98 protein-coding genes and 5 tRNA genes (2 of these 103 only partly in view) are annotated in these 114,273 nt (G+C 60.4%); 53 read left to right on the top strand and 50 right to left on the bottom strand.

Annotated elements, in window-relative coordinates:
- From aceA to CKW21_RS04040, 16 genes are all read left to right on the top strand, one after another.
- Nucleotides 1–233: the 3' portion of an isocitrate lyase gene (aceA, locus tag CKW21_RS03960; RefSeq protein ID WP_057399864.1), read on the top strand. It extends 1,093 nt beyond the left edge of the window; the window shows 233 of its 1,326 coding nt (coding positions 1,094–1,326); its start codon lies beyond the left edge, outside the window; it ends in the stop codon at nucleotides 231–233.
- 639 nt (nucleotides 234–872) lie between these two features.
- Nucleotides 873–1,286: an NADH-quinone oxidoreductase subunit A gene (locus tag CKW21_RS03970; RefSeq protein ID WP_003223812.1), complete on the top strand. Its 414-nt coding sequence runs from the start codon at nucleotides 873–875 to the stop codon at nucleotides 1,284–1,286.
- Nucleotides 1,287–1,296: 10 nt separating this feature from the next.
- Complete coding sequence (locus CKW21_RS03975; RefSeq protein ID WP_047527662.1) at nucleotides 1,297–1,971, top strand: NADH-quinone oxidoreductase subunit B family protein; 675 nt, start codon at nucleotides 1,297–1,299, stop codon at nucleotides 1,969–1,971.
- A 72-nt stretch (nucleotides 1,972–2,043) separates the two neighbouring features.
- Nucleotides 2,044–3,828, top strand: a complete 1,785-nt coding sequence (gene nuoC / locus CKW21_RS03980; RefSeq protein WP_095192716.1) for an NADH-quinone oxidoreductase subunit C/D — start codon at nucleotides 2,044–2,046, stop codon at nucleotides 3,826–3,828.
- Nucleotides 3,829–3,830: 2 nt separating this feature from the next.
- Complete coding sequence (gene nuoE / locus CKW21_RS03985) at nucleotides 3,831–4,328, top strand: NADH-quinone oxidoreductase subunit NuoE (RefSeq protein WP_008020715.1); 498 nt, start codon at nucleotides 3,831–3,833, stop codon at nucleotides 4,326–4,328.
- Nucleotides 4,325–5,680: an NADH-quinone oxidoreductase subunit NuoF gene (gene nuoF, locus CKW21_RS03990; protein ID WP_095192717.1), complete on the top strand. Its 1,356-nt coding sequence runs from the start codon at nucleotides 4,325–4,327 to the stop codon at nucleotides 5,678–5,680. Before nuoE ends, nuoF begins: the two co-directional genes overlap by 4 nt.
- Nucleotides 5,681–5,818: 138 nt before the next feature.
- Nucleotides 5,819–8,533, top strand: a complete 2,715-nt coding sequence (gene nuoG / locus CKW21_RS03995) for an NADH-quinone oxidoreductase subunit NuoG (RefSeq protein ID WP_095192718.1) — start codon at nucleotides 5,819–5,821, stop codon at nucleotides 8,531–8,533.
- Entirely contained in the window at nucleotides 8,530–9,537 is a 1,008-nt protein-coding gene (nuoH, locus tag CKW21_RS04000; RefSeq protein WP_095192719.1) for an NADH-quinone oxidoreductase subunit NuoH, read from the top strand. The genes nuoG and nuoH overlap by 4 nt, the downstream gene beginning before the upstream one ends.
- A 12-nt stretch (nucleotides 9,538–9,549) precedes the next feature.
- Nucleotides 9,550–10,095 (top strand): NADH-quinone oxidoreductase subunit NuoI, encoded by a 546-nt coding sequence (nuoI, locus tag CKW21_RS04005; RefSeq protein ID WP_007970449.1) that lies wholly within the window; start codon nucleotides 9,550–9,552, stop codon nucleotides 10,093–10,095.
- Nucleotides 10,096–10,104: 9 nt separating this feature from the next.
- Nucleotides 10,105–10,608, top strand: coding sequence for an NADH-quinone oxidoreductase subunit J (nuoJ, locus tag CKW21_RS04010; RefSeq protein WP_095192720.1), 504 nt, complete (start codon nucleotides 10,105–10,107; stop codon nucleotides 10,606–10,608).
- A 2-nt stretch (nucleotides 10,609–10,610) separates the two neighbouring features.
- On the top strand, nucleotides 10,611–10,919 hold the full coding sequence (gene nuoK / locus CKW21_RS04015; protein ID WP_007946416.1) for an NADH-quinone oxidoreductase subunit NuoK: 309 nt from the start codon (nucleotides 10,611–10,613) through the stop codon (nucleotides 10,917–10,919).
- Entirely contained in the window at nucleotides 10,916–12,769 is a 1,854-nt protein-coding gene (gene nuoL, locus CKW21_RS04020) for an NADH-quinone oxidoreductase subunit L (protein WP_095192721.1), read from the top strand. The genes nuoK and nuoL overlap by 4 nt, the downstream gene beginning before the upstream one ends.
- A gap of 39 nt (nucleotides 12,770–12,808) precedes the next feature.
- Nucleotides 12,809–14,341: an NADH-quinone oxidoreductase subunit M gene (nuoM, locus tag CKW21_RS04025; RefSeq protein WP_095192722.1), complete on the top strand. Its 1,533-nt coding sequence runs from the start codon at nucleotides 12,809–12,811 to the stop codon at nucleotides 14,339–14,341.
- 7 nt (nucleotides 14,342–14,348) lie between these two features.
- Nucleotides 14,349–15,812: an NADH-quinone oxidoreductase subunit NuoN gene (nuoN, locus tag CKW21_RS04030; RefSeq protein WP_095192723.1), complete on the top strand. Its 1,464-nt coding sequence runs from the start codon at nucleotides 14,349–14,351 to the stop codon at nucleotides 15,810–15,812.
- 249 nt (nucleotides 15,813–16,061) lie between these two features.
- The gene (locus tag CKW21_RS04035; protein ID WP_095192724.1) at nucleotides 16,062–16,412 is read left to right on the top strand and encodes a toxin; all 351 of its coding nucleotides are present in this window, start codon (nucleotides 16,062–16,064) and stop codon (nucleotides 16,410–16,412) included.
- A complete protein-coding gene (locus CKW21_RS04040) occupies nucleotides 16,402–16,716 on the top strand; it encodes a DNA-binding transcriptional regulator (protein ID WP_095192725.1) in 315 nt (104 codons plus the stop codon). Before CKW21_RS04035 ends, CKW21_RS04040 begins: the two co-directional genes overlap by 11 nt.
- A gap of 265 nt (nucleotides 16,717–16,981) precedes the next feature.
- Here CKW21_RS04040 and CKW21_RS04045 read toward each other — a convergent pair whose 3' ends face one another.
- The 6 genes from CKW21_RS04045 to CKW21_RS04070 are packed head-to-tail and all read right to left on the bottom strand — an operon-like array spanning nucleotide 16,982 to nucleotide 22,938.
- A complete protein-coding gene (locus tag CKW21_RS04045) occupies nucleotides 16,982–18,724 on the bottom strand; it encodes an ABC transporter substrate-binding protein (RefSeq protein WP_095192726.1) in 1,743 nt (580 codons plus the stop codon).
- Between the two features lie 47 nt (nucleotides 18,725–18,771).
- Nucleotides 18,772–19,044 (bottom strand): DUF2160 domain-containing protein, encoded by a 273-nt coding sequence (locus tag CKW21_RS04050; protein WP_095192727.1) that lies wholly within the window; start codon nucleotides 19,042–19,044, stop codon nucleotides 18,772–18,774.
- Between the two features lie 10 nt (nucleotides 19,045–19,054).
- On the bottom strand, nucleotides 19,055–19,855 hold the full coding sequence (locus tag CKW21_RS04055) for a carbohydrate ABC transporter permease (RefSeq protein WP_095192728.1): 801 nt from the start codon (nucleotides 19,853–19,855) through the stop codon (nucleotides 19,055–19,057).
- A gap of 10 nt (nucleotides 19,856–19,865) precedes the next feature.
- A complete protein-coding gene (locus tag CKW21_RS04060) occupies nucleotides 19,866–20,732 on the bottom strand; it encodes a carbohydrate ABC transporter permease (RefSeq protein WP_056854628.1) in 867 nt (288 codons plus the stop codon).
- Nucleotides 20,729–21,844: an ABC transporter ATP-binding protein gene (locus CKW21_RS04065; RefSeq protein ID WP_095192729.1), complete on the bottom strand. Its 1,116-nt coding sequence runs from the start codon at nucleotides 21,842–21,844 to the stop codon at nucleotides 20,729–20,731. Before CKW21_RS04065 ends, CKW21_RS04060 begins: the two co-directional genes overlap by 4 nt.
- The gene (locus CKW21_RS04070; RefSeq protein ID WP_095192730.1) at nucleotides 21,844–22,938 is read right to left on the bottom strand and encodes an ABC transporter ATP-binding protein; all 1,095 of its coding nucleotides are present in this window, start codon (nucleotides 22,936–22,938) and stop codon (nucleotides 21,844–21,846) included. Before CKW21_RS04070 ends, CKW21_RS04065 begins: the two co-directional genes overlap by 1 nt.
- Before the next feature lie 387 nt (nucleotides 22,939–23,325).
- Between CKW21_RS04070 and CKW21_RS04075 the strand changes: the two genes are divergently transcribed.
- Entirely contained in the window at nucleotides 23,326–25,158 is a 1,833-nt protein-coding gene (locus tag CKW21_RS04075; protein ID WP_095192731.1) for a sigma-54-dependent Fis family transcriptional regulator, read from the top strand.
- Nucleotides 25,159–25,376: 218 nt separating this feature from the next.
- On the opposite strand, the gene cysS is transcribed toward CKW21_RS04075, so the two are convergent.
- On the bottom strand, nucleotides 25,377–26,759 hold the full coding sequence (gene cysS / locus CKW21_RS04080) for a cysteine--tRNA ligase (RefSeq protein ID WP_095192732.1): 1,383 nt from the start codon (nucleotides 26,757–26,759) through the stop codon (nucleotides 25,377–25,379).
- Between the two features lie 15 nt (nucleotides 26,760–26,774).
- Nucleotides 26,775–28,472 (bottom strand): glutamine--tRNA ligase/YqeY domain fusion protein, encoded by a 1,698-nt coding sequence (locus CKW21_RS04085; protein WP_095192733.1) that lies wholly within the window; start codon nucleotides 28,470–28,472, stop codon nucleotides 26,775–26,777.
- A 250-nt stretch (nucleotides 28,473–28,722) separates the two neighbouring features.
- On the opposite strand from CKW21_RS04085, the gene CKW21_RS04090 reads away from it, so the two are divergent.
- Nucleotides 28,723–29,226 carry a peptidylprolyl isomerase gene (locus tag CKW21_RS04090; RefSeq protein ID WP_095192734.1) on the top strand — a complete coding sequence of 168 codons (504 nt, stop codon included), beginning with the start codon at nucleotides 28,723–28,725 and terminating at the stop codon, nucleotides 29,224–29,226.
- Nucleotides 29,223–29,975: a UDP-2,3-diacylglucosamine diphosphatase gene (gene lpxH / locus CKW21_RS04095; RefSeq protein ID WP_095192735.1), complete on the top strand. Its 753-nt coding sequence runs from the start codon at nucleotides 29,223–29,225 to the stop codon at nucleotides 29,973–29,975. Before CKW21_RS04090 ends, lpxH begins: the two co-directional genes overlap by 4 nt.
- 126 nt (nucleotides 29,976–30,101) lie before the next feature.
- On the opposite strand, the gene CKW21_RS04100 is transcribed toward lpxH, so the two are convergent.
- From CKW21_RS04100 to CKW21_RS04130, 7 genes are all read right to left on the bottom strand, one after another.
- Nucleotides 30,102–31,634 carry a DHA2 family efflux MFS transporter permease subunit gene (locus CKW21_RS04100; RefSeq protein ID WP_095192736.1) on the bottom strand — a complete coding sequence of 511 codons (1,533 nt, stop codon included), beginning with the start codon at nucleotides 31,632–31,634 and terminating at the stop codon, nucleotides 30,102–30,104.
- Between the two features lie 127 nt (nucleotides 31,635–31,761).
- Complete coding sequence (locus CKW21_RS04105; RefSeq protein ID WP_095192737.1) at nucleotides 31,762–32,964, bottom strand: efflux RND transporter periplasmic adaptor subunit; 1,203 nt, start codon at nucleotides 32,962–32,964, stop codon at nucleotides 31,762–31,764.
- A gap of 15 nt (nucleotides 32,965–32,979) precedes the next feature.
- Entirely contained in the window at nucleotides 32,980–34,449 is a 1,470-nt protein-coding gene (locus CKW21_RS04110) for an efflux transporter outer membrane subunit (protein ID WP_095192738.1), read from the bottom strand.
- On the bottom strand, nucleotides 34,439–34,921 hold the full coding sequence (locus CKW21_RS04115; RefSeq protein ID WP_095192739.1) for a MarR family winged helix-turn-helix transcriptional regulator: 483 nt from the start codon (nucleotides 34,919–34,921) through the stop codon (nucleotides 34,439–34,441). Before CKW21_RS04115 ends, CKW21_RS04110 begins: the two co-directional genes overlap by 11 nt.
- Before the next feature lie 237 nt (nucleotides 34,922–35,158).
- The gene (locus tag CKW21_RS04120) at nucleotides 35,159–38,833 is read right to left on the bottom strand and encodes a translocation/assembly module TamB domain-containing protein (RefSeq protein ID WP_095192886.1); all 3,675 of its coding nucleotides are present in this window, start codon (nucleotides 38,831–38,833) and stop codon (nucleotides 35,159–35,161) included.
- Between the two features lie 11 nt (nucleotides 38,834–38,844).
- Nucleotides 38,845–40,572 (bottom strand): autotransporter assembly complex family protein, encoded by a 1,728-nt coding sequence (locus CKW21_RS04125; RefSeq protein ID WP_095192740.1) that lies wholly within the window; start codon nucleotides 40,570–40,572, stop codon nucleotides 38,845–38,847.
- A 79-nt stretch (nucleotides 40,573–40,651) separates the two neighbouring features.
- Entirely contained in the window at nucleotides 40,652–41,302 is a 651-nt protein-coding gene (locus tag CKW21_RS04130) for an N-acetyltransferase (protein WP_095192741.1), read from the bottom strand.
- Between the two features lie 257 nt (nucleotides 41,303–41,559).
- Here CKW21_RS04130 and xthA point away from each other — a divergent pair, with 257 nt between their 5' ends.
- Nucleotides 41,560–42,372, top strand: a complete 813-nt coding sequence (gene xthA, locus CKW21_RS04135) for an exodeoxyribonuclease III (protein WP_095192742.1) — start codon at nucleotides 41,560–41,562, stop codon at nucleotides 42,370–42,372.
- Between the two features lie 190 nt (nucleotides 42,373–42,562).
- Entirely contained in the window at nucleotides 42,563–43,903 is a 1,341-nt protein-coding gene (locus CKW21_RS04140) for a substrate-binding domain-containing protein (protein WP_095192743.1), read from the top strand.
- Between the two features lie 155 nt (nucleotides 43,904–44,058).
- Here the strand turns inward: CKW21_RS04140 and CKW21_RS04145 are convergent, their stop codons facing one another.
- The gene (locus CKW21_RS04145) at nucleotides 44,059–45,288 is read right to left on the bottom strand and encodes an acyl-CoA dehydrogenase (RefSeq protein ID WP_095192744.1); all 1,230 of its coding nucleotides are present in this window, start codon (nucleotides 45,286–45,288) and stop codon (nucleotides 44,059–44,061) included.
- Between the two features lie 174 nt (nucleotides 45,289–45,462).
- Between CKW21_RS04145 and CKW21_RS04150 the strand changes: the two genes are divergently transcribed.
- The 3 genes from CKW21_RS04150 to CKW21_RS04160 all read left to right on the top strand — a co-directional run bounded on the left by CKW21_RS04150 (nucleotide 45,463) and on the right by CKW21_RS04160 (nucleotide 48,047).
- Nucleotides 45,463–46,392, top strand: coding sequence for a LysR family transcriptional regulator (locus CKW21_RS04150; RefSeq protein ID WP_095192745.1), 930 nt, complete (start codon nucleotides 45,463–45,465; stop codon nucleotides 46,390–46,392).
- 205 nt (nucleotides 46,393–46,597) lie between these two features.
- Nucleotides 46,598–46,999: a MerR family DNA-binding transcriptional regulator gene (locus CKW21_RS04155; protein WP_095192746.1), complete on the top strand. Its 402-nt coding sequence runs from the start codon at nucleotides 46,598–46,600 to the stop codon at nucleotides 46,997–46,999.
- Between the two features lie 148 nt (nucleotides 47,000–47,147).
- Nucleotides 47,148–48,047: a hydroxymethylglutaryl-CoA lyase gene (locus tag CKW21_RS04160; protein WP_095192747.1), complete on the top strand. Its 900-nt coding sequence runs from the start codon at nucleotides 47,148–47,150 to the stop codon at nucleotides 48,045–48,047.
- Between the two features lie 680 nt (nucleotides 48,048–48,727).
- Here the strand turns inward: CKW21_RS04160 and CKW21_RS04165 are convergent.
- Nucleotides 48,728–50,425, bottom strand: a complete 1,698-nt coding sequence (locus CKW21_RS04165) for an AMP-binding protein (RefSeq protein ID WP_095192748.1) — start codon at nucleotides 50,423–50,425, stop codon at nucleotides 48,728–48,730.
- Between the two features lie 363 nt (nucleotides 50,426–50,788).
- On the opposite strand from CKW21_RS04165, the gene CKW21_RS04170 reads away from it, so the two are divergent.
- The 4 genes from CKW21_RS04170 to CKW21_RS04185 all read left to right on the top strand — a co-directional run bounded on the left by CKW21_RS04170 (nucleotide 50,789) and on the right by CKW21_RS04185 (nucleotide 56,540).
- Entirely contained in the window at nucleotides 50,789–51,952 is a 1,164-nt protein-coding gene (locus CKW21_RS04170) for an isovaleryl-CoA dehydrogenase (protein ID WP_095192749.1), read from the top strand.
- 97 nt (nucleotides 51,953–52,049) lie between these two features.
- Nucleotides 52,050–53,654 (top strand): carboxyl transferase domain-containing protein, encoded by a 1,605-nt coding sequence (locus CKW21_RS04175; RefSeq protein WP_095192750.1) that lies wholly within the window; start codon nucleotides 52,050–52,052, stop codon nucleotides 53,652–53,654.
- A 115-nt stretch (nucleotides 53,655–53,769) separates the two neighbouring features.
- Entirely contained in the window at nucleotides 53,770–54,585 is an 816-nt protein-coding gene (locus CKW21_RS04180) for a gamma-carboxygeranoyl-CoA hydratase (protein WP_095192751.1), read from the top strand.
- Nucleotides 54,585–56,540, top strand: coding sequence for an acetyl/propionyl/methylcrotonyl-CoA carboxylase subunit alpha (locus tag CKW21_RS04185; protein ID WP_095192752.1), 1,956 nt, complete (start codon nucleotides 54,585–54,587; stop codon nucleotides 56,538–56,540). The genes CKW21_RS04180 and CKW21_RS04185 overlap by 1 nt, the downstream gene beginning before the upstream one ends.
- Nucleotides 56,541–56,569: 29 nt before the next feature.
- On the opposite strand, the gene CKW21_RS04190 is transcribed toward CKW21_RS04185, so the two are convergent.
- Entirely contained in the window at nucleotides 56,570–57,208 is a 639-nt protein-coding gene (locus CKW21_RS04190; RefSeq protein WP_095192753.1) for a LexA family transcriptional regulator, read from the bottom strand.
- Nucleotides 57,209–57,337: 129 nt separating this feature from the next.
- On the opposite strand from CKW21_RS04190, the gene CKW21_RS04195 reads away from it, so the two are divergent.
- The gene (locus CKW21_RS04195) at nucleotides 57,338–57,679 is read left to right on the top strand and encodes a DUF6124 family protein (protein ID WP_095192754.1); all 342 of its coding nucleotides are present in this window, start codon (nucleotides 57,338–57,340) and stop codon (nucleotides 57,677–57,679) included.
- A gap of 490 nt (nucleotides 57,680–58,169) precedes the next feature.
- On the opposite strand, the gene CKW21_RS04200 is transcribed toward CKW21_RS04195, so the two are convergent.
- From CKW21_RS04200 to CKW21_RS04220, 5 genes are read right to left on the bottom strand one after another with little or no spacing between them, the layout of a single operon-like run.
- Entirely contained in the window at nucleotides 58,170–59,792 is a 1,623-nt protein-coding gene (locus tag CKW21_RS04200; protein WP_095192755.1) for a gamma-glutamyltransferase family protein, read from the bottom strand.
- A 30-nt stretch (nucleotides 59,793–59,822) separates the two neighbouring features.
- Nucleotides 59,823–60,602 (bottom strand): amino acid ABC transporter ATP-binding protein, encoded by a 780-nt coding sequence (locus CKW21_RS04205; RefSeq protein WP_095192756.1) that lies wholly within the window; start codon nucleotides 60,600–60,602, stop codon nucleotides 59,823–59,825.
- Between the two features lies 1 nt (nucleotide 60,603).
- Nucleotides 60,604–61,371, bottom strand: a complete 768-nt coding sequence (locus CKW21_RS04210; RefSeq protein ID WP_095192757.1) for an amino acid ABC transporter permease — start codon at nucleotides 61,369–61,371, stop codon at nucleotides 60,604–60,606.
- A gap of 11 nt (nucleotides 61,372–61,382) precedes the next feature.
- Entirely contained in the window at nucleotides 61,383–62,189 is an 807-nt protein-coding gene (locus CKW21_RS04215) for an ABC transporter substrate-binding protein (RefSeq protein ID WP_095192758.1), read from the bottom strand.
- Nucleotides 62,190–62,220: 31 nt separating this feature from the next.
- Complete coding sequence (locus CKW21_RS04220; RefSeq protein ID WP_095192759.1) at nucleotides 62,221–62,889, bottom strand: GntR family transcriptional regulator; 669 nt, start codon at nucleotides 62,887–62,889, stop codon at nucleotides 62,221–62,223.
- A gap of 351 nt (nucleotides 62,890–63,240) precedes the next feature.
- Here CKW21_RS04220 and CKW21_RS04225 point away from each other — a divergent pair, with 351 nt between their 5' ends.
- A complete protein-coding gene (locus CKW21_RS04225; protein ID WP_095192760.1) occupies nucleotides 63,241–64,389 on the top strand; it encodes a M14-type cytosolic carboxypeptidase in 1,149 nt (382 codons plus the stop codon).
- 172 nt (nucleotides 64,390–64,561) lie between these two features.
- Here the strand turns inward: CKW21_RS04225 and CKW21_RS04230 are convergent, their stop codons facing one another.
- Nucleotides 64,562–65,107: a cytochrome b gene (locus CKW21_RS04230; protein WP_095192761.1), complete on the bottom strand. Its 546-nt coding sequence runs from the start codon at nucleotides 65,105–65,107 to the stop codon at nucleotides 64,562–64,564.
- Nucleotides 65,104–66,180: a catalase family peroxidase gene (locus CKW21_RS04235; RefSeq protein ID WP_095192762.1), complete on the bottom strand. Its 1,077-nt coding sequence runs from the start codon at nucleotides 66,178–66,180 to the stop codon at nucleotides 65,104–65,106. Before CKW21_RS04235 ends, CKW21_RS04230 begins: the two co-directional genes overlap by 4 nt.
- Before the next feature lie 158 nt (nucleotides 66,181–66,338).
- Here CKW21_RS04235 and CKW21_RS04240 point away from each other — a divergent pair, with 158 nt between their 5' ends.
- Entirely contained in the window at nucleotides 66,339–66,845 is a 507-nt protein-coding gene (locus tag CKW21_RS04240; protein ID WP_095192763.1) for a sigma-70 family RNA polymerase sigma factor, read from the top strand.
- Nucleotides 66,842–67,594, top strand: coding sequence for an anti-sigma factor (locus tag CKW21_RS04245; RefSeq protein WP_095192764.1), 753 nt, complete (start codon nucleotides 66,842–66,844; stop codon nucleotides 67,592–67,594). Before CKW21_RS04240 ends, CKW21_RS04245 begins: the two co-directional genes overlap by 4 nt.
- Nucleotides 67,595–67,865: 271 nt before the next feature.
- Here CKW21_RS04245 and CKW21_RS04250 read toward each other — a convergent pair whose 3' ends face one another.
- Nucleotides 67,866–68,702 carry an IclR family transcriptional regulator gene (locus CKW21_RS04250; protein ID WP_095192765.1) on the bottom strand — a complete coding sequence of 279 codons (837 nt, stop codon included), beginning with the start codon at nucleotides 68,700–68,702 and terminating at the stop codon, nucleotides 67,866–67,868.
- 247 nt (nucleotides 68,703–68,949) lie between these two features.
- On the opposite strand from CKW21_RS04250, the gene CKW21_RS04255 reads away from it, so the two are divergent.
- The 9 genes from CKW21_RS04255 to CKW21_RS04295 all read left to right on the top strand — a co-directional run bounded on the left by CKW21_RS04255 (nucleotide 68,950) and on the right by CKW21_RS04295 (nucleotide 78,583).
- The gene (locus tag CKW21_RS04255; protein WP_095192766.1) at nucleotides 68,950–69,975 is read left to right on the top strand and encodes an ABC transporter ATP-binding protein; all 1,026 of its coding nucleotides are present in this window, start codon (nucleotides 68,950–68,952) and stop codon (nucleotides 69,973–69,975) included.
- A complete protein-coding gene (locus tag CKW21_RS04260; protein ID WP_095192767.1) occupies nucleotides 69,972–70,841 on the top strand; it encodes an ABC transporter permease in 870 nt (289 codons plus the stop codon). Before CKW21_RS04255 ends, CKW21_RS04260 begins: the two co-directional genes overlap by 4 nt.
- Nucleotides 70,842–70,847: 6 nt before the next feature.
- A complete protein-coding gene (locus tag CKW21_RS04265; RefSeq protein WP_095192768.1) occupies nucleotides 70,848–71,642 on the top strand; it encodes an ABC transporter permease in 795 nt (264 codons plus the stop codon).
- Between the two features lie 7 nt (nucleotides 71,643–71,649).
- Nucleotides 71,650–71,940, top strand: coding sequence for a (2Fe-2S)-binding protein (locus CKW21_RS04270; protein ID WP_095192769.1), 291 nt, complete (start codon nucleotides 71,650–71,652; stop codon nucleotides 71,938–71,940).
- A 133-nt stretch (nucleotides 71,941–72,073) separates the two neighbouring features.
- A complete protein-coding gene (locus CKW21_RS04275; RefSeq protein ID WP_095192770.1) occupies nucleotides 72,074–73,429 on the top strand; it encodes an NAD(P)/FAD-dependent oxidoreductase in 1,356 nt (451 codons plus the stop codon).
- Complete coding sequence (locus CKW21_RS04280; RefSeq protein WP_095192771.1) at nucleotides 73,426–74,541, top strand: FAD-binding oxidoreductase; 1,116 nt, start codon at nucleotides 73,426–73,428, stop codon at nucleotides 74,539–74,541. Before CKW21_RS04275 ends, CKW21_RS04280 begins: the two co-directional genes overlap by 4 nt.
- Nucleotides 74,542–74,559: 18 nt before the next feature.
- Nucleotides 74,560–75,606, top strand: a complete 1,047-nt coding sequence (locus CKW21_RS04285) for an ABC transporter substrate-binding protein (protein ID WP_095192772.1) — start codon at nucleotides 74,560–74,562, stop codon at nucleotides 75,604–75,606.
- A gap of 377 nt (nucleotides 75,607–75,983) precedes the next feature.
- On the top strand, nucleotides 75,984–77,111 hold the full coding sequence (gene zapE, locus CKW21_RS04290; RefSeq protein ID WP_095192773.1) for a cell division protein ZapE: 1,128 nt from the start codon (nucleotides 75,984–75,986) through the stop codon (nucleotides 77,109–77,111).
- A gap of 167 nt (nucleotides 77,112–77,278) precedes the next feature.
- Nucleotides 77,279–78,583, top strand: coding sequence for a leucine-rich repeat-containing protein kinase family protein (locus CKW21_RS04295; RefSeq protein WP_095192774.1), 1,305 nt, complete (start codon nucleotides 77,279–77,281; stop codon nucleotides 78,581–78,583).
- Between the two features lie 120 nt (nucleotides 78,584–78,703).
- On the opposite strand, the gene CKW21_RS04300 is transcribed toward CKW21_RS04295, so the two are convergent.
- On the bottom strand, nucleotides 78,704–79,408 hold the full coding sequence (locus CKW21_RS04300; RefSeq protein ID WP_095192775.1) for a YebC/PmpR family DNA-binding transcriptional regulator: 705 nt from the start codon (nucleotides 79,406–79,408) through the stop codon (nucleotides 78,704–78,706).
- 231 nt (nucleotides 79,409–79,639) lie between these two features.
- Here CKW21_RS04300 and CKW21_RS04305 point away from each other — a divergent pair, with 231 nt between their 5' ends.
- A complete protein-coding gene (locus tag CKW21_RS04305; protein ID WP_095192776.1) occupies nucleotides 79,640–81,067 on the top strand; it encodes a type VI secretion system Vgr family protein in 1,428 nt (475 codons plus the stop codon).
- Between the two features lie 99 nt (nucleotides 81,068–81,166).
- Here CKW21_RS04305 and CKW21_RS04310 read toward each other — a convergent pair whose 3' ends face one another.
- Both CKW21_RS04310 and CKW21_RS04315 read right to left on the bottom strand, forming a co-directional pair.
- Nucleotides 81,167–82,558 (bottom strand): FAD-dependent oxidoreductase, encoded by a 1,392-nt coding sequence (locus CKW21_RS04310; RefSeq protein ID WP_095192777.1) that lies wholly within the window; start codon nucleotides 82,556–82,558, stop codon nucleotides 81,167–81,169.
- 80 nt (nucleotides 82,559–82,638) lie between these two features.
- A complete protein-coding gene (locus CKW21_RS04315; protein ID WP_095192778.1) occupies nucleotides 82,639–83,964 on the bottom strand; it encodes an MFS transporter in 1,326 nt (441 codons plus the stop codon).
- A gap of 268 nt (nucleotides 83,965–84,232) precedes the next feature.
- Here CKW21_RS04315 and CKW21_RS04320 point away from each other — a divergent pair, with 268 nt between their 5' ends.
- The gene (locus CKW21_RS04320) at nucleotides 84,233–85,105 is read left to right on the top strand and encodes a LysR family transcriptional regulator (RefSeq protein WP_095192779.1); all 873 of its coding nucleotides are present in this window, start codon (nucleotides 84,233–84,235) and stop codon (nucleotides 85,103–85,105) included.
- A 102-nt stretch (nucleotides 85,106–85,207) separates the two neighbouring features.
- Here CKW21_RS04320 and CKW21_RS04325 read toward each other — a convergent pair whose 3' ends face one another.
- Nucleotides 85,208–86,071 carry a LysR substrate-binding domain-containing protein gene (locus CKW21_RS04325; protein ID WP_095192780.1) on the bottom strand — a complete coding sequence of 288 codons (864 nt, stop codon included), beginning with the start codon at nucleotides 86,069–86,071 and terminating at the stop codon, nucleotides 85,208–85,210.
- A gap of 109 nt (nucleotides 86,072–86,180) precedes the next feature.
- Here CKW21_RS04325 and CKW21_RS04330 point away from each other — a divergent pair, with 109 nt between their 5' ends.
- From CKW21_RS04330 to CKW21_RS04340, 3 genes are all read left to right on the top strand, one after another.
- Nucleotides 86,181–87,290, top strand: coding sequence for a 2-aminoethylphosphonate--pyruvate transaminase (locus tag CKW21_RS04330; protein WP_095192781.1), 1,110 nt, complete (start codon nucleotides 86,181–86,183; stop codon nucleotides 87,288–87,290).
- Between the two features lie 152 nt (nucleotides 87,291–87,442).
- Nucleotides 87,443–88,270, top strand: a complete 828-nt coding sequence (gene phnX / locus CKW21_RS04335) for a phosphonoacetaldehyde hydrolase (RefSeq protein WP_095192782.1) — start codon at nucleotides 87,443–87,445, stop codon at nucleotides 88,268–88,270.
- 234 nt (nucleotides 88,271–88,504) lie between these two features.
- Nucleotides 88,505–89,065, top strand: coding sequence for a cytochrome b (locus CKW21_RS04340; RefSeq protein ID WP_095192783.1), 561 nt, complete (start codon nucleotides 88,505–88,507; stop codon nucleotides 89,063–89,065).
- Between the two features lie 123 nt (nucleotides 89,066–89,188).
- Here CKW21_RS04340 and CKW21_RS04345 read toward each other — a convergent pair whose 3' ends face one another.
- Complete coding sequence (locus CKW21_RS04345; protein ID WP_095192887.1) at nucleotides 89,189–90,115, bottom strand: 1-aminocyclopropane-1-carboxylate deaminase/D-cysteine desulfhydrase; 927 nt, start codon at nucleotides 90,113–90,115, stop codon at nucleotides 89,189–89,191.
- A gap of 154 nt (nucleotides 90,116–90,269) precedes the next feature.
- A complete protein-coding gene (locus tag CKW21_RS04350) occupies nucleotides 90,270–92,309 on the bottom strand; it encodes an FAD-dependent oxidoreductase (RefSeq protein ID WP_095192784.1) in 2,040 nt (679 codons plus the stop codon).
- A gap of 210 nt (nucleotides 92,310–92,519) precedes the next feature.
- Here CKW21_RS04350 and CKW21_RS04355 point away from each other — a divergent pair, with 210 nt between their 5' ends.
- Both CKW21_RS04355 and CKW21_RS04360 read left to right on the top strand, forming a co-directional pair.
- On the top strand, nucleotides 92,520–93,650 hold the full coding sequence (locus tag CKW21_RS04355) for a carbon-nitrogen hydrolase family protein (RefSeq protein WP_095192785.1): 1,131 nt from the start codon (nucleotides 92,520–92,522) through the stop codon (nucleotides 93,648–93,650).
- Between the two features lie 3 nt (nucleotides 93,651–93,653).
- Complete coding sequence (locus tag CKW21_RS04360) at nucleotides 93,654–94,694, top strand: AraC family transcriptional regulator (RefSeq protein ID WP_095192786.1); 1,041 nt, start codon at nucleotides 93,654–93,656, stop codon at nucleotides 94,692–94,694.
- 340 nt (nucleotides 94,695–95,034) lie between these two features.
- On the opposite strand, the gene CKW21_RS04365 is transcribed toward CKW21_RS04360, so the two are convergent.
- From CKW21_RS04365 to CKW21_RS04420, 12 genes are all read right to left on the bottom strand, one after another.
- Nucleotides 95,035–95,877, bottom strand: coding sequence for a DUF2242 domain-containing protein (locus CKW21_RS04365; RefSeq protein WP_095192787.1), 843 nt, complete (start codon nucleotides 95,875–95,877; stop codon nucleotides 95,035–95,037).
- Nucleotides 95,878–96,078: 201 nt separating this feature from the next.
- Nucleotides 96,079–97,950 (bottom strand): SurA N-terminal domain-containing protein, encoded by a 1,872-nt coding sequence (locus CKW21_RS04370; RefSeq protein ID WP_095192788.1) that lies wholly within the window; start codon nucleotides 97,948–97,950, stop codon nucleotides 96,079–96,081.
- Nucleotides 97,951–98,052: 102 nt separating this feature from the next.
- Nucleotides 98,053–98,130 (bottom strand) — tRNA-Leu (locus CKW21_RS04375).
- 53 nt (nucleotides 98,131–98,183) lie between these two features.
- On the bottom strand, nucleotides 98,184–98,456 hold the full coding sequence (locus CKW21_RS04380) for an HU family DNA-binding protein (RefSeq protein ID WP_002552737.1): 273 nt from the start codon (nucleotides 98,454–98,456) through the stop codon (nucleotides 98,184–98,186).
- A gap of 149 nt (nucleotides 98,457–98,605) precedes the next feature.
- Nucleotides 98,606–101,002: an endopeptidase La gene (lon, locus tag CKW21_RS04385; RefSeq protein ID WP_095192789.1), complete on the bottom strand. Its 2,397-nt coding sequence runs from the start codon at nucleotides 101,000–101,002 to the stop codon at nucleotides 98,606–98,608.
- A gap of 161 nt (nucleotides 101,003–101,163) precedes the next feature.
- Entirely contained in the window at nucleotides 101,164–102,447 is a 1,284-nt protein-coding gene (gene clpX, locus CKW21_RS04390) for an ATP-dependent Clp protease ATP-binding subunit ClpX (protein ID WP_007946893.1), read from the bottom strand.
- Between the two features lie 112 nt (nucleotides 102,448–102,559).
- On the bottom strand, nucleotides 102,560–103,195 hold the full coding sequence (clpP, locus tag CKW21_RS04395) for an ATP-dependent Clp endopeptidase proteolytic subunit ClpP (RefSeq protein ID WP_090456702.1): 636 nt from the start codon (nucleotides 103,193–103,195) through the stop codon (nucleotides 102,560–102,562).
- A gap of 93 nt (nucleotides 103,196–103,288) precedes the next feature.
- Nucleotides 103,289–104,599, bottom strand: a complete 1,311-nt coding sequence (tig, locus tag CKW21_RS04400; RefSeq protein ID WP_095192790.1) for a trigger factor — start codon at nucleotides 104,597–104,599, stop codon at nucleotides 103,289–103,291.
- Between the two features lie 401 nt (nucleotides 104,600–105,000).
- Nucleotides 105,001–105,076, bottom strand: a tRNA-His gene (locus tag CKW21_RS04405).
- Nucleotides 105,077–105,154: 78 nt separating this feature from the next.
- Nucleotides 105,155–105,239 (bottom strand) — tRNA-Leu (locus CKW21_RS04410).
- A 56-nt stretch (nucleotides 105,240–105,295) separates the two neighbouring features.
- Nucleotides 105,296–105,371 (bottom strand) — tRNA-His (locus tag CKW21_RS04415).
- Nucleotides 105,372–105,403: 32 nt separating this feature from the next.
- Nucleotides 105,404–105,480: transfer RNA gene (locus CKW21_RS04420), tRNA-Arg, on the bottom strand.
- A gap of 275 nt (nucleotides 105,481–105,755) precedes the next feature.
- On the opposite strand from CKW21_RS04420, the gene folD reads away from it, so the two are divergent.
- Both folD and pbpG read left to right on the top strand, forming a co-directional pair.
- Complete coding sequence (gene folD, locus CKW21_RS04425) at nucleotides 105,756–106,610, top strand: bifunctional methylenetetrahydrofolate dehydrogenase/methenyltetrahydrofolate cyclohydrolase FolD (protein WP_095192791.1); 855 nt, start codon at nucleotides 105,756–105,758, stop codon at nucleotides 106,608–106,610.
- Between the two features lie 238 nt (nucleotides 106,611–106,848).
- Complete coding sequence (gene pbpG, locus CKW21_RS04430) at nucleotides 106,849–107,787, top strand: D-alanyl-D-alanine endopeptidase (RefSeq protein WP_095192792.1); 939 nt, start codon at nucleotides 106,849–106,851, stop codon at nucleotides 107,785–107,787.
- Between the two features lie 59 nt (nucleotides 107,788–107,846).
- Here the strand turns inward: pbpG and CKW21_RS04435 are convergent, their stop codons facing one another.
- From CKW21_RS04435 to CKW21_RS04445, 3 genes are all read right to left on the bottom strand, one after another.
- The gene (locus CKW21_RS04435) at nucleotides 107,847–108,062 is read right to left on the bottom strand and encodes a hypothetical protein (protein ID WP_095192793.1); all 216 of its coding nucleotides are present in this window, start codon (nucleotides 108,060–108,062) and stop codon (nucleotides 107,847–107,849) included.
- Between the two features lie 17 nt (nucleotides 108,063–108,079).
- The gene (locus CKW21_RS04440; RefSeq protein WP_095192794.1) at nucleotides 108,080–108,286 is read right to left on the bottom strand and encodes a DUF6021 family protein; all 207 of its coding nucleotides are present in this window, start codon (nucleotides 108,284–108,286) and stop codon (nucleotides 108,080–108,082) included.
- 90 nt (nucleotides 108,287–108,376) lie between these two features.
- A complete protein-coding gene (locus CKW21_RS04445; protein WP_095192795.1) occupies nucleotides 108,377–109,105 on the bottom strand; it encodes a peptidase C39 family protein in 729 nt (242 codons plus the stop codon).
- A gap of 167 nt (nucleotides 109,106–109,272) precedes the next feature.
- On the opposite strand from CKW21_RS04445, the gene CKW21_RS04450 reads away from it, so the two are divergent.
- Nucleotides 109,273–109,443, top strand: a complete 171-nt coding sequence (locus tag CKW21_RS04450) for a hypothetical protein (RefSeq protein WP_170948626.1) — start codon at nucleotides 109,273–109,275, stop codon at nucleotides 109,441–109,443.
- Nucleotides 109,444–109,519: 76 nt separating this feature from the next.
- On the opposite strand, the gene CKW21_RS04455 is transcribed toward CKW21_RS04450, so the two are convergent.
- Both CKW21_RS04455 and CKW21_RS04460 read right to left on the bottom strand, forming a co-directional pair.
- Entirely contained in the window at nucleotides 109,520–110,269 is a 750-nt protein-coding gene (locus CKW21_RS04455; RefSeq protein ID WP_095192797.1) for a TerC family protein, read from the bottom strand.
- Nucleotides 110,270–110,298: 29 nt separating this feature from the next.
- Nucleotides 110,299–110,541, bottom strand: a complete 243-nt coding sequence (locus tag CKW21_RS04460) for a hypothetical protein (protein ID WP_095192798.1) — start codon at nucleotides 110,539–110,541, stop codon at nucleotides 110,299–110,301.
- Nucleotides 110,542–110,676: 135 nt separating this feature from the next.
- On the opposite strand from CKW21_RS04460, the gene nhaR reads away from it, so the two are divergent.
- Entirely contained in the window at nucleotides 110,677–111,576 is a 900-nt protein-coding gene (gene nhaR / locus CKW21_RS04465; protein ID WP_095192888.1) for a transcriptional activator NhaR, read from the top strand.
- Between the two features lie 4 nt (nucleotides 111,577–111,580).
- Here nhaR and CKW21_RS04470 read toward each other — a convergent pair whose 3' ends face one another.
- Nucleotides 111,581–112,735, bottom strand: coding sequence for an MFS transporter (locus tag CKW21_RS04470; protein WP_095192799.1), 1,155 nt, complete (start codon nucleotides 112,733–112,735; stop codon nucleotides 111,581–111,583).
- 406 nt (nucleotides 112,736–113,141) lie between these two features.
- Here CKW21_RS04470 and sstT point away from each other — a divergent pair, with 406 nt between their 5' ends.
- Nucleotides 113,142–114,273 carry the 5' portion of a serine/threonine transporter SstT gene (sstT, locus tag CKW21_RS04475; protein WP_095192889.1) on the top strand. 101 nt of this gene lie beyond the right edge of the window, so the window shows 1,132 of its 1,233 coding nt (coding positions 1–1,132); the start codon lies at nucleotides 113,142–113,144; its stop codon lies off the right edge, out of view.

Below are 114,273 nucleotides of genomic sequence, written 5' to 3' on the forward strand. Positions count from 1 at the left end.
ACATGTGGCACAGCATGTTCAACCTGGCGCACGACTACGCCCGCAACGACATGACTGCCTACGTGAAGCTGCAAGAGCAGGAATTCGCTGATGCTGCCAAGGGTTACACCTTCGTGGCTCACCAGCAGGAAGTGGGCACCGGCTACTTCGACGACATGACCACCGTGATCCAGGGTGGCTCGTCGTCGGTGACCGCGCTGACCGGCTCGACCGAAGAAGAACAGTTCCACTGATCTGCTTCAACTGAGTAAACGGCCGTTGCGGACCGTATAGAAAGCTAACCGCAGCGCTGCACATCTGACGCCCCGACTGGTTCGGGGCGTTTTTTTTGCGCACGATTCCGAGACCAACCCAAAACCCTGTGGAAGCGAGCCTGCTCGCGAATGCGATTTATCATTCAACATCGATGATGGCTGACCCACCGCTTTGGCGAGCAGGCTCGCTCCCACAAGGGGTTGCGGTGTTGAACCCACACATTGATCCAGAGCGCTATCGAGATCAGGAAAATCAGGTAAAACAGCCCCGCACGCTACTTGCAGTAACGCGCATATAAGACAACTTCCCAACCCCCTGCAGGGTAAACAGTTTAAAAACCAACCCAAACAATATTGATTATCATTTAGACACAACTATGTTCGTTACATTCCCAACAAAACATATTTGACGAAATGCCGGCTAATGCCCGCAACGCAAGGGCTACAGGGCTTTGAGGGCTCGTTATGTCCTTATTCCTATAAATAATTTCGCTATAGGAATTTTACTTGCAGGGTGTTTAGCCATAAAATCAGCGGGATTGATTGCTGCGACATATCGTCACTGCTTTGTTTCTTTTCAAGCTCAGAGACCCTTGCTCTCTGTTAAGGATTACCAGCATGCCCGAAGCGACAGGACTCATGGCCCACAACTGGGGCTTTGCCATTTTCCTTCTGGGCGTTGTCGGCCTCTGTGCCTTCATGCTCGGTGTCTCCAGCCTCCTTGGGTCAAAAGCCTGGGGTCGCAGCAAAAACGAACCGTTCGAGTCCGGCATGCTACCTACAGGTGGCGCCCGCTTGCGGCTCTCAGCCAAATTCTATCTGGTCGCGATGCTCTTCGTGATCTTCGATATCGAAGCCCTTTTTCTCTTTGCATGGTCTGTGTCCGTCCGCGAAAGCGGCTGGACCGGATTCGTCGAAGCTCTCGTTTTCATAGCAATTCTGTTGGCAGGTCTTGTCTACCTATTCCGAGTGGGCGCCCTTGACTGGGCTCCGGAAGCTCGGCGCAAGCGGCAAGCGAAGCTGAAACAATGAGGCTTTGGCAATGCAATACAATCTCACCAGGATCGACCCCGATGCTCCTAACGAGCAGTATCCGATTGGCGAACGGGAAACCGTTTCCGATCCGTTAGAAGATCAAGTCCACAAAAACATTTTCATGGGCAAGCTCGAAGACGTGCTTAACGGCACGATCAACTGGGGGCGCAAGAACTCCCTGTGGCCGTATAACTTCGGTCTTTCGTGCTGCTATGTGGAAATGACCACCGCCTTCACGGCGCCCCACGACATCGCGCGCTTTGGCGCCGAGGTTATCCGGGCATCGCCGCGTCAGGCGGATTTCATGGTTATCGCCGGTACCTGCTTCATCAAGATGGCGCCGATCATTCAGCGTCTCTACGAGCAAATGCTCGAACCGAAATGGGTTATCTCCATGGGTTCGTGCGCCAACTCCGGTGGCATGTACGACATCTACTCTGTCGTTCAAGGGGTGGACAAGTTCCTGCCCGTGGACGTCTACGTGCCTGGCTGCCCGCCCCGCCCTGAAGCTTTCCTGCAAGGCCTGATGCTGTTGCAGGAGTCGATTGGCCAGGAGCGTCGCCCACTTTCCTGGGTCGTTGGCGATCAAGGCGTTTATCGCGCCGAGATGCCTTCCGAAAAGGAAAAGCGCCGCGAACAGCGTATTCAGGTAACCAACCTGCGCAGCCCCGACGAAGTCTGATCCAGTTCTGCTGTTTCAAAGAAACGAAAAACTGGCTTCATTCTTTACGTTGACCGAAAGCGATAAATAACCATGACTACAGGCAGTGCTCTGTACATCCCGCCTTATAAGGCAGACGACCAGGATGTGGTCGTCGAACTGAACAACCGTTTTGGCCCGGAGGCGTTCACCGCCCAGCCTACCCGCACCGGCATGCCGGTGCTTTGGGTTGCCCGCGCCAAACTCGTCGAAGTCCTGACTTTCCTGCGCAACCTGCCCAAGCCGTACGTCATGCTCTATGACCTGCACGGCGTGGACGAGCGCCTGCGCACCAAGCGTCAAGGGCTGCCGAACGGCGTCGACTTCTCCGTGTTCTATCACTTGATGTCGATCGAACGTAATAGTGACGTAATGATCAAGGTCGCCTTGTCCGAGAGCGACCTCAGCTTGCCGAGCGTCACCAGCATCTGGCCGAACGCCAACTGGTACGAGCGTGAAGTCTGGGACATGTACGGCATCGACTTCAAAGGCCACCCGCACCTGTCGCGCATCATGATGCCGCCGACCTGGGAAGGTCACCCGCTGCGCAAGGACTTCCCGGCCCGTGCTACCGAGTTCGATCCGTTCAGCCTGACCCTGGCCAAGCAACAGCTTGAGGAAGAAGCCGCGCGCTTCAAGCCTGAAGACTGGGGCATGAAACGTTCCGGCCCGAACGAGGACTACATGTTCCTCAACCTGGGTCCCAACCACCCTTCGGCGCACGGTGCGTTCCGCATCATCCTGCAACTGGACGGTGAAGAGATCGTCGACTGCGTACCGGACATCGGCTACCACCACCGTGGCGCCGAGAAGATGGCCGAGCGCCAGTCCTGGCACAGCTTCATTCCGTACACCGACCGTATCGACTACCTCGGCGGCGTGATGAACAACCTGCCGTACGTGCTCTCGGTCGAGAAGCTGGCCGGCATCAAGGTGCCGGAGAAGGTCGACGTCATCCGCATCATGATGGCCGAGTTCTTCCGGATCACCAGTCACCTGCTGTTCCTGGGTACCTACATCCAGGACGTCGGCGCCATGACCCCGGTGTTCTTCACCTTTACCGACCGTCAGCGTGCGTACACGGTGATCGAAGCCATCACCGGTTTCCGTCTGCACCCGGCCTGGTACCGCATCGGTGGCGTCGCCCACGACCTGCCGCGCGGCTGGGAAAAACTGGTCAAGGACTTCGTCGAGTGGATGCCCAAGCGTCTGGACGAATACCAGAAAGCCGCCCTGGACAACAGCATCCTGCGTGGCCGTACCATCGGTGTCGCCGACTACAACACCAAGCAAGCCCTGGAATGGGGTGTCACCGGTGCCGGCCTGCGTTCCACCGGTTGCGACTTCGACCTGCGTAAAGCGCGTCCGTACTCGGGCTACGAAAACTTCGAGTTCGAAGTACCGCTGGCGGCCAATGGCGATGCCTACGACCGTTGCATCGTGCGTGTCGAGGAGATGCGCCAGAGCATCAAGATCATCGACCAGTGCCTGCGCAACATGCCGGAAGGCCCGTACAAGGCGGATCATCCGCTGACCACGCCGCCGCCGAAAGAGCGCACGCTGCAGCACATCGAAACCTTGATCACGCACTTCCTGCAAGTTTCGTGGGGCCCGGTCATGCCGGCCAACGAATCCTTCCAGATGATCGAAGCGACCAAGGGCATCAACAGTTATTACCTGACGAGCGATGGCGGCACCATGAGCTACCGCACCCGGATTCGTACCCCAAGCTTCCCGCACCTGCAGCAGATCCCTTCGGTGATCAAAGGCAGCATGGTCGCGGACTTGATCGCGTACCTGGGTAGTATCGATTTCGTTATGGCCGACGTGGACCGCTAAGCATGAACAGCACGCTTATCCAGACAGACCGTTTCACCCTGAGTGAAACCGAGCGCTCGGCCATCGAGCACGAGTTGCATCACTACGAAGACCCGCGCGCGGCGTCGATCGAAGCCCTGAAGATCGTCCAGAAGGAACGTGGCTGGGTGCCGGACGGCGCCCTGTACGCCATCGGCGAAATCCTCGGTATTCCGGCCAGCGACGTTGAAGGCGTGGCGACGTTCTATAGTCAGATCTTCCGTCAACCGGTCGGCCGCCACATCATTCGCGTCTGCGACAGCATGGTCTGCTACATCGGCGGCCACGAGTCGGTGGTCAGCGAAATCCAGAGCAAGCTGGGCATCGGCCTGGGTCAGACCACCGCCGACGGTCGTTTCACCCTGCTGCCGGTCTGCTGCCTCGGCAACTGCGACAAGGCGCCGGCGTTGATGATCGACGACGACACGTTCGGTGATGTGCAGCCAGCAGGCGTTGCCAAATTGCTCGAGGGCTACGTATGACCCTGACTTCCTTCGGTCCTGCCAACCGCATCAAGCGTTCGGCCGAGACTCACCCGCTCACCTGGCGTCTGCGTGACGACGGCGAAGCCGTATGGCTTGACGAATACCAGGCCAAGAACGGTTACGCCGCTGCGCGCAAGGCCTTCGCCGACATGGCTCAGGACGACATCGTCCAGACCGTGAAAGACTCCGGCCTCAAGGGCCGCGGCGGTGCAGGCTTCCCCACTGGCGTGAAGTGGGGCCTGATGCCCAAGGACGAATCCATCAACATCCGCTACCTGCTGTGCAACGCGGATGAAATGGAGCCCAACACCTGGAAAGACCGCATGCTGATGGAGCAACTGCCCCATCTGCTGATCGAAGGCATGCTGATCAGTGCCCGTGCACTAAAAACCTACCGTGGCTACATCTTCCTGCGTGGCGAGTACACCACCGCCGCCAAGCACTTGAACCGTGCCGTGGAAGAAGCCAAGGCAGCAGGCCTGCTGGGCAAGAACATCCTGGGCAGCGGCTTCGATTTCGAGCTGTTTGTCCACACCGGCGCCGGGCGTTACATCTGCGGTGAAGAAACCGCACTGATCAACTCCCTCGAAGGCCGCCGCGCCAACCCGCGCTCCAAGCCGCCCTTCCCTGCCGCCGTTGGCGTATGGGGCAAGCCGACCTGCGTGAACAACGTTGAAACCCTGTGCAACGTCCCGGCGATCATCGCCGACGGCGTGGACTGGTACAAATCGCTGGCTCGCGAAGGCAGTGAAGACATGGGCACCAAGCTCATGGGCTTCTCCGGCAAGGTCAAGAACCCGGGCCTGTGGGAGCTGCCATTCGGCGTCACCGGTCGCGAGCTGTTCGAAGACTACGCCGGCGGCATGCGCGACGGTTACCAGCTCAAGGCCTGGCAACCCGGCGGCGCCGGTACCGGTTTCCTGTTGCCGGAACACCTGGACGCACAAATGTACGCCGGCGGCATTGCCAAAGTGGGCACCCGTATGGGTACCGGCCTGGCCATGGCGGTGGACGACAGCATCAACATGGTGTCCCTGCTGCGCAACATGGAAGAGTTCTTCGCCCGTGAGTCGTGCGGTTTCTGCACCCCGTGCCGTGATGGTCTGCCGTGGAGCGTGAAGCTCTTGCGTGCGATCGAGAACGGTGAAGGGCAAGCCGGCGATATCGAGACCCTGCTGGGTCTGGTCGGCTTCCTCGGCCCAGGCAAGACCTTCTGTGCTCACGCACCGGGTGCCGTGGAGCCATTGGGCAGCGCCATCAAATACTTCCGCCATGAGTTCGAAGCCGGCATCGCGCCCACCAGCGCCGTCGTCCCGCCTCTGGCAAGGCCGATCGTAGTCGGCGCGTAAACGCTTAAAAAAAGGCGAAGGGTCCGTGCCCTTCGCTTTTCGTGCGATGACGCCTTTAACGGCTGTGTTGATTCGCGCGGATAACAAGATTCCATTAGCCACGCCCGCTGACACCGGGCCAACGAAGAACTTTGAACCATGGCCACTATCCACGTAGACGGCAAAGAGCTCGAAGTCGATGGGGCAGACAACCTGTTACAGGCATGTCTGTCGCTAGGCCTCGATATCCCTTATTTCTGCTGGCACCCCGCCCTTGGCAGCGTTGGCGCTTGTCGCCAGTGCGCGGTCAAGCAGTACACCGATGAGAACGACAAGCGTGGTCGGATCGTCATGTCCTGCATGACCCCCGCCACCGACGGCAGCTGGATCTCCATCGACGACGAAGAAGCAAAAGTATTTCGCGCCAGCGTCGTCGAATGGCTGATGACCAACCACCCTCACGACTGCCCGGTCTGTGAAGAAGGCGGTCACTGCCACCTGCAAGACATGACGGTAATGACCGGCCACAACGAGCGCCGTTACCGCTTCACCAAGCGTACCCACCAGAACCAGCAACTGGGCCCGTTCATTTCCCACGAAATGAACCGCTGCATCGCTTGCTACCGCTGCGTGCGCTTCTATAAGGACTACGCCGGCGGCACCGACCTCGGCGTATTCGGCGCCCACGACAACGTGTACTTCGGTCGCGTTGAAGACGGCGTGCTGGAAAGCGAGTTCTCCGGCAACCTCACCGAGGTCTGCCCGACCGGTGTGTTCACCGACAAGACCCACTCCGAGCGCTACAACCGTAAATGGGACATGCAGTTCTCGCCGAGCATCTGCCATGGCTGCTCCAGCGGCTGTAACATTTCCCCGGGCGAGCGCTACGGTGAGCTGCGTCGTATCGAAAACCGTTTCAACGGTTCGGTAAACCAGTACTTCCTGTGCGACCGTGGCCGCTTCGGCTATGGCTACGTCAACCGCACCGACCGTCCACGTCAGCCGCTGCTCGCCAACGGCGCCAAGCTGACCCTCGACGAAGCGCTGGATAAAGCCGCCGACCTCTTGCGCGGTCGCAACATCGTCGGTATCGGTTCGCCCCGCGCCAGCCTCGAAAGCAACTACGCGTTGCGCGAACTGGTCGGTGCCGAGCACTTCTACTCCGGTATCGAAGCTGCCGAGCTGGAGCGCATCCGTCTGGTGCTGCAAGTGCTCAAAGACAGCCCGCTGCCAGTACCGAACATGCGCGACATCGAAGACCACGACGCCGTGTTCGTCCTCGGAGAAGACCTGACCCAGACTGCTGCGCGCATGGCCCTGTCCCTGCGTCAATCGGTCAAGGGCAAGGCCGAAGACATGGCCGACGCCATGCGCGTCCAGCCTTGGCTCGACGCCGCGGTGAAGAACATCGGTCAGCACGCACTGAACCCGCTGTTTATCGCCAGCCTGGCTGAAACCAAGCTCGACGACATCGCCGAAGAATGCGTTCACGCCGCGCCAGACGATCTGGCCCGTATCGGTTTCGCCGTGGCTCACGCCCTCGACGCCAGCGCTCCAGCCGTTGAAGGCCTGGATGCCGAAGCCCTCGAGCTGGCCAAGCGCATTGCAGATGCCCTGCTCGCCGCCAAGCGACCGCTGATCATCGCCGGTACGTCCCTGGGCTCCAAAGCCCTGATCGAGGCCGCCGCGAACATCGCCAAGGCCCTGAAGCTGCGCGAGAAGAACGGTTCCATCAGCCTGATCGTGCCGGAAGCCAACAGCCTCGGCCTGGCCATGCTCGGTGGCGAATCGGTCGACGCTGCGCTGCAAGCGGTGATCGACGGCAAGGCCGACGCCATCGTCGTGCTGGAAAACGATCTGTACACCCGTACCGACAAAGCCCGTGTGGATGCTGCCCTGACCGCCGCGAAAGTGGTGATCGTGGCTGACCACCAGAAGACCGCCACCAGCGATCGCGCGCATCTGGTTCTGCCAGCCGCCAGCTTCGCCGAAGGCGACGGTACCCTGGTCAGCCAGGAAGGCCGCGCCCAGCGCTTCTTCCAGGTGTTCGATCCGAAGTACATGGATGCCAGCATCCTGGTTCACGAAGGCTGGCGCTGGCTGCATGCCCTGCGCGCGACCCTGCTGAACCAGCCGATCGACTGGACCCAGCTGGATCACGCCACCGCTGCCGTGGCGGCAAGCACGCCGCAACTGAACCGTATCGTCGATGCTGCACCGTCCGCCGCGTTCCGCATCAAGGGCATGAAACTGGCCCGTGAACCGCTGCGTTACTCCGGTCGTACCGCCATGCGCGCCGACATCAACGTGCATGAACCGCGTACCCCGCAGGACAAGGACACCGCGTTCGCCTTCTCGATGGAAGGTTACTCGGGTTCGGCCGAACCGCGTCAGCAAGTGCCTTTCGCCTGGTCTCCGGGCTGGAACTCGCCGCAAGCCTGGAACAAGTTCCAGGACGAAGTCGGTGGTCACATCCGTGCCGGCGACCCGGGCACCCGCCTGATCGAAAGCACCGGCGACTCGCTGAACTGGTTCGCCAGTGTTCCGCGTGCGTTCAACCCGGCTCCGGGTACCTGGCAAGCCGTGCCGTTCTTCCACCTGTTCGGCAGCGAAGAAAACTCCTCGAAAGCCGCTCCGGTCCAGGAACGCATTCCGGCCGCCTACGTGGCCCTGGCCAAGTCCGAAGCCGACCGCCTGGGTGTCAACGACGGCGCCATGCTGAGCTTGAACGTGGCCGGCCAGACCCTGCGTCTGCCACTGCGTATCAATGAAGAGCTGGGCGCCGGCCTGGTGGCATTGCCTGCGGGCATCGCCGGCATTCCACCAGCGATCTTTGGCCAATCCGTTGACGGTCTGCAGGAGGCAGCGCAATGACCTTGTTCACTCCTGAAGTGATCGACATCATCATCGCGGTCCTCAAGGCCGTGGTGATTCTGCTCGCCGTGGTGGTCTGCGGTGCCCTGCTCAGCTGGGTCGAGCGTCGCCTGCTCGCCCTCTGGCAGGACCGTTACGGTCCAAACCGCGTCGGTCCGTTCGGCGCGTTCCAGATCGCCGCCGACATGATCAAGATGTTCTTCAAGGAAGACTGGACCCCGCCGTTCGCCGACAAGATGATCTTCACCCTGGCACCGGTAGTGGCCATGAGCGCCCTGCTGATTGCCTTCGTGATCATCCCGATCACCCCGACCTGGGGCGTGGCGGATATCAACATCGGCATCCTGTTCTTCTTTGCCATGGCCGGTCTGTCGGTCTACGCGGTGCTGTTCGCCGGCTGGTCGAGCAACAACAAGTTCGCCCTGCTGGGCAGCTTGCGGGCCTCGGCACAAACCGTGTCGTACGAAGTGTTCATGGGCCTGTCGCTGATGGGCATCGTGATCCAGGTCGGCTCGTTCAACATGCGCGACATCGTTGAATACCAGGCCCAGAACCTGTGGTTCATCATTCCGCAGATCTTCGGTTTCCTGACCTTCTTCATCGCTGGCGTGGCCGTGACTCACCGTCACCCGTTCGACCAGCCGGAAGCGGAACAGGAACTGGCCGACGGTTACCACATTGAATACGCCGGTATGAAATGGGGCATGTTCTTCGTCGGCGAGTACATCGGTATCGTGCTGATTTCGGCGCTGCTGGTGACCTTGTTCTTCGGTGGCTGGCACGGTCCGTTCGGCATTCTGCCGCAGATCCCGTTCATCTGGTTCGCACTGAAAACCGGGTTCTTCATCATGATGTTCATCCTGTTGCGCGCTTCGATTCCGCGCCCTCGGTATGACCAGGTGATGGATTTCAGCTGGAAGTTCTGCCTGCCGCTGACCCTCGTCAACATGCTGGTGACCGCTGCGATCGTGTTGCTCAACACGCCCGCCGTCGCGGCTCAGTGAGGATAGAGAATCATGAAGTACATATTTGACATCGTGCATGGCTTCTACACCCAGCTTCGCAGCCTGGTGATGATTTTCGGCCACGCCTTCCGCAAGCGCGACACGCTGCAGTACCCGGAAGAACCGGTCTACCTGCCGCCGCGCTACCGTGGCCGTATCGTCCTGACCCGCGACCCCGACGGCGAAGAGCGTTGCGTAGCCTGCAACCTGTGCGCCGTGGCTTGCCCGGTCGGTTGCATCTCGCTGCAGAAAGCTGAAACCGAAGACGGTCGCTGGTATCCGGACTTCTTCCGCATCAACTTCTCGCGCTGCATTTTCTGCGGCCTCTGCGAGGAAGCCTGCCCGACCACCGCGATCCAGCTGACACCGGATTTCGAGATGGCCGAGTTCAAACGTCAGGACCTGGTTTACGAGAAAGAAGATCTGCTGATCTCCGGCCCCGGCAAAAACCCTGATTACAACTTCTATCGTGTTGCAGGTATGGCGATTGCCGGTAAGCCGAAGGGCTCCGCGCAGAATGAAGCCGAACCGATCAACGTGAAGAGCTTGCTGCCTTAAGGAAGAAAGATGGAATTCGCTTTCTATTTCGCATCGGGTATCGCTGTGGTGTCCACGCTTCGCGTGATCACCAACACCAACCCTGTGCACGCCCTGCTCTACCTGATCATTTCGCTGATCGCCGTGGCGATGACGTTTTTCGCCCTCGGCGCGCCGTTCGCCGGTGTGCTGGAAGTGATCGCCTACGCTGGCGCCATCATGGTGCTGTTCGTGTTCGTGGTGATGATGCTGAACCTGGGCCCGGCCTCGGTTCAGCAAGAGCGCGTCTGGCTCAAGCCCGGTATCTGGGGCGGCCCGGTCGCCCTCGCTGCGCTGCTGCTGGTTGAACTGCTGTATGTGCTGTTCTCCGACCAGACCGGCCAGGCCATCGGCCACACCACCGTAGACGCCAAGGCCGTGGGCATCAGCCTGTTCGGTCCTTACCTGCTGGTGGTCGAACTCGCCTCGATGCTGCTGCTCGCCGCAGCCGTGACGGCGTTCCACTTGGGCCGCAACGAAGCCAAGGAGCAATGACGATGCCTGCTATCCCTATGGAGCATGGTCTGGCGGTCGCCGGCATCCTGTTCTGCCTCGGTCTGGTCGGCCTGATGGTCCGCCGCAACATTCTTTTCGTGCTGATGAGCCTGGAGGTCATGATGAATGCCTCCGCGTTGGCGTTCATCGTTGCCGGTAGCCGCTGGGCGCAGCCGGATGGACAGATCATGTTCATCCTGGTGATCAGCCTGGCAGCCGCCGAGGCCAGTATCGGCCTGGCGATTCTGTTGCAGCTGTACCGCCGCTTCCACACTCTCGATATCGACGCTGCCAGCGAGATGCGCGGATGAATCTTCTCTATCTGACTTTCGTATTCCCTCTCATTGGTTTCCTGCTGCTGTCGTTCTCCCGTGGACGCCTCTCGGAAAACCTCTCGGCGCTGATCGGCGTCGGTTCCGTCGGCTTGTCGGCCATCGTCACGGCTTACGTGATCTGGCAATTCAACGTCGCACCACCGGAAGGCGGCCACTACACCCAGGTGTTGTGGCAGTGGATGGCGGTGGAAGGCTTCACGCCGAACTTCGCGCTGTACCTGGATGGTCTGTCCCTGACCATGCTCGGTGTCGTGGTCGGCGTAGGCTTCCTGATCCACCTGTTCGCGTCCTGGTACATGCGCGGTGAAGCCGGTTACTCGCGCTTCTTCGCCTACACCAACCTGTTTATCGCCAGCATGCTGTTCCTGGTGCTGGGCGATAACCTGTTGTTCCTGTACTTCGGCTGGGAAGGCGTGGGCTTGTGCTCATACCTGTTGATCGGTTTCTACTACAGCAACCGCAACAACGGTAACGCCGCACTCAAAGCCTTCATCGTGACCCGTATCGGCGACGTGTTCATGGCCATCGGCCTGTTCATCCTGTTCGCTCAACTGGGCACGCTGAACGTCCAGGAACTGCTGGTGCTGGCACCGCAGAAATTCCAGGCCGGCGACTTCTGGATGGTCATGGCCACCCTGATGCTGCTGGGCGGCGCTGTCGGTAAATCCGCGCAACTGCCGCTGCAAACCTGGCTGGCGGATGCGATGGCTGGCCCGACTCCGGTTTCGGCACTGATCCACGCGGCAACGATGGTAACTGCAGGTGTCTACCTGATCGCCCGTACCCACGGCCTGTTCACCCTGGCGCCGGAAATCCTGCACCTTGTGGGCATCGTCGGTGGCGTGACCCTGGTGCTGGCCGGTTTTGCCGCGCTGGTGCAGACGGACATCAAGCGAATCCTCGCCTACTCGACCATGAGCCAGATCGGCTACATGTTCCTGGCCCTGGGCGTGGGTGCCTGGGATGGCGCGATCTTCCACCTGATGACCCACGCGTTCTTCAAGGCCCTGCTGTTCCTTGCATCCGGTGCGGTGATCGTTGCCTGCCACCACGAGCAGGACATCTTCAAGATGGGCGGCCTGTGGAAGAAACTGCCTCTGGCCTACGCCAGCTTCATCGTTGGCGGCGCGGCCCTGGCAGCCCTGCCACTGGTCACCGCGGGCTTCTACTCCAAGGACGAAATCCTCTGGGAAGCGTTCGCCAGCGGCAACCAGGGTCTGCTCTACGCAGGCCTGGTCGGTGCGTTCATGACCTCGCTGTACACCTTCCGCCTGATCTTCATCGCGTTCCACGGTGAAGCGAAGACCGAAGCCCACGCCGGTCACGGCATCGCTCACTGGCTGCCACTGTCGGTGCTGATCGTGCTGTCGACCTTCGTCGGCGCGATGATCGTTCCGCCGCTGCACGGTGTACTGCCGCAAAGCGTCGGCCATGCCGGTGGCGAAGCCAAGCACAGCCTGGAAATCGCCTCGGGCGCCATCGCCCTGGCCGGTATCCTGCTGTCCGCGCTGCTGTTCCTCGGCAAGCGTCGCTTCGTGACCGCCATCGCCAACAGCGGCATCGGCCGTTTCCTGTCGGCCTGGTGGTTCGCTGCCTGGGGCTTCGACTGGATCTACGACAAACTGTTCGTCAAGCCATACCTGGCGATCAGCCACATCCTGCGCAAAGACCCGCTCGACCAGACCATCGGTCTGATCCCGCGCATGGCCAAAGGCGGTCACACCGCCCTGAGCCGTACCGAGACCGGTCAACTGCGTTGGTATGCCGCCTCGATGGCTGCTGGTGCCGTGCTGGTAATCGGCGCCGTCGTGCTGGTAGCGGTCTGATATGAACCTTGCGAACTTGCGAAAGGAATTGAGCCCGTCATGATTCTGCCTTGGCTAATCCTGATCCCCTTCATCGGCGGCCTGCTGTGCTGGATGGGTGAGCGCTTCGGCGCCACCCTCCCCCGCTGGATTGCGCTGATCACCATGTCCCTGTTGCTCGCCCTCGGCCTCTGGCTGTGGGCCAACGGCGACTATTCACTTGCCCCGGCGCCAGGCGCCGATCCGACCTGGGTGCTTGAGTTCAAGCACATCTGGATCCAGCGTTTCGGCATCAGCGTGCACCTGGCCCTCGACGGCCTGTCGCTGTTGATGATCCTGCTGACCGGTCTGCTGGGTGTTCTCTCGGTCCTCTGCTCGTGGAAAGAAATCCAGCGTCACGTTGGCTTCTTCCACCTGAACCTGATGTGGATCCTGGGCGGTGTCGTCGGCGTGTTCCTGGCCCTCGACCTGTTCATGTTCTTCTTCTTCTGGGAAATGATGCTGGTGCCGATGTACTTCCTCATCGCGCTCTGGGGTCACAGTTCTTCGGATGGCAAGAAAACCCGGATCTACGCGGCGACCAAGTTCTTCATCTTCACTCAGGCTTCCGGCCTGATCATGCTGGTGGCGATCCTGGGTCTGGTACTGGTCAACTTCAACGACACCGGCGTGATTACTTTCAACTACGCCGACCTGTTGAAAACCAAGATGTCGACGACCACCGAGTACATCCTGATGCTCGGTTTCTTCATCGCTTTCGCGGTGAAACTGCCGGTCGTGCCGTTCCACTCCTGGTTGCCTGACGCTCACGCCCAGGCGCCGACCGCTGGTTCCGTCGACCTCGCCGGTATCTTGCTGAAGACGGCTGCCTACGGCCTGCTGCGTTTCGCCCTGCCGCTGTTCCCGAACGCATCGGCCGAGTTCGCGCCGTTCGCCATGACCCTGGGTCTGATCGGGATTTTCTACGGTGCGTTCCTGGCGTTCGCGCAAACCGACATCAAGCGTCTGATTGCCTTCTCGTCCGTTTCCCACATGGGCTTCGTCCTGATCGGCATCTATTCCGGCAGCCAACTGGCGCTGCAGGGCGCGGTGATGCAGATGCTGGCGCACGGTCTGTCGGCCGCGGCACTCTTTATCCTGAGTGGCCAGCTGTACGAACGCACCCACACCCGCGACATGCGTGAAATGGGTGGCCTGTGGTCGAAGATCGCTTACCTGCCGGCCCTCAGCCTGTTCTTCGCGGCCGCGTCCCTGGGCCTGCCGGGTACCGGTAACTTCGTCGGCGAGTTCCTGATCCTGATCGGCACCTTCCCGATCGCCCCATGGGTCACCATCATCGCGACGTCCGGCCTGGTGTTCGGTTCGGTCTACTCGCTGATCATGATCCATCGTGCCTACTTCGGCCCGGCCAAGTCGGACGCGGTGCTGCATGGCATGGACGGTCGCGAAATGATCATGGTGGTCGGTCTGGCAGCGCTGCTGATCTACATCGGCGTCTACCCGCAACCGTTCCTCGATACCTCTGCCGCTACGATGCATGGCGTGCAGCAGTGGCTCGGCACCGCCTTCACTCAACTCGCTTCGGCCCGGTAAGAGCGCTATGGAATTCACGACTCAACACTTTATCGCGCTTGCGCCGTTGTTGATCACCAGCGCCACGATCATCGTGGTGATGCTGGCGATCGCCTGGCGCCGCAACCACTCCCAGACCTTCCTGCTGTCGGTGGCGGGTCTGAACCTGGCATTGCTGTCGATCCTGCCGGCCCTGAAAGTCGCGCCCCTGGCCGTGACCCCGTTGCTGCAGATCGACACCTTCGCCTGCCTGTACATGGCGCTGATCCTGGTCGCCACCCTCGCCTGTGTGACCCTCGCCCACGCCTACCTCGGCGATGGCGGTTCGGGTTACCCGGGCAACCGCGAAGAACTGTACCTGCTGATCCTGATGGCCGCCGCCGGCGGCCTGGTGCTGGTCAGCGCGCAGCACCTGGCCGGGTTGTTCATCGGTCTGGAACTGCTGTCGGTACCGGTCTACGGTCTGGTGGCCTACGCCTTCTTCAACAAGCGCTCGCTGGAAGCCGGTATCAAGTACATGGTGCTGTCGGCTGCCGGCTCCGCGTTCCTGTTGTTCGGTATGGCGCTGCTGTATGCCGACTCCGGCTCCCTGAGCTTCGTCGGCATCGGCCAGGCTCTGGCGGCCACCGGCCTGCCAAGCTCGCTGGCGCAACTGGGCCTGGGCATGATGCTGATCGGCCTGGCGTTCAAGCTGTCGCTGGTACCGTTCCACCTCTGGACCCCGGACGTTTACGAAGGTGCTCCGGCGCCGGTCGCGGCGTTCCTGGCCACCGCTTCCAAAGTCGCCGTGTTCGCGGTGATGGTGCGTCTGTTCCAGATCTCGCCAGCGGCGAGCAGCGGTGTCCTGAGCGACGTGCTGACCATCATCGCCATCGCGTCGATCCTGTTCGGCAACTTGCTGGCCCTGACCCAGAGCAACCTCAAGCGTCTGCTGGGTTACTCGTCCATCGCCCACTTCGGCTACCTGCTGATCGCCCTGGTGGCGAGCAAGGGTCTGGCCGTGGAAGCCATCGGCGTGTACCTGGTCACCTACGTGATCACCAGCCTCGGCGCCTTCGGCGTGATCACCCTGATGTCCTCGCCGTACAACGGCCGTGACGCGGATGCCCTGTACGAATACCGCGGCCTGTTCTGGCGCCGTCCGTACCTGACCGCCGTACTGACCGTGATGATGCTGTCCCTGGCCGGTATCCCGCTGACCGCAGGCTTCATCGGCAAGTTCTACATCATCGCCACCGGTGTCGAATCGCACCAATGGTGGCTGGTCGGTTCCCTGGTACTGGGCAGCGCCATCGGCGTGTTCTACTACCTGCGCGTCATGGTCACCCTGTACCTGATCGAACCAAACCTGCGTCGCCACGATGCGCAACTGCACTGGGAACAACGTGCAGGCGGCGTGATGCTGCTGGCCATCGCAGTACTGGCCTTCTTCCTTGGCCTGTACCCACAACCGCTGCTGAACCTGGTTCAGCAATCGGGTCTGGCGGGTTGATCGCTTAAGCGTTCTCAGTAAAAACAGAAACGGCACCTTCGGGTGCCGTTTTTGTTTTTGTGGGATTTGTTACCGCTGCCCCGCCCCCCTTCTGCAATCCCCGAATGCTCTCGCTGGGCTGGTCGACTCGTCCTACAGGTGTTTTTACGACCGGGGTCTACCGTTAAAAACGGGAACGAAAAGGTTGGCGTCGACGGCTTGACCAATTCGACTACAGGGATAAGACTATACGTAGGTAGCGTACAGAACATGGATGCTCTATTTGTCGAGTTACGTATGTTTCAGAAACATCGAGACGATTACCTCGATGATGATCTGTTTCGCAGCTTCCAGTTGGAATTGCTGAAGAACCCCGAAGCGGGCGATCTCATTGAGGGCACCGGTGGGCTGCGCAAAATTCGCTTCTGCGATCAACGACGAAGTAAAGGCAAGCGCGGTGGCTTACGGGTGATTTATTACTGGTGGTCGGGCTTCAATCAGTTCTGGTTGTTCACCGTGTATGGCAAAGACGAGCAAGACGAGCTGTCGCCCTCCCAGAAAAAGCTTTTCAGACAAACGCTGGATAGAGAAATCAAAACGAGATTCCACTATGAAACGTGACATTTTTGCCGAACTGATGGATGGCCTCGAAGCCCTGGCCGATGAGCGCCAAGGCAAGATCACGCTGCGAACCCACAAGGTTCAACTGCCAGAACTGACGCCCATCACTGCCGAGGAAGTGGTCGCCATCCGCCAACAGCTCAACCTCTCCCGGTCGGTGTTTGCGATGTATCTGCGCACCAATACCCGAACCCTGGAAAACTGGGAACAGGGACGGGCAACGCCCAATGCCCAGGCCACGACCCTTATCCGCTTGGTCGAGCGCTTCCCGCAGACGATTGAACATCTTGCAGCCCTGACCTGAATTCAGAAGCTCTTGTGCCCGAAGCACGCGCCAGCAGCGCATTGCACCGGGTACTTCTGTCAGATGCTTGTTCTGCTGATGAAAGTAGGTAACCGGGATGGCCCCTTCGCGAGCAGGCTCGCTCCCACAGTGGTTCTCCTGTGTACACAAGATCTGTGAACACCCGCGATCACCTGTGGGAGCGAGCCTGCTCGCGAAGGGGCCTCATCAGGCACCCACAAAAACGGCACCTCCCGGTGCCGTTCGTCTTTCACATTCCAAGCTGTTATTTGCGCGCCGCCTCCCACGATTTCAGCAGTTCGGCGTAGCTCACGGTCTCGCCTTTAGGTTTCTCGTTCGCCAGTTTCGGTTTCGGGGCGCCCGGTTGGTCGAACCAGTATTGCGCGTCGCGCTCAGGGTTCATTTTCGGGGCGCAGGTGGCTTGGGCTTTTGAACGCTCAAGACGGGTCATGATCGCGTCCTGATCCTTGGCCAGGCCATCGAGTGCCTGCTGTGGGGTTTTCTCGCCGCTGGCGGCTTCGGCGATGTGGCTCCACCACAACTGCGCGAGACGAGGATAATCAGGCACGTTGGTCCCGGTCGGAGTCCATTGCACGCGGGCCGGGCTGCGGTAGAACTCCACCAGGCCACCGAGTTTCGGTGCCAGGTCGGTCATGGCCTGCGAGTTGATGTCCGATTCGCGGATCGGGGTCAGGCCGACGATGGTTTTCTTCAGCGAGACGGTTTTCGAAGTCACGAACTGCGCGTACAGCCAGGCTGCCAGTTTCTGTTTCTCAGGCGTGGACTTCATGAACGTCCAGGAACCGGCGTCCTGATAACCGAGCTTCATGCCCTCTTCCCAGTACGGTCCTTTCGGCGACGGCGCCATGCGCCATTTCGGCGTGCCGTCGGCATTCATCACCGGCAGGCCAGGTTTGGTCATGTCGGCGGTAAACGCGGTGTACCAGAAGATCTGTTGGGCGATGTTGCCCTGGGACGGCACGGGGCCGGATTCGGAGAAGGTCATGCCCGCAGCTTCCGGTGGCGCGTACTTCTTCATCCAGTCGACGTACTTGGTGGTGGCGAACACCGCTGCCGGGCCGTTGGTATCACCGCCACGGGTTACGCTGGAACCGACCGGGTGGCAATCCTCGACGCGAATGCCCCACTCGTCCACCGGCAGACCGTTGGGGATGCCTTTGTCACCGGCACCGGCCATGGAGAACCAGGCATCGGTGAAGCGCCAACCCAGGGACGGGTCTTTCTTGCCGTAGTCCATGTGCCCATAGACGCGCTTGCCGTCGATTTCCTTGACGTCTTCACTGAAGAACTTGGCGATGTCTTCATAGGCCGACCAGTTCACCGGGACACCCAACTCGTAGCCGTATTTTTCCTTGAACTTGGCTTTCAGGTCCGCGCGCTCGAACCAGTCGGCGCGGAACCAGTACAGGTTGGCGAACTGTTGGTCGGGCAGTTGATAGATCTTGCCGTCCGGCGCGGTAGTGAACGAAATGCCGATGAAGTCCTTGATGTCCAGGGTCGGCGAGGTGAAGTTCTTGCCCTCGTTGGCCATCAGGTCGGTGATCGATTCGGTCTTGCCGTAACGGAAGTGCGTGCCGATCAGGTCCGAGTCGTTGACCCAACCGTCATAGATGTTTTTGTCCGACTGCATCTGGGTCTGCAACTTCTCCACCACGTCGCCTTCCTGCAGCAGGTCGTGGGTCAGCTTGATCCCGGTGATTTCACTGAACGCCTTGGCCAGCACCTTGGACTCGTACTCGTGGGTGGCGATGGTTTCCGACACTACCTTGATGTTCATCCCGCGAAACGGCTCCGCCGCCTTGATGAACCACTTCAGCTCTTCGAGCTGTTGTTCGGCCGTCAGGGTGGACGGCTTGAATTCACTGCCGATCCATTTCTTCGCAGCGTCTTCGTAGGCATCGGCCCAGGCCGAAGCGCTCAAACCGCTGAGTGCCAGCATGGCTGCCAATGAAATGCTATGTCGCAGCTTATTGTTTTTGTCGAACATAGAGACCTCCTTATTGAATTTGGGAGCAACATTGCCGAGCGATTCGACTAGCCCCAACGCATCACAGCCAACAGCCACACCAGGGACAACGCGAACGCTATCCAGATGCTCCAGTCGGTCACGCCGATTACCAGCAGATGCAGGTAGGCGCTGCCGAGAAGACCGATAAACAAGCGATCGCCACGGGTGGTGGCAATCGGTAAAAAGCCTCGCCGAAGAATGCTTGGCGAACGCAACTCCCAGGTCGTCATGCCCACCAGGATCAAGCCAATAACGCTGAAAAATGCCGCCGTCGGGACGGTCCAGCTCATCCATTCCATCATCGATTCCTCATACCCGGCCCAGGGCAAAGCCTTTGGCCACGTGGTTGCGAACAAACCAGATCACCAGCATGCCCGGCAGGATGGTCAACACCCCCGCCGCCGCCAGCACGCCCCAGTCAATACCGGACGCCGAAACCGTACGGGTCATGACTGCCGCGATGGGTTTGGCGTTCACCGAGGTGAGGGTGCGCGCCAGCAGCAGTTCGACCCAGGAAAACATGAAGCAGAAAAACGCCGTCACACCGATGCCGGAGCCGATCAGCGGGATGAAGATCTTCACGAAGAACTTGGGGAAACTGTAGCCGTCGATGTAGGCGGTTTCGTCGATTTCCTTGGGCACACTGGACATGAAGCCTTCGAGAATCCACACCGCCAGCGGCACGTTGAACAAACAGTGGGCCAGTGCCACGGCGATGTGGGTATCGAACAACCCGATCGACGAATACAGCTGAAAGAACGGCAGTAAAAACACCGCCGGTGGCGCCATGCGGTTGGTCAGCAGCCAGAAGAACAGGTGCTTGTCGCCGAGGAAGCGGTAACGCGAGAACGCATAAGCCGCCGGCAGCGCCACGCTCAGTGAGATCACCGTGTTCAGACTCACGTAGTACAACGAGTTGAGGTAACCGGTGTACCAGGCCGGATCGGTGAAAATCACCTTGTAGTTGTGGAAGGTGAAATCCTGGGGAAACAGCGTCAGACCGCCGAGGATTTCGGTGTTGCTCTTGAAGGACATGTTCAGCAGCCAGTAGATCGGCACCAGCAGGAACAGGATGTAGATCAGCAGCGGAATCAGTTTTCTTTTGCTCATGGCGCGGGCCTCAACGGTTGGCGTCAGAGTGAGTCATGGCGGTGTAGAACAGCCAGGACACCAACAGGATGATCAGGAAGTACACCAGCGAAAACGCCGCGGCCGGGCCGAGGTCGAACTGACCGATCGCCATTTGCGTCAGGGTCTGGCTGAGGAAGGTCGTGGCATTGCCCGGTCCGCCGCCGGTCAGCACGAACGGCTCGGTGTAGATCATGAAGCTGTCCATGAATCGCAGCATCACCGCGATCAGCAACACGCTCTTGAGCTTGGGCAACTGGATGTGCCGGAACACCGCCCAGGCCGAGGCCCGGTCAATCCGTGCTGCCTGGTAGTACACGTCCGGGATCGCCCGCAGGCCGGAGAAGCACAACAGCGCCACCAGTGACGTCCAGTGCCAGACGTCCATCACCAGCACGGTGACCCAGGCGTCCATGGTATTCGCCGCGTAGTTGTAGCTGATGCCCATGGCATTGAGACTGGAGCCTAGCAAGCCGATGTCGGCCCGGCCAAAGATCTGCCAGATGGTGCCGACCACGTTCCACGGGATCAGCAGCGGAATCGCCAGGATGATCAGCACCACCGACGACCAGCGGCCCTTGGTCGGCATGGTCAGGGCAATCGCGATGCCCAGGGGGATTTCGATCAGCAGCACGCAGGCCGAATAGATGAACTGGCGCAGCAACGAGTCGTGCAGACGCGGATCGAGCAGCACCTGCTTGTACCAGTCGGCCCCCACGAAATAGCGGCTGGACTGGTCGAAGATGTCCTGCACCGAGTAGTTGACCACGGTCATCATCGGGATCACCGCACTGAACGCCACCAGCAAAAACACCGGCAGCACCAGCCACCAGGCCTTGTTGTTCTGCACCTTGTTCATGGCTGCGCCTCACTGGTGGATTGTGCTTCGAGGAGGAATTCGTCGGCGTAGACCATCAGCCATTGCGCCGGAAAACTGATGTAGGCCGTGCCTTCGGGTACCGGCTTGTCTTCGGCCAGACGCACTTTCAGCGGCACGCCGTCGAGGTTCAGGGTCATGATCTTGTAGGTGCCGAGGTCTTCGACGTGTACGACTTGTGCCCGCAGCGCGTCATCAAACGGCTCATCCCACACGTGGACAAACTCTGGCCGAATGCCGACCTTCAGGGTTTGCCAGGTGGACTCGGCGATACGCTTCTGCATGGCTTCGGACAGCGGCAAATGGGTCGACGCGAAACCGACACCACCCGCTTGCGGTTGTACCTCGATCAGGTTCATGCCGGGGCTGCCGATGAAATAACCGACAAAGGTATGACTCGGCCGCTCGAACAGTTCCCGTGGCGTGCCGAACTGCACGATCTGGCCGCCGTACATCACGGCGATCTTGTCGGCGAAGGTCGAAGCCTCCAGCTGATCATGGGTGACATAGACCATGGTGATGTTGAACTGCTCGTGGATCTGCTTGAGCTTGCGCCGCAGCTTCCACTTCAAGTGCGGGTCGATCACCGTCAGCGGTTCATCGAACAGGATCGCCGACACGTCATCGCGCACCAGCCCACGGCCCATGGAGACTTTCTGTTTTTCGTCGGCGGTGAGGTTGCGGGCCTTTTTGCTCAGCAAGCTCTGAAGGTCGAGGACTTCGGCAATTTCCTGCACCTTGGTGTGAATTTTCGCCTCGGCCATGCCCTGGTTACGCAGGGGGAAGGCCAGGTTGTCGAACACCGTCATGGTGTCGTAGACCACCGGAAACTGGAAAACCTGGGCGATGTTGCGTTTTTCCGGGGTCAGGTTGTTGACCGCTTTACCGTCGAACAGCACATGGCCCTGGGACGGGCTGAGCAATCCGGAAATGATATTGAGCAAGGTCGACTTGCCGCAGCCCGACGGGCCGAGCAAGGCATAGGCGCCACCCTGCTCCCAGATATGGTCCATCTCGCGGATGGCGTAATCCTCGGGACCGCTCGGCGTGCTGGTGTAGCTGTGGGCGAGGTTCTGCAAACGGATTTCGGCCATCAGGCAACCCTCGCGACACGCCGGCCCGGCGCCTGAACCAGCCGCCCCTGCGTATCGAACACAAACAGTTTATGGGTCGGGATGTAGATGCGGATCGGCGCATCGACGTCGTATTCGTGAACGCCAGGCAGGTGCAGCACCAGCAGGAAATGCTCGTTGCGCACGTGCAGGAAGGTTTCCGAACCGCTGATTTCCGCGACTTCGACGGTCACCGCCAGTTCGAGGTCATCGTCGTTGCTCGGCACCAGCGAGATATGACTGGGGCGCACACCGAAGCGGAACTCGCCCTCGCCCACCGGGCGCAAATCGACGTTCAACGGAAAGTGCACGAAATTGGCGAAGCTCACTTCGTTACCGGCAATGCGACCCGGCATCAGGTTGATCGGCGGCTCGGAAAACAGCTCGGCCGCCAGCACAGTCTGCGGCTGGTGATAGACCTCGGAAGACTTGCCGCTCTGAACCACCCGGCCTTCGTGAAGAATGGTCGTGGTGCCACCCAGCGCCAGGGCTTCGTTGGGCTCGGTGGTGGCATAGATGGCGATGGTGTGGTGCGCCTTGAACAGCTCGCGCATTTCCTGGCGCAGCTCTTCGCGCAACTTGTAGTCGAGGTTGACCAGCGGCTCGTCGAACAGGATCAGTTCGGCGTCCTTGACCAGTGCCCGGGCCATGGCCGTGCGCTGCTGCTGACCACCGGAAAGTTCGAGCGGATAGCGCTTGAGGAATTTCTCGATGCGCAGCATCTTCGCGGTTTCCAGCACTTTGCTCTGGATCAGCTCATTGGATACACCGGCCTGGCGCAAGGGCGAGGCGATGTTCTCGAAGACGGTCATGGTCGGGTAATTGATGAACTGCTGATAGACCATCGACACGTTGCGCAGGCGCACCGGACGCTGGGTGACATCGACGCCATTCATCAGGATGCGACCGCTGTCAGGCTTGTCCAGCCCGGCCATCAGGCGCATGAGACTGGTTTTACCGGACAGCGTGCGCCCGAGCAAAACGTTGAAAGATCCGGGTTCGAAACGCAGGCACGCATCGTCAATCCAGGTCTGGCCCTCGACGGTGCGGCTGACATGCTCCAGGGTTAATGACATGGCTCGGCCTTTTTTGTTTTTGGAGTCAAGCGACCGGAGCTACATAGCGACATTTGTGCCAGAAATCGCAAGCGATTGATCTGATTAGAAAAACAGGAAATTCAGATAGAAATGCCGTTCGATGCTGAACAGAAATGAACAACTGTGGCTGAACAACTGAACACTTCAACGATTGACAATGAACATTAGTGAACAACACTCTATGGATGCTTTTTGCCTTCCCTGGAGCAAACCCAGTGTTGTGCATTTTGTGGGAGCGAGCCTGCTCGCGAAGGCGGCGGGACAGGCACATTAAGGGTGTCTGACACTGTGCCTTCGCGAGCAGGCTCGCTCCCACAGGGAACTACCCATAACAACAATAAAAGCGTCATTCAGAGGCTGACTCAAATGGCCGCACCTGCCCCCGCGTTATCCCACGACGCCATCATCCAGGACTCCTGGAAACGTTGCCGCGCGTTCGGCCTCAACCATCAAAGCACCCCGGCATTCGATCAGTTGCCCGCCGAAGGCATCGCGCAGTTGCTGGAAAGCCAGCATTCATTGGTGCAGACCACCCATCAGGAAGTGCTGCCGTATTACGAGAACATCCTGAGCAACTCCAACTGCCTGATCATGCTCGCCGACAATCAGGGGCAGGTGCTGACGTCCTGGGGCACCCAGCGCTTTATCGAGCCGAGCCTGACCCGTGGCTTCAGCGCCGGCGCCAGCTGGATGGAGCGTTGCAGCGGGACCAACGCCATCGGCACCGCACTGGCCTGCGAGCAGGCGGTGCACATCGAACACGATGAACACTTTCTCAAAGCCAATCGCTTCATGACCGGCTCGGCCGCGCCGATTTTCGACGCCGAGCGCAAAGTCATCGCGGTGCTGGACGTATCCAGCGACAGCTACCTGCCGCCGTCCCACACCCTGGGCATGGTCAAGATGATGAGTCAGACCGTGGAAAACCGGCTGATCCTCAACCTGTTCCACGGCCAGCATTTCCAGCTGACCTTCAACACCGGCCTGAACAATCTCGACAGTCAATGGGCCGGGTTGCTGATCTTCGACGAGAGTGGCCAGGTGCTGTCCGCCAACCGTCGCGCCGACAATCTGCTGGGTGTGCGTTTGTCGCGGGTCAGTGTCGAGAGCCTGTTCAAGGTTTCGTTGCTGGAACTGCTGAATCAACCCGAAGGCCTGCCCTTCTCGCTCCAGGCCTCCGGGCGCAATCGCTTCCAGTGCCTGCTGAAGCGGCCGAAGCAGGCACCGATCCAGGCTCGGGTATTCAGTGAGCCCACCGTCACCGCACCGGCCGCCATCAGCCTCAACACCCTGCACTTCGGCGACAGCCGCGTGGAGAAAGCCGTGCGCCAAGCCGAGCGCCTGCTGGAAAAAGACATTCCGCTGTTGATCCACGGTGAAACCGGCGTCGGCAAGGAAGTCTTCGTCAAGGCGTTGCATCAGGCCAGTTCCCGCAGCAAACAGCCGTTCATTGCCGTGAACTGTGCGGCGATCCCCGCCGAACTGGTGGAATCCGAGCTGTTCGGCTACGAAAAAGGCGCGTTCACCGGCGCCAACCAGAAAGGCAGCATCGGCCTGATCCGCAAGGCGGACAAAGGCACCCTGTTCCTCGACGAAATCGGCGACATGCCACTGCCGACCCAAGCCCGGTTATTGCGCGTATTGCAGGAACGTTGCGTGCAACCGGTGGGCAGCAGTGAATTGTTCCCGGTGGACATTCGCATCATTTCGGCCACCAACCGTTCGTTGCGCGAACAGGTACAGTTAGGGCGCTTCCGCGAGGATCTGTATTACCGCATTGGCGGCCTGACCCTGGAATTACCGCCGCTACGCGAGCGCAGCGACAAACAGGCACTGTTCAAGCGTTTGTGGGAGCAACACCGCGACCCAAGCCAGTGGGCCGGTTTGAGCCGTGAGGTATTGGAGTTGTTCGATCGTCATCCTTGGCCGGGGAATTTGCGCCAGGTCAGCAGCGTGATGCAGGTCGCCCTGGCCATGGCCGAGGAACAACCGGTGCGGCTGGAGCATTTGCCGGATGATTTCTTTGTCGATCTGGAGATGGAACCGGTGGAGACGCCGGAGTCGCTGGTGGTGGATCTTGATGATGCCGAGGCGTTGAATCGGCAGTTGCAGGCAGTTGGAGGGAACATATCCCATCTGGCGCGGCGGCTCGGGGTTAGCCGCAATACCCTTTACAAACGGTTGCGCCAGGCGGAATAACGAGCGAGCCGCACTGGCAGTGTTTGGTTTTAAACCTTCGCGAGCAGGCTCGCTCCCACAGGGGATCTGCCTCGCGCACAAAACTCAAACATCACAAAGATCCAATGTGGGAGCGAGCCTGCTCGCGAAGACGTCAGCCTTGGCACTACAGTCCGAGCGCCCTACCGATAAACAAAAACCCGCACAAGGCGGGTTTTGTTTTACAGCCGGTGCAGCAATCAGTCAGCCAGACGCCAGGTCGTGCCGCCCTTGCCGTCTTCCAGCACCACGCCCATGGCGGTGAGCTGGTCGCGGATGCGGTCGGATTCGGCCCAGTCTTTAGCGGCACGGGCCGCCAGGCGCGCAGCGATCAACGCCTCGACTTCGGCTGCATCCACCCGCCCTTCGGCGCCGGCCTGCAGGAAGTCATCGGCTTCGAGCTGCAACACGCCCAGCACGCTGGCCAATTCCTTCAAGCGCGCCGCCAGACCGGCTGCCGCATTGAGATCGCTCTCACGCAGGCGGTTGATCTCACGCACCATCTCGAACAGCACCGCGCAGGCTTCCGGCGTGCCGAAGTCGTCGTTCATCACCTGGGTGAAACGCTCGACGAACGCTTCGCCGCCCGCCGGCGCCACGCTCGGCAGGCCTTTCAACGCGTGGTAGAAACGCTCCAGGGCGCCTTTGGCATCCTTGAGGTTGTCTTCCGAGTAGTTGATGGCGCTGCGGTAGTGACTCGACACCAGCAGGTAACGCACAACTTCCGGGTGGTACTTGTCGAGCACGTCGCGGATGGTGAAGAAGTTGTTCAAGGACTTGGACATCTTCTCGCCATTGATCCGGATCATGCCGCAATGCATCCACGCATTGGCGTAGGTCTTGCCGGTGGCCGCTTCGCTCTGGGCGATTTCGTTTTCGTGGTGCGGGAACTCCAGGTCGCTGCCGCCGCCATGAATGTCGAACGTCTCGCCAAGGCAGCAGGTCGACATCACCGAGCACTCGATGTGCCAGCCCGGACGTCCGGCGCCCCACGGCGATTCCCAGCTCGGCTCGCCCGGTTTGGCGGCTTTCCACAGCACGAAGTCCAGCGGGTCCTGTTTCGACTCGTCGACTTCGATGCGCGCGCCGATGCGCAGGTCTTCGATCTTCTTGCGCGACAGCTTGCCGTAGCCCATGAACTTGCCGACGCGGTAGTACACGTCGCCGTTGCCCGGGGCGTAGGCGTAACCCTTGTCGATCAGGGTCTGGATCATCGCGTGCATGCCGGGGATGTGATCCGTGGCACGCGGCTCCATGTCCGGCTTCTTGATGTTCAGGCGCGCTTCGTCTTCGTGCATCGCCGCGATCATGCGCTCGGTCAAGGCTTCGAACGATTCGCCGTTCTCGTTGGCCCGGTTGATGATCTTGTCGTCGATGTCGGTGATATTGCGCACGTAGGTCAGGTCGTAACCGCTGAACCGCAACCAGCGGGTCACCAGGTCGAACGCGACCATGCTGCGGCCGTGGCCCAGGTGGCAGTAGTCGTACACGGTCATGCCGCACACGTACATGCGCACCTTGTTGCCATCGAGCGGCTTGAAGACTTCTTTGCTCTTGGTGAGCGTGTTGTAGATCGTTAGCACGTTAAATCCTTTGAATCACTGGCCCCACGAATCACGCAGGGTCACGGTACGGTTGAATACCGGCTGACCGGGTTTCGAGTCCTTGATATCCGCGACGAAGTAGCCTTCGCGCTCGAACTGGAAACGGTCTTCCGGCTGTGCGTTGCCCAGCGAGGGTTCGGCACGACAACCGGTGAGTACCTGCAGTGAATCAGGGTTGATGTTGTCCAGGAAGCTGGCGCTGTCTTCGGCCTTCTCCGGGTTCGGAGAACGGAACAGCCGGTCGTACAGACGCACTTCGCACTCGACGCTGGCAGCGGCCGGCACCCAGTGGATCACGCCCTTGACCTTGCGGCCTTCAGGGTTCTTGCCCAGGGTGTCCGGGTCGTAGGAGCAACGCAGCTCGACGATGTTGCCGTCGGCGTCCTTGATCGCTTCGTCGGCGCGGATCACGTAGCTGCCGCGCAGGCGCACTTCGCCGGCCGGTTCCAGGCGCTTGTAGCCCTTTGGCGGTTCTTCCATGAAATCTTCACGGTCGATGTAGATCTCACGGGCGAACGGCAGCGCACGCACGCCCATGTCTTCTTTCGGGTGGCATGGCAGTTCGAGGTTCTCGACCTGGCCTTCCGGGTAGTTGGTGATCACGACTTTCAGCGGGCGCAACACGCACATGGCGCGCGGGGCGCTGTGGTCGAGGTCGTCGCGGATGCTGAATTCAAGCATGCCGAAGTCGACCACGCCGTCGGAACGGTTGGTACCGATCATTTCGCAGAAGTTGCGGATCGATTTCGGCGTGTAGCCACGGCGGCGGAAGCCCGACAGCGTGGACATGCGCGGGTCATCCCAACCGTTGACGTGGCCCTCGTCCACCAGCTGCTTGAGCTTGCGCTTGCTGGTGATGGTGTAATTCAGGTTCAGACGGCTGAACTCGTACTGACGCGGATGCGCCGGCACGGGCAGGCTGTCGAGGAACCAGTCGTACAGCGGACGGTGGCTTTCGAACTCCAGGGTGCAGATCGAGTGGGTGATGCCTTCGATGGCGTCCGACTGACCGTGGGTGAAGTCGTAGTTGGGGTAGATGCACCACTTGTCACCGGTCTGGTGGTGGTGAGCGTGGCGGATGCGATACATGATCGGATCGCGCAGGTTCATGTTCGGCGACGCCATGTCGATCTTGGCCCGCAGCACACGTGCGCCGTCCGGGAATTCACCGGCGCGCATGCGGGCGAACCAGTCGAGGTTTTCTTCCACGGAACGATCACGGAACGGGCTGTTCTTGCCCGGTTCGGTCAGGCTGCCACGGTATTCCTTGGCTTGCTCAGGGGTCAGGTCGTCGACATAGGCCTTGCCGGCCTTGATCAGCTCGACGGCCCAGTCGTGCAACTGGTCGAAGTACTGCGAGGCATAGCGCACTTCGCCGGCCCACTCGAAGCCCAGCCATTTGACATCACTTTCGATCGCGTCGATGTATTCCTGGTCTTCCTTGGCCGGGTTGGTGTCGTCGAAACGCAGATGGGTGACGCCGCCGAACTCCTGGGCCAGGCCGAAGTTCACGCAGATCGACTTGGCGTGACCGATGTGCAGGTAGCCGTTGGGCTCAGGCGGGAAACGGGTGACGATCTGCGTGTGCTTGCCCGAGTCCAGGTCTGCCTGGATGATCGGCCGCAGGAAGTTGACCGGCACGGCAGGGCCGGTCTTGGAGTTCGAGGTAGGGTCGACAGTGGGCTTGCTCATAGGATCCTTGGACGTACAAGTGCGTGGCCGGGAGTAAGGGCCTGACAAAACAAAGCCGCTATCATAGCCGATGCCGTCAAGCAGCTGACAGAGCAGGCCGGAAAACCGCTGCATTTAATCGGATGTAAACGAAAAACAGCCTCGAAATTCGCGTGTGTCGCGCTAAACTGCGCTCCTTGGTCGAAGCCGGCCAACACGGTTGCGGGCCTTGCTGCCCCGAAACCCACGAATTCCTTAAAGAGTAGCCAACATGACCCAAGTCAAATTGACCACCAACTTCGGCGACATCGTCCTCGAACTGAACGCTGAAAAGGCACCGATCACCGTTGCCAACTTCGTCGAATACGTCAAAGCCGGTCACTACGAAAACACCGTTTTCCACCGTGTCATCGGTAACTTCATGATCCAGGGCGGCGGTTTCGAGCCAGGCATGAAAGAAAAGAAAGACAAGCGTCCAAGCATCCAGAACGAAGCCGACAATGGTCTTTCCAACGACAAGTACACCGTCGCCATGGCCCGCACCATGGAGCCGCATTCGGCTTCCGCGCAGTTCTTCATCAACGTGGCTGACAACAGCTTCCTGAACCACAGCGGCAAGAACGTTCAGGGCTGGGGCTACGCGGTATTCGGCAAAGTGACCGCCGGCACCGACGTTGTCGACAAGATCAAAGGCGTGGCCACCACTTCCAAGTCCGGCCACCAGGACGTACCAGCAGACGACGTGATCATCGAGAAAGCCGAGATCATTGAGTGATACTGCTGATTTCAGACTTGCATCTGGAAGAGGAGCGCCCGGACATTACCCGGGCGTTTCTGGATTTGCTCGCCGGACGCGCCCGCTCGGCGAGTGCGTTGTACATTCTGGGCGACTTTTTCGAGGCGTGGATTGGCGACGACGCCATGACCCCCTTTCAGCGCTCCATCTGCCAGGCCCTGCGCGATTTGAGCGACAGCGGCACGGCCATTTTCCTGATGCACGGCAATCGCGATTTCATGCTCGGCCAGGCCTTCTGCAAACAGGCCGGCTGCACCTTGCTGAAAGACCCGAGTGTCGTGCAGTTCAACGGTGAGCCGGTGCTGCTGATGCACGGCGACAGCCTTTGCACCCGCGACGAAGCCTATATGAAGCTGCGTCGCTACCTGCGTAACCCCATCACCCTGTTCATCCTGCGGCACCTGCCTTTGGGCACCCGGCATAAACTGGCGCGCAAGCTGCGCAGCGAAAGCCGGGCGCAGACACGGATGAAGGCCAATGACATCGTCGATGTCACGCCCGAAGAAATTCCGCGGATCATGCAGCAATACGGGGTGAAAACCCTGATTCATGGCCACACTCACCGCCCGGCCATCCACAAGTTGCAGCTCGGCGACCAGGCGGCCCGGCGCATTGTGCTGGGTGATTGGGACCGTCAGGGTTGGGCATTGCAGGTCGATGAGCAGGGGTTTGCGTTGGCGCCGTTTGATTTCATCCCGCCGCCGCAATTGGCAGCCCCCGCCAGCTGACGACCAAACACAAAAAATACCTGTGGGAGCGAGCCTGCTCGCGAAGGGGACCTGACAGTCAACAGAGATGTTGGCTGACAGACCGCTTTCGCGAGCAGGCTCGCTCCCACAAGGGTTATGCGGTGTTTAGTGGCCAGCAGAGGCAGCTGGCCCTGCCTTGGCCGTAAACGGTGGTTTGGCCAGCCACACGATCAAGATCAAGCCCATGAACATCCAGCCCAGCAAGGTGAAGTAATCCACCGTGGACATGATGTACGCCTGGCTGATCACCATCTGATCCAGCTGCGTATACGCCTTGGCCCCCGCCCCGCCCAGATGGGTCATGGCCTCGCGGGTCGCCGGATCGAACGGGGTAATGCTTTCGGTCAGGTAGGCGTGGTGCTGGTCGGCGCGACGGATCCAGATCCAGGTGGTCAAGGAAGCCGCGAAGCTGCCGCCCAATGTGCGCAGGAAGGTCGCCAGCCCGGAACCGTCGGCTATCTGGCTCGGCGGCAGGTCCGACAACAGGATGGTCAGGGTCGGCATGAAGAACAGCGCCACGCCGATCCCCATGAACAGCTGCACCATGGCGATGTGCTGGAAATCCACCTCGTTGGTAAAACCGGCGCGCATGAAACAGCTCAGGCCGATGGCCAGGAACGCCAGCCCCGCCAGCAAGCGCATGTCGAAGCGCGGTGCGTATTTGCCGACGAAGGGTGACAGCAGCACCGGCAGGATGCCCAAGGGCGCCACGGCGAAACCGGCCCAGGTCGCGGTGTAGCCCAGGCGGGTCTGCAGCCATTGCGGCAGGATCAGGTTGATGCCGAAGAACCCGGCATAACCCAGGATCAGCACGATGGTGCCGTAGCGGAAGTTGCGGTGGGCGAACAGCCGCAGGTTCACCACCGGATGCTCATCGGTCATTTCCCAGATCACGAAGAACGCCAGGGCGACCACGGAAATCACCGAGCCGATAATGATGAAGCTCGATTCGAACCAGTCGGCATCGTTGCCTTTGTCGAGGACGATCTGCAACGCACCGACACCGATGATCAAGGCGATCAGGCCCACATAGTCCATGGGTTGCCGACGGGTGACCACCGGACGTTTCTTCATCTGTTGCGTGACCACCCACGCAGCGAACAAACCGATGGGCACGTTGATGAAGAAGATCCATGGCCAGCTGTAGCTGTCGGTGATCCAGCCACCGAGGATCGGTCCGGCAATCGGCGCCACCACCGTCACCATCGCCAACAGCGCCAGGGCCATCCCCCTTTTTGCCGGGGGATAGACCGCAATCAGCAGCGTCTGGGTCATCGGGTACAGCGGTCCCGCCACTACCCCTTGCAGGACCCGAAAGCCCACCAGCTCCGGCATCGAGGTGGAAACCCCGCACAGGAACGAGGCGAGCACAAACAACAGGGTTGCCCAGACAAACAACTTCACCTCGCCGAAACGCCGGCTGAGCCAACCGGTCAGCGGCAGGGCGATGGCGTTGCTCACGGCAAACGAGGTGATCACCCAGGTGCCCTGCTCCGAGCTCACGCCGAGGTTGCCGGAAATCGTCGGTAACGCCACGTTGGCGATGGTGGTGTCGAGCACTTGCATGAAGGTCGCCAGCGACAGGCCGATGGTGCTGAGCAGCAGGCTGGGGGGCGTGAAAGAGGCGTTATTGCTCATCGCGAATCCTTTGGGTCGCAGCTAACCCTGTGGGAGCGAGCCTGCTCGCGAAGAGGGAGTGTCAGTTACATCAATGTCGCCTGACACACTGCCTTCGCGAGCAGGCTCGCTCCCACAAAAGTCGGAATCAGCGCTGCGCGGTCTTGCTGACCGCGGCGCTGTTGTCGTGAATCAGCTGAGTGATCATCGCGTCGGCCTCGGCCAACTGACGGTCATAGATGTTGGTGCTGAACGAAGCCTTCTGCGGCGGCTGTTGCGCCAGCACCGGGCCGCTCTGGTCGCGCAGGTCCACATCGACCACAGTCGACAGGCCGACCCGCAATGGATGTTTGGCAAGCTCCTGGGCATTGACGTGAATGCGCACCGGCACCCGCTGCACGATCTTGATCCAGTTACCGGTGGCGTTCTGCGCCGGCAGCAAGGCAAACGCGCTACCGGTGCCGGCGCCGAGGCTGTCGATGGTGCCGCTGTATTTCACGTCGCTGCCATAGAGGTCGGTTTCGATCTCCACGGGCTGGCCGATGCGCATGTCGCGCAGTTGGGTTTCCTTGAAGTTGGCGTCGATCCACAGTTGATCCAGCGGGATCACCGCCATCAGCGCCGTGCCCGGTTGCACGCGCTGACCGAGCTGTACGGTGCGCTTGGCCACATAGCCGGTCACTGGGGCGATCAAGGTGCTGCGGGCATTGTTCAGATACGCCTGGCGCAATTGCGCGGCGGCGGCCATCACGTCCGGATGGGACGAGACCACGGTGTCATCCACCAATGCGCTGGTGGTCTTGAGTTGCTGTTTGGCGTTGGCCAGGGCGTTTTGCGCCGAGGTCAGGTCGTCGCGGGCGTGGGACAGTTCTTCCTGGGAAATCGCCCCACCCGCCGCCAGGTTTTTCCGGCGATTGAAGTTGTCCTGAGCCTTCTGCACTTCGGCTTGCTGCGCATTGACCTGGGCTTTCATGCCGTCGACGTTGCTGTACAAGCCGCGCACCTGGCGCACGGTACGCGCCAGTTGGGCCTGGGCATTTTGCAGGCCGATTTGGGCGTCGTTCGGATCGAAATTCACCAGCACCTGGCCTTCCTGGACCAGATCGCCATCGTCGGCGCCGATGCTCACCACGGTACCTGTGACCAGCGGGGTGATTTCCACCACGTTGCCGTTGACGTAGGCGTCGTCGGTGCTTTCGCTCCAGCGCCCGTAGAATTCGTGGTAAGCCCAGACACCGGCGCCGCTCAGTGCGACCACCACGGCAAGGGCCAGCAACATGAATTTACGCTTGCCCGCATTAGGGTTGGCGGGAGCGTTTTCAGACGTTTGAGTTGTATCGGCAGTGGCCATGACAAGTACCTTGAATTAGTGAGTCAGCGTGACTGGAGCGGTGCTGGCCGAGGCAATGGCCTCAGTCTGGAATCCGCCGCCCAGCGCCTGCATCAGTTGGATCGACAGGTCGATCTGCTCGGCATTCAGGTTGGCCAGCTGACGCTGGGCCTGGAGCAATTGCTGCTCGATGCTGAGCACGTCCAGGTAGTTACCGATGCCGGAACCGTACCGCTGGACCACGGTGTTGTAAGAGTCCTGGGCGATCTCGGTGGCGTGCTGCTGGGCAGCGATTTGTCGACCGATATCGCGCAACTGGTTGATGTTGTCACTGACATCCCCCAGCGCTTTGACCAGGCTTTTGTTGTACTGCGCCACCGCGAGGTCGTAATCGGCATCGCGGGCATCGAGGTCGGCACGCAGGCGGCCACCGTCGAAAATCGGCACGGAAATCGTCGGCGCAATGTTGAAGAAACGGCTGGCCGAACCGAACATCGCATCACCCAGCAACGACTCGGCACCGGCGGCGGCACTCAGGTTGAGGTTGGGATAGAAGCGGGTTTTGCCGGCGTCGATGTTCTTGCTCGCCGCCTCGACCCGCCAGCGCGCCGCCACCAAGTCCGGACGTCGGCCGAGCAATTCGGCCGGCAGCACCGACGGCAAGGCAACGGCGCTGGCCTTGAGGATTTGCGGCCGGGCGATTTCATTGCCGCGATCCGGGCCTTTGCCGAGCAGCACGGCCAGGGCGATCTTCGCGCTTTGCAGGCGTTTATCGGCGTCGATCAGATTGGCTTGTGAAGTGGCTTCCAGGCTTTCGGTCTGCTGGAACTGGTACTGGCTGTCGATCCCGGCACTCAGACGACGCTTACTCAGGTCGAGCATCTGTTGGGTGCGCTTGAGGTCCTCGGCGGACAGGTCATAAACGATGTGCGCCTGTCCCAGATCGCTGTAGGCGCGGGCCACGTCGGCAGACAGGGTCAGCTGTGCGGCCTGCTGGTCGACTTCGGCAGCACGGGCCTGGCCCAGTGCGGCTTCCCAGGCATCACGCTGACCGCCCCAGAGGTCGAAGTTGTAATTGAAGCTGGCGCCAATATTGCGCACGGTCGAGTAGGCATCGCCCTCGCCTCGTGGATCCTGATCCCGGGACAGCCGTGATCGGCTGACGCCGGCGCTGGCATCGAGGGTCGGCATCCGTTCTGCATCGGCGGCGTAGGCAGCGGCGCTGGCCTGATGGGCGCGGGCGTCGGCGATCTGCATGTCGGGGCTGTCGTGCAGGGCCTCGCGGATCAGGCCGTCAAGTTGCGGATCGCCGAGGCTTTTCCACCAGTCACTTTTCGGCCAGGCCGCCGGCGACAAAGTAACGCCGCTCAGGGTTTGCCCGGCCTTGAGGCTTTTCGCATCGAGGCTGACGCCTTCGGTGGTCAGGCCGCTGTAATTGGCGCAACCGGCCAGGCTCATGGCCAACAGCACCAGGCTCAGGCCGGTGCGCAGGGTTTTACTGTTCATGGTTGCCACCTAGGCGCAGCACCGTGATCGAGTCACCGGCGGCCAGCAAGATTTTCTTCAGGATCTGTTCCAGGGTTTGCAGTTCTTCCGGGGTGACAGCGCCGGCCAGTTCGTTCATGGCATCGGCACCGATATGCGGCAGGCGGTCAGCCAGATGCTGCCCATCTTCGGTCAGCACCAGCCGCACCTGGCGGCGGTCCGCTTCGGAGCGTTGGCGGGCGAGGAAACCTTTCTGTTCCAGACGATCGAGCATGCGGGTCATCGAACCGCTGTCCAGTGACAAGTGCCGGCACAGCTCGCCCGGCGAATCGACGCCGAACTGGGCCATGATGATCAACACCTTGAACTGCGCGGCGGTGATGCCGTGGGGCTCCATGTGCGTGTCGATGATCCGGTCCTTGAGCAGCGCAGCGCGCCCGAGCAGGAGACCAAGATGGCAATTGTGGAAGTTGTCCGGGGTGAAATGCTTCATCTGACCACCAATTAGCTGCCTAGGCAGTGAATGTATGTCAAGATGTTACTGCCTAGGCAGCCAATGTCAACGCAATAGTTAGGTTGCTTACTAAATAGCTGACCAAAGGTGTCAGTTTTTGTGGCGCACACGCTGACGCCTTCGCGAGCAGGCTCGCTCCCACAGGTACGGTGTGATCCTTGTGGGAGCGAGCCTGCTCGCGAAGGGAGCAACTCGGTTTATGCAAGAAAACAGGGTCTAGAAATCCCGCTTGTAGAAGATGTCCAGCGAACTGGCCACGCCGCCCGCCGCTTCGAGGTAGACCTTTTTGCTCAGTTTGTAGCGCAAGGCGATGGTATTGGCCGGTTCGAACACGCCGACGCCATAGCGCAGGCTGAGCTTTTCGGAGAGGTTGCCGCTGGCGACCACGCTGGTGGTGTTGCCGCTGCCCTGGGTATCGAGCTGGAAATCCTCGATGCCCAGGTTCTTCGCGAGGCCGCCGGTCACCCCGGAACTGCCCATCAGCCCCAACCCGAGCGCCGCCTGGGCGAGCATGTTGTTGTCCTCGCCGCTGGTGCTCAGTGGACGCCCCAGCACCAGGTAAGACAGCGCCTGCTCCTGGCTCATGGCCGGCTCGGAGAAGATTTGCGTGGTCGGCTGCTCGGCACTGCCGCTCAAGCGAATACCGGCGATGACGTCATCGGTCTGGCGGATCGCCTCGATATCGAGGTACGGCTGGTCGATGGGACCGGCAAACAGCAGGCGCGCGCGGCGCACCGTGAGGCGCTGGCCGTAGGCACGATAACGTCCATCGTTGAGCCAAAGCTCGCCACGGGTATCCAGGTTGTCACCGATGTGCACCTGACCTTGCAGGTTCGCCGTAAGACCGAAACCGGCAAAGCTCAGTTTTTCCTCTCCGACCACCACATCGATGTCCATGACCGTGGCCATCGGTGGTTTGCCCTCTTCGGTCTGCTGGCCGATGATCACCGTGTCATCGGAGACCTTGACCGTCGACGGCGGCAACTCGCGAATGGTGATATCACCTTTGGGCACCCGCACTTTACCGGCGACCGCGAGCTTGTCGTCCTTGATCGAGATTTTCAGGTCCGGCGCCATTTCAAGCTTGGCGTAGGGTTCGACGGTGACCGGCAATTGCGAGCCCTTGAGCGCCAGGTCCACCACCAGTGCCTGGCCCCAGGCGATGCTGCCGTTAAGGCTGCCCTGCCCGGACTTGCCACTTTTCCAGCCGCCGTCGAGCTGCACGGTTTCACCGGCGATCACCGCCCGCAGCTGCAAAGCCTCGATCTCCATCGGCAACTCCGGCCCGGACATCTCGCCATCGCTGAGCAGCAGATTGCCGTTGACCTGCGGTGCCAGCAGCGTGCCTGCAAGGGTGCCACTGCCGTTCAAGCGCCCGGTCAGTTTCTCGACCATGGGCACGAACGGACGCGCCACCGACAGGTCCAGGCCGCTCAAGCGGAAGGAACCGGTCACGGGTTTGCTGTTCGCCAGCGGGTTGATCTGCGCCTGCACCATCAGTTCGCCGAGCTTGCCGCCGACGAAGTTCAGTTCGGTATCGATGCGCTTGGGCGTGAGTGTGCTGGTGAGTTTCAGGGTCTGGTACGGGAAGTCCAGCCACTGGTCCTTTTCCTTGACCCGCAACGTGCCGCCACTGGCGTCGATGCCGATCTGGCCGTTCGGGCCGCTGGCCGGAACATCCAATTGCACGTCAGCGTTGAGTCGGCCCTGCCAGGCAAAATCCTTCGGCAACCACTGGGCGAGGCTATCGATGGGAAATTGCTTGAGGTGATAACGCAGCTTCGGTTCAGGCATCAAGCGCTGATCCTCACCGCACAGACTGGCCGGCCCGGACATCCAGCAATGGGCGCCGAAGTTGATCTTGCCGTCGGCCAGGCGTTCCAGCTTCGCCGGGCCTTGCAGTTTCCAGTCCTGGCCACCGGCCTGAATATCGCCGCTGGCCAGACGTCCACGCCAATTGCCCTTGTCCAGCGCGCCGTCCAGCCCGAGGGCCAGTTTCAGCTTCGGCCCTTGCAGGTCGAGATTCAGCTTCTGGTTCTTGATGTCGCCCTGGCCGCTGGCGGTCAAGGTGCCGAGCGAGGTATCGCCGGTCTGGATGCCGCTGCCCTTGAGGTCGATTTTCGCCCGTTGTGCACTGTCGAGGGTGGCGTCCAGGTTCAGGCTTTGCAGGCGATGATCGGCGAATGCCAGTTGCGAACCTTGCAGCCCGAGTTTGCCTTGGGGGGCCTTGAGTGTGCCGGCGACATCGACCCGGCCATTGATCTGGCCGCGCAATTGCGGCCACAGCTGTGCCAGGCGCGGCAACTTGATGTCGATCTGCCCGACGAGTTTCTGTTGCAGGCTGCCCTTGCCGTTGATGCTGTTGTCACCGAGGCGAATTTGCAGCGCGTTCAGATTCCATTGCTCGCCACCGCCATCGGCCTTGGCTTGCAGCACGGCCGGTTGGCCACGCAGTTTGCCCTTCAGATCAAGGTCGGCGTTGAGGCTGAGCGTTTCATTCTTCATTTCGCCTTTGCTGCGCAACGGTCCGGCAAGAGTGCCCGGCAGTTCCGCGACCCAGTACGCCGGGTTGATCGCCGAAAGATCCAGCGCGGTGTCCCAGGCAATGCCATCGGCGAATTGCAGGTTCAGGTGCCCCTCTGCCTTGCCCTGCCCGGCGGTCAATTGAATCTGTTGCAGATAGATTTTCGTCAGGTCGCCGGCGAACGGGCTGGTCAGGCTGAATGCACCGGCCGGGCCGTCCAGCGCGGCATCGAAGTGGCCGAGGTACTTGCCGTCGGTGTAGGAGACTTCGCCTTTGAAGGTGCGCAAGGCGACTTCGGGCTCGTCAATCAGCGGATACAGGCGGTGCCACGGAAAATCCAGCCAATCGACTTTTGCTTCGGCACTCAAGCCTTTGCTCCAGTCCAGTTGCCCGGTGAGCTTGAGGCTTTGCTTGTCGCTGGCTGTCAAATCCAGCGCGGCGATCTGCGCGCCGTTGGCGTCGACCTTGCCTTGCAGCAGCAGCGCCACCGGGCCTTGCTCGGCAGGCAACGTGGCTTTACCGAGCAACTGATAACCGTTTTTCAGATCGCCAGCGCCGCTGACCTCAAGCTGATTGAGTAACAGCGTGTCCGGCAAGTCGGCACTGGCCTTGAAGCCGTCCGCGGTGATGCGCACCTTGGCTGGCAAGTTCTCCACCAGCGGTTGCAGTTCGCCGCTCAGCTGTCCGTTCAGATAGCCGCTGCTGTCGGCTTTCAGGTTCAGGGTTTTGAGCAGGTCGCCATCGACCTTCAGGGCCAGCGCCCACGGTTCAGTACCCGGCGCCGGCAGGGTCAATTTGCCTTCAGCCTTGAGCGGCCAGTTGCCGGTCGGTTGCAGCAGGCCAGACAGATTCAGGCTCAGCTCGTCGCGTTGCAGTCGTACCGAATCGATCTGCAAGCCGTTGACCGTCCAGTGCGCCGCCAATTGCAGGCCTTTAAGCTGTTCGCTGCCATTGAACAGCAGGCTGCCAACCTGAATGTCCCCCAATTCGAGCGCCACGGGCAGCTGCAAATCCGGAAGACTGATCGGCCCGCCGCTCTCTTCCTGCGCACCGGGCGGGAATTGCAGGCTGACCTGATCAGCCTTCAACTGCTCGATACACAAGGTCATGCGCGTCAGGCACAACGGCGACCAGGCGAAAATCACCTTGTCCAGCTCGACACGGCTGGTGTCTTGCTGCCACAGAACACGATCGGCGCTCCATTGCCCGCCCAAGCGCCCCTGGAAATTATCCAGGCTCAACCCCGGTACAAAGCCGAGCGCCCAGCGACTGCCCGTCGCCGTCCCCAGCACCGTGGTCAGCGTCAAAACCACCAACAGCAGCAGCGCCGTGATCGCCAGCAGCGTTACTTTCAAGCCACGCTTCACAAAAACAGGCTTCACAACTCAGGCCCCATGGAAAAGTGCAGTCGAATGCCACCATCGTCGTCCATCGCATGGGCCAGGTCGAGGCGGATCGGCCCCACCGGCGAGACCCAGCGTACGCCGATACCGACCCCGGTCTTGAGGTTCGGCAGTTCGAGGGTATTGAAGGCGTTGCCTTGGTCGATAAAGGTCGCAACCCGCCATTTTTCAGCGACGGAGTACTGATACTCGGCACTGGCGGTGACCATGTAACGGCCGCCGATGCGATCGCCCTGGTTGTTTTCCGGAGACAGGCTCTGGTAGTCGTAACCGCGCACGCTCTGGTCGCCACCGGCAAAGAACCGCAGCGAAGGCGGTATCGATTTATAGCCGTTGGTGGCACTGCCGCCAACCTGTACCCGACCGAGCAAACGGTGCTTGTCGAACACCGTGGTCAGGCCTTTGACCAGCGCCGTGCCGTACAGCAAGTTATTGTCCGAGCCTAAGCCTTCCTTGGCCACTTTGGTTTCGAACTCCAGACGATAGCCGTTGTGCGGATCGATGCGATTGTCGCTTTTGAGGTACGAATAGCTCACGCCGGGCATCAGCAAGGTGCTGAGCCCGGAGTCATCGCCGAGCCGGTATTCCTCGCGTTGCCACTTGAGCGACACCACCCGCTGCCAGCCGCTGGGTAACTTGCTGTGCCATTCCGGGCCCAGCGTCAGCAATTTGCTGAGGCTATCCTTGTCGGCGATTTCTTCGTTCTGATAACCACCGGCGAAACGCAGTTTGTCGGTCAGCGGTGGGTCCAGCGGGATGTCATAGAAGACGCCGACGTTTTGCCGCGGTGCTGAGATTTCGGTTTCCCAGCCATAGCTGTGGCCCTGTGGATTGACCCAGTGGCGGGTCCAGTTGGCCTTGACCCGTGGGCCGACGTCGGTGGAATAGCCCAGGCCCAGGCCCATGGTTCGCGGCTTGCGGGTTTCCAGTTTGACGTCCACCGGGATAACGTCACTTTTGGCTGTCGTGGGTGTGGCATCCACCCGCACGCTCTCGAAATAACCGCTCGATTGCATCGCTTGACTGAGTTCGGCGATCAGTTCGGAGTCATAGGGCGTGCCGGCCTTGAACGGCACCATGCGTTGCAGCAGATCCTCGTCGAACGGCGTGTCGCCCTCGAAGCTGACCTTGCCCAGGGCATAACGCGGGCCGCTGTCGTAGATCAGTTCGATATCGGCCACACCGGCCCGCGGGTCGACAGACAGCTTCGAACGGGTAAAACGGCCGCTGAAAAAACCGTAGCGCGAGGCCTGGTTCTGGATCAGGCGCTTGGCGTCGTCGTACTGGCCATGGTTAAGCACGGCACCGGTTTGCAGCGCATGGCTCTTGGGCACACGAAAGGCTTTGAGGGACGCCGCCGGGCCGTCGACACGGATGGTGACGTTGCGCAAATGCACCGGCTCGCCGGGCTCGATGTTGAGTATCAGGCGCGGCGTCTTGCCGCCCTTCACATCGCTGTCAATCTGCGGCTGGTAATAACCCAGGGCCTGGGCAGCCTTGCGCGCCTGCTCTTCGGCGCCACGACTGAAGCGCAACAAGGCTTCTTCGTCACGATCGCCGAGACTGCCGATATAGCCCTCTATATTGGCTTTCAGTGCATCGTTGGACGGTTTGATCCGCACATCCAATTCACTTTGGGCCAGTGCCGCGCAGCTGCTGATCAGCATGAGCACGCCACTGGTAATTCTTCCTGGAAACTTCATAGGCGCGGATGCTATCACGGGCATGGATCACGAACATGGGAGCGTGATAGAGCCTGGCGTTGCTGGAAAGTTCTCGCTCTTATGCCGAGGCGGTTTGTACGACCTGAGGATTGGCGTGGAAAAACACATGCTCGCGAATCGGTCCTACGGCCACCTCGCCGATTTCCTCATAACCCTGTCGCTTGTAGAACTCCAGATAGCGCGGATTGCCGGTATCGAGCATCACCCCCTGAGAGCTTTCATCCACCGCGCACCAGTTATGCACCGCTTGCAGCAATTGCTCGCCGAAGTGTTTGCCCTGGAATTGCGGATGAATCCCCAGCAACGGCAGGACATGCACCGCGTCGGACGGGCTGCACGCCGCGACGGCATCGTGATACTCCAGGTAGCGCCGGGTGCAGCGAAAGCCAGTGCTGAGCACCATCCGCAGGCGCCAGGCCCAACTTTCGGTGATGCCCAGCCGACGTTGCGGCGGCGCGATCAGGGCGATGCCGATCAAACGGTCGTTGACCAACAGGCCGATGGCCGGCAAGTCCTGCAGGAAGTGCTGCTTGACCAGTTCCCGTACGGTGGCGCGCACCCGTTGTTCATAGCCGGGGCGTTCCGACTCGAACAGGTAACTGAACGTCGGCTCGTGCCGGTAAGCCTGGTACAACAACGAACGCGCTTCGCGGGAATAGCCGCTGTCGAGCATGTGGATATCGGCGATGGCGGTGGAAGTTTCGGGCATGACGGATGATCTCCCCGGCGCGGCTCGGGTGGCTGCGCTCTTTCTTATGGGTACGAGCCTGGCGGCAGGATTTACCTGCAACATAGAATCTCCCACAAAGGTATAGACCAGACTCGAAACCTGTGGGAGCGGGCCTGCTCGCGAAGAGGCCGGCACTGCCAATGAAGATCTGACTGAAGAAGGCAAATCCCCTCCCCCAACACTGGCCCCATTGCACCATGTCAGCTAGCATCGCCCTTTTGCCAGGACTGCCGACCATGAAGATTGTCTCCTTCAACATCAACGGGCTGCGCGCCCGTCCCCATCAGCTGGCGGCGCTGATTGAAAAGCACCAGCCCGATGTGATCGGCCTGCAGGAAACCAAGGTCCACGATGATCAGTTTCCGCTCGAAGAAATCAAGGCCCTGGGCTATCACGTGTATTTCCACGGGCAAAAGGGGCATTACGGCGTGGCCCTGCTCTCGCGTCAGGAGCCGATTGCGTTGCACAAAGGTTTCGCCACCGATGAAGAAGACGCGCAGCGGCGCTTCATCTGGGGCACATTCGCCGACGCCAATGGCGTTCCGGTGACCATCATGAACGGCTATTTCCCACAAGGTGAAAGCCGCGACCACCCGACCAAATTCCCGGCCAAGCAACGTTTCTACAGCGATTTGCAGCAACTGCTGGAAAGCCAGTTCAAGAACGAACAGCCGCTGGTGGTCATGGGCGATGTGAACATTTCCCCGGAAGACTGCGACATCGGGATTGGCCCGGACAACATGAAGCGCTGGCTGAAAACCGGCAAATGCAGCTTCCTGCCGGAAGAGCGCGAGTGGATGGCCCGCTTGAAAAACTGGGGCCTGGTGGACAGCTTCCGTCACCTCAACCCTGATGTGGCCGATCGTTTCAGCTGGTTCGACTACCGCAGTCGCGGTTTTGAAGACGAGCCCAAGCGCGGCCTGCGCATCGACTTGATCCTGGCGTCCCACGGCTTGCTGTCTCGGGTCAAGGATGCGGGCGTGGACTACGAGCTGCGCGGCATGGAGAAACCGTCGGATCATGCACCGATCTGGCTTGAATTGAGCTGATCTCAAGCACAGCGCAATTCCCCCCTTGTGGGAGCGAGCCTGCTCGCGAAGGCGGCGGATCTATCGACATCTCTTTTGGATGACAAACCGCATTCGCGAGCAGGCTCGCTCCCACAAGGGAAAGCGTCATATTTCGGAAACCTTACTGACTTAATCTCCCGGCACCTCTTTCGCTATGTAAGGTGCCGGCATGACACTGCGCGTGTTGTTCCTGTTGATGCTGTGCAACTGGCTGCCGTTGACGGCCTCGGCCAGCGGTTTGCCGACGCCCGAACAAGGCCCGGTGCTGCGCATCCAGGGTTCCAACACCATCGGCGCGGCATTGGGCCCGGCGTTGGTCGAAGGCTTGATGCGCCAACAGGGCCTTGTCAAAGTACACGCCGAGGCTGCGGACAACGCCAATGAACTGCGGATCGTCGGTGAAACCGCACAGGGACGCCGGGTCGAGGTAGAGCTGGCGGCTCATGGTTCCAGCACCGGCTTCAGCGCGCTGAAAACCGGCAGCGCCGATCTGGCGGCCTCATCACGTCCGATCAAGGATCGGGAGGTGGCTGACCTGAAGTCACTGGGTGATCTGAAAAGCCCTGGTGCCGAACAGGTCATCGCCATCGACGGCCTGGCGATCATCCTTCACCCGCAGAACCCGCTGAACCAACTCGACACCGTGCAACTGGCGCGTATTTTCAGTGGCGAAGTCAACACCTGGGAAGAACTCGGCGGCAGCGGCGGGACGATTCATCTGTATGCGCGGGATGATCAGTCAGGCACCTACGACACCTTCAAGGAACTGGTCCTCAGTGGCCACGGGAAAACCCTCAGCGGCAGCGCGAAACGCTTCGAGTCCAGCGAACAGTTGTCCGACGCGGTCAGCCTCGACCCGCAAGGCATCGGTTTCATTGGTTTGCCTTACGTGCGCCAGGCCAAAGCCGTGGCGATTGTCGATGGTCAATCCCAGGCCATGCTGCCGCAGGGCAGCCTGATTGCCACCGAAGACTATCCGCTGTCCCGCCGCTTGTTCTTTTACCTGCCGCCAAACGGAAAAAATCCCTGGGCCGAGGCACTGGTGGCCTTCGCCCAAAGCAGCCAGGGCCAGGCGATCGTTGCCGCCAACGGTTTCATCGCCCAGACCGTGCAGGCCATGGCCGTCACCCCCAATGCGCTGATGCCCGAGGGTTATCAGGGACTCAGTCGCCACGCCCAACGACTGAGCGTCAACTTTCGCTTCGAAGAAGGCAGCGCCAGCCTCGACAACAAGGCCCGGCAAGACCTGTCACGGGTACTCGACTATATAAAGCAACATGACAAAACCGATCGACAGGTCACGCTGGTGGGTTTTGGCGATGCCAAGAGCGACCCGGCGCGTGCCGACCTGTTGTCGAAACTGCGGGCCATGGCGGTACGGCGGGAACTGGTGAAAAGCGGCGTGGTGTTGCGCGAGATTCGCGGCTTCGGCGCCGAAATGCCGGTGGCGGCCAACAACGCGGATGAAGGGCGGATCAAAAATCGGCGGGTGGAGGTTTGGGTGTATTGAATTGAAATGCTGACCAATGTGGCGAGGGAGCTTGCTCCCGCTGGGTCGCGAAGCGGCCCCCAATCAGGTAACCCGGTCGTATCAGATGCGCCGGGTTGTCTGATTTGCGGTTGCTGCGCAACCGAGCGGGAGCAAGCTCCCTCGCCACAGAGGACTTACTGCCCGCTACGCAGCATCTCTTTAGGCACGTACTTGCCGATTTCGAACTTGCCGATCGCCGCGCGGTGCACTTCGTCCGGGCCATCGGCCAGGCGCAGGGTGCGTTGCATCGCATACATGTAGGCCAGCGGGAAATCGTTCGACACCCCTGCCCCGCCATGGATCTGGATCGCCCGGTCGATCACCCGCAAGGCCACGTTCGGCGCCACCACCTTGATCTGCGCGATTTCGCTCTTCGCCACTTTGTTGCCGACGGTGTCCATCATGTACGCCGCTTTCAACGTCAACAGGCGGGCCATGTCGATTTCCATCCGCGAGTCGGCGATCTTGTCGATGTTGCCGCCCAGGCGCGCCAGCGGCTTACCGAACGCGGTGCGGTTCACCGAGCGTTTGCACATCAGTTCCAGCGCGCGCTCAGCCATGCCGATCGAGCGCATGCAGTGGTGAATCCGGCCTGGGCCAAGGCGACCTTGAGCAATCTCGAAGCCGCGTCCTTCGCCCAGCAGGACGTTTTCGTACGGCACCCGTACGTTTTCAAACAGCACTTCGGCGTGACCGTGGGGTGCATCGTCATAACCGAACACCGGCAGCGGACGCACGATTTTCACGCCGGGGGTATCGACCGGAACCAGAATCATCGAATGTTGCGCGTGGCGTGGCGCGTCGGGATTGCTCAGCCCCATGAAGATCAGGATCTTGCAACGTGGGTCACAGGCGCCGGAAGTCCACCATTTCTTGCCGTTGATCACCCATTCGTCGCCATCACGCACTGCGCGGGCCGCCATGTTGGTGGCATCGGAGGACGCAACGTCCGGTTCGGTCATGGCGAACGCCGAGCGGATCTCGCCGCGCAGCAGTGGTTCCAGCCAGCGTTGTTTCTGTTCTTCGTTGGCGTAACGCACCAGCACTTCCATGTTGCCGGTGTCCGGCGCCGAGCAGTTGAACGGCTCCGGCCCCAGCAACGAGCGGCCCATGATTTCCGCCAGCGGCGCGTATTCAAGGTTGGTCAGGCCGGCGCCGAGCTCGGACTCAGGCAGAAACAAATTCCACAAGCCTTCGGCCTTGGCCTTGAGTTTGAGTTCTTCCATGATCGCGGTCGGCTGCCAGCGATCGCCTTCGGCAACCTGGCGCTCGAACACGGCTTCGGCGGGATAGACGTAGGTGTCCATGAACGCGGTCACGCGCTCACGCAGTTCTTGCACCTTGGGCGAATAAGCGAAATCCATGGGCAGCTCTACCTTTTCGAGGGTTTCAGAGGAGTTGTTCAAGACATGCGATCGATGCTAGAACAGCTACGAAAATTTACCTAGCCTATTCTCGGCGTGTATTAACATTCATCACCGATATATGATCGACTGATAGCCAAGGCTACCCGTCCACACAATAAGAGAGCCGCGTAAATGAATCTGAGCAAGGTCGACCTCAACCTTTTCATCGTCTTCGACGCGATCTACACCGAAGCCAACCTGACCCGCGCCGGGCAGATTGTCGGCATTACCCAACCCGCGGTGTCGAACGCACTGGCCCGCCTGCGCGAGACCTTCAACGATCCGCTGTTCGTCCGCACCGCCCAGGGCATGGTGCCCACGCCGATGGCGCAGAACATCATCGGCCCCGTGCGTAACGCCCTTTCGCTGTTGCGGGTATCGGTCCAGGAAAGCCGCATTTTCAACCCGCTGCAGGCGGTGAAGACGTACCGCATCAGCATGACCGACCTGACCGAAGCGGTGATCCTGCCGCCGCTGTTCCAGCGCCTGCGCCGCCTCGCACCGACGGTGATCATCGAAAGCTTCCTGTCCAAGCGCCGTGAGACCACCAAGGAGCTGGCGGCCGGTCGCCTCGATTTCGCCGTGGACGCACCGCTCAACACCGACCCGCAGGTGCGCCACGTCAAGTTGATGGAAGACCGCTACGTCTGTGCGATGCGCAAAGGGCACCCGCTGGCGGCCAAGGATAAATTCACCCTGGACGATTACCTGGGCCTGACCCACATCCATATTTCCAGCCGTCGCAGCGGCCTGGGTCATGTCGACCTGGCCCTGGGCAAGATGGGCATCCAGCGCAAGATCGCCCTGCGCTCCCAGCATTACCTGATGGCTTCACAAGTGTTGCAGCAGACCGATATGGTGATGACCGTCCCGGAACGCTTCGCCCGCCGTAACGACCTGCACGCCTTCAGCCTGCCGGTCAACGATGTGCCGCCGGTGGAAACCCACCTCTACTGGCACGAAAGCACCGACCAGGACCCGGCCAACCGCTGGATGCGCGAACAGATGATCGAGCTGTGCCAGCAGGTGACGGCGCATGAGAAGAAGCTGGAGAAGGTATAAGGCTTTACACCGCAGCGGACTCTTCGCGAGCCGGCTCGCTCCCACAGGGATCTCTGTTTTACACAAATATTGTGTTCACTGAAGATCCGATGTGGGAGCGAGCCGGCTCGCGAAGAGTCCGCTGAGAACACTGAAAAACCCTGCCCCTTGACGTAAACGTCAACCTGCCATTAGCTTAGCGCCATGACCTTTTGCGAGCGCTTCCATGAGCAGCCAGACCTACAGCATTTCCGACCTCGCCCGCGAGCTCGACATCACCACCCGGGCCATTCGCTTCTATGAAGAGCAAGGCCTGCTCAGCCCCGAACGCCGTGGTCAGGAACGCATCTATTCGCCCCGTGACAAAGTCAGCCTGAAGCTGATCCTGAGGGGCAAGCGCATCGGTTTTTCCCTGGCCGAATGCCGCGAATTGATCGAACTCTATGACCCGTCCAGCGGTAACACCAAGCAATTGCACAGCATGCTGGCCAAGATCAGCGAGCGTCGGGAACAGCTGGAACAGCAACTGCTGGACATCGAACAGATGAAACTGGAGCTTGATACCGCTGAAGAGCGCTGTGTGCAGGCGCTGGAGCAAACCCTCAAGAGCCAGGAGGCGATTCAATAGATCAACACCTTCCCTTGTGGGAGCGGGCTTGCCCGCGATGAGGGCATGACATTCAACATTGATGCCGACTGACCCACCGCCATCGCGGGCAAGCCCACTCCCACAGGGTTCTTCGAGCATTCAGAAAATTCAGCACAGGTCGAACCCCATGTCCCTCCCAACCCATGTACGCCTTGTCGAAGTCGGTCCCCGCGACGGTCTGCAAAACGAAGCCCAACCCATCAGCGTCGCCGACAAGGTGCAACTGGTCGACGCGCTCACGGCTGCGGGCCTGGGCTATATAGAAGTCGGCAGTTTCGTCTCGCCCAAATGGGTGCCGCAGATGGCGGGCTCCGCCGATGTCTTCGCGCAGATCCAACGCAAGCCGGGCGTCACCTATGGCGCCCTCGCGCCCAACTTGCGCGGTTTTGAGGATGCCCTCGCCTGCGGGGTCAAGGAAGTGGCTGTGTTCGCAGCGGCTTCCGAAGCCTTTTCCCAGCGCAACATCAATTGCTCGATCAGCGAAAGCCTGGAGCGTTTCGTGCCGATCATGGACGCCGCGAAACAGCATGGCGTGACGGTGCGCGGTTACGTGTCCTGTGTGCTGGGCTGCCCCTATGAAGGTAACGTCGCCCCCGAGCAAGTCGCCCGGGTCGCCCGCGAGCTCTACGCCATGGGCTGCTACGAAGTCTCGCTGGGCGACACCATCGGCACCGGCACCGCTGGCGCGACCCGCAGGATGTTCGAGGTGGTATCGGCCGATGTGCCGCGGGAAAAGCTGGCCGGGCATTTCCACGACACTTATGGCCAGGCCATGGCCAACATTTACGCCAGCCTGCTGGAAGGGATCTCGGTGTTCGACAGCTCCATCGCCGGGCTCGGAGGCTGCCCTTACGCCAAGGGCGCCAGCGGTAACGTCGCCACCGAAGACGTGGTTTACCTGCTCAACGGCCTCGGCATCGAAACGGGGATCGACCTGGACGCGCTGATCCTGGCCGGCCAGCAAATTTGCTCCGTGCTGGGGCGACCGACGGGTTCGCGTGTGGCCAAGGCTCGTAGTGCGCAGTGAGTGTGCGGGTTGTGTCCGGGTGTTACCGCCCACACTGAAAACGTGGGCGGGAACGAGTAACACGGAAACAAATTGTCAGGGATTCCCTGAGAGAAAAATCCTACAAAATATTAAGTCGTTGATTTAAAAGGATTTTTAAAAGTTGGCACGGCTTCTGCTATCTCTATGGCATAACAAGAACAAAAAAAGCAGCAAAGCTAATAAAAATAAGACGTAACGACTCTGACATAACAAAAACAACACGGCAGAGACGCAGCTAACAGATTTTTTTGGAGAAGGTGTGCTTTTCAGGGTGCTTTTCGGAGTAACCCGCAACCGGGCAGAGAACAATAAAACTACCTTCAGGTAGCTCCCGAACTGGTTGGATCGCTCAGCGAAAAAGTAGATCAGCGCTCAAAAAAATACGTTTGCTCTTGATCCCGGATGGGGATCGCCAAAAACAGCGGTAAAGGGCAACGGTTGCCAAAAACAAAAACAGACCGCCCCTCAATAATAAAAAAAGAGCACACGCAACGAAAATTAAAGGGGAGCTTCGGCTCCCCTTTGTGCTGTCTGCGATTTGGTTTTTTACCACCGCCCCGTGGGAGCGAGCCTGCTCGCGAAAGCGGTGGTTCAGTCGACATCCATATTGAATGTGCTATCGCCTTGGCGAGCAGGCTCGCTCCCACAAGAGGAATGAGTCAGGCATTGTTGATGCGCAACTCCTCGATACTGATCTCGCGCATCCTGAATTTCTGGATCTTGCCGGTCACGGTCATCGGGAATTCTTCCACGAACTTGAAGTAACGCGGCGTCTTGAAGTGTGCGATACGCTCCTTGCACCAGGCTTGCAGCTCTTGCTCGGTGGCGCTGTGGCCGGGGTGGAACTTGATCCAGGCAACGATCTCTTCGCCGTAGCGCGAGCAAGGAATGCCGATCACCTGCACGTCAGCCACGGCCGGGTGGGTAAAGAAGAATTCCTCCAGCTCCCGCGGATAGATATTCTCACCACCGCGAATGATCATGTCCTTGTTGCGACCGGCAATGCACACGTAGCCCTCGTCGTTCATGCTCGCCAGGTCGCCGGTGTGCATCCACCCGGCCTGATCGATCGCTTCGGCGGTGCCTTGCGGGTTGTTCCAGTAGCCGAGCATCACGCTATAGCCCCGGGTGCACAGTTCGCCGATGGTGCCGCGTGGTACCGGATTGCCCGCCTCGTCGATGATCTTGCTTTCGAGCTGCGGCTGAGTACGGCCGACGGTGGTAACACGCAGTTCAAGATCGTCCATTGGGCCGGTCTGTAACGACACCGGACTGGTTTCCGTCATGCCATAGGCAATCTGCACTTCGATCATGTGCATTTCGTTGATGACCCGGCGCATCACTTCGATCGGGCACGTCGCCCCGGCCATGATCCCGGTGCGCAGGCTCGACAGGTCGAACTCGGCGCGTTGCGGTTGATCGAGCATGGCGATGAACATGGTCGGCACACCGTAAAGCGCGGTGGCTTTTTCCTGGGCGACAGTGCTCAGGGTCAACAGTGGATCGAAAGCATCGTTGGGGTAAATCATCGTGCTGCCGTGGGTGATGCAACCCAGATTGCCCATGACCATGCCGAAGCAGTGATACAACGGCACCGGAATCACCAGGCGATCGGCGACCGTCAGGCCGAGGCTTTCACCGACCATGTAACCGTTGTTGAGAATGTTGTAGTGACTGAGGGTCGCGCCCTTGGGGAAGCCGGTGGTACCGGAGGTGTACTGGATGTTCACCGCCTGGTCGAAATGCAGGCTGCCCTGGCGCTCGTGCAATTGTTCGTCCGACACGCCGCCGGCCAGATCGTCCAGTTGCGACCACGGCAAGAACCCGCTTGGCGGTTGCGCATCCAGGCTGATGACGCCCCGCAACTCGGGCAAGCGTTCGCTCTGTAGCTTGCCGATGGACTGCTCCGCCAGTTCCGGCACCAGGCCTTGCAACATGGCGTGATAGTTGGAGGTCTTGAAGGCCCCGGCACACACCAGCCATTGGCAACCGGATTGCTTCAACACGTATTCGAGTTCGGAACTGCGGTAGGCCGGGTTGATGTTGACCAGGATCACGCCGATCTTCGCGGTGGCGATCTGGGTGATGCACCATTGAGCGCAGTTCGGCGCCCAAATACCCAGACGATCACCGGTCTGCAGGCCCAGCGCCAGCAGTGCCTTGGCGTGCAGGTCGGCAGCCTCCGCCAATTGCCGCCAGGTGTATCGCAGCTGCTGATGGCGCACGACCAGCGCTTCCCCGTTCGGGTACTTTGCCACCGTGTTGTCGAACGCCTGGCCGATGGTCATCGCCAGCAAGGCTTTGTCCTGGGAACCACGGGTGTAACTACGCTGCGGATTTGCACTGGGTTGATCCATGACGACCCCTATTGTCTTTATTAACGGGCTATTCGCGGACGACCATTGTGGGAGTGACTGTGGCGAGGGGATTTATCCCCGTTGGGGCGCGAAGCGACCCTAAATCAATGATTGCGTTTTTTCAGATACACCGCATTCACTGGTTTTACGACTGCTTCGCAGTCGAACGGGGATAAATCCCCTCGCCACAGCTCGCTCCCACAGGGTTGGTTCGCGTTCTATCTTGAACTGCCTCTACTCTCGCTCAAGTTGACGTTAACGTAAAGGGTGATTGACAGCCTTTCGTCACAGGCTTACGTTAACGTAAAGGTGAGAGCCGAATCATTGCCCTCCCCACCCTACAAAAAAGCCAAAAGGTGCCCCATGAGCTACCCATCCCTGAATTTTGCCCTCGGTGAAACCATCGACATGCTGCGCGATCAGGTTCAGTCCTTCGTCGCCAAAGAGATCGCCCCTCGCGCCGCTCAGATCGACACCGACAACCTGTTCCCCGCCGACCTGTGGCGCAAATTCGGCGACATGGGCCTGCTGGGCATCACTGTTCCGGAAGAATACGGCGGCGCCGGCCTGGGTTATCTGGCCCACGTGGTGGTGATGGAAGAAATCAGCCGTGGCTCGGCCTCGGTTGCCCTGTCCTATGGCGCGCACTCCAACCTCTGCGTCAACCAGATCAACCGCAACGGCACCCACGAACAGAAATCCAAATACCTGCCGAAGCTGATCAGCGGCGAGCACATCGGTGCCCTGGCCATGAGCGAACCGAACGCCGGTTCCGACGTGGTATCGATGAAACTGCGCGCGGACAAGCGCGGCGACAAATATGTTCTCAACGGCAGCAAGACCTGGATCACCAACGGTCCGGACGCCAACACCTATGTGATCTATGCCAAGACCGACCTGGAAAAGGGTCCTCACGGCATCACCGCCTTCATTGTCGAGCGCGACTGGAAAGGCTTCAGCCGCAGCAACAAGTTCGACAAGCTCGGCATGCGCGGTTCGAACACTTGCGAACTGTTCTTCGATGACGTCGAAGTGCCGGAAGAAAACATCCTCGGCGTGCTCAACGGTGGCGTGAAGGTGCTGATGAGCGGCCTCGACTACGAGCGCGTCGTACTCTCGGGCGGCCCGACCGGGATCATGCAAGCCTGCATGGACCTGATCGTGCCCTACATCCACGACCGCAAGCAGTTCGGCCAAAGCATCGGCGAGTTCCAGCTGATCCAGGGCAAGGTTGCCGACATGTACACCCAGCTCAACGCCAGCCGCGCCTACCTGTACGCGGTGGCCCAGGCCTGCGAGCGCAACGAAACCGCACGCAAGGACGCCGCCGGCGTGATCCTCTACAGCGCCGAACGCGCCACGCAAATGGCCCTCGACGCGATCCAGATTCTCGGTGGCAACGGCTACATCAACGAATTCCCGGCCGGTCGTCTGCTGCGTGACGCCAAGCTGTACGAAATCGGCGCTGGCACCAGTGAGATCCGTCGCATGCTGATCGGTCGTGAACTGTTTAACGAGACGAAATGAATTTCGTCAGCTGCAAGCCACAAGCTTCAAGCGACAAGCAGAAGCTTTCCTCTTGCAGCTTGAAGCTTGCCGCTTACAGCTGCTTACGGAGTAAGCCATGATTTTGCATACCCAGCTCAACCCCCGTTCAGCGGAGTTCGCCGCCAACAGCGCGGCGATGCTCAAACAGGTCGACGCGCTGCACACCCTGCTTGCCCAAGTGGCGCAAGGTGGCGGCCCGAAGGCCCAGGAACGCCATACTTCGCGGGGCAAACTGCTGCCCCGTGAACGCATCAATCGCCTGCTGGATCCGGGCTCGCCGTTTCTGGAGATCAGCCAACTGGCGGCCTATGAGGTGTACGGCGAAGACGTTCCAGCCGCTGGCGTGATTGCCGGGATTGGCCGCGTGGAAGGCGTCGAATGCATGATCGTCGCCAACGACGCCACGGTTAAAGGTGGCTCGTACTACCCGCTGACCGTGAAAAAACACCTGCGCGCCCAGACCATCGCCCAGCAGAACCGTTTGCCGTGCATCTATCTGGTGGACTCCGGTGGCGCCAACCTGCCGCGTCAGGATGAAGTGTTCCCGGACCGCGAGCACTTCGGCCGGATCTTCTTCAACCAGGCCAACATGAGCGCCATGGGCATTCCGCAGATTGCCGTGGTGATGGGCTCCTGTACCGCTGGCGGCGCCTATGTGCCGGCGATGGCCGACGAAGCGATCATGGTTCGCGAGCAAGCGACGATTTTCCTCGCCGGTCCGCCGCTGGTAAAAGCCGCGACCGGTGAAGTGGTCAGCGCCGAAGACCTGGGCGGGGCCGATGTGCATTGCAAGATTTCCGGGGTGGCCGACCATTACGCCGAAAGCGATGAGCATGCGCTGGCCATCGCCCGCCGCAGTGTCGCCAACCTCAACTGGCGCAAACTCGGCGAAGTGCAGCAACGCACGCCCATCGCCCCGCTCTACAGCAGCGACGAGTTGTACGGCGTGGTGTCGGCCGATGCCAAGCAGCCGTTCGACGTACGCGAAGTGATTGCGCGGCTGGTCGATGGCTCGGTGTTCGATGAGTTCAAGGCCTTGTTCGGGACGACGCTGGTGTGCGGTTTTGCCTACCTGCACGGTTACCCGATCGCGATCCTGGCCAACAACGGCATCCTCTTCGCCGAAGCGGCGCAAAAAGGCGCGCACTTCATCGAGCTGGCCTGCCAGCGCGGCATCCCGTTGCTGTTCCTGCAAAACATCACCGGCTTCATGGTCGGGCAGAAATACGAAGCCGGCGGCATTGCCAAGCACGGTGCAAAACTGGTGACCGCCGTGGCGTGCGCCAAGGTGCCGAAATTCACCGTGATCATCGGCGGCAGTTTCGGTGCCGGCAACTACGGCATGTGCGGTCGGGCCTACGACCCGCGCTTCCTCTGGATGTGGCCGAATGCGCGCATCGGCGTGATGGGTGCCGAACAGGCCGCCGGCGTACTGGTGCAGGTCAAGCGCGAACAGGCCGAGCGCGGTGGTCATGGTTTCAGCGCCGAACAGGAAGCCGAGATCAAGCAACCGATCCTCGACCAGTACGAAGAACAGGGCCACCCCTACTATTCCAGCGCTCGCTTGTGGGACGACGGCGTCATTGACCCGGCACAAACCCGTGATGTCCTGGGCCTGGCCTTGTCGGCATCGCTGAATGCGCCAATCGAACCGAGCCGCTTCGGCGTGTTCCGGATGTGATTTTTTGTGGGAGCGAGCCTGCTCGCGAAGGCTTCACCGCGGTTCATCTACAGTACCGCGTGATCGTTCTTCGCGAGCAGGCTCGCTCCCACAAGGACCGTGGAGAACGGAAGAAATGAGCGACTTCAACACCCTCGAACTGCTGACCGACCCACGGGGTTTTGCGACCCTGTGGCTCAGCCGCGAAGAAAAGAACAACGCGTTCAACGCCGAAATGATCCGCGAACTGATCCTTGCCCTGGACCAGGTGTCGAGCGATGCCGGCCTGCGCTTTCTGCTGGTGCGTGGCCGCGGCAAGCATTTCAGCGCCGGCGCCGACCTGGCGTGGATGCAGCAATCGGCCGAACTCGATTACCACACCAACCTCGACGACGCCCGGGAACTGGCGGAGTTGATGTACAACCTGGCCAAACTGAAAGTCCCGACCCTGGCGGTGGTGCAGGGTGCGGCCTTTGGCGGGGCGCTGGGCCTGATCAGCTGCTGCGACATGGCCATCGGCGCCGATGATGCGCAGTTCTGCCTGTCGGAAGTGCGCATCGGCCTGGCACCGGCGGTGATCAGCCCGTTCGTGGTGCAAGCCATCGGCGAGCGCGCCACCCGGCGCTATGCCTTGACCGCCGAGCGCTTCGGCGGGCAACGGGCACGGGAACTGGGCTTGTTATCGGAGAGCTATCCGGCCCACGAGCTGGAACAGAAAATCGAGCAGTGGATCGACAATCTGCTGCTCAACAGCCCGGCAGCCATGCGCGCCAGCAAAGACTTGCTGCGTGAAGTCGGCGACGGTTCGCTGAATCCGGCGCTACGTCGCTACACCGAAAACGCCATCGCCCGCATCCGCGTCAGCCCTGAAGGTCAGGAAGGCCTGCGCGCCTTTCTGCAAAAACGTCCGCCGAGCTGGCAAGCCGAAATCACCCCCAAGGAGCCGCATTGATGAGCGCACCTGTCCTCACTACCCTGCTGGTGGCCAACCGTGGCGAAATCGCTTGCCGGGTGATGCGCACCGCCAAGGCCCTGGGCCTGACCACCGTGGCCGTGCACAGCGCCACCGACCGTGACGCCCGGCACAGCCGCGAGGCCGACATTCGCGTCGATCTCGGTGGCAGCAAGGCCGCTGACAGCTACCTGCAAATCGACAAATTGATCGCTGCCGCCAAGGCCAGCGGCGCCCAGGCGATCCACCCCGGTTATGGCTTTTTATCGGAGAACGCCGGGTTCGCCCGCGCGATCGAAGCGGCCGGCCTGATTTTCCTCGGCCCGCCCGCCTCGGCCATCGACGCCATGGGCAGCAAGTCGGCGGCCAAAGCGCTGATGGAAACCGCCGGCGTGCCGCTGGTACCGGGTTATCACGGCGAGGCTCAAGACCTCGACACCTTCCGCGACGCCTGCGAACGCATCGGCTACCCGGTGCTGCTCAAGGCCACGGCCGGTGGCGGCGGTAAAGGCATGAAAGTCGTCGAGGATGTCAGCCAATTGGCCGAAGCCCTGGCCTCGGCCCAGCGTGAAGCCCTGTCGTCGTTCGGCGATTCGCGGATGCTGGTGGAGAAGTACCTGCTCAAACCCCGTCATGTGGAAATCCAGGTGTTCGCCGATCAACACGGCAATTGCCTGTACCTCAACGAACGTGACTGCTCGATTCAACGACGACACCAGAAAGTCGTCGAAGAGGCGCCAGCCCCCGGCCTGAGCCCGGAACTGCGCCGCGCCATGGGCGAAGCCGCCGTGCGTTCGGCGCAAGCCATCGGTTACGTCGGTGCCGGCACCGTGGAATTTTTGCTCGATGCCCGTGGCGAATTCTTCTTCATGGAGATGAACACCCGCCTGCAGGTCGAACACCCGGTCACTGAAGCCATCACCGGTCTCGACCTGGTGGCCTGGCAGATTCGCGTGGCCCGTGGCGAAGCATTGCCGATGACCCAGGATCAGGTGCCGCTGAACGGCCATGCGATTGAAGTGCGGCTCTATGCCGAGGACCCGGGCAACGACTTCCTGCCGGCGACCGGGCGTCTGGAGTTGTACCGCGAATCCGCGCCGGGTGCGGGTCGTCGCGTGGACAGTGGTGTCGAGGAAGGCGACGAGATTTCGCCGTTCTACGACCCGATGCTCGGCAAACTGATTGCCTGGGGCGAGGACCGTGAACAGGCGCGCTTGCGACTGCTGAGCATGCTGGACGAGTTCGCCATCGGCGGGCTCAAGACCAACATCAACTTCCTGCGCCGCATCATTGCGCATCCGGCGTTTGCTTCGGCGGAACTGGATACCGGGTTCATTCCGCGCTATCAGGAACAACTGCTGCCTGCACCGGCCGAGCTCAGCGATGAGTTCTGGCAAGCCGCCGCCCAGTCGTTTGCCCAGAGCCAGCCGCGTTCACCGCGCGCCGATGATCCAAGTTCGCCTTGGGCCAACAGCAATGGTTTTCGGGCTGGCCTGCCGACGGAAATCACCCTGCACCTGAGTTGTGAAGGCCAGGACCGCGCATTGACGTTGGGCGCCGCCAATGCCCGCAGCGCACAGCTCAAAGGCGAGCATTTGCTGACGGAGCACGACGGCGTGCGCCGCCAGCATCGGGCTATCCGCCGTGGTGACTTCGTTTATCTGCAATGGGAAGGTGAACTGCACCGCATCGAGTCCTACGACCCGATCAGCGCCGTCGAGGCCAGTCACAGCCATCACGGCGGGCTGACCGCCCCCATGAACGGCAGCATCGTGCGCGTGCTGGTGGAAGCCGGGCAAACGGTCGAGGCCGGGGCACAACTGGTGGTACTCGAAGCGATGAAGATGGAGCACAGCATTCGCGCGCCCCATGCCGGTGTGATCAAGGCACTGTATTGCCAGGAAGGCGAGATGGTCAGCGAAGGCAGTGCGCTGGTCGAGTTGGAAGAGGCGTGAAATGAAGAACGCCCCCAGGGGCGTTCTGATCAGAATTTGGCTGTCGCCTGAACCACCACGCCGATGATACGGCACTCTTGGGTGTAAAGGGCTTTCGGATACGTCGGATTGAGCGGGACCAGGTAACGCTGCCCGCCCTCTTCGATCAATTTGCGAAAAATCGCCTCGCTGCTGCTGGGCCATTGCGCGATCACCAGCTTGCCAGGTACGGCTTCCACATCCGGGTCCACCAGGATCAACATGCCCTCGGCGATGCTCAGGCCACTGGGTGCGGTCATCGCATCACCCGTGACCGTCAACCAGAAGGCCGCGCCCTGAGCGTGATAGTCGGACAGTTCGAAACGATACTGTGCCAGCTCCCCATCGCGGACTTCTCCGGTTTCCCGCCAGTCACTGACCGGGTAGCGGAAGTACGGATTGTACTTCTGCGTCAGGGAAATCCCGTCTTCCTGTGAGTCCAAAGGCTCGCGAATGACCAAAGCCACTTCGAGAAAGTCCATGCCGAGCGCCTTCAACACCCGGTTCATGTTTTCCACGCCAGGCTCGCGACGTTTATTCAGCCAGTGACCCACGCCGCCCTGGGACATCCCGAGGCGGTCGGCGAGTATTTCTTGAGTGACTTTGAGCTCACTCATCTTGGCCTTGACCAATTCAATCCATTTATCCATGGGCGGCACGATACGTGGTGGACTCCGGCCATCAAAACACAAATTGTAGTATTTAAATTATGGTCACAAATACAGATCGTACTAGGATGACTTCACGGATCTGAATCTATCACGGAGCTTGCCATCACCATGACCCAACCCGCCAACGAATTGCCTGATATGCAAATCGACACCTCCCTCACCTCGCCCCAAGGTTCGGCCGCTGCCCAGCGCGCATTGGACTACTACCTGAAACCGGCTGTTTCAGAGGAAGTGGTCGAGGCACGTTTCTTTGATGTGAACCGCAACATCAGCTGCGAGGAGGCACTGGTCCATGCCACGGACCTGCTGCGATGCGCCGCCGCCACGGCCTGCGAGTCAGCCAGTCATCTGCAGGGGACGAACCGGGACCTGGCATTTTCGACGGTGCATATGATCGACATGGCCAAGGCCATGGTGGATCGGTCACTGGAGAGATATCAGAACGGTTGAAGCGAAGCTGCAAAAAAAGAGAGGACGGGAAAGAATTTTCCAATCGCGCAGATAAAATCATTTGACTTGCAAACGAGAATGATTATTATTGCATCAGCTGGTCGCGAGATCAGTCGATGGACCAGGGACCTTAGGTCGGTCTCCTGGACTATCTCCTCATCAGGCTAATCACGGTTTTTGACCCGGCTTTTTGCCGGGTCTTTTTTTGCCAGTTTTCTGGCTTATGGCTTCAGGCTAATGAAGTCTGTAGGTGCCGCAAATTCGATGGCGCGGATGATATCAAAAGAATATTTGTTGGCAAGAGAAGCCTTTAATCATTAAGGCAAACTAATGGCAAATAGCACTTGAGAATCAATCGCATAATCTCTAAGCTGCGTCAGCGTCAGGGAGGACGCCCCCCGTTTTTCCTTCGTCCGCGACTTGTCCCCGGCGATGATCCATCGCTGCAAGGCAGGCAAAGACCGAATGCCCTTGCCGCCCCTCTCTCCCCTCAATACACAGCAATATGCGAATCCGTTCGCGGCTCGGTCCCGCCACAAAGCACCCCGGTTTCAGGGTCGCGCAGGATGATTTGCCCGCGACCGTAACTGGTGAGATCGCAAGCCACCTCGACCTCATGCCCACGCCGAGCCAATGCCGCCGCCATGTCTCGCGAAGCGTCCTGCTCAATACCGACCTTCAGTCCGCCCAGCCATTGCCAGCGCGGCGCATCGAGGGCCGCTTGCGGGTTGAGCCCGAAATCCACCAGGTTCATCACCATCTGCACGTGCCCTTGCGGTTGCATGTAACCGCCCATCACACCGAAGGGTCCCATCGCCTCTCCGTCCTTGCTGAGGAACCCGGGAATGATGGTGTGGAAGGTCTTTTTGCCCGGCGCCAGGCAATTGGAATGCGCGGGATCAAGACTGAACTCTTCACCCCGGTTTTGCAGGGCGATACCGCTGTCGGGCAACACCACGCCGGAACCGAAGCCGTGATAGTTGCTCTGGATGAAGGACACCATGTTGCCTTCGGCGTCGGCGGTGGCCAGGTACACGGTGCCGCTGGCGTGGGGATCGCCCGGCTGCGGCGCCACGGCCCGTTCGCCGATCTGCGCCCGGCGATGGACCGCATAGTGGTCGCTCAGCAAGTCGTCCACGGCGACCCGCATATGTTCCGGGTCCGTGATGTAGTGCAAGCCATCGCAGTAAGCGAGTTTCATGGCTTCGAGCTGACGGTGCCAGGTTTGCTGGCTGTCACGGTGATCGAAATCGAAGCCCTCGAGAATCTTCAGGGTCATCAATGCCACGAGTCCCTGGCCGCTCGGTGGAATCTCCCAGACATCGACACCGCGGTAGTTGACCTTGATCGGGTCCACCCATTGCGCGCGGTAATCCTGCAGGTCGCTGGCGCGCAAATAGCCGCCCGTGGCCCGCGAATGCGCATCCAGCCGTTGCGCCAGGGCGCCACGATAGAAACTCTCGCAACCGGTGGCTGCCAGTTCACTCAAGGTGCGTGCCTGGGCCGGGTTGCGGAACAGTTCACCGGCACGGGGCGCGCGGCCGTCAATCAGAAAGGTGTCGAACCAGCTCTCAAGCACGTCGCTGCGATCCCTGCTGTTATCTTGGCTGAAATCCTCCAGCGCGGTCTGCCATTGCAGGGCAACCACCGGCGACACCGGAAAACCCTCCCGCGCCAGACTGATGGCCGGTTGCAGCAAATCGGCAAAGGGCAGTCGACCGAAACGCGTGGACAGCTCCGCCCAGGCAGACGGACAGCCCGGAACCGTCACCGGCGTCCAGCCATGCAAAGGCATCTTGTCATGACCGGCGGCTTTCACCGCCTCGATGCTCAAGGCCTGGGGGGCCGCGCCGTTGGCGTTCAAGCCGTGCAACTTGTTTTGCGTCCAGACCAGCGCAAAGGCATCGCCGCCGATGCCGCAACCGGTGGGTTCAACCACGGTCAGCGCCGCGGCCGTGGCGATGGCCGCATCGATAGCGTTACCGCCGCGCCGCATGATTTCGATGCCTGCTTCGGCGGCCAATGGCTGAGAGGCGGCGACCATACCGCGTTTGGCGAAGACACTTTGACGTTGTGAGGCGTAGGGGTATTCATGGGCGGAAAATTTGAACATGGCAGACTCACACAAAGATTTTTGACGGGTTCACAACACGCGACTGAGAAACGCCCGCGTACGGGCATGACTGGGCTGGCTGAAGATCTGTTCGGGCGGGCCTTGCTCGATCAGCTCGCCCTGATCGAGCACCACCACCCGGTCGGCCACCTCGCGGGCGAAACCCATTTCGTGGGTCACCACGACCATGGTCATGCCCTCTTCGGCCAGTTCCTTCATCACTTGCAGCACTTCACCCACCGTCTCCGGATCAAGTGCGCTGGTGGGTTCGTCGAACAGCATCGCCTGGGGCTTCATGGCCAGCGCCCGGGCAATGGCCACCCGCTGTTGCTGGCCACCGGACAACATCGATGGATAGTGATCGGCCTTCTCCGCCAACCCTACCCGCTTGAGCAGTGCCCGCGCCTGCTCCACCGCCGCCGCGCGCGGCACGCCCAGCACATGGATCGGTGCTTCGATAATGTTTTCCAGGGCGGTCATATGCGGGAACAGATTGAAGCGCTGAAACACCATGCCGATGTCCCGCCGCTGGCGAGCGATGTTGCGCTCCGAGTCGCGGGCCAGGCTGCCATCGGCGCGGGTGCGATAACCCATCGGCTGACCGGCGACGCGAATCTGCCCGGACTGAATGTCTTCCAGCAGGTTGATGCAGCGGATGAAGGTGGTTTTGCCGGACCCGGAGGCACCGATCAACACCACCACTTCACCGCGCCGCACTTGCAGGGAAATGCCCTTGAGTATTTCCAGGTCACCGAAGGACTTGTGAATATCCAGCGCTTCGATGACCAGTTCTTCACTCATGTGTGCCATCTCAACGCCCCCTCAACAGTTTCATGGTGTTGCGCCCGAACATCCGGCTGGCCGCCGGCGCCGGACGGTCCGACTGACCGAAGCGGGTTTCGAGCCAGCGCTGGAAAAAGCCCCAGAGTGTGGTCAAGGCCAGGAAGTAAATAGCCACGACCAGATACAACTCGAACACCCTGAAGGTCGCCGACGTCACCATTTGCGTACTGAGCAGCAGCTCCTGAACCCCGATGACGCTGACCAGCGTGGTGTTTTTCAGCATCACGTTGAACTCGTTGCCCAGCGGTGGCACGATCACCCGGAACGCCTGTGGCAACACGACACGCCGCATCAGCTTGGGAAAGGTCATGCCCAATGAACGCCCGGCTTCGTACTGCCCCTTGTCCACCGCGCCGATACCGGCACGGATGATCTCGGCCATGTACGCGCCTTCATTCAGTCCCAACGCGATGATCGCGGCCTGAATGTTGCCGGGCACGACGATCCAGCCAAGGTCCAGGTCCTCAAAGCGGAAAATGCCCCCCGCCGCCAATGCCGTGTACAGAAAAACGATCTGTACCAGCAGTGGCGTACCGCGCATCAGCCAGACATAAAAGCGCACCGGATACTGCAAGAGCGGGTTGCTCGACAGCTTCATCAGCGCGGCGATCAGCCCCAGGACGCAACCGAGCAACATCGCCGAAACGCTGATCAGGCAGGTCAGCCACAGCCCCGTCAGGTAGACATCGCTGGGCTGCAACAGGTACTGCCAGAACACATCCCAATTGAAGTTCATCAGGTTTGCCCTCAGTCCAGTTTGTCGCTGTCGACATGCCATTTACTGAGGAGCGCGGCGTAACTGCCGTCGGCGCGCATGCCTTGCAGGACTTCGGTCAAGGCCACTGTCAGCTGTGGATCGCTCTTGCGCACGCCAAAACCGGTGAGGATGCGATTGAACGCCGGTACTGCCGACTGGAACAGGTCCGGGGCCAGTTGCTGATAATGTCCGGCGGACTCGACCGTGGTACCGAAGGCATCCACCTGATTGATGCGCAAGGCCTGAAAGGCGTCGGCATCGACGTTGTACACCACCAGTTTCATCGGCGCCTTGCCAGCCGCTTCGAGCTTCTCGTTTTCCTTGCCCAGCAGCACACGGATGGTCGAACCGTTACTGACCGCGACCTTGAGCCCGGACAGGTCCTCCAGGGTACTCACCGCTTTTGGATTGCCCTTGGGCACCACGATCGATTGGCTGGAATACATAAAGTTGACGATGTCGATCACCTCGCGGCGTTCGGGTTTATCGAACAACTGATCGACGATCATGTCGCACTGCTGCGCCAGCAGAGCCGGGATCAATCCGGCGAAGGGCGAGATGCGCCATTCGACCTTCTTGTCCCCCAGACGCTTGGCGATCGCTTCCCCCATGTCGACCTGCAGCCCGACCGGTTTCTGCTTCATGTCAAACGACACCAGCGGTGGCGAGTCCATGCCGGAGCAATAGACGATCTTCTCGCTCTTGCTCAGTCGCTCGGGTAACTCGGGGGCGGCGAGCGCCCATTGCGAACACAGACTCAAGGTGAACACGGCAACTAACGCGCAAGGCTTGTGCATGGTGCATGACTCCAGTTGGCTGGTTGTTCTTCTATTGGTGGGCTTCGAGAAACTGAATAAGTCGCGGAATGGTGCCCTCGATGTGCTCGCACACTACGGCGGCGGCTTTGTCCGGGTCGCCCGAACGCAGTGCGTCGATGATCGAGGCGTGTTCGTCCCGGGCGCTGCGGGGTTTGTCGGCGTGTTGCAGCCACAGGCGCATGTGCGGCTCGATCACCGAATACAGCGCCGAAATCTGCCGCATCAGGCGCGGACGTTCACTCAGGCTGCACAGATATTCATGAAAGGCGCGATGGCGGCTGACCCACTCGGCGCCGTCTTCGCGATAGTCGTCCATCTCATCGAGCAAGCGCTCCAGATGACTGAATTGACGCTCGGTGATTTTCGTCACCGCAACTCGAATGGCCAGGCCTTCAAGGGCGCTGCGCATCTCGAACACCTCGCGCATTTCCTCGATGTTCAGGCCGCGCACGATGGCGCCGCGGTTTGGCCGTAGCGTCACCAGGCCGTCGGCATCCAGACGCCGGAACGCTTCACGCACCGGCATGCGGCTCATGCCGATTTCCCCGGCGATGTCCTCGGCAATCAGCCGCTCACCGGTGCGGTAACGTCCTTTGCAGATGGCTTCCAGGAGAAAGTTGTAAGCCTCCTCCTCGGCGGTAACGGGCTGGCGCTCGGCGTAGACAGGGGCGAATTTCATCGGGTGCACCTTTTGTATTTTTGTATCCAATTATCCATAAAGCCAAAAAGGCACATTGCGTGCCAGGTTCGGCGCAGAGCGTGCAGGTCTTTGATTGAATTGATTTAGCTGAAATCAGGAAGGCCGATAGTCGCCATGGGGGCCGGACGGAAACGAGTTGAAATGAACCAGGGTGTAACCAAAGCGCCACAAAACGGTGCGGGCAGTAACACGGCCAGTGGCAATGCAGTGAAGGTGAATTTCGAGCCGCGAAGCCAAACTTCGGCATGGCCGGTGAAACGATTTTTCTCCGCTGCCAGCCCCCTTCTCTTGCGTGTAAAGTAGCCGCCATAAAAATCTTAATCAGGAACCCTGACCGTGGCTAAAACTCTCGACATCAGTGCCAACTTCGACAGCGGCAACATCCAGGTGATCGATGTCAGCGACCCGCTCAAACCCCTGCTGGCCATCCGTCCCGATACCAAAAGCAGCCATTTTCAATGGTTCCACTTCAAGGCCAGCGGCCTGCATGTCGGCCAGGAGCACTGGTTTCGTCTGAACAATGCCAGCCAGTCTTCGTACAACAAGGCCTGGGACGGTTATCAGGCCAGAGCCTCCTACGATCACGTCAACTGGTTCCAGGTGCCGACCATCTTCGAAGGCGACTGCCTGCGTTTCTGCCTTGAAGCCACGCAAACCCACGCCTGGTTCGCCTACTTCGAACCCTACAGCCGTGGCCGCCACGACTGGCTGATCGAGCAAGCACTGACCAAGGCCGGCACTGAACTGCTGGCCACTGGCAAGAGCGTTGAGGGTCGCGACATTCAGTTGCTGCGCAAAGGCACCGGTGCCGAAGGCCGGCGCAAGGTTTGGATGATTGCCCAGCAACATCCGGGCGAACACATGGCCGAGTGGTTCATGGAAGGCGTCATCGAACGCCTGGAAAAACACGACGACCCGGTACTGAACAAACTGCTGGCCAGCGCCGACCTGTACCTGGTGCCGAACATGAACCCGGACGGTGCTTTCCACGGCCACCTGCGCACCAACGCCATGGGCCAGGACCTGAATCGTGCCTGGCAGAGCGCCAGCCCGGAGATCAGCCCGGAAGTCTTTTTCGTCCAGCAGCAGATGGAAAAGTACGGCGTCGACCTGTTCCTCGACATCCACGGCGACGAGGAAATCCCCCACGTCTTCACCGCCGCTTGCGAAGGTAATCCGGGTTACACGCCACGGATCGAAAAACTCGAAGAGCACTTCCGCAGCCACCTGAAGAAAACCACCAAGGACTTCCAGACCAAGCACGGCTATACCCGAGACGAACCGGGCCAGGCCAACATGACCCTGGCCTGCAACGCCGTTGGCCAGAAGTACGACTGCCTGTCGCTGACCCTGGAAATGCCGTTCAAGGATCATGACGACCACCCGAACGCGGAGACCGGCTGGTCGGGCAAGCGTTCGAAGCAGTTGGGGAAGGATGTGTTGACCACTGTTGCCGAGATGGTCGACGCGTTGCGCTGATCCAGCCCCGAAGGCTGCATGCCTGGTGTGCAGCCCCACCTGTTTCAGTGCAAACCACGAACCTGTGGGAGCGAGCCTGCTCGCGATAGCGGCGCATCAGTCAGCAGAGATGCTGAATGTGACACCGTGATCGCGAGCAAGCTCGCTCCCACAGTTTTTTACTTTCTATCGATCAACCGCGATCCTTACCCCGCAGCATGCTGTCGAGCACGCCATCTCGGCGCACCCACCCGTGAAACAAAGCCGCCGCCAAATGCAGCAACACCGTCAAAAACAACAAATACGCCAGATACCCATGAGCCTTGCGCAGGAACGCAAACACCTGCGCATCGGCCGGCACGATCGAGGGCAATTGCAACGAACTGCTGAGCATCACCGGTTCACCGGACGCGGAAATCATCGCCCAACCAAGCAATGGCAGAATCAGCATCAAGGCGTACAGCAGCACATGGGACGCCTTGGCCGCCAGCGCCTGCCAACCCGGCAGATCGGCGGGCAACGGCGGCTGTTGCGTGGAGAAACGCACCAAAAGCCGCACGATCACCAGCAACAGAATCGCCACACCCAAAGGCTTGTGCAGGTTGATCAGCCATTCATGGCGTTCGGACACCGAGGCGACCATCCCCGCGCCGATAAACAGCATGGCGATGATCATCAGTGCCATCAGCCAGTGCAGCAGGCGCGCCAGGGGAGCGAAATGGTTAGGTTGAGTGCTCATTGCTGGGCCTCCTGTTTGGCAGCGGGCAACTGGCTGACTTCGCTGGTGCGACGCAGGTAGGACGTGGCGTAGCCGGCTGAACGAGCGGCGAGCAACGGGTCGTCGGAACCTTCGATGCCGGCCGGCAGCACCAGCGGGTCGTAGTTGATATCGCGGCACTCGCCGTTGAGTTGCGGCTGGGATTTTTCCAGTACCAGGGTGCCGGCGTTCAATACCTTGCGCCCCTCGGGCCAGGCCTTGCTGGCGTCGTTGACTGGATCGCCAGGGTTGGCCAGGGTGATGTTCAACTGAAAGCGCAGCGGGCCGGCGGCGATCCGCTGATCCAGGTCCTTCTCGAGGAAATCGCTGCCCTCCGGAGCCGTGGCACCCGGCGCGTCCACCGCCTGCGGCACCATGCTCCAGCGCACCGCTTGCCGCTGCCCGGCGGCGTTGACCAGATAAAACGCGTTGACGCTGTTGTAAGTTTCCGTCACGTAACTGGCTGAGGGTTTGGCGGTCTTGATCCAGGCCAAAAACGGCCCGGCTTCCGGGTGCGAACCGAAGAACGCCGGCACCGCCGCCGGGTCCGGTTTGCCGGTCGAAGGCAGCGGCGACTGCGCCTGCTGCAATTGATAAAACGCCTCAGGCGTGCCAACGGGAAACACTGGCATGCTGTTCATCCCGGTACGCCACTGCTGGCCGTTGGCCTGATTGAAGCGCAGCGCCAGGCTGCGGATCGGCACAGCGCTATCCGGCGCATAGGGATTACCCGCCGGCAAGGCGAAACGGCCAACCACCGGCGTGCGCGCCGCGTTGAATACCTGTGCGGTGGAATAACTGCGTGCCTCGCCGCTGCTCTCGAAATGGCCGATCACGCACACACCCTTGGAGTGATTGCGCCGGAATCCGGGGTGCACGCCGTTGTTGGTTTCCAGCACATTGATCAGTTTTTTCGGCGTCAGGCGCTGTGGGTCCAGGGTGCCGTTGACGTAGGCAAACGCTCCGGCCACGACCGCGATGACCACGGCAATGCCGGCCAGACGTAACGTCAGGCTCGCGGCACTCAAGGGTGGCGGTGATGATCGATCTACCATGAAAGACTCCAGGGCCATCGGCCACAAGTGAGAAGAACCAGGCAGACGAACCGCGCGACGGTTTATTCCCTGGCGCGGTATTTATTTTTTCGGGCGTGGAATAACCTCCCACGCCAAGCGTCTTCCTGGTTCAAAGCGTAGTGAGTAACCAGAAATTCATGAACGATATCGACGAACAACTGCGAGAAATCATTCCCAGATTGCGTCGCTTTGCCGTTTCGCTGACGCGCAACTCCAGCAGCGCCGACGATCTGGTGCAGTCGTGTCTGGAGCGCGCGCTGTCGAGTTGGGGAGATAAACGCGTCGAGGGCGATTTGCGCGCCTGGCTGTTTGCGATTCTCTATCGTCAGTTTCTTGATGCTCACCGAAGCTCCCGACGCTATGCGCGAATGCTCGAATTCTTTACCGGGCGCGACGATGCGCAGCCTTCGGTAGAGCGCAGCGTGATCGCCCAATCGACCCTCAACGCCTTCGATCAATTGCCCACCGAACAGCGCGCGCTGCTGTTGTGGGTGTCGGTGGAAGGCTTGAGTTACAAAGAGGTCGCCGAGATTCTCGACGTACCCACCGGCACCGTGATGTCCCGCCTGTCCCGGGCCCGCCAGGCCCTGCGCCAACTCAGCGATGGCGAAATCACCCGCCCTGCCCTGCGGAGACTCAAATGATCAGCATGCCCCCCAGCGAACGCGACCTGCACGCTTACGTCGACCACCAGCTCAGCGACGACGACCGACATCGGGTGGAGACGTTTCTCGCCAGCAACCCGCAGATTTGCGCACAAGTACGCGCCTGGCAGCAGGACGCCCAGCAACTGCGCGCGGCCCTGAGCGGCGCCTTGCAGCAACCGGCCAACCCGGACCTCGATCCGGCGCAGATCCGCCAGCGCATGAAGCGCCAGTCCCGACGCCACCTGGCCAGCGCCGCGGTGTTGCTGATCGCCGTCAGCGTCGGCGGGTTCAGCGGTTGGAAGGCCCGGGAAATGACCCTTCTCAGCGCCGCGCAACCGATGGCCGACGCCATGCAGGCTTACCGTCTGATAGCCGAGCAGGGGCTGTTGCCGGCGGACTACAAGGCTGGGAATGACGGCGACATGCAGGGTTGGCTCGATCGTTACTTCACCCAGGCCAATCGCTTGCCCGACCTCACCGGTGCCGGGTTCAAACCGGTGAGCGGGCGCTTGCTCAGCACCGAGCAAGGGCCCGCGGCGATGGTGGTGTACGAAGATCAGGGCGGGCACAAAATCAGCTTCTACGTGCGACCGCCGGGACCGAAGAATTTCCTGTTGCCCAGGGGCAGTCGCAGTGATGGCGGGTTGCAGGCCGAGTATTGGTCCGGGGGTGGCTACAACTATGCGATGGTCAGCCCGGCGGATGCGCCGGCGGCGCGGATGCTCAGGCAGACCACTCGGTTCTGACCAACCCCATCCCTGTGGGAAGCGCTTTTCTGTGGGAGCGAGCCTGCTCGCGAACAGGGTGTGCCAGTCGCCATTAAAGTAGCCTGACACACCGCCTTCGCGAGCAGGCTCGCTCCCACAGGGGTTCTGTGCCGGACACAAAAACCGCGGCTGTCACCCAACTGTTGTGGGAGCGAGCCTGCTCGCGAAGGCTGTCTGTCAGCCTCCATCTCTGCTGCATGTGCCGCCGTCTTCGCGAGCAGGCTCGCTCCCACAGGGGTCTGCGCAAACTTCAGGTCTGTCCGAACACTTGCGAAGGTCGCCGCAGCAATGGATCAAACGGATTGATCCTCGGCCCGATCAACGCCGCTTCGCGCTTGAGCATGTCCACCACCGTCGGCAGGCGATCCGGTCCCAGGCGATCGCTTACCGTCGCCACGCTCAACGCCGCCACCGCCCGCCCCTCACGATCGAGAATCGGCACCGCCACCCCGGCCATGCCCTGCAGCACACCGGTGTTGCGCCCGGCGTAGCCGAGCTTGCGCACGTTCTCGACTTCCGAACGCAGGAACACCTCGTCGTACAGATGGAAATCCTTGAGCCGCGGCAAGTTGTAGTGAATCACCGTGTCGCGTTCCTCCTCCGGCAGAAACGCCAGAATCGCCAGGCTACCCTGCCCCACACCCAGTGCCACTCGGCCACCGATATCACCGGTGAAGGTGCGGATCGGAAACGGTCCTTCACTGCGGTCCAAGCAAATCGCATCGAAGCCGCTACGCGCCAGCAGGAACAGCGAATCGCCCAACGACGCTGACAGCCGCAGCAATGCCGGGCGCACCAGTTCGCGCAGGTTGCCGCTGTTGCCTGCGCGGGCAGCCAGGGCGAAAAAATCCAGGCTCAGCCGATAGCGTTTGCTGCGCGCATCCTGTTCGACCATGCCCTCGTCCATCAGGCTGCGCAGCAAGCGGTGAGTGGTCGGTTGCGACAAGCCGATGTGCTGCGCCAGTTGCGTCACGCGCTCGCCGCCTTCGACGGTATCGCCCAGCGCCCGCAACACCGCAAACAGCCTTGAGACAGCGCCCACACCGACTTCATTTTTGTTTTCATTCCGCTCAATGGAATCCGACATGAGTTTTCTCGCTATTTAATTTACTCACCGAATGAAACTGAAAATAGTGGTCGATTCAGTGAAATAGGCCATTGAGCCTATCCTAGTCTTCGTCCTAATCTGCGTCCATACAGGGGCGATTCGAACAACAACGGCAGCCGACTCAAGTCGAGCGCCAACGCCCCCCCGGCAACACGCTTTCGTATCTGCCCATACAAAAAAGCGCGCCTTCGGGCGACGCATAACAATCTCAGGTGGAGGCGCAGTCATGGCTTTTGTGCAACTTGAAAAACTCGGCAAACGCTACGGTGAGATAGACGCCGTGGTCGCCACCGACCTCTCGGTGGAGAAAGGCGAATTCGTTTCCCTGCTCGGCCCCTCCGGATGCGGTAAAACCACCACCCTGCAAATGATCGCCGGCTTCGTCGAAGTCACCAGCGGGCGCATCGTGCTCGACGGTCGCGACATCACCCACGCCAAACCCGCCAGCCGTGGCCTGGGCGTGGTGTTCCAGAGCTACGCGCTGTTCCCGCACATGACCGTCAAGGACAACGTCGCCTTCGGCCTGCGCATGCGCAAGGTGCCAAATGCCGAGCTCCAGCAGCGAGTCGAGCGAGTGCTGAAACTGGTACGCCTGCACCAGCACGCCGAGCGTTACCCACGGGAGCTTTCCGGCGGCCAGCGTCAGCGTGTTGCCCTGGCCCGGGCGCTGGTGATCCAGCCGCCGGTGTTGTTGCTCGATGAGCCGCTGTCCAACCTCGACGCCAACCTGCGCGAAGAGATGCAGTTCGAAATCCGCCGCATCCAGCGTGAAGTCGGCATCACCACGCTGATGGTCACCCACGACCAGTCCGAAGCACTGTCCATCAGCGACCGCGTGGTGGTGATGCAGGCCGGGCGTATCACCCAGATCGACGCGCCTTACACCCTCTACGAACACCCGCGCACCGAATTTATTTCCGGATTCGTCGGCAAGGCCAATCTGCTGCCCGGTGAACGCGACAGGGCTGGCGTGGTTCAGGTGTGCAGCCGTGGCGATGGCGAGCTGACTCTGAGCCTGCGTCCGGAAAAAATTGATCTGCGCGACGCAGGCCACGGGCGTCTGCAAGGCAAGGTCAGCAGCCGCTTCTTTCTTGGCAGTCAATGGCTGTACGGCGTGTCGACGATCCTGGGCGAGCTGTGCGTGGTGCGCCGCAACGACGGCTCGGCGCCGCTGAATGAAGGCACGGCGGTGGGTCTGGATTGGGACACCGCGCTTTTGCGGGTGCTGACTGCCGACGAGGTGACGGCATGAGTACGCTCGCCGCCATCCGCCAGGGGCGCCAGGGTTACTGGCTGTCGGCACCGGCCCTGGCCTTGTACCTCGGGCTGTTGGTGATCCCGTTGGCGCTGACCCTGGTGTTGTCGTTCAACGTTTTCGACTACAGCTCGGGGATCAACGGGAACGCCTACACCGTTGACCACTACGGCAGTCTGTTGGGCGATCCGTATTTCTACGAGATCTTTCTGCGAACCCTGTGGATCAGCGCACTGACCACTCTGCTTTGCGTGCTGATCGGCGTGCCCGAGGCCTACATCCTCAGCCGTATGGGTACCCCGTGGCGCTCGATTTTCCTGATCCTGATCCTCACCCCGCTGCTGATTTCGGTGGTGGTGCGCGCCTTCGGCTGGAGCCTGCTGCTCGGCGCCGACGGCCTGGTCAACCAGACCCTGCAAGCCTTCGGCGGCTCGCCGATGAAGCTGCTCTACACGCCGTTCGCGGTGGTGATTGCGCTGGTTCACGTGATGCTGCCGTTCATGATCATCCCGGTCTGGACCTCGCTGCAAAAACTTGACCCGGCCGCCGAACAAGCCGCGCTGTCACTGGGCGCCAGCCATTTCACGGTGATTCGCAAAGTGGTGTTGCCTCAAGTCATGCCCGGCATCTTGTCCGGCACCTTGATCGTGTTCGGCCTTGCCGCCAGCTCCTTCGCCATTCCCGGCCTGCTCGGCGGACGCCGCCTGAAGATGGTCGCCACGCTGATCTACGACCAGTACCTGTCGGAACTCAACTGGCCAATGGGCGCGGCGATCGCCGTGGCCCTGCTGCTCATCAACCTGCTGATCATGCTGTCGTGGAATCGCATGATCGAAGGCCGCTACAAGAAGTCATTGGGATAATTCGTCATGTCCAGGAACGGTCCTCTCGCCCTGCTGTTTCACACCCTGGTGGTATTGTTCATGCTCGCACCGCTGGTGGTGGTGTGCCTGGTGGCCTTCACCCCGGAGAACACCCTGAGCCTGCCGACCACGGAGTTTTCCCTGCGCTGGTTCCGGGCTGTGTTCGAACGCGCCGACTTTGTCGATGCGTTTTACAACAGCCTGATCCTGGCGTTCAGTGCGGCCTCGCTGGCGACGCTGATTGCGGTGCCAGCGGCGCTGGCGATCACCCGCTTCGAGTTTCCCGGCCGGGACTTTCTCAACGGGCTGTTTCTGTCACCGATCATCATTCCGCACCTGGTACTGGGGGTGGCGTTGCTGCGTTTGTTTGCGCTGATGGGGGTCAACGGCAGCTTCGCCTGGCTGATCTTCGCCCATGTGCTGGTGATCACTCCGTATGTACTGCGGTTGGTGCTGGCCTCGGCCATTGGTCTGGACCGCAGCGCCGAACACGCCGCGCAATCCCTGGGTGCCGGGCGCTTCACGCTGTTCCGCCAGATCACCTTGCCGATGATTCTGCCGGGGGTCGCCGGCGGGTGGTTGCTGGCGTTCATCAACAGTTTCGACGAGGTCACCCTGTCGATCTTCGTCACCTCGCCGGCCACCCAAACCTTGCCGGTGCGCATGTACGTCTACGCCACCGAATCCATCGATCCGATGATGGCGGCGGTGTCGGCGCTGGTCATTGCGCTGACCGCGCTGACCATGATTCTGCTCGACCGGGTCTATGGCCTGGATCGGGTTCTGGTGGGCAAACAATGAGGGCGCCATGGCTCTGCTGAAACGACTGGCCGAAGGCGATCGCCCGGCCCTGGACTTTACCCTCGACGGCCAACCGGCCAGCGGCCTGCTCGGCGACACCGTGCTGACGGCGGTACTGACCTTAAGCGAACACCTGCGCGGCAGCGACTTCAGCGCCGAACCCCGCGCCGGTTTCTGCCTGATGGGCGCCTGCCAGGACTGTTGGGTGCGGCTGGGCGATGGTCGCCGGGTGCGTGCGTGTTCGACCTTGCTTGAAGCCGGGCAGCACATCAACCGCGAACCAGGACGAGTGATATGAACACCCATTCCATCTGCAGAAACCCAATCCCCTGTGGGAGCTGGCTTGCCAGCGATAGCGGCCTGTCTGCCGGCATCAATGTTGAATGTGCCGCCCTCATCGCTGGCAAGCCAGCTCCCACAAGGGGTTGGGTATGAAGCCTGTGGTTATCATCGGCGCCGGCCCTGCTGGTATTCGTGCCGCGCAGACGTTGGTGGCACAGGGTGTACGCCCGGTGCTGCTGGACGAAGCCGCGCGCGGTGGCGGGCAGATTTATCGACGCCAGCCGGCCAACTTCAAGCGTTCGCCGGTCAAGCTATATGGCTTCGAAGCGCGCAAGGCCAACGCCCTGCACCAGACCCTCGACACGCTGCGCGACCAGCTCGATTACCGCCCCGAAACCCTGGTGTGGAACGCCGAGAACGGCACCCTCGATACCTTGCAGGATGGCTGTGCCGGGCGGTTGGAATTTTCCCGGGTGATTGTCGCCACTGGCGCCACCGACCGGATTCTGCCGGTTCCGGGCTGGACATTGCCCGGGGTCTATAGCCTCGGCGCGGCGCAGATCGCCTTGAAGTTCCAGGGTTGCGCTATCGGTGAGCGCGTGGTGTTCGCCGGCAGCGGGCCGTTGCTGTACCTGGTCGCTTATCAATACGCCAAGGCTGGTGCCAAGGTGATTGCGGTGCTCGACAGCTCGCCCTTCAGCGCCCAGGCCCGCGCCCTGCCCCACCTGTTGGCGCAACCGGCCACATTGGCCAAAGGCATCTATTACCGAGGCTGGCTGACCGCCCACGGCATACCGGTGCATCAGGGCGCAACCTTGAAACGGGTCGAGGGCGAACAACGTGCGCAAGCGCTGATCTGGTCCGATTCCAAAGGCGAATATCAACTGGACTGCGATGCCGTCGCCTTTGCCCATGGCCTGCGCAGTGAAACCCAACTCGCCGACCTGCTCGGTTGTGAATTCGCCTGGAACCCCCTCAACCGTGCCTGGCTGCCACAACGCGACGCCGCCGGGCGCAGCAGTGTTGCCCAGGTGTACCTGGCCGGTGACGGCGCCGGAATCATGGGCGCCGACGCCGCGGAAATGGCCGGCGAGCGCGCCGCGTTGGCGGTGCTCGAAGACATCGGTTACCTGATCGCGCCGCAACGCGCCGCTCACCTGGAACAAGCCCTCGAACGCATCGGCGATTTTCGTCAGGGTCTGGAACGCGCTTTTGTCTTCCCCGAAGACTGGGCGGCCGGCATCGCCGATGACGTCATGGTCTGCCGTTGCGAAGAAGTCCGTGCCGGCGACATTCGTGAGGTCGTGCGCGAGGGCCATTGGGAAATCAATCGGGTCAAGGCGCATTGCCGGATCGGCATGGGTCGTTGCCAAGGGCGGATGTGTGGCGCGGCCGCGGCGGAAATCATTGCCTGCCAGAGCCAGCGCGCCGTGTCCGAGATCGGCCGGCTGCGGGCCCAGGCACCAATCAAGCCGCTGCCCTTCGGCCTGGAGATTGAAGCATGATCGAAGTCGATGCAGTGATCATCGGCGGTGGCATCGTCGGTGCTTCGGCGGCGCTGTTCCTTGGCAAGGCCGGGCGTCGCGTAGTGCTACTGGAGCGGGATTTTTGCGGTTCGCACTCCAGCGGCGTGAACTATGGCGGCGTGCGTCGCCAGGGTCGTCCGCTGTCGCAACTGCCACTGTCGCAACGCTCCCACGCCATCTGGGCGCAACTGCCGCAGTTGATTGGCATCGACGGCGAGTACCAACGTAGCGGCCACCTGAAACTCGCCCGCAGTCCCGACGACTTGCGAGCCTTGCAAGACTATGCCACCAGCAGTCTGGGCTTCGGTCTCGATTTGCAGGTGCTTGATCGTGCCGAACTGCGGCGGCGTTTTCCATGGGTCGGTGAGGTGGCCGTGGGCGCTTCGTACTGCCCGGACGACGGCCATGCCAACCCGCGGTTGGTGTCCCCGGCCTTTGCCCGGGCGGCGCGGCGCCATGGTGTGCAGGTGCATGAGCAATGCGCGGTCACGGCCGTGGAACACGACGGCCAGCGCTTTCGCGTGCGCACCCAGACAGGCCTCGAGTTGCACGCGCCCTGGCTGTTGAACTGCGCCGGAGCCTGGGCCGGCAGCCTGGCCGCGCAATTCGGCGAGCCGGTGCCGATGCACTCCGGACACCCGGCGATGCTGGTCACCGAGCCGTTGCCGCTGGTGATGAATGCCAGCACCGGCGTCGAAGGCGGCGGCATCTATGCACGCCAGGTCGCACGCGGCAATTGCGTGCTGGGCGGCGGCCAGGGCTTTGCCCTCGACGACGCCCGTGCCCGCCCCGGCCAAGGCGCCGTGCTGGAAATCCTGCGTCAGGCGGTCGAGCTCTACCCGTTTCTGGAAGGCGCCCAGGCGATTCGCACCTGGAGCGGCACCGAAGGTTATCTGCCCGATCGCCAACCGGTGATCGGCCACAGCCGTACCCAGCCTGGTCTGTTGCATGCGTTCGGCTTTGCCGGCGCCGGTTTCCAGATCGGCCCGGCGGTGGGCCAGGCGCTCACCGAGATCATCTGTAGCGGCGCGTCAAAGACGCCGCTGGATGCGTTTTCCATCACCCGGTTTCACTCCATCTCCGTAGCTTGATAGAGGAAGGTCGCGCCAATGAAAAACCTCAAACGCAACGCACTGCTCGGTTTGTCCTGCATGAGCGCCCTGCTCACCATCACCCAGGCCCACGCCGAGCCGACGCTTTACCTGGGCATGAACGGCGGGACCATGGAGCGGCTGTACGCCGACAAGGTGCTGCCGGCATTCGAAAAGGCCAACAACGTCAAAGTGGTGATCGTGCCCGGCACCTCCGCCGACATTTTGGCCAAGGTCCAGGCCAGCAAGGGCAACCCACAGATGCACGTGATGTTCCTTGACGACGGCATCATGTACCGCGCCATTGCCATGGGCCTGTGCGACAAACTTCAGGACAGCGCGCCCCTGGCGCAGATCCCGGCCAAGGGACGGATCAAGGATGAGGCGGTGGCTGTGAGCCTCGGTGTCACCGGCCTGGCCTACAACACACGCCTGTTCAAGGAGAAGGGTTGGAACGCGCCGACCTCATGGATGGACATGGCAGACCCGCGTTTCAAGGACAAACTGGTGTTCCAGTCGATGGCGTCTTCCACCTTCGGCCTGCATGGGTTCCTGATGTTCAACCGGATTCAGGGCGGCAGCGAAACCGATGTCGAACCGGGGTTCAAGGCCTGGACAAACAGCGTCGGGCGTAACGTGCTGGAATACATTCCAAGCTCGGCGAAGATCTCCGAAATGCTTCAGACCGACGAAGCGGCGCTGTTTCCGCTGACCCCGACCCAGGTCACCGCGCTGAAGCTCAAGGGCATGCCGGTGGAATACGCCCAACCGAAAGAAGGCGCCGTGGTGCTCAACGTCGCCGAATGCGCCATCGCCAACAACACGCAGCCGGAACTGGCGCAAAAGCTCGCGGCGTTCCTGCTGACGCCCGAAGCGCAAGCGGCGGCGCTTGAGGATGGCGACCAGATCCCGTCCAACCCGAATACGCCGACCACCGATCGCACTCGCGGGCAGGTCGAGGCGATGAAGCAGTATCTGCAAACGGCGATTGCGGTGGATTGGGATCAGGTCAACGAACAACGACCGGCCTGGAATGCGCGGTGGAATCGCAGTATCGAGCGGTAGACCACTGATACCCCCTGTGGGAGCGAGCCTGCTCGCGAATGGGCCGTGTCAGTCGACTTCGATGCCGCAGGTCAGACCGCCTTCGCGAACAGGCTCGCTCCTACTCTTGATTTTCGCCAGGCACTGTCAGGTTTTGAATGACAACGCGAAGATCTATAGCGCTGCTGCGCTGGCTCGGCGCGCAACTGCCCGGACTTCGTATGGCCTTTACCTGTAAATACACCTATAGCAGCGCGAAATAAGCTGTACAGGCCGCAGTATTCTGTCTAATAAAGCCTTCAACCCATCGACACAACTGGAAGCAAATTACCCCCTCTGGTTACACTATGCCGCCGCGGCTCAAGCAGCCTGCCTGAAGAAAACGGGGTGACATCACAGTGGCCGTTCGACCGCCCAACCGTTCGCGACTTACACCGCGCTGGCCATCGCTGCGCCGCCTCTTCGGCAAGGCCTCTACCGAACCCGCCAAGGGTGTTGCAAGCGGTCGGGTCATCCACGACTACTTTCACCACAAGGCCCACTCCCAGGGCTACACCCTCAGCCATAGCCAGCAACGCGTGATCGAGTGCATGGCGCAGCACGCCACGACTCTGCTGGGTGCCGGGGCGAAAACCCTGCCGGGGCTTTATCTGCACGGCGCGGTAGGCCGCGGCAAGAGCTGGCTGCTCGACGGCTTTTTCCAGGCTGTCCCCCTTGCGGAAAAACAACGGCTGCACTTCCACGAATTTTTTGCCCGATTGCATCAAGGGATGTTCCGTCATCGCGACCAGCCGGATGCACTGGCGACCACGCTTGATGAGTTGCTGCGCGATTGCCGGGTGCTGTGCTTCGACGAATTCCACGTCCACGACATCGGCGATGCGATGCTGATCACCCGGTTGTTCAAGGCGTTGTTCCGTCGCGGCATCCTGCTGCTGGTCACCTCCAACTACCCACCGGAAGGCCTGCTACCCAACCCGCTGTACCACGCGCGCTTCAAGCCGGTGATTGATCTGATCAACGCGCGCATGCAGGTGATGGAAGTCGGTGGGCCGCACGACTATCGCAGCCAGGCCAGAACCCATGCGCAACAACTGTTTACCCAGGGGCGGTATGTCTGGCCCGCCACGCAGGCACAACGTCAGGCCTCGAACCTGCCGCCCGCCGATGCACCGGCCATTGCCCTGCCGGTCGGCTCCCGCCACCTGCCTGCCCGATACTGCGAAGGACGCACCATCGGCTTCACGTTCAGCGATCTGTGCGACCACCCCACGGCGGTCATGGATTATCTGGAACTGTGCCGGCGCTTCGACCACTGGATCATCGAGCAACTGCCCAACCTGGCCGACTGTTCGATTGCCGCCCAGCAGCGCTTCATCAATCTGGTGGACGTTTTGTACGATCAGGACAAGCATCTGGTATTGCTCGGCCAACGCTCGTTGCGTGAAAGCCTGGACGGCGATGCCATCGACCTGGCGCGTACACGCAGTCGGTTGGGGCAGTTGGTTGAGGTCCGGGAAACTTAGGTTTTGAGGGTGTAGATGAGGACGCCTTCGCGAGCAGGCTCGCTCCCACATCGGAACGTGCTCACTCACCTGTGGGAGCGAGCCTGCTCGCGAAGGGGGCCTGACAGACACCGAAGCTTTCCCGCTATCATTCCGCCCATTCATTCGACCGATAGCGAACCCCGTTCATGCACACCCTTGCACAACTGCGCGCCGGCACGCTGGCAGGCATCACTCGCCTGGACCTCAGTTGCGGCCTGACAGCGTTCCCCCGGGAAATCTTCGACCTGGCAGACACTCTGGAAGTGCTCAACCTCAGCGGCAACGCCTTGAGCAGCTTGCCGGATGACTTGCACCGCCTGACTCGACTGCGCGTGCTGTTTTGCTCCGACAACCAATTCACCGAACTGCCTGCCTGCGTGGGTCAATGCGCGGCGCTGACCATGGTCGGCTTCAAGGCCAACCGCATCGAACGCGTACCCGGGGAGGCGCTGCCGCCGTTGCTGCGCTGGTTGATCCTGACCGACAACCGTGTCAGCGAGCTGCCGACCGAACTGGGTGAACGCCCCTACCTGCAAAAACTCATGCTGGCGGGCAACCGCCTGGAGCGCTTGCCCGACAGTTTGCGTGACTGCCATCGGCTCGAGCTGATCCGTATCGCTGCCAACCGCCTGACCACGTTGCCCGAATGGTTGCTGTGCCTGCCGAGCCTGACCTGGCTGGCCTACGCCGGCAACCCGCTGGAAACCGAAGCCGCCCTTGAAGCTACCGCGAGCATTCCCTGGTCGGCGCTGCACATGGCGCAAACACTGGGCGAAGGCGCTTCCGGAGTGATTCATCGGGCGACATGGACGCGACCTGGACAATCGGACACGCAGGTTGCCGTCAAACTCTACAAAGGCGAAATGACCAGCGATGGCTCGCCTTTGCATGAAATGAACGCCTGTATCACCGCCGGCACACACCCCAACCTGATCCGCGTTGAAGGCCGGATCGTCGACCACCCGCAGCAAACAGCCGGGCTGGTCATGCAGTTGATCGAGCCGAGCTACCGCAACCTCGCCGGCCTGCCGAGCCTCGCATCCTGCAGTCGCGACGTTTACGCCGACGACACCCGCTTCACTGCCGATGTCGCCCTGCGTATCGCCCGTGGCATCGCTTCGGTAGCCGGCCACTTGCACCACCAGGGCATCACCCACGGCGACCTCTATGGTCACAACATTCTGTGGAACGAGCACGGCGATTGTCTGCTGGGCGACTTTGGCGCGGCGTCTTTCCACGACACCGCGGACAACCTTGAAAGCCGCGCGCTGCAACGGATCGAAGTGAGGGCGTTCGGGGTTCTGCTGGGGGAATTACTGGAGCGGATCGATTCGGGGTTGAGCGAAGAACAGCGACTGGCGCTTGAGGATCTGCGGGAGCGTTGCTGTCAGCCGGATGTGCTGGCGCGGCCGGGGTTTGGCGAAGTTTTGCAACGACTTGATAGTCAGTGACTGCTTCGCGAGCAGGCTCGCTCCCACAGTAGATCCATGCCGGTCACACATTTTGTGTCCAACACGGAACCAGTGTGGGAGCGAGCCTGCTCGCGAAGGCGGTGTCACTGAAGCAACAAATTAACCCGCCAAACCGACAAACATGTCCTGCACGTCGTCATGGTTATCGAGGCCTTCGAGGAAGGCTTCGACTTCAGCCATCTGCTCGTCGCTCAGGCCGCTGACCGGGTTCTTCGGCTGGTAGCCCAGTTTGGCCGACAATACAGTGAAACCTTGCTCTGGCAGGGCTTTCTGTACCGCATCGAGGTCAGCAGGATCGGTCAGGAACAGGGTCGCGCCCTCTTCACCGGGTTCGAAATCCTGGGCGCCGGCTTCGATGGCGGCCATTTCCGGATCGGCATCCGGGGTGTCCGGGGACGCTTCGATCATGCCGACATGGTTGAAATCCCAGGCCACCGAACCGGAAGCGCCCAACTGGCCCTTGCGGAACGCCACGCGGATTTCAGCAACGGTGCGGTTGATGTTGTCGGTTACGCATTCGACGATCAGCGGCACCTGATGTGGCGCGAAGCCTTCGTAGGTCACGCGATGGTATTGCACGGTTTCGCCCAGCAAACCCGCGCCTTTCTTGATGGCGCGATCCAGGGTTTCCTTGGGCATCGAAGCTTTCTTGGCCTGTTCAACCACCAGGCGCAGGTGTGCGTTGGTAGCGACATCAGCGCCATTGCGCGCAGCAATGGTGATTTCCTTCACCAGTTTGCCGAAGATCTTGCCCTTGGCATTGGCTGCCGCTTCTTTGTGTTTAACCTTCCACTGTGCGCCCATTACTCACTCTCTTGTCTATGGCGCCGAGACATCTATTGGCCGACGCATGGCGCCAAGTTTATACGGCCTAAAGTTGGCAATCGACCAAAAAATCATGACGTACCCAGCGGTTCCCGGGATCGACATCTTCACCGACCGTTGTAGGGCGATTCTGAAACTTCGGTTTGCGATGACTATACAACGCTGCGGTTTCGTACCCTCTGCACCCGTACTCCATGGCAGAAGCATTCGATGCACAACGACAAGGAAAGTCCCTTCACCCTGACCCTCCTCGACGACAACTTGAGTTTGCAGGTGGTGCAGTTCAGCGGTCTTGAGGCCCTTAACCAGCCCTATCGATTCGACATCGAAGTACTCGGCCTGGCACCGGCCCTGCCCCTCGAACGCTTGCTGCAACAACCGGCACTCCTGAATCCGGGCCAGGGTCCGGGTTTTCATGGCGTGCTGCACAGCGTCAGCCGTGAACATCAAGGGCCGCACCGGATCCGCTACAAGCTGGTGCTGGTGCCCGCGTTGCAAGCGCTGGACCAGTACCGGGCCCGGCGGATCTTTAAACACCTCAGCGTGCCCATGATCCTGCGTCAGTTACTGGAGGAACATGATCTGCCCGACAGCAGCTATCGCTTTGAACTGGCGACCGGACAGTACCCGCTGCGGCCGTTTTGCATACAGTACGAGGAAACCGACCTGGCCCTGCTGCAACGGCTGTGCGAGGAAGAAGGCATCCACTATCACTTTGAGCATCATCGCGACGGTCATGTGCTGGTTTTCGCTGAAGACAGCCTGAGCTTCCCGCAGGAGCCGTTGCTAATGACGTTCAGCAGCGATACGCCTGCGGCAGGCGGCCCACCGACCCTCAGCGAACTGTTCCAGCGTCATGATGCGCACTCCCCGTCCCTGCGACTGGACGCCAAGACCCGTGGCGCAGCGGTGTGCGACGACAGCGCGGCCAATCACCCCTTTGCTCCGGCAATACCACCCTTGCCCCGCCCCGCGATCGAACAGCGCCATCGCGATCAACTTGCCCGCCGGCATCTGGAACGCCTGCGTTGCCGACAGATGCAGATCCATGGCCAAAGCAATCACCCCGAACTACGCAGCGCCTGTATCGTCCAGGTAGCGGAACATCCGCTTTCAGGCTTCAACGATCAATGGCTGGTGACCCAGGCCCGGCATCAGGGGCAACAGAACTCGATTCTGGCGCCGGATACGCCCGGCCCGCCGCCGCGTTACCGCAATCAGTTCACCGCCATCCCCTGGGCATCGGTATTCCGCCCGGCACTCGAACAGACCAGGCCGGGGATCCCCGGTTATCAGCCTGCCCGGGTATGCGGCCCTGCCGGGCAACCGGCAATGCTGGATGACCGAGGCCGAATACAGGTCAGTCTGTGGCCCACGACTGACGCTGATCCCGAGGAACCCGGCGATCTGTGGGTACCGATAGCGCTGGCCTCGGCAGATAACAGCTTTGATCCGTCCGCCCTGCCATTGGCCGGCAGTGACGGGCTGGTCAGTTTCCTTGACGGCAACGCCGACCGGCCAGTGTTTTGCGCAAGCCTGGGGCAACGCCCTGCACCTCGACCTGTCCGCTCCCGGGTGCTGCAGGGCGAATCCCGCTTGCTGCTCGACTGGCTGATCGACCCGACGGACGTTGATTGATTAGCTGCAAGCTGCAAGCTGCAAGCAAAAGCAAAAGCAAAACCCGCAAACTTGAAGCTTGAAGCTTGAAGCTTGAAGCTTGAAGCTCTGAGCCTCGACTCAGCCCTTGTCAGCCTTGCCGGCCGCCGCCGCGAACTTCGCCAGGCGCACGTCCAGGTGCCGTGGCCGACGCCCGTGATCCTCGGCGCGCTCCTTGCGGCGGATGGCGTTGCGGACCATCAACGAACCGAGGTAACGAATCGGCTCCGGCGGGAAAAAACCCAGCGGCCCGTTCACCAGTGGCGAACGGGTCCACGGGTTGTCGAGCCCCTGGACCATCGAAGCGAGAATCTGTCCGCCCATATGGCACGGACCAACCCCGCTGCCGGAGTAGCCGAAACCGTAGAACACGTTGCCACTGGCACTCATTTGTCCGAAGAACGGCAGCCCCGTGACCGAACGATCCGACGGACCGTTCCAGGTCGCCTCGACCTTGACGTCGGCGAAGGCCGGGAAGAAATCCGCCAGGCTGCTTTGCAACAGGCCGGCATAAGGCGACGGCTGATCGAACACCGGCAATATGCGCCCGCCATAGGCGAAAGTGTTACCACCCTTGCCGAGCATGATCCGGCCGTCAGGCGTGTTGTGGTAGTAGTGCACGAAGATCCGCGAATCGAGCACCGTCACACCACTGGTCAAACCGATTTCATCGAGCAGGTCAGGCCGGGGTTCAGTGATCAGCATGTCGCTGGAAACGATCGCCACGCTGCGCTCGAACTGGGGGAATGCCCGGGCCATCCAGGCGTTCATCGCCAGCACCACCCGGTCCGCGCGAATGATGCCGCTCGCGGTTTGTATCCCCACCCGTTTGCCTTCCTCGAGCCCGGTCATGGCGGTGTTCTCATGAATTTTCACCCCCAGTTGCAGGGCCACTCGACGCAAGCCGCGCACCAGTTTCCCCGGCTGCACGCTGGCGGCCGCCGGAGAAAACCAGCCTTCCAGGTGCTTGCTGGAACCGGCCATGCGCTGCACATCGGCCAACGGCCGTTGGCTGAACGAATTGATGCCATTGCGTTCCAGCGCCGCAATCACGGCGTCGGTCGAGCCCACCTGGGCGCGGTTGGTCGCGGTATAGAGGGTACCGTCGAGACGATAATCGGCATCCACCGCGTACTGCTCGCAGAAGGCACCGATAGCGTGGATGCTGCGCTCTGATTCCTTGACCAGTCGCACGGCTTCTTCGACGCCGAACAGCCGCTCAAGGGTGAAGTATTTGGCCGACCACGACAACGCACAACCACCGTTGCGCCCGCTGGCACCGGCGCCGCAGATGTCCGCTTCGATCAGCCGCACCTCCAGTTCCGGGTTCTGCTCCTTGAGCATGATCGCGGTCCACAACCCGGTGTAGCCGCCGCCGACAATGCACACGTCGGCGCGAACATCGCCTTGCAGTGGCGGACAGGTTTCGCACGTTTCAGCCTTCAGGGCCTGGTCCAGCCAAAAGGGTCTCATGGGATCGATCTCCGGTTCAGATGCCCACACAACAGCCCCGCACGCAGCAGGCCGCGAGGGGCTGGGTTCAGGGGCGGGGTTCAGGTGCGCAGGGGTTTTACGGTCATCGGCCGGTTAGGCACGAACGGATAGTTGGTTTTCAGGCCGCCGGGGCGGCTGTTCCAGTGCGGGATCAACACCAGCGCGGAGAACATCGCGCAGCCGGCAAAGACAATGAAGACGGTCACGGTGTCGAAGTAGCCCGGCAGCAACCCGCCGAGAATCGCCCCGACCGAACCGCAGCCGTTGACGAAACCCGCTGCCGTGGCGCCGGCCTTGGCGGTGCCGAAATCGATGGCGGCCGCGCCGCTGATCATCGAATCCGGTCCGTAGAGCGTCAGGCCCATGACAAAGAGCAGCGCCACCACCAGCAACACGCTGCCGGTATTCAGCGCCCCCATGAACAACGCCAGTGACACCGTCAGCGCCAACAGGCTGATCACGCAGGCCGGCATGCGGCGGGCGCCGAAAAGCTTGTCCGAGGCCAGGCCGATCAGGATCGGCCCGAGCAACCCGGCCAGTTCGAACGCGGTGGGAATGATCGCCGCGCCCACCTTGCCCACCTGTGGCATCTGTTCGAAAACGATCACCGGCCCCCAGAGCAGAATCGCGTAGCGCGCCGGTTTCAACATGAAGTACGCCAGGCCCAGTACCAGCACGGTGCGGTTGCGCAGGATTTCCTTGAACGGCTCCAGGACGCTGATTTTGCTTTGGGTGTGCGCTTGTTCAGCGGTCAACTCGGGTTCCGGCTCCACGGCCGGCAAGCCCACGTCTTCGGGTTTGTTACGTTGAAAAATGAAGAACAGCACCGCGACAAACCCGACCACCGCCGCACTGGAAATGAACGCCGCGTGCCACGAACCGATCAGCGTGTACGCCCACCATCCGGCAAACGGCGAGGCCACCAGACCGCCAAAGGCGTAGCAGGAACTCCACAGACCCAGCACCTGCCCGCGCTGCTGGGCGGGAAAGAAACTGCCAAGGTTCTTGCACAGCCCCGACCATCCCGTGGATTGCGCCAGCCCCTGGATCAGCATGCAGGTGGCGAAGATCGGCAACGTGGCGAAACTGCCCATCACCAGCGCGGCGGCCGCAGAAATCAGCAACCCGCCGAGCACGACCACCCGCGGGCCGAAACGGTCGGCCAGAATGCCCCAGGTGAACTGGCCAATGGCGTAAGCGGTGAGGTAAATGGCGTCGAGGTTGGCCATGGCCATTTTGTCGAGGGTGAATGTCGGGTCTTCGCCGATCCCGAGCTTGGCCACGGAAAACGCTTTGCGGGTGAAGTAGAAAGCGGCGTAGGCGAGCCAGGTGATCGCGAAGATCTGCACGCGCCAACGCTTGATGGTGCCGATGTGCTTGTTCATTGTGGTTCTGACCTCAGGGTGTGAGTGTGCCGGCAGAATTGGAAGAAAACGCCTGTGTTTTTATTGTTGAGCACTGCGAAATCCCCTTGTCCCTCTGGGCGATTCCGGTCAGATGAGTCCTGCTGTTGCACGCACAGGCTCATGGCCATGAGCGACTGTTCGACTGCCCAGTCACCGCGGCTGAGGTGGATAAAAACAATTACTGATTAATAAGTGAAATCGATTTATCGTATTTCAAAAATAAGCTCAGCTTGTTACTGGAGGTTCGATGTCGGTTTCCCACGCCCAGCTCAAAGCCTTCCACGCCGTGGCCATCTACGGAAGCTTCACCAAAGCCGCTGAACGGCTGTTTCTCACGCAACCGGCGATTTCCGATCAGGTGCGCAAACTCGAAGAGCGCTACGGCGTGTTGTTGTTCCACCGCAACAAACGCTCGGTGCGCCTGACCGACCTGGGTGAGCGCTTGCTGGGTGTCACCCAGAAACTGTTCGTGATCGAGGCCGAGGCCCAGGAGCTGTTGCAGGACTCCCAGGCCTTGCAGACCGGCAGCCTGATTCTGGCGGTGGATGCGCCGGTGCATGTGCTACCGCAGATCGCCCGGTTCTGTGAACGCTACCCCGGCATCAGCGTGAAGATCGAAACCGGCAACACCGATGAGTCGTTGTTCCGGCTGTTCAACTACCAGGCTGACCTCGCACTGCTGGGCCGGGAAGTCAGCGACGAACGCCTGATCTCCCTGCCGCTGCGCAACGATCCGATGGTGGCGTTCGTCTCACGCAATCATCCCTGGGCCGACCGCGAATCCATCTGCCTGGCGGACCTGGACGACACGCCGCTGGTATTGCGGGAAATCGGCTCGGTGACCCGCCAGACCCTGGAAGAAGAAATGGCCGGTGCCGGGTTTCGTATTCGCCCGGCCATTGAGGTTGAAGGTCGCGAAGCCGCGCGTGAGGCGGTGGTGGTGGGGATTGGCGTGGGGGTGGTCTCGGCTGCCGAATTCGGTGCCGATTCCAGGGTGTGCGCGTTGCCGATCACCGATTGCAAACGGCGGTTGACCGAGACGCTGGTGTGCTTGCGCGAGCAGAGTTCGCGGCGGATCGTGGCGACGTTTCTGGAGATGGTGCGCGAGAGTCTTGTGTAGGCCGGTCCGGCCCCTTCGCGAGCAGGCTCGCTCCCACACGGGGTCTGCGGCGCACACATAACCTTGTGGGAGCGAGCCTGCTCGCGAAGGCTGCACCGCGGTCTACTTGTCTGACGCCAACCCGAAAAACGCCTGTATCAGCCGCAACTCCCGCCGCCGCTCCATGCACCCCATCATGTGCCGGTTCACCAGACCCTCGCCAATGAGCGGCACCGCCGCCACTCGCGGATCGTGGCTGACTTCCACCGACGACACCACGCCCACCCCCAACTCCGCCGCCACCGCCTCGGTCACCGCTTCGCGACTGTCCAGCTCCAGCAACACCCGTGGATTCACGTTGGCCCGGGCACAGGCCTCATCGAAAGTACGCCGGGTGATCGAGGTCGGCTCACGCAACACCATGATCACCTGGTCCAGTTCCTTGAGCGGTACGCCCTTGGTCCTGCGCGCCCACGGATGCCCGTCCGGCACCAGCGCGCAAATGCGTGATTCGCTCAAAGCTTGCAGGTGCAGGCCCTTGCGCGGTTCGACTTCAGTCAGCACCGCCACATCGGCATGCTCGGACAACAGCGCCGCCAGGGTTTCCTGGGCATTGCCCAGACGCAAGTTCACGGTGATCCCCGGGTAACGCGCGCGCAGGCTCGCCAGCATCGGCATGACCATGTGCGGACCGTCCGCCGCCACTTCCAGGCGCCCGGTGAGCAACTGCCGGTTGGCTTCCAGCATCACCTGCGCTTCTTCGGCCAGGCCGAACATCGCCCGGGTGATCGCCGCCAGTTTGGTGCCCTCTTCCGTCAGCTCCACCCGTCGCGCCGTGCGGCGTAACAAGGTGATCTGGTAGTGCTCTTCCAGTGCCTTGATATGCCCAGTGACCGCCGGCTGGCTGATGAACAGCCGGGCGGCCGCCCGGGTGAAGCTGCCCTCGCGGGCCACGGCATCGAAGGCGCGGAGCTGAAACAGGTTCATGAATAACCCTCACTGATGGCTGGCATAACAACAAACAATTTGATTGATAACTCGGCAAATTGCAATTTAAGCCCCGTAGCTTCAGCCCATCGATTACGAGGACACGAGAATGAGTACTGCCGCACCCATCCTGCTCACCCCCGGCCCGTTGACCACGTCGCTCCGCACCCGTCAGGCGATGATGGTTGACTGGGGTTCATGGGATGACCGCTTCAATCAACTGACCGCCAGCCTTTGCGAACAACTGCTGGCGATCATCAACGGTGCCGCCAGCCACCATTGCGTGCCCCTGCAAGGCAGCGGCACCTTCGCGGTGGAAGCGGCCATCGGCACCCTCGTGCCTCGCGATGGCAAAGTCCTGGTACTGATCAACGGCGCCTACGGCAAACGCCTGGCGAAAATCTGCGAAGTGCTCGGCCGCTCGTTCAGCACCTTCGAAACCGCCGAAGACGAACCGACCACCGCCGCCGACGTCGACCGCCTGCTGCTGGCCGATGTCGGCATCACCCATGTTGCGTTGATCCACTGCGAAACCAGCACCGGCATCCTCAACCCGCTGCCGGAAATCGCCCAGGTCGTCGAGCAACACGGCAAAAGTCTGATCATCGACGCCATGAGTTCCTTCGGCGCCCTGCCGGTGGATGCGCAACAGGTGCCGTTTGACGCGCTGATCGCCGCTTCCGGCAAATGCCTGGAAGGCGTGCCGGGAATGGGTTTTGTCTTCGCTCGCAAGCAAGCCCTGGCCAACGCCGCCGGCAACTCGCATTCCCTGGCGATGGACCTTTTCGACCAACACGCCTACATGATGAAAACCGGGCAGTGGCGCTTCACCCCGCCGACCCACGTGGTCGCGGCGCTGCACGAAGCCCTGCTGCAATACAACGAAGAAGGCGGCCTGCCGGCCCGGCATGCGCGTTATGCCGCCAACTGCCAGGCACTGATGGAAGAGATGGCCAGGCTGGGGCTGCGCAGCTTTCTTCCGGCCGCGATCCAGGCACCGATCATCGCCACCTTCCACGCCCCGAAAGACCCGCGCTACCAGTTCAAGGAATTCTACGAACGGGTCAAGGCCAAGGGCTACATCCTCTACCCCGGCAAACTGACCCAGGTCGAAACCTTCCGTGTCGGTTGCATCGGCCATGTCCAACCGGCCGAAATGCGTGAGGCCGTGGCAGCCATCGGCGAAGTGTTGCGCGAGATGGAAGTGCTCGAAATCTAAACCACCTCGATCTCTGTGGGAGCGGGCTTGCCCGCGATAGCGGTCTGACATTCACCCTCGATGTCGACTGAACAGGCCTCATCGCGGGCAAGCCCGCTCCCACAGGTCAACCGAACTCTCGAATAGCTTGTACTAACAGGAATTTGATCACCATGAACTACACCAACCCAACCAAACTCCAGGCCGCCATCCTCGACTGGGCCGGCACCGTGGTCGATTTCGGTTCTTTCGCACCAACGCAGATTTTTGTCGAAGCCTTCGCCGAATTCGACGTCCAGGTTTCCATCGACGAAGCCCGTGGCCCGATGGGCATGGGCAAGTGGGACCACATCCGCACCCTGTGCGATCAACCTGAAGTCGCCGAGCGATATCGCAAAGTGTTCGGCCGCACGCCGACCGACGATGACGTCACCGCCATCTACCAGCGCTTCATGCCGCTGCAGATCGAGAAAATCGCCGAGCATTCCGCACTGATTCCGGGTGCCCTGGACACTATCGCCAACCTGCGCCGGCAAGGAATCAAGATCGGTTCCTGCTCCGGCTACCCGAAGCAGGTCATGGACAAGGTGGTCGAACTGGCCGCCACCAACGGTTACATCGCCGACCACGTGGTCGCCACCGACGAAGTGCCCAATGGCCGCCCATGGCCGGCCCAGGCCCTGGCCAACGTGATCGCCCTGGGCATCGACGACGTCGCCGCCTGCGTGAAGATCGACGACACCGTGCCGGGCATTCTCGAAGGTCGCCGCGCGGGTATGTGGACCGTGGCGTTGATCTGCTCGGGCAACGCGCTGGGCCTGGACTACGAGGGCTATCGTGCGCTGGGCAGCGACAAACTGGACAGCGAGCGCAAACGCATCCACCGGATGTTCGAAGGCTCGCGGCCGCACTACATGATCGACACCATCACTGACCTGCCGGAAGTGATCGCCGACATCAACAAACGCCTGGCCAACGGCGAGATGCCACAGACCAACTGATTCACCACCCTACCTGCTCGCGAAGCGGCCGTGTCAGTCAACATCAAGACGTCTGACACACCGCTTTCGCGAGCAGGCTCGCTCCCACAAAAACGGTCCGCTTGTTCTGTCAATTCCCTGAACCAGAGCACCCAGCGACCAATAGTCTCAGGCAAATGCGTTGAAACCGGATTACAGTTAAGGCACATCGTCGACCAAGAACGGTGGCTTGACCTGACCTGTGAGGAACGCCGGATGCCGTGGAAGAATTCCGCTTCACGCTACAGCACCGTTTCGATCGCGCTGCATTGGTTGATGCTGGTCCTGCTGGCGCTGGTTTACGCCTGCATCGAACTTCGCGGCCTCTTTCCCAAGGGCAGTGGCGGGCGAACGCTGATCGTCGAATCGCACTTCATGCTCGGCCTGACCGTGTTCGTCCTGGTCTGGGTACGGTTGTTCGCCCGCAGCCTCGGCCCGGCGCCGCAAATCTTCCCGGCTTCGCCTCAATGGCAGACGGCGTTGGCCAGGCTGATGCACTGGGCGCTGTACATTTTCATGATTGCCATGCCAATGCTTGGCTGGCTGGTCACCAGCGCCAAAGGCAATCAAGTGATGTTCTACGGCCTCGACCTGCCGATGCCGGTGGCCGAGAACAAGGAATGGGCCAAGGAGCTCCAGGGCTGGCATGTGCTCGGTGGCACCATCGGTTACTGGCTGATCGGCCTGCATGCCGTGGCCGGGCTATATCACCACTATGTGGTGGGTGATAACACGTTGATGCGGATGATGCCCAAGCGGGTGAGCCGCGATACCTGAAACCACCACAGATCCAATGTGGGAGCGAGCCTGCTCGCGAAGAGGTCGTGTCAATCAGCATTGATATGTCTGACACACCGCCTTCGCGAGCAGGCTCGCTCCCACAGGGGATTGCAGTGCTTTTCAGGCTGGTAGACTGAACCCCCGTCGCCCCTGCAAGCCGCCGGTATGGATAAAGACCAGCCGCGTGCCACGGGCAAATGTCCCCGCCTCGACTTGCTCTCTGAGCGCCAGCAGCGCTTTTGCGGTGTACAGCGGTTCCAGGGGAACGCCAGTGACTTGTTCGGTCTGCTCGATGAATTCGAGTAACAGCCGATCGACTTTGGCAAAGCCGCCACGACTCGCGTCGAACAGTTGATAATCCGGCGCCGTTACGCCCGCCTCTTCCACGATGTTCTCGACCTGCTCAGCAACGCCATGATCATCGGGCACCGCCAGCGCACCATAAACCCTGTGCTCGCCCGCTTCGGCCAGTACAAGGCCGGCGAGCGTCGTGCCCGTTCCGCAGGCCAGCCACCAACCGTCATAGTCGCTCCACTCCAGGCTGTTCAGTTGCTCGCGGACCATGGTCATGAGCTGCATGCAGCCCTTTGCGCCCTGCCAACCGCCACCCCCTTCCGGGACCGCCAACAGGCCGGGATACTGTGCCTGCCACGGCTCCCAGAAACCCGCTTGGTGCCGCGCGCGATAGCCGCCATAACCCAGCCAATGCAGACGCATGCCGAACGCCTGCAAATCCCTTACCGTGGGTGTTTCCTGAGCATGCCCGCGCAACAGCCCGACCGTGGAAAAACCAAACCGCTTGCCGGCAGCCGCCAGCGCATGAAGGTGATTGGAGTGAGCCCCGCCCAGACTGATGATGCCTTCGGCACCGCACTGGTCGGCGGCCTTGAGATGTTCGATGAGCTTGAACCACTTGTTGCCGCTGATCAGTGGGTCGATCAGGTCCAGGCGCAGGATGGCGACTTCGATGCCGGCGGTTTTTAGCCAGTCGAGATGGAAGGGGTTGAGGGGGGCTTTGGGTAGCCAGTCGGAAGGAGAAAAAACCATCAGCGTCATTCAGCTCATAAAGAGCCTGCATTCTAGTCGCCTATAGGACGCCTTCGCGAGCAGGCTCGCTCCCACATTTGATCTTCGGTGCTACCAAGATCCAGTGTGGGAGCGAGCCTGCTCGCGAAAGCCATTGGCACGCCTGGCCTGCGAATTACAACTCAGCCGCCAGTCGCGACCCCTGATTGATCGCCCGCTTGGCATCCAGCTCCGCCGCGACGTCCGCGCCGCCGATCAGATGCACGTTCTGCCCCGCTGCCACCAGGCCGTCCTGCAACTCCCGCAACGGGTCCTGGCCGGCACAGATCACGATGTTATCCACCGGAAGCACTTGCGGTTCACCGGTTTCGCCGATGCGGATGTGCAGGCCGTCATCGTCGATCTTCAGGTATTCGACGCTGTTGAGCATCTGCACCTGCTTGTTCTTCAGACCGGTACGGTGAATCCAGCCGGTGGTCTTGCCCAGGCCATCACCGACCTTGGATTTCTTGCGTTGCAGCAGGAACACTTCGCGGGCCGGTGCATGGGGCGCCGCCTTGATCCCGGCGACACCACCACGCGCTTCAAGATGCGTATCGATCCCCCACTCTTTCCAGAACGCTTCGCGGTTCAGGCTGGTGGCCTGGCCCTGGTGAACCAGGAATTCCGAGACGTCGAAACCGATACCACCGGCGCCGATCACCGCGACACGCTTGCCCACCGGTTTGCGCTCAAGCAGCACGTCCAGGTAGCTCAGCACCTTGGCATTCTCCACGCCGGGAATCGCCGGTAGCCGCGGTGCAATGCCGGTGGCCAGGATGATTTCGTCGTAACCGCCCTCGACCAGCTTCGCCACATCCACGCGGGTGTTCAGGCACACCTCGACGTGGGTGGTTTGCAGTTTGCGGCCGAAATATCGCAGGGTTTCATAAAACTCTTCTTTGCCCGGCACCCGTTTGGCGACGTTGAACTGACCGCCGATTTCGCTGGCCGAATCAAACAGCGTCACCTGATGGCCACGCTCGGCAGCCACGGTCGCGGCGGACAAACCGGCAGGGCCCGCACCGACCACGGCGATTTTCTTGAGCTGTTGTACCGGCAGGTAGTTGAGTTCGGTTTCGTGGCAGGCACGCGGGTTGACCAGGCAGCTGGTCAACTTGCCGCCAAAGGTGTGGTCCAGGCACGCCTGGTTGCAACCGATGCAGGTGTTGATTTCATCAGCGCGACCTTCAGCCGCCTTGTTAACGAAATCCGGGTCGGCGAGGAACGGCCGCGCCATGGAAACCATGTCGGCATCGCCTTCGGCGAGGATCTGCTCGGCGACTTCCGGGGTGTTGATGCGGTTGGTGGTAATCAGCGGAATGTTCACTGAACCACGCAGCTTGGCCGTGACCTTGCTGAACGCCGCCCGTGGAACCTTGGTGGCGATGGTCGGAATCCGCGCTTCGTGCCAGCCGATACCGGTGTTGATGATCGTCGCGCCGGCCTGCTCGATCGCCTTGGCCAACTGCACGATTTCTTCCCAGGTGCTGCCGCCTTCCACCAGGTCGAGCATCGACAGGCGGAAAATAATGATGAAGTTCGGGCCGACCGCTTCACGGACCCGGCGCACGATTTCCACCGGCAGGCGCATACGGTTTTCGTAGCTGCCGCCCCAGCGGTCGGTGCGGTGGTTGGTGTGGGCGGCCAGGAACTGGTTGATGAAGTAACCTTCCGAACCCATGATTTCGACGCCGTCATACTCGGCCTGTTGCGCCAGGGTCGAGCAGGTGACGAAATCGCGAATCTGCTTCTCGATGCCTTCCTCGTCCAGCTCTTTAGGCTTGAACGGGTTGATCGGCGCCTGAATCGCGCTTGGCGCGACCTGCTTCGGGCTATAGGCATAACGGCCCGCATGGAGGATCTGCATGCAAATCTTGCCGCCTGCCTCGTGCACCGCGCGAGTCACGATCTGATGTTTGAGCGCTTCTTCTTCGGTGGTCAGCTTGGCCGCACCCGAGTACACGCCCCCCTCGTCGTTCGGACCGATACCGCCGGTGACCATCAGGCCGACACCGCCGCGGGCACGCTCGGCGAAGTAGGCCGCCATGCGCTCGAAGCCACCGGGCTTTTCTTCAAGACCGGTGTGCATCGAGCCCATCAGGGTGCGGTTGCGCAACGTCGTAAAACCCAAGTCTAACGGGGCCAACAGGTGCGGGTAATGAGCGGCGGTCATCGGTAACTCCACATCGAACGATCACGGGAATAATGTGGGCGCTCTGCGGCGCCCCTCTGTCATGGGTTACAGACTATGAGCAGTCCAGTGCGTGCTCAATGACCGTAACTGACAACTTATTGATCCAAATGCGCAGCAGCCCTTGGCAATCGTCGGCATGGGTCATACCCTAGGCATCGAACCCTGCACACGGCCGTCGACTGCTTTCCCATGCGCAAACTTCTGTACCTGACCTTCTCCATGGCGTTGATCGCCGCTCTAACGACCTACGCCATGTGGGCCGCGGATCGCCCGGTGGGCCATTACCTCTCGGACCTGCGGATCGATCTGGCGATCGATGAGGGCACTCCCGCCGACCGCGGCAACCTGTTGGGCATCCAGCCCGAGCTGTTTCCCACCGATTATCAAAGCCCCGAGCGCCTGCACCGCAAACTCGCGGCCTACCTGCACAAAGCCCGGGAACAGGGCTTGCTCAACGACAAAACCATCGTGGTACTGCCCGAACACGTCGGCACCTGGCTGATGGTCAGCGGTGAAAAGGATGAGTTGTACCAGGCCGCCACGCTGAAGGAAGCCATGAACTGGCTGGCCGTGAGCAATCCGTTGAAGTTTGTCCGTGCGTTGATCAGTGCCGAGGGCGGCAGTCGCCTGGATGACACCCACTTGCGCATGAAAGCCAAAGGCATGGCCAAGGAGTATCAGGCGCTGTTCGGCGGCCTGGCGAAAGAGTTTCAGGTGACGTTGGTGGCAGGTTCCATCGTGCTGCCCGAGCCCAGCATCATCGACGGCACCCTGAAAGTCGGTCGCGGCGCACTGTTCAACAGCAGCGTTGTGTTCGGCCGTGACGGTGTGCCGATCGGCCAGCCACAGCGGCAGATGCACCCGGTTTTTGAACATCAGGATGCGATCAAGGCCAATGGCGAGCACACCCTCAACGTCGTCGATACCCCGGCCGGTCGCCTGGGCGTGCTGATCGGCGGCGACAGTTGGTACCCGGACAACTATCGCAAGCTCGACGATCAGCAGGCACGGATTGTCGCGGTCCCGGCGTTCGTGGCCGGCCGTGGCACCTGGGATCAACCGTGGCGTGGCTACAAGGGCTCGTCGACACCCGGTTCCGTCAGTCTCAAGGCCGGGGAGATCAGCGAAGGCCAGGCCTGGCATCGCCTGACCCTGACCGCTCAACCACCGTCCAGCCAGGCGATCGCCGGCATGAGCGTGTTCTTGCGTGGACAGTTCTGGGATCAGGCCAGCGCCGGCCAGAGTTTTCTCAGCAGCAACGGTCAGCACTTCGCCGACGGCAACGCCCGTGGCGCTCGCCTGCTGAACCTGTGGTTGTAAGCCATGAAACCGCAGCCGATGCGTCTGGGCGATCTATCGGTCGGCTTCGTCCACAGCCTGGCCGACGCCGTGCGCAGCCATGGCGTCGACCCGCAGCCCCTGCTGGAACAATATGGACTTGATGCGGCGCGCCTCAGCGAAGCGGGTGCCCGACTCTCGATTCCGCGCTACATGCGCCTGGGCCACAGTGCCATTCAGTTGACCGAAAACCCGGCGCTCGGCTTGCGCATGGGGCAGCTCAGCCGCCTGAGCCAGGCCGGCCTGGCCGGCGTCACCGCTGCCCAGGCGCCGACGGTGCGCGAGGCGGCACGCTGCCTGATTCGCTTTGAAGCCTTGTATGGCTCCAACTATCGCGGTCAATCGAGCTTTCACGAAGACCCTCAGGGGGCCTGGTTGCGCTTCTATTCCATCAGTCCCTACAACAGCTACAACCGCTTCGTAGTGGATTCGATCATTGCCGGGTGGTTGCAGCAATTGTCCAGCGTGAGCCCTGCCCCGCTGCGCGCCGAACGTATCGATATCGAATTCGAAGCACCTGACTACCACGCGGCCTACGACATGCTGGGCGATTGCCCGATTCAGTTTGGCGCCGAGCACAACCAATTGCGCCTGAGCCTGGCCAGCCTCGCCCAACGTAATCCGCAACACTGTCCGAGTACGTGGCGGCACTTGTTGATGTTATGTGAACGGGAACTGGAGCAACTGACACGCACCCGCAGCCTGCGTGAACGCATCATTCAGTTGCTGGGGCCGTTGCTCAATGGTGGCCGGGAACCCGACCTGGAAGAAGTGGCGGCACGCCTGAAGCTGCCCGTCTGGACACTACGCCGCAAACTGGCCGAAGAAGGTACGCAGTTTCGCGCGATTCTCAACGACACACGTCGCGACCTGGCCATGACCTACATCCGCGATACAGAACTGGCGTTCGGCGAAATCGCCTACCTGCTGGGCTTTGCCTCAGCCGAAGCGTTTCAACGTGCCTTCAAACGCTGGACTGGCCAGACACCCGGCGAGTTTCGTCGCAGTCACCGCCAATCCGCCTGACGCTCACAGTTCTGTAGCATCTTCCGCCGGCTCCAGCGGGTCCAGTTCAAAAGCCTGATACTCGAGCAGTTCTTCCTGATAATCGTCCATTTCGAATCCCCCGCAACTCATTGAAAAAGTCTTAATAAATGACCAGTGCCCCGAGCATAAAGTCCCCGCATGAAAGAAAAATGACGCGGACACGACGCTTCGTCGCTACTGGATAAAACGTAGCAGGCAGTCAGGAATTTATCACAGGATTTTTTCGATACAGCGCGCAGGACAGCGGTGTATTTGACGCGGATCAATCTTTACCGCAGCTGCGGGACCGGTGCGGATTCACCTGGCCCCGTAACGCCAATCATTGCCCGGTAATCGGCATGGCCTGAATCGGCTCCGAAGGAGGCGGGATGTCGCTGGGGTTGGCGGGTGGTGTGATCGTTTCCGTGGCCGGCGCCGGCTCGGCGCTTGGAGTGGCGGCAATCGGCGCGGCTTCAGGCGGCGGTGCTACCGGCTCGGACGCCGCTGGAGCCGCTTCGGCCGGCGTCGTTGTCGCTTGCGGAGCCGGGGCAGGCTCTGCCGCCGCTTCCGGGGCCAGTGGGGCCGGTGTGGCCTTGGGTTCAGGCACGCCCAGATCGGCTTTCGGCTTCTCCGGGATATGGGCCGCTGCTTTCACTTCCTTGGGCAGGAACAGCTCGACCAGGGCGAAGAAACGCTCGTAAAACTTGGCCGACGATACGGTTTCGCTCGCGACCTTGACCATCGAATCGTCCGAAGAGCCGATCGGCATCGAGACCGAACCCAGCACGCCGACACCGAGACTGGCAGAGTTATTGGTCTTCTTCAGCGCATAACGGTCCTGCAAGGCGTTGGCGAACACCGTGGCGTGATGCCCGGCGCTGCCGTCATCGGCACAGACCACACTGAAACTGATTTCCATGTGGGTCTCGCCGGTCTGCTGGAAGCTCTTGTGCCCGCTCACCAGCTTCGGATCACTGCTGGTGATGATGTAGCCCTGGCTCAGCAAGGCCCGACGAGCAGCTTCGCAACTCTGAACATCAGTCACGGGGTAGTTACGGGAGAATGTTCCGGAGTCGTCGAAGTTCTCATGCTCATAGATGGCGGCTTTCTTCGACGAGCACCCGGCCGCGGCGGCCAGCACCAGCGCCAGCCCGGCAACACGCATGGGAAGTGATTTAAACATTGAACATCCTGAGGAAAACGGTCCGGGGCGTATTGTGCAACAGATCGATGGTTAGCGTCGCATCGATTGTGTCTTAAAACAGTTACAGGGGTGTTGACTGCGATATTAAGCAAAAGTCCCCCACGATTGTCAGTGCAGCTGTAACAAAAAACCCCGGCCTTTCGGCCGGGGTTCCTGTGTAGCGCATCGCTCAGGCTGACATCAGAAACGCTTGATGTCGGCCTCGCTTTCCAGCTGCTTGCGATAAGCCGCAAAGTCTTGCTGGCCAACGCGCGAAGCGAGGAAGCGACGGTATTGAGCCTTCTCTTCTTCAGTCGGCGCTGCGGCTTCATTGACGCCGCTCAGACGCACGATCATCAGACTGCCATCAGGCAGGGTCACGCTCGTGAACGTCGGCTTGTCCTTGGCGGCAGGCTTGGGCATGCGGAACAGCGCCTGCAGCACGGTTGGGTCGATCCCTTCCTGAGCGCGGGTCGCGGCTTCGGTAACCTTCCAGCTCTGACCGTCGACTGGTTTGTCCAGAGCGGTCTTGCCATCGCGCAGGCTGGCAATCAGCTCATCAGCCTTGGTCTTGGCGGCAGCACTGGCGTGCTCCTTGGCCAATTGCGCACGGATCGGGCCAGACACGCTTTCCAGCGGCAATTGCGCAGGCTTGAGATGTTCCTTGGCACGCAACACGATCACGGTTTCCGGATCGAGCTCGATGGCGGTGCTGTTGGCACCCTCTTCCAGCACTTCCTGGCTGAACGCCGCGGTGATCACGGCACGGTTGGCCGCAATGCCCTCGCCACCTTCACGGCCGAACGGCTTGGAGGTGTGAACGGTCAGTTTCAGATCCTGTGCCGGTTGGGCCAGATCGGAAGCTTCGAACGAGGCGTCTTCCAATTGCTTGGTCGCTTCGACGAAACGCTGCTCGACCTGTTGAGCCTTCAATTCGCGGGTCAGCTTGTCTTTCAGGCTGGCGAGCGTCGGCACTTCAGGCGCTTCCACACCCAACAGCTTGATCAGGTGGAAACCGAAGTCGGTGCGAACCGGCTCGGAGACCTGATCCTTGGCCAACGAATACAGGGATTTTTCGAACGCTGGATCATAAACGCCAGGACCTGCGTAGCCGAGGTCACCGCCATTGTTGGCCGAACCCGGATCCTGGGAGAACTCCTTGGCCAGGGCTTCGAACTTCTCGCCTTTGGCCAGACGGGCCTGGATATCGTCGATCTTGGCCTTGGCTTGCGCCTCGGTGGTCTTGTCGTTCACTTCGATCAGAATGTGCGCAGCCCGACGTTGCTCGGACAGGTTTGCGATTTCTTTCTGATACGCCGCTTGCAGGTCTTCGTCCTTGACGCTGACCTGATCGAAGAAGGAAGCCTTCTTTAACTCCAGATAATCGATGACCACCTGATCCGGCGTCATGAATTCCTTGGCGTGTTCGTCGTAATAGGCTTTGACTTCGTCGTCGGTCAGTTTCACAGCCGCCGGGTCAGCCTTGATGTTCAGGGTGGCGAAATCGCGGGTCTGTTTTTCCAGACGGGCGAATGCCAGAACCTGTGTATCAGTGACAAAACCGCTACCCGCCAGACCGGCGCGTAGCTGGCCGATCAGCATTTCCTGGGCCAGCATCTGGCGGAACTGCATACGGCTGTAACCGAGTTGACGAATGACCTGGTCGAAACGCTCAGGACTGAACTTGCCGTCCACCTGGAATTCAGGCGTTTGCAGGATGACCTGGTCCAACGCCGCTTCGGAGAAAGCGAATTTCGAGTTTTCTGCGCCTTGCAGCAGCAGCTTGCGATCGATCAGGCCTTTGAGGGCCGATTCGCGCAGCATCTTCTCGTCGAGCAAGGACGCATCGAAATCCTTGCCCAGCTGTTGCATGAGTTGACGGCGTTGCATATCGACCGCCTGGCTCAGCTCGTTCTGGCTGATTTCTTCGCCATTGACCTGCGCCGCCTCGTTTTTGTTCGTCGTGGCCTGAAAAATGGCGTCGAAACCGGTCAAGGCCATCAGTACGACGATGACCCCGATAATGGTCTTGGCAATCCAGCCTTGTGAATTGTCCCTGATATTCTGCAGCATGCGTCCCCCATAAACGGTTGAACTTCAAAATTAGGCAACCGTGGAGCGTGGGTAGAATCCGGATAGAAGAAAGGCGCATCCGAGGATGCGCCTTCTCGTAACTGGCGGAGCGGACCGATGACTCGAACTTGCGAGCCTCGGTGTCTCGGACCGGCGACCTGCCGACTGGACTACCGCTCCGCTGCCAGGTCAGGCATGACCCCGACCCGGATAGGCAAAAACCTGAATCGAACTTAGTTGACAGCTTCTTTCAGTGCTTTACCGGCTTTGAAACCTGGTTTTTTGGCTGCTGCGATTTCCAGCGTCTTACCGGTCTGTGGGTTACGACCAATGCGAGCTGGACGATCAGTTACGGAGAAGGTACCGAAACCAACCAGAACAACAGAGTCGCCAGCCTTGAGAGCGCCAGTGACGGATTCGATTACAGCGTCCAGCGCACGGCCAGCAGCAGCTTTCGGGATATCAGCGGATGCAGCGATAGCATCAATCAGTTCCGACTTGTTCACTCTAAGTCCCCTTATATCTATTTGAGTATGATTCTAAGTTTTTTTGGTGAAAGCAAAAACGAGTGCTGAATGGCCTACAGACACTTAAGAGCCGCTTTATAACAAGGGCTCTAAAAAGCTGTCAAGGAAGCCCCCCAGGCAAATACGTACTAATGCGTGCTAATTCTTTCCTTAGAATCGGACTCGCGCTTTTCATCCTTCGCGACAATCTCCGGAGCCACATCAGGCAAGGGCTCCGGCGCGTATTGCAGCGCAATTTGCAGGACCTCGTCAATCCATTTAACCGGTTTAATCTGGAGATCTTGCTTGATATTGTCAGGAATTTCCTTCAGATCGCGAACATTCTCTTCGGGAATGATCACAGTCTTGATTCCGCCACGGTGAGCAGCGAGCAGTTTTTCTTTCAAACCACCAATCGCCAACACTTGACCACGCAAGGTGATTTCACCGGTCATGGCCACGTCCGCACGCACAGGAATGCTGGTCAATGCCGATACCAGCGCCGTGCACATGCCCACACCGGCGCTAGGGCCGTCTTTCGGCGTCGCCCCTTCCGGCATATGGATGTGGGTGTCGCGCTTCTCGTGGAAGTCCAGGGGAATCCCCAGGCTCTTCGCGCGACTGCGCACCACGGTCAAGGCGGCGGTAATCGATTCGACCATGACGTCACCCAGGGAACCGGTCTTGATCAACTGGCCCTTGCCCGGCACGACGGCGGCTTCGATGGTCAGCAATTCGCCGCCCACCTGAGTCCACGCCAACCCGGTCACCTGACCGATCTGGTCCTGTTGCTCAGCCAGGCCGTAGCGGAACTTACGCACGCCCAGGAAGTGTTCCAGATCCTCAGCGGTGACCTTCACCGAGAAGCGTTTTTCCAGTGCATGCTCTTTGACCGCCTTGCGGCAAACCTTGGCAATCTGGCGCTCCAGGCCACGCACACCGGCTTCGCGGGTGTAGTAGCGAATGATGTCGCGGATCGCTTCCTCGTCGAATTCCAGTTCGCCTTTTTTCAGGCCATTGGCCTGAATCTGCTTGGGCGAAAGGTATTTGACGGCGATGTTGATCTTCTCGTCTTCGGTGTAGCCCGGCAGACGAATCACTTCCATCCGGTCCAGCAGCGCCGGCGGGATGTTCATGGAGTTCGAGGTGCACAGGAACATCACATCGGACAGGTCGTAATCGACCTCCAGATAGTGGTCGTTGAAGTTGTGGTTCTGCTCGGGATCGAGCACTTCAAGCAACGCCGACGCCGGATCGCCACGCATGTCGCTGCCCATTTTGTCGATTTCGTCGAGCAGGAACAGCGGGTTGCGGACGCCCACCTTGGTCATTTTTTGAATCAATCTTCCTGGCATCGAACCGATGTAAGTACGGCGATGACCGCGAATTTCCGCTTCATCACGCACACCGCCAAGGGCCATGCGCACGAATTTGCGGTTGGTGGCGTGAGCGATCGACTCTGCCAGAGAGGTTTTACCCACCCCCGGAGGACCTACCAGGCACAACACCGGACCACGAATCTTCTTCACGCGTTTTTGCACGGCGAGGTATTCGAGAATCCGCTCTTTGACTTCTTCCAGACCATAATGGTCGGCATCAAGAATGTCTTCAGCGCGCGCCAGATCCAGGCGCACCTTGCTCTGAGCCTTCCACGGCACCTGGACCAGCCAGTCGATGTACGAACGCACCACGGTCGCTTCCGCGGACATTGGCGACATTTGCTTGAGCTTGTTCAGTTCGGCCTGGGCCTTGGCAAGCGCGTCTTTTGGCAGGCCGGCGGCATCGATACGCTTTTTCAGCTCTTCGACTTCGTTGTGACCTTCATCGCTGTCGCCGAGCTCTTTCTGAATGGCCTTCATCTGCTCGTTCAGGTAGTACTCGCGCTGACTGCGCTCCATTTGCTTTTTGACGCGACCGCGAATGCGTTTTTCGACTTGCAGCAGATCGATCTCGGCATCAAGCAACGCCAGGACATGCTCGACCCGTGCCGACAAATCGATGATCTCGAGGATTTCCTGCTTCTGCTCGATTTTGAGGGCCATGTGCGCGGCCATGGTGTCGACCAGGCGACCAGGCTCGTCGATGCTGTTGAGCGACGACAGGACCTCGGCGGGGACTTTCTTGCCCAGCTGCACATATTGTTCGAACTGAGACAGCAGGCTGCGAACAAACACTTCCGACTCGCGCTCCGGCGCGTCGACTTCGTCGATCAGCGAGACTTCGGCACGGCAGTGACCGTCCACTTCGCTGAAGCGCTCCACGGCGCCCCGCTGCTCGCCTTCGACCAGAACCTTGACTGTGCCATCAGGCAGCTTCAGCAGCTGCAGAACGGTCGCAATCGTACCCACGCGATAAAGTGCGTCTTCACCAGGGTCGTCGTCAGCAGGGTTTCTCTGGGCCAGCAGAAGGATCTGCTTGTCGCCTGTCATCGCTGCCTCGAGGGCTTCGATGGATTTCTCGCGCCCCACGAACAGCGGGATAACCATGTGCGGATAAACCACGACATCACGCAATGGCAGGAGAGGCAATTCGATGGTTGTCTTCATGATTTCGCCTCTACGGCGGCCATAAGGCCGGAAACAGATGGAAGTAAGCTTGAAACCAAGATGGGGGCAGCCTTGAAAAAAAACAAGCACAAAGAGAGTGTAAAAACCTGCAAAAAGCAAAGGGGCCCGAAGGCCCCTTCTTTGTACCGGCTGCGTGACGCTTAGGCGTCTGGCGCGGCCTTGGCAGCAGGCTCACTGTTTTCGTAGATATACAGTGGCTTGGACTTGCCTTCTATAACGCTTTCGTCGATCACTACTTTACTCACCTCGGACTGCGAGGGGATTTCATACATAGTGTCGAGCAACACACCTTCGAGAATCGAGCGCAGGCCACGAGCACCGGTTTTGCGTTCCAGCGCGCGCTTGGCGACCGATTTCAGCGCGTCGGCCCGGAATTCCAGGTCCACGCCTTCCATCTCGAACAACTTGGCATACTGCTTGGTCAGAGCATTTTTCGGCTCGGTGAGAATCTGCATCAACGCAGCTTCATCAAGCTCGTCCAGCGTCGCAAGGACCGGCAGACGACCGACGAACTCCGGGATCAGACCGAACTTGACCAGATCGTCAGGCTCGACTTCACGCAGGGATTCACCGACTTTCTTGCCTTCTTCCTTGCTGCGAACTTCTGCGTTGAAACCGATGCCGCCCTTGGTGGAACGGTTTTGAATAACCTTTTCCAGACCGGAGAACGCACCACCGCAGATGAACAGGATGTTACGGGTGTCGACCTGAAGGAATTCCTGTTGCGGGTGCTTGCGACCGCCTTGAGGCGGAACGGAAGCGACCGTACCTTCGATCAACTTGAGCAGGGCCTGCTGCACGCCTTCACCGGAAACGTCCCGGGTGATCGACGGGTTGTCGGACTTGCGCGAGATCTTGTCGATCTCATCGATGTAGACAATGCCCATCTGGGCCTTTTCCACGTCGTAATCGCACTTCTGCAACAGCTTCTGAATGATGTTCTCGACATCTTCACCCACGTAACCCGCCTCGGTGAGGGTGGTTGCGTCGGCAATGGTGAACGGAACGTTCAGCAAGCGGGCCAGTGTTTCGGCAAGCAGGGTTTTACCCGAGCCTGTCGGGCCGATCAGCAAGATGTTGCTCTTGCCGAGTTCGACGTCGTCATTCTTTTTGTCACGCTGGTTAAGGCGCTTGTAGTGGTTGTACACCGCTACGGCCAAAACCTTTTTCGCGCGCTCCTGACCAATCACATACTGATCAAGGATGCCGCTGATTTCTTTAGGCGAAGGCAATTTATGCGCGCTGCTCTCGGCCTGGGCTTCCTGCACCTCCTCACGGATGATGTCATTGCACAGGTCGACGCACTCGTCGCAGATAAAGACCGAGGGGCCGGCAATCAATTTGCGTACTTCATGCTGGCTTTTGCCACAGAAGGAGCAATAGAGCAGCTTGCCGTTGTCCTCGCCGTTGCGGGTGTCAGTCATTCGTTCGATCCAAATCCGATAGGCTTGCAACACAAGATGAAGGCTATTGCGGGCTTTTTCAAGCCCGCTGGTGATCAGACCAGCCGACCAAGCCTATTTTGAGCTGCTTATTTTAAGCGGGGCGCTGGGTGATCACTTCATCGATCAAGCCGTACTCACGTGCAGCGTCTGCACTCATGAAATTATCGCGGTTGGTATCGCGCTCGATCTCTTCAAGCGTGCGCCCGCTATGCTTGGCCATTAGCGTGTTGAGACGCTCGCGGATGAAGAGGATTTCCTTGGCATGGATTTCGATGTCCGATGCCTGGCCCTGGAAACCGCCCAGAGGCTGGTGAATCATCACGCGCGAGTTCGGCAGGCAGTAACGCTTGCCAGGGGCACCGGCTGTCAGCAGGAACGCGCCCATGCTGCACGCCTGGCCGATACAGGTGGTCGAGACGTTGGGTTTGATGAACTGCATGGTGTCGTAAATCGACATGCCGGCTGTCACCGAACCGCCCGGGGAGTTGATATAGAGATGGATGTCCTTGTCCGGGTTTTCCGCTTCAAGGAACAGCAATTGCGCACAGATCAGGTTGGCCATGTAGTCCTCTACCGGGCCAACCAGAAAAATCACTCGTTCCTTGAGAAGGCGCGAGTAAATGTCGTAGGCGCGTTCGCCACGAGCGGACTGCTCGACAACCATCGGGACCAGGCCGCCTGCGGCCTGGATATCAGAGTTCTGCTGAATATACGAATTACGGAACATGCTCTGCAGTCACTCCCAAATAGTTATGTCTTGAATACGCATAAGCCAGCTCGAAAGCTGGCTTATGGTGTGTACTTCTTAACGCAGCAACAATCAGTCGGCTTGTGGAGCTTCTACCGGCTTGACCGCTTCTTCGTAAGAGACCGATTTGTCGGTCACGCTAGCTTTCTGCAGAACAGTATCCACAACTTGTTCTTCCAGCACAACCGAACGGACTTCGTTCAGTTGCTGGTCGTTCTTGTAGTACCAGGACACAACCTGCTCAGGCTCTTGGTAGGCCGAAGCCATTTCCTGAATCATTTCACGAACGCGGGCTTCGTCAGGCTTGAGGTCGAATTGCTTGACCACTTCAGCGACGATCAGACCCAGGACAACGCGGCGCTTGGCTTGTTCTTCGAACAGCTCGGCCGGCAGTTGGTCAGGCTTGATATTGCCGCCGAACTGCTGAACAGCCTGCACGCGCAGACGATCAACTTCGTTGGACAGCAGAGCCTTTGGCACTTCGATCGGGTTGGTGGCCAGCAGACCGTCCATTACCTGATTCTTGACCTTGGATTTGATCGCCTGACGCAGTTCACGCTCCATGTTCTTGCGAACTTCGGCGCGGAAGCCTTCCAGACCGGTTTCCTTGATGCCGAATTGAGCGAAGAACTCTTCGGTCAGCTCTGGCAGTTTTGGCTCGGAAACAGTGTTCACGGTCACAGTGAACTCAGCGGTTTTGCCAGCCAGGTCGAGGTTCTGATAGTCCTCTGGGAAAGTCAGGTTCAGAACGCGCTCTTCGCCAGCCTTGGCGCCAACCAGACCATCTTCGAAACCAGGGATCATGCGGCCGGAACCCAGTACCAGCTGGGTACCTTTGGCGGAACCGCCAGCGAACACTTCACCGTCGACCTTGCCGACGAAATCGATGTTCAGCTGGTCTTCGTTCTGAGCGGCACGATCAGCCACTTCGAAACGGGTGTTCTGCTTGCGCAGGATGTCCAGCATCTTGTCCAGATCAGCATCGGACACGTCAGCGCTCAGGCGCTCTACGGTGATACCTTCGAAACCGGCGACGGTGAACTCAGGGAACACTTCGAATACAGCAACGTATTCCAGGTCCTTGCCTGCTTCCAGCGATTTAGGCTCGATCGAAGGCGAACCAGCCGGGTTCAGCTTCTGCTCAACGACTGCTTCGTAGAAAGAGGACTGGATGACGTCGCCCACGGCTTCCTGACGCGCTTCAGCACCGAAGCGGCGCTTGATTTCGCTCATTGGCACTTTGCCTGGACGGAAGCCTGCGATCTTGGCCTTTTGGGCAGTCTGCTGCAGACGCTTGTTGACCTGAGTCTCGATGCGCTCAGCCGGCACGGTGATGCTCATGCGGCGCTCAAGAGCAGAAGTATTTTCAACAGAAACTTGCATGGATATTCCTCGTTGCACAGACGTTAGCCGGCCGTTTCCGACCCCAGAATCAAGGGCATGCATTCTAGTGGGTCAAACTCAAGAAGTCACCCTACTGAAAACGGGTAAAAACGCAGCAGGCAATTTATAGGTGCGAATGCACGGATGCACCTCGCCCCGGTGGCAAATACAGCCAATAACGCCAAGGCTCTGCGCCAACCCTTCTATATATAGAAGAGGTTGCCGATCATCTCCCTGACAGACGACCTTGCAAGCAAGGCCGGCGGGGAGCGCGGTATCATCGAGAAACATAAATACGACGAAACGCCCTGCCCCTGCGACCCGGTACTGCAGCCGCTGGATACTCAAATCCCTGAAACAAAAAAGGCGCCAGACTGTTAAATCTGGCGCCTTTCGAAATATGGGGTGGACGATGGGGATCGAACCCACGACAACGGGAGTCACAATCCCGTGCTCTACCAACTGAGCTACGCCCACCATATTGCGTGTCAAAGAAGCCAAGCAACTTCTTTGTAGAGCCCCAACCAGGCCAACCGGCGTGAGTGAAGCTTTATTTGGTGCGGATGAAGAGACTCGAACTCTTACGCCTCGCGGCGCTGGAACCTAAATCCAGTGTGTCTACCAATTCCACCACATCCGCGGATGAAGCCTTTAAAGCAAAGGCGCCAGACTGTTAATCTGGCGCCTTTCGAAATATGGGGTGGACGATGGGGATCGAACCCACGACAACGGGAGTCACAATCCCGTGCTCTACCAACTGAGCTACGCCCACCATATCGCGCTACTTGTGCCAAAGCTGCCTAATGGCGCACCCGGCAGGACTCGAACCTGCGACCATCCGCTTAGAAGGCGGATGCTCTATCCAGCTGAGCTACGGGCGCCTTATTAATCTGTACTCTTGGAGGACTACAAACTAAATGCTTTCCAGCCTCGCAGAACCGTAATTCCACTTGACCTTCTTAACCAGTGCTAGGCTGTGCCCGACAAGTGCGACGAATAGTATAGAGCCCCCCGAAGGTCGTCAAATCCTTTTTAAAAAAAATTCATTTAATTAAAGGAGTTAGGGGAATTTGCAGACCAAGCGCCTTTGCCCTCACCGCATGACATGCGAGAATGCGCTCTCTTTTTTTCCCCTCTCGATGGTTAATCACGCGCAATGACTGCACAACTAATCGACGGCAAATCGATCGCCGCCAGCCTGCGCCAGCAGATCGCCCAACGCGTCACCGAGCGTCGTCAGCAAGGCCTGCGCACGCCGGGCCTCGCGGTGATCCTGGTCGGCAGCGATCCTGCCTCTCAGGTTTATGTCTCGCACAAGCGTAAAGACTGTGAAGAGGTCGGCTTCCTTTCCCAAGCTTATGACCTGCCTTCCGAAACCACTCAAGAAGCGCTGACCGATCTGATCGATCGCCTCAATGACGACCCGGCGATTGACGGCGTCCTGCTGCAGCTTCCTCTTCCCGAGCACCTGGATGCGTCCAGACTGCTGGAGCGCATTCGCCCGGACAAAGACGTCGACGGCTTCCATCCTTACAACGTCGGTCGTCTGGCCCAACGCATTCCGCTGCTGCGCCCGTGCACCCCCAAAGGCATCATGACGCTGCTGGAAAGCACCGGTGCCGATCTGTACGGGATGAACGCCGTGGTGGTCGGTGCTTCCAATATCGTTGGCCGCCCGATGGCGATGGAACTGTTGCTGGCCGGTTGCACCGTAACCGTCACTCACCGTTTCACCAAGGATCTGGCCGGCCACGTCGGCCGTGCCGACTTGGTCGTAGTGGCCGCCGGCAAGCCTGGCCTGGTCAAGGGTGAATGGATCAAGGAAGGCGCGATCGTGATCGACGTCGGTATCAACCGTCAGGACGATGGCAAACTGGTCGGTGACGTGATCTACGAAACCGCCCTGCCCCGCGCCGGCTGGATCACTCCGGTGCCGGGCGGCGTCGGTCCGATGACCCGCGCCTGCCTGCTGGAAAACACGCTGTACGCAGCCGAAACCCTGCACAGCTGAGATCTTTTGCAGAGGTAGCCAGCGACTCAAGGAACCCCGCCCATGGCGGGGTTCTTTTTTGCCCGGGGAACAGGATTGACCATCCGCCGGAAAGTGACTTTTTTTTCATGTTTACAGGCACTTTCCCCCCTCCCCCGAACAACCATCGACAGTTATTCAGCCATACTCCAGAATGTCGCGCTTTTTAAGAATTAGCCCGTTACATAACGGTGTATCAACACTTTATGAGTCTGCCAGCGTGAAAATCCGTCTATCCATCCTGAGCCTATTTTTTGCAGTTACAGGGACTTTCATCACGCCAATTGCCAGCGCTGGCGAAACCACCGCAGCGCCTCGAGACACCTCGCAACTCAAGCTCGCTTCCGGCAGCACCTTGTTGCTGGACATGCAGACCAACAAAGTCATCTATGCCAACAATCCCGACGTGGTTGTTCCCATCGCATCCGTCAGCAAACTGATGACGGGCCTGGTCGTGGTTGAAGCCAGGCAGAACATGGACGAATACATCAACATCAACATCAGTGACACCCCGGAAATGAAAGGCGTGTTCTCCCGGGTAAAACTGAAGAGCGAACTGCCACGCCGGGAAATGCTGCTGATCGCGCTGATGTCGTCTGAAAACCGCGCCGCCGCGAGCCTGGCCCACCACTACCCGGGTGGATACGCCGCCTTCATCGCCGCGATGAATGCCAAGGCCAAGGCCCTGGGCATGACCAACACCCATTTTGTCGAACCCACCGGTCTCTCGCCGCGCAACGTATCCACCGCTCGCGACCTGAGCAAACTGTTGATTGCCGCGCACAAATACCCGCTGCTGACAGAGTTGAGCACGACCAAGGAAAAAACCGTCACATTCCGCAAGCCCAAATACAGCCTGGGCTTTCGCAACACCGACCATTTGGTCCGCAAGCCAGACTGGGACATCCAGCTGACGAAAACCGGTTTCACCAACGAAGCAGGCCACTGCCTGGTGCTGGTGACCCGGATGAGTAACCGCCCGGTTGTCCTGGTACTCCTTGATGCTTATGGCAAGTACACACACTTTGCCGATGCCGCGCGTATCCGCAATTGGGTCGAAACCGGCAAAAGCGCCAACGTCGCGTCTGCGGCCTTGCAGTACAAATCGGACAAGAACCTCAAGCATCGCCAGAGCGGCGTGGTTGAAGCTTCGAAGTAACCTCACTGCAACCGCATGAAAAAAAGCCCCGAACATTCGGGGCTTTTTTTCGTCAGCGATCAATCGTTGGGTAACGGCATCTGGTCATCATCCGGAATGCCATCCCCCTTGCTGGGATCTCGCCAGCCCTGCGGATGTTCCGTCGGTACCACCGTCGGGCGGGCCAGCGGATCTCGCAACGGACTGTCCGGATCCAACACCGGATCGACACTTTCTTCGGGCGTGGTCGGAACGTTTTCCGGACGCTTGTCATTGAAGCTCGAATCGGTAGACATACGCACCTCCATGGGATCTAGGGCTTCAGATCACCGAGCGGATCATAGGGCTTTGCCGGAGTCTTGGGATTGTCACCCGGTTTCACATCCCTCGGCGCCTTGGCCGGTCCGACGGGGTCGACCTGAGGGTCGGCAAGATCCGGGGAATCCGGGTCGAAACCCAACTCATCGCCGGACGAATGTTCGGACGAGTGCGGGCCGGAAGGGGTATTGGAATGTGCCATGGACGCCTCCTGAAAGCGGCCCGAAACATCCGGGCCTTAAGTATCAGATACCTCCAGCGTGCCGCAGTGCCTGACAGATGACGAACGGGCTTATTGCGCGCGCAAGGCCTTTTTGGCCGTCGCTGCCGCCTGCTCCTGGCCGGCCTGAGCAAGATCGTTCGCCGCCTTGAGCCAGCGCTGCTGATCGACTTCGGCGGGAATCTGCGTCGGCGCCTGAATCAACACCGCCCAACCACCGGCGTCTTTGAAAGCCGATTCGAACGAGCCGAAGCTCATCAGCAACCGCTGATCCATCCCAGCACGCAACAGCACGGTCTGTTTCTGGCGGTTATACCCGGACAAGATGGCATAACGCGGCTCGGCCCAGAGTGCAGAACCCTCGGTAAAGCGCACCATCACCGGATAACCGGCCGCCACCTGGGTCAACAAGGCCGGCAGATTGCTGTCCAGCGGATAGACCATCATCCCGTACTCACGGGCCAGGCTCTGCATGTTTTGCTGCAACTGGGCCTCGGCGCCCGGCAAGTGCAACGGTTTATCAAGCAAGCCCGGGGTAATCACGATGCCTTGCTGGGACAACAGGCTCGCCAGCACTTGCGGGCCGCTCTGATTGGCCACGCCGCGATAGAACCGGCCGCTGAGTTCGACACGCTCCGGCAGACGCTTGATCTGCGGCGCTACGCTGCCGGCGCAGCCGGCCAGCCCCGCGACGCATCCGACGATTACCGCCGCCGATAGAATTCGAGAAATTACCCGCACCATCATCACTCTCTTGATCAGACGCCAGGCAATCCGCTTCCCGGCTTGGCCGTCGATCATAGGACGCCACGCGGCGGCGGTATAGCCTTTACCGGTAGTTGACCAGGTTCGATAGAGCGAACTGGTTGGTCCCAGTCGACCTTCGGTCAATAGCCTGCAACACACCAGCGGCTAGACTGTCACTTGCAAAGCGTGTGCGCCCGCTGCAGGGCAAAGAGGAGGCATCGATGAGCCTGACAATGACAATCGTGATGTTGATCTCCGGCTGGCTGGCCGTCGCCGCCGCCATGTTATGGGGGGTTCTGCGCATTACCCGCCGCCACCATCACCACCCTGCCCGGCCGGCACCCTTGGTGAAATCCGACAAAGCCGCCACGCGTCACGCCTCCGCCCACTGATCGATTTTCCAGCGCACATAAAAAAACGGCCACCTGGACTCTGGCGAGTTCAGGCGGCCGTTTCGTTCAGCGCCAGTTATGCGTCAGCGGTTACACGCTTGTGCTTCGCCCGACGGGACATCATGTTCAACACCTCGATCGCAGCCGAGAACGCCATGGCAGCGTAGACGTAACCTTTCGGTACGTGGGCGCCGAAGCCTTCAGCGATCAGCGTCATGCCGATCATGATCAGGAAGCCCAGGGCCAGCATCACCACCGTCGGGTTGTCGTTGATGAACTTGGCCAGCGGGTCAGCCGCCAGCAACATCACCAGTACCGACACCACCACCGCAATGATCATGATCGGAAGATGCTCGGTCATGCCGACAGCGGTAATGATGCTGTCGATGGAGAAGACCATGTCCAGCATCAGGATCTGGCCGATCGCCGCGGCAAAGCCCAGAGTCACGGTAGAAGTCGCCGACTTCGGATCTTCCGGTGCCGGGTCCATGCTGTGATGGATTTCGGTGGTGGCTTTCCACAACAGGAACAGGCCGCCCGCGATCAGGATCATGTCTTTCCAGGAGAACGCGTGGCCGAAGAGGTCGATCACAGGCTCGGTCAACTGGACGATGAACGCGATGGTGCTCAACAGGCCGAGTCGCAGGATCAGTGCCATGCCGATACCGATGCGCCGCGCCTTCTGCCGGTGCTGCTCGGGCAGTTTGTTGGTCAGGATCGAGATGAAGATCAGGTTATCGATGCCGAGCACGATCTCCATCACTACCAGGGTGGCCAGGGCAACCCAGGCGGTGGGGCTGGCGGCTAGTTGTAAAAGGTATTCCATGGGTCAGTCCTGACTCGCTGTAAGACGGTTTAGATTTCCTGGGAGGAAGATTCGGATTTATCCGCGTCTTTTTCCGATGATTCTTTCTTGCTGATCAACCCGCCCGTGGCTTCGCTGAGCGCCTGCTCAGCAGCTTTGTGGGTGTCGTCGATGGCTTGCTTGGCACTTTCGGCAGCCTTTCCCATCAGTTGCTGAGCGCTTTTTTCGGCCTGATCACAACCGGCCAGTACCAGCACAGACGCAATCAGCAGAGCCGTGGTTTTAAGCTTCATGATGTTTTCCTCGATAGAACAAACGGGACCGTTACGATGGCCCGTTGATAGCGACGCATTCTAGGGAGATGAACACTTCAGGAAAATTCGTATTTTCAGCGGTTATACTTCGACTTTTACGAACTGTAGATGATCATGCTCAACTATCGACAACTGCATTACTTCTGGGTAGTCGCCAAAACCGGCAGCATTGTCCGCGCCTGCGAGCAGCTGAACCTGACGCCCCAGACGATCAGCGGGCAGATATCGCTGCTCGAACAAACCTACGGCATCGAGCTGTTTCGCCGGGTCGGCCGGCAACTTGAACTCACCGAAGCCGGCCGCCAGACCCTGCCCTACGCCGAGCAGATGTTCCAGCTGGGCGGCGAACTGGAATTGATGCTGCGGGCACAACCCAATGAACAGCAGATTCTGTTTCGGGTCGGCGTGGCCGACGTGGTGCCCAAATCCATCGTCTATCGGCTGATCGCACCGACCATGGAACTGAGCGAGCCGCTGCGCATCACTTGTCGCGAAGACAAGCTTGAACGTTTGTTGGCCGATCTGGCGATCCAGCGCCTGGACCTGGTGATTTCCGACAGCCCAATGCCCTCGCACCTGGACATCAAGGGCTACAGCCAGAAACTCGGTGAATGCGGGATCAGTTTCTTCGCCACCGCCGAATTGGCGACGCGCTACGGTCAGGACTTTCCCCGCAGCCTGCACGGCGCTCCCCTGCTGATTCCCGGGCCTGAAACCGTGGTGCGCAGCCGCTTGCAACGCTGGTTCGCCGAGCAGCAGATCCAGCCGCAGATTGTCGGCGAATTCGATGACAGCGCATTGATGCAGGCTTTCGGTCAATCCGGCAGCGGGATTTTCATTGGCCCGAGCGTGATTGCCGATGAAGTGAAACGCCAACTTGGCGTAGAGGTGATTGGCCAGACCGACGCGGTGAGCGAGTCGTTCTACGCCATTTCGGTGGAACGCAAGGTCAAGCACCCTGGCATTGTCGCCATTACCGAAGGTGCCCGACGCGAGTTGTTTACCGAATTGTGACGCCTCAGACGCAGACTTCGCGGGGCTTGAAGGTCATCAGCGCGATGGCCAACAGGATCGAGGCCAGGATAAAGCCGGCCGCGGCGAAACCAAGGCCTTGCAGGCCGACACTGTCGATCACGCGCCCGCCGATCATGGCGCCCAGGCCGATCCCCAGGTTGCCCCCGGCGATGTTCAGCGACGCCGCAAATGCCGGCGCTTCAGGCGCAGCCTTCATCAGGCGCACGTGACTGACCAGGAACAACGCAGCCTGGGTCACACCCCAGATGCCCATTGCCGCCGCCAGTCCGAGGGGCGAATGAATGTTCGGCACCAACGCCACCAGGCCGGCAATCATGAAGGCGCAGAACATCATCGAGGCTAGCAGCGGATGGCGATCCACCGCGCGACCACCCAACGAGTTGCCGATCAGCCCGACCGCGCCGAAACCCATCAGGCACCAGCCGACCACCGTGCCGTTGAATCCGGCCAGGCGTTCAAGGATGTCCGCCAGGTAGGTGTAGGCGGTGAACATGCCGCTGAACACCACGATCGACAGCAGCACGTGCCCGACCATCAAGGGGCTGCGCAGGATCTTGAACTGTGAGAGGAAGCTGACTTGATGCTGATGCAGGCTGGTTTTCGGCAGGTAGATAAACAGCAGCAACGCCTTGGCAAAAGCGATCAACGCCAGAAGGGTGAAAGCACTGCGCCAGCCGAACGCATCGGAAATCAGCGTACCCACCGGAATGCCGAACACCGTGGCGCAAACAATGCCAAAGCCAATCTTGGCCACGGCGCGCCCGGCCTGATCCGGCCCGACGATGTCCACCGCCGTCTCACTGGCCAGTGACCAGAACACCGGCAAGCCCAATGCCGGAATCAACCGGGCAAGCGCCATCACCCAGATGTTCGGCGCCAGCGCCGCGAGGATGTTGGCCAGGCCAATCATGATCAGCACCGAGATAAACAGCTTGCGCCGCTCGAAGCGGGCGAAATATGCCGTGAGGAACGGCCCGAACGCGGCGACGGTAAAGGCAAACAGGGTCACCAGCAAACCCGCTTGCGGGATGCTGACGTCAAGGTCTCGGGCAATGGCCGGCAACAGGCCGACGATGATGAATTCCGTGGTCAGCACCGTAAAACCGGCGGCTGACAACAGAAGAATGGGCAACAACATGCAGAACTCCAGAAAACGACGACACCAGCGATAGCCCGAAGGCCCACTGGCAAAGATGAAAATGAGGATGGCGAAGCTTAACAGAGTGTTTCCGCACACGGTTGCATGAACCTGCACATTGCGCCGCACATTTGGGTGGCAGATCGTCACAGGGCTGAAGGATCGGGCCCCCGCTGTGATAAAGTCCGCGCCCTTGTGGCGAGGGAGCTTGCTCCCGCTGGCCTGCACAGCAGGCCCATTTGTCGGGGCCGTTTCGCTGCCCGGCGGGAGCAAGCTCCCTCGCCACCGGAATCAGCGCCGGCATTAGCCCCGTGTTCCCTCTTTCGGTTTCCCGCCTGCGGCCTGCCCTGTTTCTTGCTGCAAACCTGCGAAACCATGCATTTATAAAAAATCAGAGATGCCGTTCATGACCGCTTCATCCCCTTCGCTATTGCAACGCCTGAAACGCACCAGCCTGGTCACACAAATCATCATTGGCTTGATCGCCGGGATTGGCCTGGCCCTGATTGCGCCTGAAGCGGCGAAGTCCACCGCCTTCATTGGCAAAGTCTTCGTGTCCGCCCTGAAGGCGGTCGCGCCGATTCTGGTGTTCGTGCTGGTCATGGCGTCGATCGCCAACCACAAGCACGGCCAGGAAACCCACATCCGGCCGATCCTGTTTCTGTATCTGCTGGGCACGTTCGCTGCCGCCGTGGTCGCGGTGGTTGCCAGCATGATGTTCCCATCGAGCCTGGTCCTCTCGACCCAAGACGTAGCCGTCACCGCACCAGGTGGCATCAGCGAAGTGCTGCAAAGCCTGTTGCTCAGCGTGGTCGACAACCCGGTCAGCGCACTGATGAACGCCAATTTTATCGGCATTCTGGCCTGGGCCATCGGCATGGGCGTCGCCATTCGCCATGCCGGTGACACCACGCGCGAGGTGCTGGGTGACTTGTCCAACGGCGTGACGGTGATTGTGCGTCTGGTGATCAGCTTTGCACCGCTGGGGATTTTCGGCCTCGTGGCCTCGACCCTCGCGACGTCCGGCTTCGGCGCCTTGATCGGTTATGCGCAACTGCTCGCCGTGTTGCTGGGCTGCATGCTGTTCGTGGCCCTGGTGATGAACCCGGTCATCGTGTTCTGGAAACTGCGCCGCAACCCGTATCCACTGGTGTTGATGTGCTTGCGGGAAAGCGGTATCACCGCGTTTTTCACCCGCAGTTCGGCGGCGAACATTCCGGTCAACCTTGAGTTGAGCAAACGTCTGGGCCTGCACGAAGACACTTACTCGGTGTCGATCCCGCTCGGCGCCACCATCAACATGGCCGGAGCGGCTATCACCATCACCGTGCTGACGTTGGCGGCGGTGCACACGCTGGGCATTGCCGTGGACATTCCAACGGCCATTCTGCTGAGCGTCGTCGCAGCCATTTGCGCCTGTGGTGCCTCGGGCGTGGCCGGTGGTTCGCTGCTGCTGATCCCGCTGGCGTGCAGCCTGTTCGGCATCCCGAGCGAAATCGCCATGCAGGTGGTGGCGGTCGGTTTCATCATCGGTGTGC

Source organism: Pseudomonas sp. Irchel 3A7, from assembly GCF_900187565.1.
In the GTDB taxonomy this organism is placed as follows: Bacteria; Pseudomonadota; Gammaproteobacteria; order Pseudomonadales; family Pseudomonadaceae; genus Aquipseudomonas.

What these genes read in the sequence shown, in the direction of transcription:
- nhaR (WP_095192888.1), top strand. Translation starts at nt 110,677, where the DNA reads ATGCTCAACTATCGACAACTGCATTACTTCTGGGTAGTCGCCAAAACC.
- CKW21_RS04065 (WP_095192729.1), bottom strand. Translation starts at nt 21,844, where the DNA reads ATGGCCGAAATCCGTTTGCAGAACCTCGCCCACAGCTACACCAGCACG.
- CKW21_RS04145 (WP_095192744.1), bottom strand. Translation starts at nt 45,288, where the DNA reads ATGGATTTCGCTTATTCGCCCAAGGTGCAAGAACTGCGTGAGCGCGTG.
- CKW21_RS04345 (WP_095192887.1), bottom strand. Translation starts at nt 90,115, where the DNA reads ATGGTTTTTTCTCCTTCCGACTGGCTACCCAAAGCCCCCCTCAACCCC.
- nuoF (WP_095192717.1), top strand. Translation starts at nt 4,325, where the DNA reads ATGACCCTGACTTCCTTCGGTCCTGCCAACCGCATCAAGCGTTCGGCC.
- CKW21_RS04130 (WP_095192741.1), bottom strand. Translation starts at nt 41,302, where the DNA reads ATGCCCGAAACTTCCACCGCCATCGCCGATATCCACATGCTCGACAGC.
- CKW21_RS04160 (WP_095192747.1), top strand. Translation starts at nt 47,148, where the DNA reads ATGTCCCTCCCAACCCATGTACGCCTTGTCGAAGTCGGTCCCCGCGAC.
- CKW21_RS04100 (WP_095192736.1), bottom strand. Translation starts at nt 31,634, where the DNA reads ATGAGCAATAACGCCTCTTTCACGCCCCCCAGCCTGCTGCTCAGCACC.
- CKW21_RS04060 (WP_056854628.1), bottom strand. Translation starts at nt 20,732, where the DNA reads ATGAACAAGGTGCAGAACAACAAGGCCTGGTGGCTGGTGCTGCCGGTG.
- CKW21_RS04035 (WP_095192724.1), top strand. Translation starts at nt 16,062, where the DNA reads ATGGATGCTCTATTTGTCGAGTTACGTATGTTTCAGAAACATCGAGAC.
- CKW21_RS04435 (WP_095192793.1), bottom strand. Translation starts at nt 108,062, where the DNA reads ATGTCTACCGATTCGAGCTTCAATGACAAGCGTCCGGAAAACGTTCCG.
- nuoL (WP_095192721.1), top strand. Translation starts at nt 10,916, where the DNA reads ATGAATCTTCTCTATCTGACTTTCGTATTCCCTCTCATTGGTTTCCTG.
- nuoM (WP_095192722.1), top strand. Translation starts at nt 12,809, where the DNA reads ATGATTCTGCCTTGGCTAATCCTGATCCCCTTCATCGGCGGCCTGCTG.
- CKW21_RS04355 (WP_095192785.1), top strand. Translation starts at nt 92,520, where the DNA reads ATGCGCAAACTTCTGTACCTGACCTTCTCCATGGCGTTGATCGCCGCT.
- CKW21_RS04085 (WP_095192733.1), bottom strand. Translation starts at nt 28,472, where the DNA reads ATGAGCAAGCCCACTGTCGACCCTACCTCGAACTCCAAGACCGGCCCT.
- CKW21_RS04240 (WP_095192763.1), top strand. Translation starts at nt 66,339, where the DNA reads ATGAACGATATCGACGAACAACTGCGAGAAATCATTCCCAGATTGCGT.
- CKW21_RS04220 (WP_095192759.1), bottom strand. Translation starts at nt 62,889, where the DNA reads ATGAAATTCGCCCCTGTCTACGCCGAGCGCCAGCCCGTTACCGCCGAG.
- CKW21_RS04175 (WP_095192750.1), top strand. Translation starts at nt 52,050, where the DNA reads ATGATTTTGCATACCCAGCTCAACCCCCGTTCAGCGGAGTTCGCCGCC.
- CKW21_RS04295 (WP_095192774.1), top strand. Translation starts at nt 77,279, where the DNA reads ATGCACACCCTTGCACAACTGCGCGCCGGCACGCTGGCAGGCATCACT.
- CKW21_RS04460 (WP_095192798.1), bottom strand. Translation starts at nt 110,541, where the DNA reads ATGAAGCTTAAAACCACGGCTCTGCTGATTGCGTCTGTGCTGGTACTG.
- CKW21_RS04365 (WP_095192787.1), bottom strand. Translation starts at nt 95,877, where the DNA reads ATGTTTAAATCACTTCCCATGCGTGTTGCCGGGCTGGCGCTGGTGCTG.
- CKW21_RS04075 (WP_095192731.1), top strand. Translation starts at nt 23,326, where the DNA reads ATGGCCGCACCTGCCCCCGCGTTATCCCACGACGCCATCATCCAGGAC.
- tig (WP_095192790.1), bottom strand. Translation starts at nt 104,599, where the DNA reads ATGCAAGTTTCTGTTGAAAATACTTCTGCTCTTGAGCGCCGCATGAGC.
- CKW21_RS04235 (WP_095192762.1), bottom strand. Translation starts at nt 66,180, where the DNA reads ATGGTAGATCGATCATCACCGCCACCCTTGAGTGCCGCGAGCCTGACG.
- CKW21_RS04360 (WP_095192786.1), top strand. Translation starts at nt 93,654, where the DNA reads ATGAAACCGCAGCCGATGCGTCTGGGCGATCTATCGGTCGGCTTCGTC.
- nuoH (WP_095192719.1), top strand. Translation starts at nt 8,530, where the DNA reads ATGACCTTGTTCACTCCTGAAGTGATCGACATCATCATCGCGGTCCTC.
- phnX (WP_095192782.1), top strand. Translation starts at nt 87,443, where the DNA reads ATGAACTACACCAACCCAACCAAACTCCAGGCCGCCATCCTCGACTGG.
- CKW21_RS04070 (WP_095192730.1), bottom strand. Translation starts at nt 22,938, where the DNA reads ATGTCATTAACCCTGGAGCATGTCAGCCGCACCGTCGAGGGCCAGACC.
- CKW21_RS04200 (WP_095192755.1), bottom strand. Translation starts at nt 59,792, where the DNA reads ATGTTCAAATTTTCCGCCCATGAATACCCCTACGCCTCACAACGTCAA.
- nuoE (WP_008020715.1), top strand. Translation starts at nt 3,831, where the DNA reads ATGAACAGCACGCTTATCCAGACAGACCGTTTCACCCTGAGTGAAACC.
- CKW21_RS04090 (WP_095192734.1), top strand. Translation starts at nt 28,723, where the DNA reads ATGACCCAAGTCAAATTGACCACCAACTTCGGCGACATCGTCCTCGAA.
- CKW21_RS04370 (WP_095192788.1), bottom strand. Translation starts at nt 97,950, where the DNA reads ATGCTGCAGAATATCAGGGACAATTCACAAGGCTGGATTGCCAAGACC.
- CKW21_RS04115 (WP_095192739.1), bottom strand. Translation starts at nt 34,921, where the DNA reads ATGAAGCATTTCACCCCGGACAACTTCCACAATTGCCATCTTGGTCTC.
- CKW21_RS04280 (WP_095192771.1), top strand. Translation starts at nt 73,426, where the DNA reads ATGATCGAAGTCGATGCAGTGATCATCGGCGGTGGCATCGTCGGTGCT.
- nuoC (WP_095192716.1), top strand. Translation starts at nt 2,044, where the DNA reads ATGACTACAGGCAGTGCTCTGTACATCCCGCCTTATAAGGCAGACGAC.
- CKW21_RS04105 (WP_095192737.1), bottom strand. Translation starts at nt 32,964, where the DNA reads ATGGCCACTGCCGATACAACTCAAACGTCTGAAAACGCTCCCGCCAAC.
- nuoK (WP_007946416.1), top strand. Translation starts at nt 10,611, where the DNA reads ATGCCTGCTATCCCTATGGAGCATGGTCTGGCGGTCGCCGGCATCCTG.
- CKW21_RS04325 (WP_095192780.1), bottom strand. Translation starts at nt 86,071, where the DNA reads ATGAACCTGTTTCAGCTCCGCGCCTTCGATGCCGTGGCCCGCGAGGGC.
- nuoG (WP_095192718.1), top strand. Translation starts at nt 5,819, where the DNA reads ATGGCCACTATCCACGTAGACGGCAAAGAGCTCGAAGTCGATGGGGCA.
- CKW21_RS04470 (WP_095192799.1), bottom strand. Translation starts at nt 112,735, where the DNA reads ATGTTGTTGCCCATTCTTCTGTTGTCAGCCGCCGGTTTTACGGTGCTG.
- CKW21_RS04170 (WP_095192749.1), top strand. Translation starts at nt 50,789, where the DNA reads ATGAGCTACCCATCCCTGAATTTTGCCCTCGGTGAAACCATCGACATG.
- CKW21_RS04320 (WP_095192779.1), top strand. Translation starts at nt 84,233, where the DNA reads ATGTCGGTTTCCCACGCCCAGCTCAAAGCCTTCCACGCCGTGGCCATC.
- CKW21_RS04330 (WP_095192781.1), top strand. Translation starts at nt 86,181, where the DNA reads ATGAGTACTGCCGCACCCATCCTGCTCACCCCCGGCCCGTTGACCACG.
- nuoN (WP_095192723.1), top strand. Translation starts at nt 14,349, where the DNA reads ATGGAATTCACGACTCAACACTTTATCGCGCTTGCGCCGTTGTTGATC.
- CKW21_RS04140 (WP_095192743.1), top strand. Translation starts at nt 42,563, where the DNA reads ATGACACTGCGCGTGTTGTTCCTGTTGATGCTGTGCAACTGGCTGCCG.
- CKW21_RS04210 (WP_095192757.1), bottom strand. Translation starts at nt 61,371, where the DNA reads ATGAACTTCAATTGGGATGTGTTCTGGCAGTACCTGTTGCAGCCCAGC.
- CKW21_RS04190 (WP_095192753.1), bottom strand. Translation starts at nt 57,208, where the DNA reads ATGGATAAATGGATTGAATTGGTCAAGGCCAAGATGAGTGAGCTCAAA.
- CKW21_RS04250 (WP_095192765.1), bottom strand. Translation starts at nt 68,702, where the DNA reads ATGTCGGATTCCATTGAGCGGAATGAAAACAAAAATGAAGTCGGTGTG.
- clpP (WP_090456702.1), bottom strand. Translation starts at nt 103,195, where the DNA reads ATGTTCCGTAATTCGTATATTCAGCAGAACTCTGATATCCAGGCCGCA.
- CKW21_RS04340 (WP_095192783.1), top strand. Translation starts at nt 88,505, where the DNA reads ATGCCGTGGAAGAATTCCGCTTCACGCTACAGCACCGTTTCGATCGCG.
- nuoI (WP_007970449.1), top strand. Translation starts at nt 9,550, where the DNA reads ATGAAGTACATATTTGACATCGTGCATGGCTTCTACACCCAGCTTCGC.
- CKW21_RS04150 (WP_095192745.1), top strand. Translation starts at nt 45,463, where the DNA reads ATGAATCTGAGCAAGGTCGACCTCAACCTTTTCATCGTCTTCGACGCG.
- CKW21_RS04110 (WP_095192738.1), bottom strand. Translation starts at nt 34,449, where the DNA reads ATGAACAGTAAAACCCTGCGCACCGGCCTGAGCCTGGTGCTGTTGGCC.
- CKW21_RS04310 (WP_095192777.1), bottom strand. Translation starts at nt 82,558, where the DNA reads ATGAGACCCTTTTGGCTGGACCAGGCCCTGAAGGCTGAAACGTGCGAA.
- CKW21_RS04040 (WP_095192725.1), top strand. Translation starts at nt 16,402, where the DNA reads ATGAAACGTGACATTTTTGCCGAACTGATGGATGGCCTCGAAGCCCTG.
- clpX (WP_007946893.1), bottom strand. Translation starts at nt 102,447, where the DNA reads ATGACTGACACCCGCAACGGCGAGGACAACGGCAAGCTGCTCTATTGC.
- CKW21_RS04450 (WP_170948626.1), top strand. Translation starts at nt 109,273, where the DNA reads ATGAGCCTGACAATGACAATCGTGATGTTGATCTCCGGCTGGCTGGCC.
- CKW21_RS04125 (WP_095192740.1), bottom strand. Translation starts at nt 40,572, where the DNA reads ATGAAGTTTCCAGGAAGAATTACCAGTGGCGTGCTCATGCTGATCAGC.
- CKW21_RS04055 (WP_095192728.1), bottom strand. Translation starts at nt 19,855, where the DNA reads ATGAGCAAAAGAAAACTGATTCCGCTGCTGATCTACATCCTGTTCCTG.
- CKW21_RS04215 (WP_095192758.1), bottom strand. Translation starts at nt 62,189, where the DNA reads ATGCACAAGCCTTGCGCGTTAGTTGCCGTGTTCACCTTGAGTCTGTGT.
- CKW21_RS04300 (WP_095192775.1), bottom strand. Translation starts at nt 79,408, where the DNA reads ATGGGCGCACAGTGGAAGGTTAAACACAAAGAAGCGGCAGCCAATGCC.
- CKW21_RS04050 (WP_095192727.1), bottom strand. Translation starts at nt 19,044, where the DNA reads ATGGAATGGATGAGCTGGACCGTCCCGACGGCGGCATTTTTCAGCGTT.
- folD (WP_095192791.1), top strand. Translation starts at nt 105,756, where the DNA reads ATGACTGCACAACTAATCGACGGCAAATCGATCGCCGCCAGCCTGCGC.
- CKW21_RS04245 (WP_095192764.1), top strand. Translation starts at nt 66,842, where the DNA reads ATGATCAGCATGCCCCCCAGCGAACGCGACCTGCACGCTTACGTCGAC.
- CKW21_RS04305 (WP_095192776.1), top strand. Translation starts at nt 79,640, where the DNA reads ATGCACAACGACAAGGAAAGTCCCTTCACCCTGACCCTCCTCGACGAC.
- CKW21_RS04445 (WP_095192795.1), bottom strand. Translation starts at nt 109,105, where the DNA reads ATGATCGACGGCCAAGCCGGGAAGCGGATTGCCTGGCGTCTGATCAAG.
- CKW21_RS04230 (WP_095192761.1), bottom strand. Translation starts at nt 65,107, where the DNA reads ATGAGCACTCAACCTAACCATTTCGCTCCCCTGGCGCGCCTGCTGCAC.
- CKW21_RS04270 (WP_095192769.1), top strand. Translation starts at nt 71,650, where the DNA reads ATGGCTCTGCTGAAACGACTGGCCGAAGGCGATCGCCCGGCCCTGGAC.
- CKW21_RS04285 (WP_095192772.1), top strand. Translation starts at nt 74,560, where the DNA reads ATGAAAAACCTCAAACGCAACGCACTGCTCGGTTTGTCCTGCATGAGC.
- lon (WP_095192789.1), bottom strand. Translation starts at nt 101,002, where the DNA reads ATGAAGACAACCATCGAATTGCCTCTCCTGCCATTGCGTGATGTCGTG.
- CKW21_RS04315 (WP_095192778.1), bottom strand. Translation starts at nt 83,964, where the DNA reads ATGAACAAGCACATCGGCACCATCAAGCGTTGGCGCGTGCAGATCTTC.
- CKW21_RS04275 (WP_095192770.1), top strand. Translation starts at nt 72,074, where the DNA reads ATGAAGCCTGTGGTTATCATCGGCGCCGGCCCTGCTGGTATTCGTGCC.
- CKW21_RS04455 (WP_095192797.1), bottom strand. Translation starts at nt 110,269, where the DNA reads ATGGAATACCTTTTACAACTAGCCGCCAGCCCCACCGCCTGGGTTGCC.
- CKW21_RS03975 (WP_047527662.1), top strand. Translation starts at nt 1,297, where the DNA reads ATGCAATACAATCTCACCAGGATCGACCCCGATGCTCCTAACGAGCAG.
- xthA (WP_095192742.1), top strand. Translation starts at nt 41,560, where the DNA reads ATGAAGATTGTCTCCTTCAACATCAACGGGCTGCGCGCCCGTCCCCAT.
- CKW21_RS03970 (WP_003223812.1), top strand. Translation starts at nt 873, where the DNA reads ATGCCCGAAGCGACAGGACTCATGGCCCACAACTGGGGCTTTGCCATT.
- CKW21_RS04255 (WP_095192766.1), top strand. Translation starts at nt 68,950, where the DNA reads ATGGCTTTTGTGCAACTTGAAAAACTCGGCAAACGCTACGGTGAGATA.
- CKW21_RS04205 (WP_095192756.1), bottom strand. Translation starts at nt 60,602, where the DNA reads ATGGCACACATGAGTGAAGAACTGGTCATCGAAGCGCTGGATATTCAC.
- CKW21_RS04165 (WP_095192748.1), bottom strand. Translation starts at nt 50,425, where the DNA reads ATGGATCAACCCAGTGCAAATCCGCAGCGTAGTTACACCCGTGGTTCC.
- CKW21_RS04155 (WP_095192746.1), top strand. Translation starts at nt 46,598, where the DNA reads ATGAGCAGCCAGACCTACAGCATTTCCGACCTCGCCCGCGAGCTCGAC.
- CKW21_RS04265 (WP_095192768.1), top strand. Translation starts at nt 70,848, where the DNA reads ATGTCCAGGAACGGTCCTCTCGCCCTGCTGTTTCACACCCTGGTGGTA.
- CKW21_RS04045 (WP_095192726.1), bottom strand. Translation starts at nt 18,724, where the DNA reads ATGTTCGACAAAAACAATAAGCTGCGACATAGCATTTCATTGGCAGCC.
- CKW21_RS04440 (WP_095192794.1), bottom strand. Translation starts at nt 108,286, where the DNA reads ATGGCACATTCCAATACCCCTTCCGGCCCGCACTCGTCCGAACATTCG.
- CKW21_RS04260 (WP_095192767.1), top strand. Translation starts at nt 69,972, where the DNA reads ATGAGTACGCTCGCCGCCATCCGCCAGGGGCGCCAGGGTTACTGGCTG.
- CKW21_RS04350 (WP_095192784.1), bottom strand. Translation starts at nt 92,309, where the DNA reads ATGACCGCCGCTCATTACCCGCACCTGTTGGCCCCGTTAGACTTGGGT.
- CKW21_RS04185 (WP_095192752.1), top strand. Translation starts at nt 54,585, where the DNA reads ATGAGCGCACCTGTCCTCACTACCCTGCTGGTGGCCAACCGTGGCGAA.
- nuoJ (WP_095192720.1), top strand. Translation starts at nt 10,105, where the DNA reads ATGGAATTCGCTTTCTATTTCGCATCGGGTATCGCTGTGGTGTCCACG.
- CKW21_RS04195 (WP_095192754.1), top strand. Translation starts at nt 57,338, where the DNA reads ATGACCCAACCCGCCAACGAATTGCCTGATATGCAAATCGACACCTCC.
- CKW21_RS04180 (WP_095192751.1), top strand. Translation starts at nt 53,770, where the DNA reads ATGAGCGACTTCAACACCCTCGAACTGCTGACCGACCCACGGGGTTTT.